83 protein-coding genes and 2 tRNA genes (2 of these 85 cut by a window edge) are annotated in these 115,343 nt (G+C 33.6%); 56 read left to right on the forward strand and 29 right to left on the reverse strand.

Annotated elements, in window-relative coordinates; genetic code table 11:
* The 9 genes from argC to ilvD form a co-directional block, all read right to left on the reverse strand.
* Positions 1 to 899, reverse strand: the 5' portion of a protein-coding gene (gene argC, locus DUZ96_RS12370; protein ID WP_114302240.1) for an N-acetyl-gamma-glutamyl-phosphate reductase. Its footprint begins 79 nt before the window's first position; 899 of the gene's 978 nt are visible here — the first part of the coding sequence; the start codon lies at positions 897 to 899; its stop codon lies beyond the left edge, outside the window.
* Positions 896 to 2,080 carry an argininosuccinate synthase gene (locus tag DUZ96_RS12375; RefSeq protein ID WP_114302241.1) on the reverse strand — a complete coding sequence of 395 codons (1,185 nt, stop codon included), beginning with the start codon at positions 2,078 to 2,080 and terminating at the stop codon, positions 896 to 898. The genes argC and DUZ96_RS12375 overlap by 4 nt, the downstream gene beginning before the upstream one ends.
* Positions 2,077 to 2,700, reverse strand: coding sequence for a GNAT family N-acetyltransferase (locus DUZ96_RS12380; protein WP_114302242.1), 624 nt, complete (start codon positions 2,698 to 2,700; stop codon positions 2,077 to 2,079). The genes DUZ96_RS12375 and DUZ96_RS12380 overlap by 4 nt, the downstream gene beginning before the upstream one ends.
* 426 nt (positions 2,701 to 3,126) lie before the next feature.
* The gene (locus DUZ96_RS12385; protein WP_114302243.1) at positions 3,127 to 4,719 is read right to left on the reverse strand and encodes an NADP-dependent glyceraldehyde-3-phosphate dehydrogenase; all 1,593 of its coding nucleotides are present in this window, start codon (positions 4,717 to 4,719) and stop codon (positions 3,127 to 3,129) included.
* Between the two features lie 67 nt (positions 4,720 to 4,786).
* A complete protein-coding gene (gene ilvA, locus DUZ96_RS12390; protein WP_114302244.1) occupies positions 4,787 to 6,055 on the reverse strand; it encodes a threonine ammonia-lyase in 1,269 nt (422 codons plus the stop codon).
* 29 nt (positions 6,056 to 6,084) lie between these two features.
* Complete coding sequence (gene ilvC, locus DUZ96_RS12395; RefSeq protein WP_114302245.1) at positions 6,085 to 7,584, reverse strand: ketol-acid reductoisomerase; 1,500 nt, start codon at positions 7,582 to 7,584, stop codon at positions 6,085 to 6,087.
* Between the two features lie 12 nt (positions 7,585 to 7,596).
* On the reverse strand, positions 7,597 to 8,127 hold the full coding sequence (gene ilvN, locus DUZ96_RS12400; RefSeq protein ID WP_114302246.1) for an acetolactate synthase small subunit: 531 nt from the start codon (positions 8,125 to 8,127) through the stop codon (positions 7,597 to 7,599).
* Between the two features lie 2 nt (positions 8,128 to 8,129).
* Positions 8,130 to 9,866 carry a biosynthetic-type acetolactate synthase large subunit gene (gene ilvB / locus DUZ96_RS12405; protein WP_114302247.1) on the reverse strand — a complete coding sequence of 579 codons (1,737 nt, stop codon included), beginning with the start codon at positions 9,864 to 9,866 and terminating at the stop codon, positions 8,130 to 8,132.
* A 45-nt stretch (positions 9,867 to 9,911) separates the two neighbouring features.
* A complete protein-coding gene (gene ilvD / locus DUZ96_RS12410) occupies positions 9,912 to 11,594 on the reverse strand; it encodes a dihydroxy-acid dehydratase (RefSeq protein ID WP_114302248.1) in 1,683 nt (560 codons plus the stop codon).
* A gap of 320 nt (positions 11,595 to 11,914) precedes the next feature.
* Here ilvD and DUZ96_RS12415 point away from each other — a divergent pair, with 320 nt between their 5' ends.
* The 3 genes from DUZ96_RS12415 to DUZ96_RS12425 are packed head-to-tail and all read left to right on the forward strand — an operon-like array spanning position 11,915 to position 15,733.
* Positions 11,915 to 13,240 carry a sugar porter family MFS transporter gene (locus tag DUZ96_RS12415; protein WP_114302249.1) on the forward strand — a complete coding sequence of 442 codons (1,326 nt, stop codon included), beginning with the start codon at positions 11,915 to 11,917 and terminating at the stop codon, positions 13,238 to 13,240.
* Complete coding sequence (locus tag DUZ96_RS12420; RefSeq protein ID WP_114302250.1) at positions 13,230 to 14,846, forward strand: glycoside hydrolase family 32 protein; 1,617 nt, start codon at positions 13,230 to 13,232, stop codon at positions 14,844 to 14,846. The genes DUZ96_RS12415 and DUZ96_RS12420 overlap by 11 nt, the downstream gene beginning before the upstream one ends.
* Before the next feature lie 5 nt (positions 14,847 to 14,851).
* A complete protein-coding gene (locus DUZ96_RS12425; protein ID WP_114302251.1) occupies positions 14,852 to 15,733 on the forward strand; it encodes a carbohydrate kinase in 882 nt (293 codons plus the stop codon).
* 4 nt (positions 15,734 to 15,737) lie between these two features.
* On the opposite strand, the gene DUZ96_RS12430 is transcribed toward DUZ96_RS12425, so the two are convergent.
* Positions 15,738 to 16,757, reverse strand: coding sequence for a LacI family DNA-binding transcriptional regulator (locus DUZ96_RS12430; RefSeq protein ID WP_114302252.1), 1,020 nt, complete (start codon positions 16,755 to 16,757; stop codon positions 15,738 to 15,740).
* 230 nt (positions 16,758 to 16,987) lie between these two features.
* Here DUZ96_RS12430 and DUZ96_RS12435 point away from each other — a divergent pair, with 230 nt between their 5' ends.
* The 15 genes from DUZ96_RS12435 to glpK all read left to right on the forward strand — a co-directional run bounded on the left by DUZ96_RS12435 (position 16,988) and on the right by glpK (position 43,175).
* On the forward strand, positions 16,988 to 19,975 hold the full coding sequence (locus tag DUZ96_RS12435) for a SusC/RagA family TonB-linked outer membrane protein (protein ID WP_114302253.1): 2,988 nt from the start codon (positions 16,988 to 16,990) through the stop codon (positions 19,973 to 19,975).
* 21 nt (positions 19,976 to 19,996) lie between these two features.
* The gene (locus DUZ96_RS12440) at positions 19,997 to 21,598 is read left to right on the forward strand and encodes a RagB/SusD family nutrient uptake outer membrane protein (protein ID WP_258774389.1); all 1,602 of its coding nucleotides are present in this window, start codon (positions 19,997 to 19,999) and stop codon (positions 21,596 to 21,598) included.
* A gap of 79 nt (positions 21,599 to 21,677) precedes the next feature.
* Positions 21,678 to 24,944, forward strand: coding sequence for a VCBS repeat-containing protein (locus DUZ96_RS12445; protein ID WP_114302255.1), 3,267 nt, complete (start codon positions 21,678 to 21,680; stop codon positions 24,942 to 24,944).
* 11 nt (positions 24,945 to 24,955) lie between these two features.
* Positions 24,956 to 25,525: a hypothetical protein gene (locus DUZ96_RS12450; RefSeq protein ID WP_114302256.1), complete on the forward strand. Its 570-nt coding sequence runs from the start codon at positions 24,956 to 24,958 to the stop codon at positions 25,523 to 25,525.
* A 2-nt stretch (positions 25,526 to 25,527) separates the two neighbouring features.
* Complete coding sequence (locus tag DUZ96_RS12455; protein WP_114302257.1) at positions 25,528 to 28,812, forward strand: VCBS repeat-containing protein; 3,285 nt, start codon at positions 25,528 to 25,530, stop codon at positions 28,810 to 28,812.
* Position 28,813: 1 nt separating this feature from the next.
* Complete coding sequence (locus DUZ96_RS12460) at positions 28,814 to 32,062, forward strand: VCBS repeat-containing protein (protein ID WP_114302258.1); 3,249 nt, start codon at positions 28,814 to 28,816, stop codon at positions 32,060 to 32,062.
* Positions 32,055 to 33,392, forward strand: coding sequence for a vanadium-dependent haloperoxidase (locus tag DUZ96_RS12465; protein ID WP_114302259.1), 1,338 nt, complete (start codon positions 32,055 to 32,057; stop codon positions 33,390 to 33,392). The genes DUZ96_RS12460 and DUZ96_RS12465 overlap by 8 nt, the downstream gene beginning before the upstream one ends.
* A 5-nt stretch (positions 33,393 to 33,397) precedes the next feature.
* Positions 33,398 to 34,030, forward strand: coding sequence for a hypothetical protein (locus tag DUZ96_RS12470; RefSeq protein ID WP_114302260.1), 633 nt, complete (start codon positions 33,398 to 33,400; stop codon positions 34,028 to 34,030).
* Positions 34,031 to 34,145: 115 nt separating this feature from the next.
* Positions 34,146 to 35,474: an MFS transporter gene (locus tag DUZ96_RS12475; protein ID WP_114302261.1), complete on the forward strand. Its 1,329-nt coding sequence runs from the start codon at positions 34,146 to 34,148 to the stop codon at positions 35,472 to 35,474.
* A 12-nt stretch (positions 35,475 to 35,486) separates the two neighbouring features.
* Positions 35,487 to 36,719 (forward strand): sugar MFS transporter, encoded by a 1,233-nt coding sequence (locus DUZ96_RS12480; protein ID WP_114302262.1) that lies wholly within the window; start codon positions 35,487 to 35,489, stop codon positions 36,717 to 36,719.
* Complete coding sequence (locus DUZ96_RS12485; protein ID WP_114302263.1) at positions 36,709 to 38,562, forward strand: alpha,alpha-trehalase; 1,854 nt, start codon at positions 36,709 to 36,711, stop codon at positions 38,560 to 38,562. The genes DUZ96_RS12480 and DUZ96_RS12485 overlap by 11 nt, the downstream gene beginning before the upstream one ends.
* A gap of 10 nt (positions 38,563 to 38,572) precedes the next feature.
* Positions 38,573 to 39,736, forward strand: coding sequence for an MFS transporter (locus DUZ96_RS12490; protein WP_114302264.1), 1,164 nt, complete (start codon positions 38,573 to 38,575; stop codon positions 39,734 to 39,736).
* A 19-nt stretch (positions 39,737 to 39,755) separates the two neighbouring features.
* Positions 39,756 to 40,100, forward strand: coding sequence for a hypothetical protein (locus DUZ96_RS12495; RefSeq protein ID WP_114302265.1), 345 nt, complete (start codon positions 39,756 to 39,758; stop codon positions 40,098 to 40,100).
* 3 nt (positions 40,101 to 40,103) lie between these two features.
* Positions 40,104 to 41,678: a glycerol-3-phosphate dehydrogenase/oxidase gene (locus tag DUZ96_RS12500; RefSeq protein WP_114302266.1), complete on the forward strand. Its 1,575-nt coding sequence runs from the start codon at positions 40,104 to 40,106 to the stop codon at positions 41,676 to 41,678.
* A gap of 6 nt (positions 41,679 to 41,684) precedes the next feature.
* Positions 41,685 to 43,175: a glycerol kinase GlpK gene (gene glpK / locus DUZ96_RS12505; protein WP_114302267.1), complete on the forward strand. Its 1,491-nt coding sequence runs from the start codon at positions 41,685 to 41,687 to the stop codon at positions 43,173 to 43,175.
* Between the two features lie 32 nt (positions 43,176 to 43,207).
* Here glpK and DUZ96_RS12510 read toward each other — a convergent pair whose 3' ends face one another.
* The 4 genes from DUZ96_RS12510 to DUZ96_RS12525 all read right to left on the reverse strand — a co-directional run bounded on the left by DUZ96_RS12510 (position 43,208) and on the right by DUZ96_RS12525 (position 47,344).
* Positions 43,208 to 43,975: a glycosyltransferase family 2 protein gene (locus DUZ96_RS12510; protein WP_114302268.1), complete on the reverse strand. Its 768-nt coding sequence runs from the start codon at positions 43,973 to 43,975 to the stop codon at positions 43,208 to 43,210.
* 207 nt (positions 43,976 to 44,182) lie between these two features.
* Positions 44,183 to 44,971, reverse strand: a complete 789-nt coding sequence (locus DUZ96_RS12515) for a DUF1080 domain-containing protein (protein WP_114302269.1) — start codon at positions 44,969 to 44,971, stop codon at positions 44,183 to 44,185.
* Between the two features lie 14 nt (positions 44,972 to 44,985).
* A complete protein-coding gene (locus tag DUZ96_RS12520; protein WP_114302270.1) occupies positions 44,986 to 45,621 on the reverse strand; it encodes a gluconate 2-dehydrogenase subunit 3 family protein in 636 nt (211 codons plus the stop codon).
* Between the two features lie 10 nt (positions 45,622 to 45,631).
* Complete coding sequence (locus DUZ96_RS12525; RefSeq protein ID WP_114302271.1) at positions 45,632 to 47,344, reverse strand: GMC oxidoreductase; 1,713 nt, start codon at positions 47,342 to 47,344, stop codon at positions 45,632 to 45,634.
* Positions 47,345 to 47,480: 136 nt separating this feature from the next.
* Here DUZ96_RS12525 and DUZ96_RS12530 point away from each other — a divergent pair, with 136 nt between their 5' ends.
* The 6 genes from DUZ96_RS12530 to DUZ96_RS12555 all read left to right on the forward strand — a co-directional run bounded on the left by DUZ96_RS12530 (position 47,481) and on the right by DUZ96_RS12555 (position 53,806).
* Positions 47,481 to 48,524, forward strand: coding sequence for a helix-turn-helix transcriptional regulator (locus tag DUZ96_RS12530; protein ID WP_114302272.1), 1,044 nt, complete (start codon positions 47,481 to 47,483; stop codon positions 48,522 to 48,524).
* A 94-nt stretch (positions 48,525 to 48,618) separates the two neighbouring features.
* A complete protein-coding gene (locus tag DUZ96_RS12535) occupies positions 48,619 to 49,581 on the forward strand; it encodes a sugar phosphate isomerase/epimerase (RefSeq protein WP_114302273.1) in 963 nt (320 codons plus the stop codon).
* A gap of 5 nt (positions 49,582 to 49,586) precedes the next feature.
* On the forward strand, positions 49,587 to 50,819 hold the full coding sequence (locus DUZ96_RS12540; protein WP_114302274.1) for an MFS transporter: 1,233 nt from the start codon (positions 49,587 to 49,589) through the stop codon (positions 50,817 to 50,819).
* A gap of 5 nt (positions 50,820 to 50,824) precedes the next feature.
* Positions 50,825 to 51,967 carry a Gfo/Idh/MocA family protein gene (locus tag DUZ96_RS12545; RefSeq protein WP_114302275.1) on the forward strand — a complete coding sequence of 381 codons (1,143 nt, stop codon included), beginning with the start codon at positions 50,825 to 50,827 and terminating at the stop codon, positions 51,965 to 51,967.
* Positions 51,968 to 51,992: 25 nt separating this feature from the next.
* Positions 51,993 to 53,051 (forward strand): sugar phosphate isomerase/epimerase, encoded by a 1,059-nt coding sequence (locus tag DUZ96_RS12550; RefSeq protein ID WP_114302276.1) that lies wholly within the window; start codon positions 51,993 to 51,995, stop codon positions 53,049 to 53,051.
* 5 nt (positions 53,052 to 53,056) lie between these two features.
* A complete protein-coding gene (locus DUZ96_RS12555; protein WP_258774390.1) occupies positions 53,057 to 53,806 on the forward strand; it encodes a DUF1080 domain-containing protein in 750 nt (249 codons plus the stop codon).
* On the opposite strand, the gene DUZ96_RS12560 is transcribed toward DUZ96_RS12555, so the two are convergent.
* Together DUZ96_RS12560 and DUZ96_RS12565 are read right to left on the reverse strand one after the other, a co-directional pair.
* Positions 53,798 to 55,465 (reverse strand): alpha-glucosidase, encoded by a 1,668-nt coding sequence (locus tag DUZ96_RS12560; protein ID WP_114302278.1) that lies wholly within the window; start codon positions 55,463 to 55,465, stop codon positions 53,798 to 53,800. The genes DUZ96_RS12555 and DUZ96_RS12560 overlap by 9 nt on opposite strands.
* Before the next feature lie 25 nt (positions 55,466 to 55,490).
* Positions 55,491 to 57,146 (reverse strand): solute:sodium symporter family transporter, encoded by a 1,656-nt coding sequence (locus tag DUZ96_RS12565; protein WP_114302279.1) that lies wholly within the window; start codon positions 57,144 to 57,146, stop codon positions 55,491 to 55,493.
* Between the two features lie 194 nt (positions 57,147 to 57,340).
* On the opposite strand from DUZ96_RS12565, the gene DUZ96_RS12570 reads away from it, so the two are divergent.
* Entirely contained in the window at positions 57,341 to 59,095 is a 1,755-nt protein-coding gene (locus DUZ96_RS12570; protein ID WP_114302280.1) for a glycosidase, read from the forward strand.
* 29 nt (positions 59,096 to 59,124) lie between these two features.
* Here the strand turns inward: DUZ96_RS12570 and DUZ96_RS12575 are convergent, their stop codons facing one another.
* Positions 59,125 to 64,503 carry a LamG-like jellyroll fold domain-containing protein gene (locus DUZ96_RS12575; RefSeq protein ID WP_114302281.1) on the reverse strand — a complete coding sequence of 1,793 codons (5,379 nt, stop codon included), beginning with the start codon at positions 64,501 to 64,503 and terminating at the stop codon, positions 59,125 to 59,127.
* 329 nt (positions 64,504 to 64,832) lie between these two features.
* On the opposite strand from DUZ96_RS12575, the gene DUZ96_RS12580 reads away from it, so the two are divergent.
* Both DUZ96_RS12580 and DUZ96_RS12585 read left to right on the forward strand, forming a co-directional pair.
* Positions 64,833 to 64,991, forward strand: a complete 159-nt coding sequence (locus tag DUZ96_RS12580) for a T9SS type A sorting domain-containing protein (protein WP_258774393.1) — start codon at positions 64,833 to 64,835, stop codon at positions 64,989 to 64,991.
* 159 nt (positions 64,992 to 65,150) lie between these two features.
* The gene (locus DUZ96_RS12585; protein WP_181855284.1) at positions 65,151 to 69,389 is read left to right on the forward strand and encodes a sulfatase-like hydrolase/transferase; all 4,239 of its coding nucleotides are present in this window, start codon (positions 65,151 to 65,153) and stop codon (positions 69,387 to 69,389) included.
* Positions 69,390 to 69,540: 151 nt separating this feature from the next.
* Here the strand turns inward: DUZ96_RS12585 and DUZ96_RS12590 are convergent.
* Positions 69,541 to 69,616: transfer RNA gene (locus DUZ96_RS12590), tRNA-Phe, on the reverse strand.
* Between the two features lie 102 nt (positions 69,617 to 69,718).
* Between DUZ96_RS12590 and DUZ96_RS12595 the strand changes: the two genes are divergently transcribed.
* From DUZ96_RS12595 to DUZ96_RS12625, 7 genes are all read left to right on the forward strand, one after another.
* Positions 69,719 to 70,447 carry a type III pantothenate kinase gene (locus DUZ96_RS12595; RefSeq protein ID WP_114302284.1) on the forward strand — a complete coding sequence of 243 codons (729 nt, stop codon included), beginning with the start codon at positions 69,719 to 69,721 and terminating at the stop codon, positions 70,445 to 70,447.
* Positions 70,447 to 71,769, forward strand: coding sequence for a hypothetical protein (locus DUZ96_RS12600; RefSeq protein ID WP_114302285.1), 1,323 nt, complete (start codon positions 70,447 to 70,449; stop codon positions 71,767 to 71,769). The genes DUZ96_RS12595 and DUZ96_RS12600 overlap by 1 nt, the downstream gene beginning before the upstream one ends.
* 15 nt (positions 71,770 to 71,784) lie before the next feature.
* Positions 71,785 to 73,146: a lipopolysaccharide assembly protein LapB gene (locus tag DUZ96_RS12605; protein ID WP_114302286.1), complete on the forward strand. Its 1,362-nt coding sequence runs from the start codon at positions 71,785 to 71,787 to the stop codon at positions 73,144 to 73,146.
* A 26-nt stretch (positions 73,147 to 73,172) separates the two neighbouring features.
* Complete coding sequence (gene lptC / locus DUZ96_RS12610) at positions 73,173 to 73,700, forward strand: LPS export ABC transporter periplasmic protein LptC (RefSeq protein WP_258774391.1); 528 nt, start codon at positions 73,173 to 73,175, stop codon at positions 73,698 to 73,700.
* A gap of 33 nt (positions 73,701 to 73,733) precedes the next feature.
* Positions 73,734 to 73,925 (forward strand): hypothetical protein, encoded by a 192-nt coding sequence (locus DUZ96_RS12615; protein WP_181855285.1) that lies wholly within the window; start codon positions 73,734 to 73,736, stop codon positions 73,923 to 73,925.
* Positions 73,926 to 73,928: 3 nt separating this feature from the next.
* Positions 73,929 to 75,218 (forward strand): hemolysin family protein, encoded by a 1,290-nt coding sequence (locus DUZ96_RS12620; protein WP_114302289.1) that lies wholly within the window; start codon positions 73,929 to 73,931, stop codon positions 75,216 to 75,218.
* 94 nt (positions 75,219 to 75,312) lie between these two features.
* The gene (locus DUZ96_RS12625) at positions 75,313 to 77,463 is read left to right on the forward strand and encodes a peptidylprolyl isomerase (protein ID WP_114302290.1); all 2,151 of its coding nucleotides are present in this window, start codon (positions 75,313 to 75,315) and stop codon (positions 77,461 to 77,463) included.
* A 50-nt stretch (positions 77,464 to 77,513) separates the two neighbouring features.
* On the opposite strand, the gene DUZ96_RS12630 is transcribed toward DUZ96_RS12625, so the two are convergent.
* Together DUZ96_RS12630 and DUZ96_RS12635 are read right to left on the reverse strand one after the other, a co-directional pair.
* A complete protein-coding gene (locus tag DUZ96_RS12630; RefSeq protein ID WP_114302291.1) occupies positions 77,514 to 78,428 on the reverse strand; it encodes a GYDIA family GHMP kinase in 915 nt (304 codons plus the stop codon).
* Between the two features lies 1 nt (position 78,429).
* Positions 78,430 to 79,746, reverse strand: coding sequence for a hydroxymethylglutaryl-CoA reductase, degradative (locus DUZ96_RS12635; protein ID WP_114302292.1), 1,317 nt, complete (start codon positions 79,744 to 79,746; stop codon positions 78,430 to 78,432).
* A 150-nt stretch (positions 79,747 to 79,896) separates the two neighbouring features.
* Here DUZ96_RS12635 and DUZ96_RS12640 point away from each other — a divergent pair, with 150 nt between their 5' ends.
* The 4 genes from DUZ96_RS12640 to DUZ96_RS12655 all read left to right on the forward strand — a co-directional run bounded on the left by DUZ96_RS12640 (position 79,897) and on the right by DUZ96_RS12655 (position 86,063).
* On the forward strand, positions 79,897 to 82,128 hold the full coding sequence (locus DUZ96_RS12640) for a S9 family peptidase (protein ID WP_114302293.1): 2,232 nt from the start codon (positions 79,897 to 79,899) through the stop codon (positions 82,126 to 82,128).
* Between the two features lie 30 nt (positions 82,129 to 82,158).
* Positions 82,159 to 83,556, forward strand: a complete 1,398-nt coding sequence (locus tag DUZ96_RS12645) for a peptide MFS transporter (RefSeq protein ID WP_114302294.1) — start codon at positions 82,159 to 82,161, stop codon at positions 83,554 to 83,556.
* A 73-nt stretch (positions 83,557 to 83,629) separates the two neighbouring features.
* Positions 83,630 to 85,405 carry a peptide MFS transporter gene (locus DUZ96_RS12650; protein WP_114302295.1) on the forward strand — a complete coding sequence of 592 codons (1,776 nt, stop codon included), beginning with the start codon at positions 83,630 to 83,632 and terminating at the stop codon, positions 85,403 to 85,405.
* Between the two features lie 85 nt (positions 85,406 to 85,490).
* Positions 85,491 to 86,063, forward strand: coding sequence for a thioredoxin fold domain-containing protein (locus DUZ96_RS12655; RefSeq protein ID WP_114302296.1), 573 nt, complete (start codon positions 85,491 to 85,493; stop codon positions 86,061 to 86,063).
* Between the two features lie 7 nt (positions 86,064 to 86,070).
* Here the strand turns inward: DUZ96_RS12655 and DUZ96_RS12660 are convergent, their stop codons facing one another.
* Genes DUZ96_RS12660 through surE form a run of 4 tightly spaced genes read right to left on the reverse strand, consistent with a single transcriptional unit; the run spans position 86,071 to position 90,546 of the window.
* Entirely contained in the window at positions 86,071 to 88,101 is a 2,031-nt protein-coding gene (locus DUZ96_RS12660; protein WP_114302297.1) for a ComEC/Rec2 family competence protein, read from the reverse strand.
* Between the two features lie 29 nt (positions 88,102 to 88,130).
* Positions 88,131 to 88,640: a C40 family peptidase gene (locus tag DUZ96_RS12665; RefSeq protein ID WP_114302298.1), complete on the reverse strand. Its 510-nt coding sequence runs from the start codon at positions 88,638 to 88,640 to the stop codon at positions 88,131 to 88,133.
* A gap of 1 nt (position 88,641) precedes the next feature.
* A complete protein-coding gene (gene lpxB / locus DUZ96_RS12670; protein ID WP_114302299.1) occupies positions 88,642 to 89,751 on the reverse strand; it encodes a lipid-A-disaccharide synthase in 1,110 nt (369 codons plus the stop codon).
* A 12-nt stretch (positions 89,752 to 89,763) separates the two neighbouring features.
* Positions 89,764 to 90,546, reverse strand: a complete 783-nt coding sequence (surE, locus tag DUZ96_RS12675; protein WP_114302300.1) for a 5'/3'-nucleotidase SurE — start codon at positions 90,544 to 90,546, stop codon at positions 89,764 to 89,766.
* Positions 90,547 to 90,716: 170 nt separating this feature from the next.
* On the opposite strand from surE, the gene DUZ96_RS12680 reads away from it, so the two are divergent.
* The gene (locus DUZ96_RS12680; protein WP_114302301.1) at positions 90,717 to 92,894 is read left to right on the forward strand and encodes a carboxy terminal-processing peptidase; all 2,178 of its coding nucleotides are present in this window, start codon (positions 90,717 to 90,719) and stop codon (positions 92,892 to 92,894) included.
* Positions 92,895 to 92,902: 8 nt separating this feature from the next.
* The gene (locus DUZ96_RS12685) at positions 92,903 to 93,997 is read left to right on the forward strand and encodes an ABC transporter permease (RefSeq protein ID WP_114302302.1); all 1,095 of its coding nucleotides are present in this window, start codon (positions 92,903 to 92,905) and stop codon (positions 93,995 to 93,997) included.
* Positions 93,998 to 94,000: 3 nt separating this feature from the next.
* Here DUZ96_RS12685 and yihA read toward each other — a convergent pair whose 3' ends face one another.
* Positions 94,001 to 94,615 (reverse strand): ribosome biogenesis GTP-binding protein YihA/YsxC, encoded by a 615-nt coding sequence (gene yihA / locus DUZ96_RS12690; RefSeq protein WP_114302303.1) that lies wholly within the window; start codon positions 94,613 to 94,615, stop codon positions 94,001 to 94,003.
* A 39-nt stretch (positions 94,616 to 94,654) separates the two neighbouring features.
* Positions 94,655 to 95,419: an alpha/beta fold hydrolase gene (locus DUZ96_RS12695; RefSeq protein WP_114302304.1), complete on the reverse strand. Its 765-nt coding sequence runs from the start codon at positions 95,417 to 95,419 to the stop codon at positions 94,655 to 94,657.
* 286 nt (positions 95,420 to 95,705) lie between these two features.
* Here DUZ96_RS12695 and mraZ point away from each other — a divergent pair, with 286 nt between their 5' ends.
* The 16 genes from mraZ (at position 95,706) to DUZ96_RS12775 (ending at position 113,120) form a co-directional block, all read left to right on the forward strand.
* Positions 95,706 to 96,176 (forward strand): division/cell wall cluster transcriptional repressor MraZ, encoded by a 471-nt coding sequence (gene mraZ / locus DUZ96_RS12700; RefSeq protein WP_114302305.1) that lies wholly within the window; start codon positions 95,706 to 95,708, stop codon positions 96,174 to 96,176.
* Positions 96,163 to 97,059 (forward strand): 16S rRNA (cytosine(1402)-N(4))-methyltransferase RsmH, encoded by an 897-nt coding sequence (rsmH, locus tag DUZ96_RS12705; protein WP_114302362.1) that lies wholly within the window; start codon positions 96,163 to 96,165, stop codon positions 97,057 to 97,059. The genes mraZ and rsmH overlap by 14 nt, the downstream gene beginning before the upstream one ends.
* Complete coding sequence (locus tag DUZ96_RS12710; RefSeq protein WP_114302306.1) at positions 97,056 to 97,376, forward strand: FtsL-like putative cell division protein; 321 nt, start codon at positions 97,056 to 97,058, stop codon at positions 97,374 to 97,376. The genes rsmH and DUZ96_RS12710 overlap by 4 nt, the downstream gene beginning before the upstream one ends.
* Before the next feature lie 7 nt (positions 97,377 to 97,383).
* Positions 97,384 to 99,393, forward strand: coding sequence for a penicillin-binding protein (locus DUZ96_RS12715; protein ID WP_114302307.1), 2,010 nt, complete (start codon positions 97,384 to 97,386; stop codon positions 99,391 to 99,393).
* Positions 99,390 to 100,853 (forward strand): UDP-N-acetylmuramoyl-L-alanyl-D-glutamate--2,6-diaminopimelate ligase, encoded by a 1,464-nt coding sequence (locus DUZ96_RS12720; protein ID WP_114302308.1) that lies wholly within the window; start codon positions 99,390 to 99,392, stop codon positions 100,851 to 100,853. Before DUZ96_RS12715 ends, DUZ96_RS12720 begins: the two co-directional genes overlap by 4 nt.
* Positions 100,854 to 102,095: a phospho-N-acetylmuramoyl-pentapeptide-transferase gene (mraY, locus tag DUZ96_RS12725; RefSeq protein WP_114302309.1), complete on the forward strand. Its 1,242-nt coding sequence runs from the start codon at positions 100,854 to 100,856 to the stop codon at positions 102,093 to 102,095. It begins immediately after the preceding gene.
* Entirely contained in the window at positions 102,095 to 103,426 is a 1,332-nt protein-coding gene (gene murD, locus DUZ96_RS12730) for a UDP-N-acetylmuramoyl-L-alanine--D-glutamate ligase (protein WP_114302310.1), read from the forward strand. The genes mraY and murD overlap by 1 nt, the downstream gene beginning before the upstream one ends.
* Positions 103,427 to 103,477: 51 nt before the next feature.
* On the forward strand, positions 103,478 to 104,674 hold the full coding sequence (locus tag DUZ96_RS12735) for an FtsW/RodA/SpoVE family cell cycle protein (protein WP_114302311.1): 1,197 nt from the start codon (positions 103,478 to 103,480) through the stop codon (positions 104,672 to 104,674).
* A complete protein-coding gene (murG, locus tag DUZ96_RS12740) occupies positions 104,674 to 105,771 on the forward strand; it encodes an undecaprenyldiphospho-muramoylpentapeptide beta-N-acetylglucosaminyltransferase (RefSeq protein ID WP_114302312.1) in 1,098 nt (365 codons plus the stop codon). The genes DUZ96_RS12735 and murG overlap by 1 nt, the downstream gene beginning before the upstream one ends.
* Complete coding sequence (murC, locus tag DUZ96_RS12745) at positions 105,768 to 107,120, forward strand: UDP-N-acetylmuramate--L-alanine ligase (RefSeq protein ID WP_114302313.1); 1,353 nt, start codon at positions 105,768 to 105,770, stop codon at positions 107,118 to 107,120. Before murG ends, murC begins: the two co-directional genes overlap by 4 nt.
* A complete protein-coding gene (locus DUZ96_RS12750; RefSeq protein ID WP_114302314.1) occupies positions 107,110 to 107,829 on the forward strand; it encodes a cell division protein FtsQ/DivIB in 720 nt (239 codons plus the stop codon). The genes murC and DUZ96_RS12750 overlap by 11 nt, the downstream gene beginning before the upstream one ends.
* Before the next feature lie 3 nt (positions 107,830 to 107,832).
* The gene (ftsA, locus tag DUZ96_RS12755; RefSeq protein ID WP_114302315.1) at positions 107,833 to 109,167 is read left to right on the forward strand and encodes a cell division protein FtsA; all 1,335 of its coding nucleotides are present in this window, start codon (positions 107,833 to 107,835) and stop codon (positions 109,165 to 109,167) included.
* A gap of 49 nt (positions 109,168 to 109,216) precedes the next feature.
* Positions 109,217 to 111,151, forward strand: a complete 1,935-nt coding sequence (gene ftsZ, locus DUZ96_RS12760; protein WP_114302316.1) for a cell division protein FtsZ — start codon at positions 109,217 to 109,219, stop codon at positions 111,149 to 111,151.
* A gap of 150 nt (positions 111,152 to 111,301) precedes the next feature.
* Entirely contained in the window at positions 111,302 to 111,754 is a 453-nt protein-coding gene (locus tag DUZ96_RS12765) for a GatB/YqeY domain-containing protein (RefSeq protein WP_114302317.1), read from the forward strand.
* Positions 111,755 to 111,764: 10 nt separating this feature from the next.
* Positions 111,765 to 111,838 (forward strand) — tRNA-Arg (locus tag DUZ96_RS12770).
* A 334-nt stretch (positions 111,839 to 112,172) separates the two neighbouring features.
* Positions 112,173 to 113,120 (forward strand): UDP-glucuronic acid decarboxylase family protein, encoded by a 948-nt coding sequence (locus DUZ96_RS12775; RefSeq protein WP_114302318.1) that lies wholly within the window; start codon positions 112,173 to 112,175, stop codon positions 113,118 to 113,120.
* 73 nt (positions 113,121 to 113,193) lie between these two features.
* Here the strand turns inward: DUZ96_RS12775 and DUZ96_RS12780 are convergent, their stop codons facing one another.
* The 3 genes in view from DUZ96_RS12780 to DUZ96_RS12790 are tightly spaced (at most 60 nt apart) and all read right to left on the reverse strand, a layout consistent with a single transcriptional unit that may run on beyond the window.
* On the reverse strand, positions 113,194 to 113,757 hold the full coding sequence (locus tag DUZ96_RS12780) for a hypothetical protein (RefSeq protein WP_114302319.1): 564 nt from the start codon (positions 113,755 to 113,757) through the stop codon (positions 113,194 to 113,196).
* Between the two features lie 60 nt (positions 113,758 to 113,817).
* Entirely contained in the window at positions 113,818 to 114,876 is a 1,059-nt protein-coding gene (locus tag DUZ96_RS12785) for a nucleotidyltransferase family protein (protein ID WP_114302320.1), read from the reverse strand.
* A gap of 29 nt (positions 114,877 to 114,905) precedes the next feature.
* Positions 114,906 to 115,343 carry the final stretch of a hypothetical protein gene (locus DUZ96_RS12790; protein ID WP_114302321.1) on the reverse strand. 696 nt of this gene lie beyond the right edge of the window, so the window shows 438 of its 1,134 coding nt (coding positions 697-1,134); the start codon falls outside the window, past its right edge — the gene reads right to left on this strand; the stop codon is at positions 114,906 to 114,908.

Below are 115,343 nucleotides of genomic sequence, written 5' to 3' on the forward strand. Positions count from 1 at the left end.
CCAGAAGCACCTTTAAGCAAATTGTCTATCACACTACTTATTAGGATCGTATTGTTGTGTTTATGCAAGTGAATGATGCATTTATTAGTGTTTACTACTTGTTTAAGATGTATTGGTGAGTTAGAAATAACCGTGAATGGTGCCCTTTCATAATATGACTCGTAAAGATTATATGCCTCCTCTATACTTCCGGTATAATCAGTATATAAAGTTGCATATATACCCCTTGAAAAATTACCTCTATTTGGCATAAATAAAACTTCAGATTTAAAGTTGTTTTGTAACTTTTTTATGTTTTGATTGATTTCACCTAGGTGCTGATGAGTAAAAGGTTTATAGTATGAGAAATTATTGTCTCTCCATGTAAAATGTGTTGTTGCTGATAACGATGTTCCAGCACCAGTAGCTCCAGTAACAGCATTAACATGCAGGTCTGATTGTAATAAACCTGAATTTGCTAATGGAAGAAGTCCCAATTGAATTGCCGTTGCAAAACAGCCTGGATTAGCAATATTAGTTGCGCTTTTTATGGTCTCTTTTTTTAATTCTGGTAATCCATATACAAATGTTTGTCCTTGAAAAACTTCGTCTTTTTCAAGTCTAAAATCATTACTCAGATCAATAATTTTTGTATGTTTTGAGAATTCAGTTTTTGATAAGAACTCTTTGGAGTTACCATGTCCCAAACACAAGAACAAAACATTAATTTCCAGATTAATTACAGATGAAAATTTTAGTTCTGTAGAACCAACAAGATCTTGATGGACTTGGTACACAGAATTACCAGTGTTGGAAGTGCTATAGATAAAATCGATTTTTACCTCCTTGTGGTTTATTAATAACCTTATCAATTCTCCAGCTGTGTAACCAGCTCCTCCTATAATACCTGCTTTAATCATAACTCCAAGTTTGTTAATTGATAAATTTTGTTGGCATTTGCGTTGATTTTTATAAAACCTTTTGCTTCGTCCGCTGTCCAACCGCTATTTTCTTCTCCATAACTTCCAAATTTAGTATTCATTAAGTCATGTTTTGATCTTATACCATTCAAACTAAAATGGTATGGCTTTAAGGTTGCGCTAACCTCTCCAGAGACCATTTTCTGACTACTCTGAAGCATTGCCTCCATATCTCTCATAACAGGATCTAAATATTGCCCTTCGTGTAGGTGCATTCCATAAAAATTAGATATATAATCTTTATGCTGTAACTGCCATTTTGTAAGAGTGTGCTTCTCGAGTAAATGATGTGCCTTTATGATTATCAAAGCCGCAGAGGCTTCAAAACCTACTCTTCCTTTTATGCCAACTATGGTGTCTCCTACATGGATATCTCTCCCAATAGCGTATGATGATGCAATATCATTTAGGATTTCAATATTTTTTTCAGAGTCATTTTGATTTCCATTTATTGCGATTAATTCACCTTTATCAAAAGTTAATATTACTTCTTCCTTACCTTCCTTTTTAAGTTGAGATGGATAGGCCGAATCTGGTAATTGGTGCTCTGAAGTTAAAGTTTCAGCACCTCCAACACTAGTACCCCAGAGACCCTTATTCACAGAGTATTTTGCCTTTTCCCACGATATATCAATACCATTTTCAATGAGATATTTAATTTCCTCTTGTCTTGATAGTTGTTGGTCTCTAATTGGCGTTATGATTTTGATATTTGGAGCAAGGGTTTGAAAGATCATATCAAATCTTACTTGGTCGTTACCAGCACCTGTACTACCGTGTGCAATGAATTCTGCACCTATATTTTTAGCATATTCAATTATTTCGATGGCTTGTATAATTCGTTCTGCACTAACTGATAATGGATACGTATTATTCTTTAGTACATTGCCAAAAATTAAATATTTAATGACCTTGTTGTAGTAAGTTTTAATGGCATCAATATTCGTATAAGTAGAAACGCCCATTTTATAGGCATTAGATTCAATCTCCTTGATTTCTTCATCTGTAAATCCACCAGTATTTACTGAAACTGCATGAACTTCATAACCAGCTTTACTTAAACTAAGTGCGCAATAAGATGTATCTAATCCACCACTAAATGCTATGACTAACTTTTTCATTTTTTATCTTTTTTTAAAAGGATGGTCTGTTTTATGTTTTTTAATCTTGTCCATACTTTTTTATCGTAATTATGTTTTTGTTCTTTTTCGTTTAATTCTTTTGCTGGATCATATAGCATTCCAGTACATAGACACATTTTTTGTTCGGTACGTTGTAAAACGTCGTAGTTTTTACATGTTTGACAACCATCCCAAAAACTTTGATCATCTGTAAGCTCTGAAAAAGTAACTGGTTTATATCCAAGTTCACTATTCATTTTCATAACCGCGAGACCTGTTGTTATGCTAAATACTTTTGAATCTGGGAATTTATTCCTTGAATGTTGAAATACTACCTTTTTTATTTTTTTTGCCAGCCCTATTTTTCTGTAATCTGGATGTACAATTAAGCCTGAGTTTGCAACAAATTTTCCATGCCCCCAGGATTCTATATAACAGAATCCTGCAAATTTTTCGTCATCTAATGCTATAACAGCATTGCTGTTAATAATTTTTTTGATAATGTATTCAGGTTTTCTCTTTGCAATACCAGTTCCTCTAACCTTTGCAGCTTCAGCAATTGTTTCACAGATGATTTCTGCGTAAATACTATGTGATTTGTTTGCAATAACAATTTGCATTGTAATTGAATTTGAATTAAAGAATTTATTGTAATTATTGTTTTGAAAACGAAACCGGACTCACCTTAGTTCCAAGAATGAATGCATACCCTTACGGGCGACGTGATAAAATACGGCGAATCAACAAATGGTTAACTTTCGAGATGATTGTGATTAATGATTGATATGTAAAACTTGAATTGTGCACAATAAAAAATAATTTATTAATAGAGGATTGAGTTGCTAAACAGAATATTAGCGACAGCGGAATGCAGTAGTAGTCCTAAAGGGGATGCGGTCTCTATTGAAATTGAACTGTACAATCATAGTACTAAACTACATATTATATTTTTAAAGACAATACTTAAAAGAAACATTTTAATTAAAATTATGAATTTGTAAATTATTCATAATAAATATTGTTAAAATCATATTATAACCTATAGATTAAAGAATATAATCTGTACTCACAAAGTTTGATGCTTTTGAGTCTAATAGCTCTTTAAGTATTTCATTGTTGTATTCATTGTCTTTAGATGCAACAAATGTTCTAATTGAAAATGATCTAAGTGCATCACGAACACTTAAGGTTGCGACAGCAGAATCTTTTCTACCGGTAAAAGGATACACATCTGGTCCTCTTTGGCAAGAACTGTTTAAATTGACACGACAAACGAGATTAACTAAGGTGTCTATTAATGGCGCGAGAGTTTTGGTCTCTTTTCCAAATAAGCTTACTTGTTGCCCATAGTTTGAGGATGCCATGTCGTCCAATGGCTCCTCAATATCATTAAAAGGAATTATTGGAATTATTGGTCCAAACTGTTCCTCTTGACAAACACGCATTCCGTTGTTAGATGGGTACATAATAGCAGGGAAGATGTAGTTTTCTGTTGTTTCTCCCCCCTTGTTATTAATTATTTGAGCACCATTGTCAATAGCATCATCAATTAATTCTTGAATGTATGCAGGTTTATTTGGCTCGGGAAGAGGTGTGAGTTGAGCTCCTTCATCCCAGGGATTGCCAAACTTTAAATTATCAATTTTTTCAGAAAAACGCTTATTGAATTCATCAACAATATCTTTATGAACATAAAGTACTTTCAATGCTGTACAACGCTGGCCATTAAATGATGTCGTTCCATTAATACACTCTTGAATAGCTAGTCCGAGATCTGCATCTGGTAAAATAATCGCGGGATTATTGGCCTCCAATCCCAATACCATTCTTAACCTATTGCTTTTGGGGTGCACATCTTGTAAAGCATTAGCTGAATTACTATGGCCAATTAAGGCTAAAACATCAACGCGACCATCCTTCATTATTGGTGTTGCTACAGTGCGACCTCTACCAAAAAGTATATTTACTACACCTTTAGGAAAACTATTTTGGAATGCCTCAATAAGAGGTGTTAACAATAGCACACCATATTTTGCAGGCTTAAAAATTGCTGTATTACCCATCATTAATGCTGGAATGAGTAAAGCAAAAGTTTCATTTAAAGGATAATTATAAGGGCCTAAACAAAGCACTACACCAAGAGGACCTCTTCTTATATGTGCATGAACGCCACCTTGCTTTTGAAACTTTGCACTATTGCGATCCATCTGTTTGTAATCTTCAATAGTATCATAAATATATTCAACTGTTCTATCAAATTCTTTTTCAGAATCAGGCAGATTTTTACCAATTTCCCACATAAGTAATTTCACCACTTCCTTACGTTTAGTCTTCATTTGCCGAACAAATTTTTCCATACATGAAATTCTGTCGGCAACCTTCATCGTGGGCCACAGTCCTTTACCTTTACCATAAGCATCTGAAGCTGCATCCAATGCCATTAGCGCTTCTTTTTCAGTTAATACAGGAATACTGCCTAAAAGTGTTGGTTGATAGTCTCCAGTTGAAGAAATGGTAGAGTAAATATTGGAGGTATCACCTCCCCATTCTACTAATTCTCCATTTAAAAGATAAGTAGTCTGATGAATTAATTTATTTATTCTAAACTTTTCTGGAATTTCGATGAAAGAAGATGTCATAACAGTTTATTTAAAAATGTTGAAGTTACGATAAAGCTCAAATACAATAGGTTAATCAAATGTTAAGTTACACCAAAAATTGAAATAAGTCAGGTTTGTCATTTAGATAGTCTCCATAAAAATTATATAGCTTCATTTTTGTAATCAATGGTTTTAAATCCTCTGGAGATTTTAATTGCAAACCAACTACAGCTGCGCCATTTTCACGATTGGTCTTTTTGGTATATTCAAAATGAGTAATATCATCTGTTGGTCCTAGAATTTCAGCAACAAATTCGCGTAAAGCTCCAGATCGCTGAGGGAATTTAATTATGAAATAGTGTTTAAGATTAGCATATAATAAGGCGCGTTCCTTTATTTCTGCTGTTCTTGTAATATCATTGTTACTACCACTAATTATACAAACCACATTTTTGCCTTTGATATACTCCTTGTATTGCTCTAAACCTGAAAGGCTTAATGCACCTGCTGGTTCAACAACAATTGCATCTTTGTTATAAAGATCTAATATGGTTTGACAAATTTTTCCTTCGTCTACCGTTATAACATCATGCAATGTTTCTTTGCAGATAGTAAAATTCAAATCACCGACTCGTTTAACAGCTGCTCCATCAACAAAGTTTTCAATTGATTTTAATTCTGTATTTCTATTATTTTTTATTGATGTTAGCATCGATGGAGCACCCTTTGGTTCAACACCAATAATTTTGGTCTGTGGCGACAACACTGCAAATACTGAAGATAAACCAGCTGATAATCCACCACCACCAATAGGTACCAACACATAATCGATTGGGTGTGATTTAAATTGATCTATTATCTCCAAACCAACCGTGGCTTGTCCTTCAATTACCTTTTCATCGTTGAAGGGATGAATAAAGGTCTTATTCAATTTTTCACATTCTTCAATTGCAGCGTTATAGGCATCATCAAATGTATCACCAATTAAAACCACATTTATATAGTCTTCACCAAACATTTTTACCTGCTGAATTTTCTGGTTAGGTGTTGGAGCAGGCATAAAAATTGTGCCTTTTATTTTTAATAGTTTACATGAAAGCGCTACGCCTTGAGCATGATTTCCAGCGCTGGCACAAACAATTTCATTTTCTATTTGAGTACTACTCAAGGATGAAATTTTATTATAAGCACCTCTGATTTTATATGAACGTACTTCTTGTAGATCTTCTCTCTTGAAATAGATATTAGCATCAAAATGCTTAGAATATCTTGCATTCTTCATTAGAGGAGTTACATTGGCAATACCATGTAGTTTTTCAGCAGCTGTTTCAACAGCCTCTAAAGAGGGTTTATATGTTGTGTCGGTTTGTTTCATCCAAAATGCAGTAATTACATCTTAGCAATTTATGCTAAAACGGAATCCTCAACAGATGTAGTTTTAATAACTTTCATTGCTGTCATGGCTGTACGTAATCTTTGACCAACTTCTTCAATAGGGTGATTTCTGATTGCATCATTTACAGCAATTAATTCTACATTATCTATAGCGTTTGTATTTGAATATGGTTTGCCTATTACTGATAAATCAACAGTTTTCATAAAGTCAGCTAATAATGGTTTACAAGCATGATCAAATAAATAACAGCCATACTCTGCAGTATCAGAAATTACACGATTCATTTCGAATAGTTTCTTACGTGCAATAGTATTTGCAATTAATGGTAATTCATGTAGTGACTCATAGTAAGCAGAATCTTCTATTATACCTGCACTTACCATAGTTTCAAATGCTAATTCTACACCAGACTTAACAAATGCCACTAATAAGGTGCCGTTATCAAAATATTCTTGCTCTGTAATGTGATCTGACGTTAAAGTAGTTTTTTCGAAAGCTGTTTCACCTGTTGCCTCGCGCCATTTTAATAAATTAACATCATCATTAGCCCAATCTTCCATCATGGTTTTTGAAAAATGACCAGAGATAATGTCATCCATATGTTTTTCAAATAATGGACGCATAATTCCCTTGAGTTCTTCGGATATTTCAAAGGCTTTAATCTTAGCTGGATTAGATAATCTATCCATCATGTTGGTGATGCCTCCATGTTTAAGTGCTTCAGTAATTGTTTCCCAACCAAATTGAATTAGTTTTGCGGCATATCCAGGTTCAATACCTTCTTCTACCATTTTATTAAAGGATAAAATAGCTCCTGTTTGTAACAATCCACATAAGATAGTTTGTTCACCCATTAGATCTGATTTTACTTCAGCAATAAATGAAGATTCTAATACACCAGCTCTATGACCACCTGTTGCCACAGCGTAAGCCTTCGCTTGAGTCCAGCCCTTTCCTTCTGGATCATTTTCTGGATGAACCGCTGTAAGTGTTGGCACACCAAATCCTCGCTTATATTCTTCTCTAACTTCTGTTCCTGGACATTTAGGAGCAACCATGATTACCGTAAGGTCTTCACGGATATTCATTCCTTCTTCAACAATATTAAATCCATGAGAATAACTTAATGTCGCCCCTTTTTTCATAAGTGGCATTACAGACTTTACAACGTTTGTATGTTGCTTATCTGGTGTTAAATTAAGTACCACATCTGCAGTTGGGATTAATTCTTCATATGTCCCTACGTTAAACTCATTTGAGGTTGCATTTTTATAAGAAGCCCTTTGTTCTTTAATTGCAGCTGGTCTTAATGCATAAGAAATATCCAATCCAGAATCTCTCATGTTTAATCCCTGATTGAGACCTTGTGCTCCACAACCAATAATTACGATTTTTTTACCTTTTAATGCATCAACGCCATCTTCAAATTCTGAAGCATCCATAAAACGGCATTTTCCTAATTGTTCTAATTGTTTCCTTAGTGGTAAGGTGTTAAAATAATTTGACATTTTCTTTTTGTTTTAATGTTGAAATGCTTCTAGCATTTTTGATATTTCCATTTGATTTTTTGTAACCGCTATACGTCCAGAGCGCATAAATTGCATGATACCAAATGCACTTAACTCCCTATATAGTAAATCTATTTCTTGTTTTCTGCCTGATTTTTCTAGAACAAAAAACTCTTTGTTTACCGTGACAATTCTAGCGTTACTTTCTTTAATGATATTTTGAATCTGACGTTCTTCAAACAACAAATCAGATTTAATTTTAAACATTGCAGATATTTGATAGATTGTTTCTTCGTCTGTATGATAGTATGCTTTTATTACTTCGACCTGTCGCTCTAATTGCCCAATGATTTTTTTCATTTGATCTTCAGTAATATCCACTACAAGAGTAAATCTCGACACGCCTTCAATTTCTGATATAGAAGTATTTAAACTCTCTACATTGATATGTCTTCTTTGGAATATTGCTGAAATCCTATTCAGCAATCCAATATTATTTTCAGTATAAATTGATACTGTAAAATGTTTTATTTCTTTATCCATAATTATGCTAATCTTATATCTGAAACTGTTGCACCTGATGGTATCATTGGAAACACATTATCCTCTTTTTCCACGCATACTTCTAGGAAATATGGTTCTTTACTGGCTACCATTTCTGCAACAGCACCTGCAAGTTCTTCACGTTTTGTAACCCGTTTTGCATTTAGATAATATCCTTTTGCAATAGCAACAAAGTCTGGATTGACCATTTCTGTAGATGCATACCGTTTATCGAAAAATAACTGTTGCCATTGTCTTACCATACCTAAGAAATCATTGTTTAGAACTACAACCTTAACAGCAACTTTTTGTTGAAAGATGGTGCCCAACTCTTGTATGGTCATTTGGTATCCGCCATCGCCACAGATTGAAATAACTTCTCTTTCTGGAGCAGCCATTTTAGCACCAATTGCAGCAGGTAGACCAAAGCCCATGGTGCCAAGTCCACCTGAGGTGATGTTACTTTTGGTTTGATTAAACTCCGCATAACGACAAGCGACCATTTGGTGCTGGCCAACATCGCTGACTATAGCAGCCTGTCCTTTGGTTTGCGTATTAATTTCTTTTAATACTTCACCCATGGTAAGACCTTCCTTGGTAGGGTATAAATCTTTCTTAATTACTTTTTCAAATTCAATCTTATAAAGATCTTTAAATTTCTGATACCACTCTATATGAGTGTTTTCCTTTAGAAGTGGAAGTAATTTTTCAAGACTGTCTTTTGCATCTCCTAAAACAGCTACATCGGTCTTTACATTTTTATCAACTTCAGCAGGGTCAATTTCAAAATGAATAATTTTAGCCTGTTTAGCATATGTCGCTAAATTACCAGTAACACGATCGTCAAATCGCATACCTATTGCGATAAGAACATCACATTCGTTAGTGAGTACATTTGGTGCATAGTTTCCATGCATACCAACCATTCCAACATTTAATGGATGAGATGTAGGTATAGCCGAAACGCCTAAAATGGTCCAAGCAGATGGTATTCCTGCCTTTTCAATAACAGCTTTAAATTCTTTTTCTGCTTTTCCTAGAATGACACCTTGACCCCAAACTATTAATGGTTTTTTTGCCTCATTAATCAATTTTGCAGCCTCAACAAGCGAGTTTTCATCAGTTTTAGGTACGGGTTTGTAACTTCTAATACCTTTACATTTTTCATAATTAAAATCAAACTCTTCAAACTGAGCGTCTTTTGTTATATCAATTAAAACAGGACCAGGTCTGCCACTCTTCGCAATGTAAAATGCCTTTGCTAAAACTTCTGGGATTTCAGATGCTTTTGTTATTTGATGATTCCATTTAGTTACTGGTGTAGATATACCAACAATATCTGTTTCTTGAAACGCATCACTTCCTAAAAGATGAGATGGTACTTGGCCTGTAATACAAACTAAAGGTGTAGAATCAATTTGAGCATCTGCAATACCAGTAATTAAATTTGTTGCTCCAGGACCGGAAGTTGCAATGGCAACACCAACATCTCCAGAAATTCTGGCATACCCTTGAGCTGCGTGTGTAGCACCTTGCTCATGTCTAGTTAATACATGATGGATCTTATCCTGGTATTTATAAAACTCGTCATATAAAGGCATGATGGCACCACCTGGATAACCATAAACAGTTTTCACATTTTCTTCTAACAAGCATTTAACAATGGCTTCGCTCCCTGTTATACGAACAGAAGCATCATCCTTTTGTGCTTTGTTTTTTAGAGTTTGCGTTTCTTTCATAGTATTCGTTTCGGTATTCTAGAGTTAAGCTAGATAACTATTGTTTTAAAATTCATCAGTTACACAACCTTTAGAGGCTGAGGCTACAATTTTTGAGTATTTGTGTAAAATTCCCTTTTTATGTTTTGGTTTTGGCGCCATCCATTTTTGTTTTCGTTTGGCTAACTCTTCTTCAGGGAGAATAACGTTTATAGAGTTGCTTTCAGCACTTATTCTTATTTTATCACCAGTTTCAATAAGTGCAATGTTTCCACCTAATTGCGCTTCAGGAGTTATATGACCAACTACAAAACCATGCGTTCCGCCAGAGAACCTTCCATCGGTAATTAAAGCTACAGATTTACCTAGGCCTGCTCCCATTATAAGTGAAGTAGGCTTTAACATTTCTGGCATTCCAGGACCTCCTTTTGGTCCAACATATCTTATAACGACTACATTACCTTTACTAACTTCACCATTCGAAATTCCAGTATTGGCTTCTTGTTCACTATCATAAACCACTGCTTTACCTTCAAAAAGCAAACCTTCTTTCCCTGAAATTTTTGCTACAGCACCTTCTGAAGCTAAATTGCCATAAAGAATTTGAATATTTCCAGATGATTTTAAGGCTTTGTCTGTCGGAAAAACAACATCTTGATCTTCAAATTCAATAGCCTCGACTTCAGCTAAGTTTTCTGCCAGTGTTTTTCCGGTAACAGTTAAACAGTCACCGTGCAAATAGCCTTTTTCTAGCAAGTATTTCATAATTGCAGGTGTTCCACCTACGGTATGAACATCTTCCATGAGGTATTTACCAGAAGGTTTCAAGTCTGCAATTAGTGGTGTTCTGTCACTGACACGTTGAAAATGATCTAAACTAAAATCAATATCGGCCGCATGTGCTATCGCTAAAAAGTGCAATACTGCATTTGTGGAGCCACCAAGTGCGTTCACCAACGCAATAGCATTTTCTATAGATTTTTTTGAGATTATATCTAAGGGTTTTATATCCTTTTCAAGTAAGTTTCTGATGGCTCTTGCATGCCTTTCAGCTTCAGAAAGTTTATTTGGGTTTTCTGCCGGAATCGATGAATTATATGGTAAGGCAAAACCCATACATTCAATCGCAGATGCCATTGTATTCGCAGTATACATTCCGCCACAAGCTCCAGCTCCAGGAATGGCTCTTTTTATAATTTCTCGATATTCAGTTTCATCAATTTCACCAGCAACTTTTTGTCCTAAGGCCTCAAACGCAGAGACAATATTTAGTTTTCTTCCTTTGTAATTTCCAGAAGCTATTGTGCCACCATACATCATAATTGATGGTCTGTTTAGACGTAGCATAGATATTACTGCACCTGGCATGTTTTTATCACATCCTACAATGGCAATAAGTGCATCGTAACTTTGAGCATTCATTACGGTTTCAATTGAATCTGCAATTATATCTCGTGAAACCAATGAATAATTCATCCCTGAAGTTCCCATTGAAATACCGTCTGACACTCCAATAGTATTAAATCCTAGACCTACCATATTGGCAATGCTACATTCAATTTTAACCTCGTCTTTTAAGCTATTTAAATGCATATTACAAGGATTGCCATCATAACCTGTACTTGCAATACCTACTTGGGCTTTTTGCATATCTTCATCGTTGAATCCAACGGCATAGAGCATTGCTTGTGAAGCTGGTTGCGAATCGTCTTGAGTAAGTCTACTACTATGTTTATTTAATTGACTCATAAGAATCTGGTATGCATAATGTGTTTACAGTACACTAAATTACTTTTTGCACTTTTCCCTTAGATTAAGCAATTCTAGTTTGTAGCTAAAGTCAGAGTACTTTAGAGTTATTTAAAATACTGTTAATCAGGTATATAAGTCAATAATTATATGATGTTCAAATGAGTTAATAATTAAATATTTTTTTATGAACTATTAAAAATCCTTGAGCAATTTCTTCCGAAATCGATTTCGGGTCTGAAAATTGGTGTTTTTACAAAATTTGATTTATACCTCAATAAAGATTTATAATTTAATGCTTTGAAATAGAGTATTTATTTATGAATAAGCGAATTTTATTGTGGTCAGTAACCGCTGCTCTTGCTGGTTTTTTATTTGGATTTGATACCGTTGTAATTTCTGGAGCAGATAAAAAATTACAAGCCCTATGGGGATCATCTGATGCATTTCATGGTTCTGTTGTAATGGCAATGGCCTTGTGGGGAAGTGTGTTTGGGGCAATTTTTGGTGGTATACCAACAAACAGATTAGGGCGTAAAACCACACTAATTTGGATTGGTATGTTTTATTTAATTTCTGCATTAGGATCAGCCTTAGTAAATGATCCTTATAGTTTTGCCTTTTTTAGATTTTTAGGAGGAATAGGAGTGGGTGCGTCTACAATCGCGGCACCTGCTTATGTATCTGAAATTTCACCAGCAAAAAATAGAGGTAAGCTTGTTGCCTTATATCAATTCAATATTGTTTTTGGAATTTTAATTGCGTTTTTATCCAATTACTTATTAAGAAATGTTGGTGACAATGCATGGCGTTGGATGATTGGAGTCGAGGCCTTCCCAGCGTTAGTTTATACTTTGTTGATATTTATTGTGCCAAGAAGTCCGCGTTGGTTAATATCAAAGGGGAGAGAAAATGAAGCAAAACAGGTTTTGGAGTTGATTGATCCACAAGGTGACGCCAATGCCCTTATAGAATCTGTTAGACATGAATCTAGCAATCAGAAGACTAATGAAAATATATTCATGAAGAAGTATCGCTTTCCTCTACTACTTGCATTTTTAATTGCCATATTTAATCAGTTTTCTGGGATAAATGCTTTTCTTTACTATGCACCAAGAATTTTTGAAGAAGCTGGTCTTGGAGAAAGTACCGCTTTATTGAGTAGTATTGGTATAGGTGTAACCAATCTAATTTTTACTTTATTTGGTGTATTCCTAATAGATAGGCTCGGACGAAAAGTTTTAATGTATATAGGTTCTATTGGATACATTATTTCATTGAGTCTTGTTTCAATAGCTTTTTATCAAAATTGGGAAGGGTTAGCAGTCCCCATTTTTCTATTTTTATTTATAGCATCTCATGCGATTGGTCAAGGGGCAATCATTTGGGTATATATCTCTGAAATTTTTCCAAATCATTTACGTGCTAGTGGACAATCATTCGGAACTTCAACACATTGGATCTTGGCAGCAATAATACCTTCTTTAGTACCTGTTTTATTTTCTACTATAGGACCTGGTACTGTATTTCTGGTATTTGCTATGATGATGGTATTTCAGTTGTTGTTTGTGATTTTTATGATGCCAGAAACCAAGGGAATATCACTGGAAGAATTGAGTAAAAAACTTATTAGGGATGATAAATAAATTCAATATTAAAATAATCACTAGACTAGTTCTGGTAGCTACTTTAATGATATATCTCAATTGCAAGAATGATAAACAATCATATTCAGAAGAGATCGAGGTAGCAGAAAATTTTACTGAAGATGAATTAAAGTACAGACCTCTTTTTCACTTTACACCAAAGAATAACTGGATGAACGATCCAAACGGAATGTTCTATCTCAATGGTAAATATCATCTGTACTTTCAACATTATCCAGATGGCAATGTTTGGGGTCCAATGCATTGGGGACATGCAATAAGTGAGGATCTCATAAATTTTGAAGAGCAACCGATAGCACTTTATCCAGATGAAATAGGACTAATTTTTTCTGGTAGTGCTGTTGTAGATTATAATAACACTTCAGGATTTTCAAAAGATGGGAAAGTACCTGTTGTGGCAATCTATACATATCATAATATGGAAGGCGAGAAAAGGGGTGATATAGATTTTCAAACTCAAGGTATTGCCTATTCTTTGGATGAAGGAATGACTTGGACTAAATACAGTGAAAACCCTGTTATAAAAAATCCTGGTATTAAGGATTTTAGAGATCCAAAAGTATTTTGGGACAATCATAATTCAAAATGGATAATGTCTTTAGCCGCTGGAAATAAAATCATGATTTATAGTTCTGCTAATTTAAAAGAATGGAAGTTTGAATCTGAATTTGGAGAAGATAACGGAGATCATGGCGGTGTATGGGAATGTCCAGATCTTTTTCCGGTAAAAGTTAAAGATAGCGAGGAATATAAATGGGCATTACTTGTAAGTATTAATCCTTCTGGACCGAATGGAGGAAGTGCAACACAATATTTTATTGGAGATTTTGATGGTCATGAGTTTACAATTGATGACAGATTCTCAAAGCAACTCGATGAGAATAAAGCTGTTTGGTTAGATTATGGTCGTGACAATTATGCTGGAGTAACATGGTCTAATATTTCTGATACTGATGGAAGAAAGTTATTTATTGGTTGGATGTCTAATTGGGACTATGCTAGAGATGTGCCAACTTACAAATGGCGTAGTACTATGACTGTCCCAAGAGAATTAAACCTTATAAAAAAAAATAACGAATATATTCTAAAAAGTATACCTGTAAAGGAATTAAATGATTTTAAATCTAAGACTATTGAAAAGGATAGCATTGAACCAGAAGAATTATCAAAGGTCATTGAAACAGCAGAAATAGATTTCAATAAATTAAACTTAGAATTTAATTTTAAAAACTTAAAGGAAAACAAATATCAAATAATATTCAACAATGGAAATGGTGATTCGCTTATCATTGGATTAAATAATAATTCAAAGACAATTTATTTAGATAGAACAAAATCAGGTAAAGTTGATTTTTCTGAGAAATTTGCTCCAAACATTTCAAAAGTTAAATTGTCTGATATGATCAATGATGCTAAGTTTCAAATTTTATTGGATAAAACGTCAGTAGAGCTATTTGTTAATGATGGAGAAATTGTAATGACCGAATTATTTTTTCCAAATAATCCTTTGGATCAAATTTCTATAATCAGTGAAGATTCTTATTTTATTATAAAGAATATTGTAATCAGTGAATTAAATTTTTAGTTGTAGTGTCTAAAATCGTTTGTTTTGGCGAAGTGTTGTGGGACGTTTTTCCTGATGGGAAAAAAATTGGTGGTGCACCATTAAATGTTGCATTAAGGTTGAGTTCTTTAAATAATAATTCAACCATAATTAGTAATGTTGGTAACGATGATCTTGGAAGAGAGTTGATCAGAAATTTGAAGGACACCAATGTTAATATAGAAGGAATTCAAACAACTAATAATTATAAAACAAGTGAGGTCGTTGTTACTCTAGACAAAAGTGGTTCAGCAACATATACTATTGAACAGCCATGCGCATGGGATTTTATTGAACACACTAATAAGCTAAAAAAAATTACTGAAGAAGCAGAAGTATTTATTTACGGAAGCTTAGCGTCTCGTATGCAGACCACTTATTCCACACTTTTGAAATTAATTTCAGTTGCCAGCTTTAAAGTGTTTGACGTTAATTTAAGGAAGCCACATTATAATATGGAATGCATAATAGAATTAATGAAATATGCAGATCTCATAAAATTTAATGAAGAGGAATTAATTGAGATTTCTAAATATTACAACTTTAGTTCAAATTCAATAAAAAAACTATGTGCCCATATCTCCAAGCAAACTGACACAAAACATATTTGTGTGACATTAGGAGAAAAAGGTGCTATATATTATAAGGACGACAAAAGTTTTAGAAATTTTGGTTATAAAATTAAGGTTAAGGACACAGTTGGTGCAGGTGATTCCTTTTTAGCATCCTTTGTAGATGGTATTATAAATAAATTAAATGAACAAGATATTTTAAACAGGTCTTGTGCCATAGGTGCATTGGTTGCTTCTAAGAATGGTGCTAATCCTAAATTAAATCAGAACGAAATTGAAAATTTGATGGTTTCCTGAATTATTAAGTTGAATTGCGAATCACAAGTTCAGTGTCAATTGTAATAGTTCGCTCTTTAGATGGCTCTCCTTTTTGTTTACTATCAATTTCTTTAAACAATAATTCAATAGCCTTTTCTCCAGTTTTATATGCATTTTGTTCAACTGTCGATAGAGTAGGTGTTATAACAGAAGACATGAACCAATTACTGAATCCGAAAACTGCAATTTCATCAGGTATTTTAATGTTTTTCTCATTTAAATAGGTAATTGCACCTATTGCAGTTAAATCTGTAAAAGTATAAATAGCATCAACGTCAATTTGATCTTCCTCAATCAATTTTTTTGCATTTGCATAACCTTCTTCAAAATTTGCTTTAGGACTTAAGTAAACTAGAGATGAGTCAAATTGTATTCCATTATCCTCTAAGGCTTTTTTATATCCCAAAAAACGGTCAATAGAATTCTGTGGATTTAAATCACCTCTGAAATAGGCAATGCGTTTACATCCATTTTTAATTAAATATGTGACGACATCATACGATGCTTTATTATCATTAATAATAACCTTAGAGCATTTTAGGAGTTTGGTAATTTTATCAAAAAGCACTAATGGAATTCCAAAATCTAAGACTCTTTGTAAGTATTCAAAATTTATTGAGCCATTAGCCATTGAAATTAATATGCCATCCACTCCTTTATTTAATAAAAGATTAATTTGTTTTTCTTCGAGTTTGTGGTCTTCATTAGATTGCATAATGATAACCATGTACCCCTTTTTATTAGATTCTTTCAAAATAGCATCTAAGATGCTAGAAAAATAATAATGAACCATATTTGGCACAACTACCCCAATAGTTTTAGATTCTTTACTCCTTAAGCTTTGGGCAAAAGAATTGGGGCTGAAATTTAATGATTCTGCCAAGTCAACAACTTTTTGTTTTGTACTTAGACTAACGTCTGGATAATCTTTTAAGGCTTTAGAAACTGTAGATATTGAAATTCCAAGAGTCTGAGCAATTTCTTTCAAGGTAATTTTTTTCATTTATCTTTAAATAGATTTCTCATTATAATTAGTTCATGCTGCAAAGATTAATATAAATTATTTAACCATTTACGAAAACCTTTTCGTAGTTTTTTTTAACTTTTTATTAAGTTTTTTTTGTAGTTCTCTTAAAAAAAGGTGATTTTAGTTGTTTTAATAATAATTAATTAACATTATTTTGTTAATTTCATAACAGCACGAATAAATATACTAACTAAACTAAACTAAGTATGACACAAAATCTATTAAGGAAAATTTTATGTAGTTTTTTCTTTGTTTTAGGGGGCTTATTATACTCCCAAACAGTAACGGGTACAGTCTCAGATGCCTCAGGTACATTACCTGGAGTTAATGTTATTGTTAAAGGCACCTCCAATGGTGTTCAATCGGATCTTGATGGTACGTATTCCTTAGACAATGTTGCAACAGACGCTGTTCTTGTTTTCAGTTACCTGGGTTATAAAACTCAAGAGGTGGCTGTTGACGGACGCTCAACAATTGACGTAACTCTTGAAGAAGATATAGCTCAATTAGACGCAGTGGTTGTTGTTGGATATGGAAATCAAGTGAGAAAGGAAATTACCACAGCTGTAACAAGCGTTGGTGAAGAAGAATTTAATCAAGGTGTTATTAATAATGCATCACAACTTTTGCAAGGTAAGGTCGCAGGACTTTCCATTTACAACAAAGGCGGTAATCCAAATGATAATGGTGTAATTAGACTGAGAGGTTTATCTACAGTTGGTGGTAATACAGAACCGCTTGTTGTTATTGATGGTGTATTAGGGCAATCATTGAATAATGTTGATCCTAGTGATATTAAAAATATTACTGTTTTAAAAGATGGTTCTGCAGCAGCTATATATGGTTCTAGAGCTTCAAGTGGTGTAATACTTGTAACGACTAAATCAGGCAGAAGTAATCAACCGTTCAGTGTTGAGTATAATGGACAATATGGTGTTTCAAATGCTGTAAACCAGGTGGAAATTATGAACAGAAGTCAATTCTTGGCAACAGGAGGAACAGATTTAGGTGCTGATACTGACTGGATTGATGAAGTAACACGTTCTGCATTCTCTCAAGTCCATAATATTGCCGCTACTGGCGGATCAGAAAACTCTAACTACAGGGTTGCAGTTAATTACAGAGATACTGAAGGTATTTTACTTAATTCTGGTTTCGAGCAATTGAATATTAGAGGAAACTTTACAGGTACTTTATTTGATGATAAACTTAGAATTAACTTTAATTCTGCATTTACACAAAGAGAAAGTGATTTTGGATTTAACGAAGCGTTACGTTATGCAATTGTGTATAATCCAACTGCTCCGGTATTAGGATCTGATGCTCCATTCCCTTTTAACTCTGAACAGTTTGGAGGGTACTTTGAAACACTTGGTTTATTCGATAGTTTTAATCCGGTTTCTATTGCTGAGCAAAACAGAAATGAAGGAACACAAACTACAATCAATTATAATGCTGACTTTAGGTATTCATTCAGCGATGATTTAACTGCTACTTTAAATTTGGGTAATCAAATTACTAAAACCAATAATAATCAATATTACCCAACAACCTCTTTCTTTAGAGGAGGTGCAGTAAGTCCATTTAGAAAGGGGCGAGCTGATTTCTATACGAGTGAAGCTCAAACAAGAACGCTCGAATTATTTGGAACCTACAATAAATCATTTGGTGATTTCTTTAGAATGAAATTAGATGGAGGTTATTCTTGGCAAGAGAGTGATTTCAATGAATATTATTTACAAGTAGGAGATTTCCCTCCGGGTGTAGATTTTGACTTTAGCAATGCAATTGAGGTTTCTCAGGATTTAAATGAAGCTGGTAGAGTAATTGCTAATAGTGGAAGAAATGATGACGACAGAATCATTGCATTTTTCTTAAGAGGTAATTTCACTTTTGATGATGCTATTTATTTGAGTGCTTCCTTAAGAAGAGAAGGATCAAGCCGTTTTGGTGCAGATAATCAGTGGGGTACTTTCCCATCAGTTGCAGTAGGTGCTGATTTAAATAATTACCTTAAATGGGACAACATTTCTTTATTGAAGGCACGTTTAGGATACGGTGTAACAGGAGCAATTCCTCCAGGTGTTGGATTGTCACAAACTACATACAATGTAATTAATGGTGCTGGTGGATTTGGATCTTCTTCTACTGGAATTGGAACAAGATTAGCTAATCCAGATTTAAAATGGGAAGAAAAGAGAGAGCTTAACTTCGGTATTGAATTAGTAATGGATAGGTTATCGGCAACACTAGATATTTATGATAGAGACATTGTTGACTTTATATCTAATGTTGCAATTGATGCTGCTGCAAACAGTGGTTTTACATCACAATTTCAAAATGCAGGTGAATTGAATACCAAAGGTGTTGAGCTGGCTGTAAACTACGACATTTTAAGAAATGATAAAGTCAATTATAACATGGGCTTAGTACTTTCAACTTATGAAACTGTATTAGAAAAGAATGCAGGTGGTGATAGAACAATTGCTAACCTTGGAGCTCCAGGTCAAAACGATACTAACGTAATTTTGGTAAGAGAAGGTGAAGAAGTCGGTCAAATATGGGGGCCTGTATTCACGGGTGATGTGGATGCTAATGGTTCTCCTATACTTGCTGATATAAATGGAGACGGTGTATTACTAACAGATCAAGGTTCAGCATTAGCTGAGGACGGTGATTTTAAAAAGCTTGGACAGGGATTCCCAGAATTTGAACTTGGATGGTCACATAGAGTTCAATTCGGAAATTGGGATGTGAATGCATTTTTTAGAGGTGCATTTGGTCACAGTTTAGTTAATACCTTTAGAGCATTTTATGAGCCTAGAATTGGTTCTCAATCATCTTATAATTATGTGAATACAGAGTTAGCAAGAGACGATATTAGAACTGCACAATTCAGTTCTTATTATGTTGAGAAAGCTGATTTCTTTAGATTAGACAATTTAACTGTTGGATACAATTTTGATATTAAAGATTCTTTTATCAAAAGCGCACGTGTATCTTTAACAGCTCAGAATTTATTTACCATAACCGATTATACTGGTGCTGATCCAGAACCATCTTTCCAAGATAGAGGTTCAGTAGCAAATGGAGATGGATTAGGTGGAGCAAACGTATTAGCTCCTGGTGTAGACAGACGTTATAATTATTTTAATTCTAGTACCTTTACACTAGGACTTAATGTTAAATTTTAATAAAAATTGAAAATGAAAAAAATGAAAAAAACCTTATTATTTCTAAGTGTAATATCTATGATGTTTTACACTTGTACAGATCTAGAAGAAACATTAGAGGATGAGTTAACAACTGAATTTTCTGATGATGGTGTGCCAGATGTTTCTGGTGAAACTGCTGGCGGGGTGTTTCCTTCAAGTGCACTTGCAGCAGCTTATGGGCGATTAAGAAATGGCTCTGCTGGTCATGGTAGTTATTATTCTGTTCAAACTGTTTCATCTGATGAAATGTGTATTGGTCAGAAAGGTGGTGACTGGTTTGATGGTGGTATATGGTTAGATATGCACAGACATACAGTCAATTCATCTAATGGACCTTTAAATGGAACCTGGGTTGATGCTTATGGTGGGATTGCAGAAGCTAACATTGCTTTAGAGTCTGCTTTATCTCCTGGTGAGGCAGCTCAAGCTAAAACAATAAGAGCATTCTTTTATTGGAGATTATTAGATTTATATGGAAGAGTTAAAATTATAACTTCTTCTACTGGGGATGCACCTCAAGCTTCAAGAACAGAAGTTTTTAATTTCGTTGAAGGAGAATTGTTAGATGCTTTGGGTATTACTGAAGTAACTGCGGGCATGGATTTATCAGGTAGCGACTTAGGTACTGGATCTGAGCCATACATCGTAAATCAATTTGCGGCATTAGGTTTACTAGCAAAGCTATACCTAAATGCAGAAGTTTATACTGGAACTGCAAAATACCAAGAGGCAGCTGATGCAGCTAGTTATATTATAGATAATGGTCCTTATCAGTTGTGTGATTCAGGATGTTTTGTTCCGAATTTAGCAAAACGACCAAATGTGGAGGATGATCCTGCTGAAGATGTTGGTTATGCAGCAGTTTTTGCACCAAATAATCAGTTCAACCCAGAAATGATTTGGTCTATCTATTATGATCAAGCAAATGCAGGTGGAATGAATTTTTCACAAATGAACTTACATTATAGTTCTCAGCAAACTTTTGCTCTAGATGCGCAGCCTTGGAATGGTTATCAAGTTTTAGAAGAATTTTACAATAGCTATGACAATGGTGACTTAAGAAAGGATGCTAACTTTTTAGCAGGTCCTCAGACTGATTTTGATGGGTCAGCATTACTTGATTATGCTGCAGATGATCCAAGTATTGTAGTAGACTATACACCAGCAATCAACGAGTTAGAACCAAACGCAGAAAGACAAAGTGGTGTAAGAGCTAAAAAGTTTCATTTCCAATTATTTGGTAGACCAGATATGAACAATGATTATCCAATCGTACGTTTAGGTGATGTGTACTTAATGAGGGGCGAAGCTATGGCTAGAGCAGCAGGAAATTGGAATATGGCATTAACTGATGTGAATACTATTAGAGCTAGAGCGGGACTTTCTGCATTAACAACTATTGATGCTGATGGATTCTTTGATGAAAGAGGTAAAGAGATGTTCCAAGAGTCTAGTAGAAGAACGGATAGAATAAGATTTGGAAAATGGGGTGAATCTTGGTGGCAAAAAACTAATAGTGATGCTTACAGAACAGTATTCCCTATTCCACAAGAACAAATTAATGCTAGTGGTGGTTCATTAACTCAAAACCCAGGTTATTAATTTAATTTTTAAGTATTTTATTTGAGTAAAAAGGGGTACTTTTAAGTACCCTTTTTTTATGCATTATTTTTACACTTAAATGAAAAACTTGTTTATTCTCTTATTTGTTGCAGTTATTTCGTATTCATGCAACTCCGATAAAGAGGAATCCCCTAATTTATTTCAATTAAAGGACAGTGCCACAACAGGGATAACATTTAATAATGCACTAGAATATACAGAATCATTAAACCCATATACTTATAGAAATTTTTTTAATGGTGGCGGTGTTGCGTTAGGTGATATCAATAACGATGGATTATTAGATATTTACTTCACAGGTAATCTAGTAGATAATCAATTATATTTAAATAAAGGCAACTGGCAATTTGAAGATATAACTTCTAAAGCAGGAGTTTCTAGTGAAGGTGTTTGGTCATCTGGTGTATCATTTATAGATATTAATAATGATGGTTTGCTTGATATTTATGTTTGTAAAGCTGGCCCACCAAGTGATAATTCAAATAGACACAATGAGTTATTTATTAATAATGGTGATTTAACCTTTACAGAAAAATCAAAAGATTATGGTCTTGATATAGTTGGTCTAAGTGTACAGGCAAATTTTTTTGATTATGATAAGGATGGTGATTTAGATGTTTATTTATTAAATAATTCGATAAAGGCCGTTGGTAATTTTGATTTTGTAAAAGATCAAAGAAATACACCAACCGAATCAGGTAACAAGTTATTGAGAAATGACAATAATAATTTTGTTGATGTTACTGAAGAATCTAATATATATTCTAGTGCTATTGGTTTCGGCTTGGGTATAACCATAAGCGATTATAATAATGATACTTGGCCAGATATATTTATTTCTAATGACTTTTTTGAACGTGACTATCTCTACATAAATAATCAAGATGGTACATTTAAAGAAGATTTGACTCAACAGTTTGGTTCTATTTCTATGGGTTCAATGGGAGCTGATGCGGCAGACTTAAATAATGACTCATATACCGATATTATGGTAACAGAAATGTTACCAAGAACTATTGAACGACAACGCACAAAAACTTTGTTTGAATCTTGGAATAAGTATGATATGGCTAAAAATAAAGGCTACCATCAACAATTTTCAAGAAATGCGCTTCATAGAAATATGGGAAACAATAGTTTTTTTGAGATTAGCAGGTTGTCAAATGTTGCAGCTTCAGAATGGAGTTGGGCCTCATTATTATTCGATGCTGATAATGATGGGTTAAAGGATATTTTTATCAGTAACGGTATCTATAAGGATCTTTTAGATAGAGACTATTTAATCTATATGGCTAATGAAGATAAGATTAGGGATATGATTAAGACTGATGGTGAGATTATGAATAAATTGGTGGATTTGATGCCATCTCAAGCAGTTCCAAATGCATCATTTAAAAATGAAGGTGAGTTTCAGTTTGTAGAGATGACGTCGCAATGGGGGTTTGACACTCCTAGTTTCAGTAATGGTAGTGCATATGGTGATATAGATAATGATGGAGATCTAGATTTGGTTGTCAATAATGTAAATATGCCGGCCTTTACATATGAAAATACAATAGATACTTCTTCTAACAAAAGTATTACTATAGGATTAAAAGGAGCGGATAAAAATACATTTGCCATTGGTGCAAAAGTGGAAATCTATTATGGGGGTAATAAATACGGTAGTTTAGAAAATTTTCCTTCACGAGGATTCCAGAGTTCAATCTCATACCAATTACAATTTGGAACAAGTACTTATGATACAATTGATAGCCTTATTATTACTTGGCCAAATGGATTTAGAAGTAAAAAATTAAATCTTAAAACAAATGATTCTTATTTATATGACCAGAATGAAGAGACTTCATTTGTAAAAACTAGTGGCATAGTTGATTATAAAAATTCAATTCGTTCAATTGAAAGTCTTTTCCAATTTAAACATAGGGAAAACAATGCAGTTGATTTTAATAAAGAACAATTATTACCAGAAATGTGTAATAATGAAGGGCCTAAAATCGCTAGTGCAGATATCAATAAGGATAATATCACAGACTTTTACATCGGTGGTGCAAAGGGGCAAGTTGGGACATTATATTTGTCACGTGATAATGGTAGTTATGATCAAATCATAAAACCTTTTCAGCTTAATATAAATTCTGAAGATACTGACGCCGTATTTTTTGATAGTGATAATGATGGCGATCTAGACTTATATGTTACAAGTGGTGGAAAATCGTTTTCTAAATTTGATTATGCACTTAACGATAGGTTATATATAAATGATGGGAATGGTCATTTGAAAATAAACTTAGAATCCTTAAAATTTCCTGGATCAATTAGTACCTCTACAGTTTCAGTTTCTGATTATGATGGTGACGGTGATAATGATTTGTTTATTGGCGAACGATTTAAGGTAAATATTTATGGAACTCCAACATCTGGATATATATTAGAAAATAAGGGTAATAATGATTTTGAAGTCCAACAACTAGAAGGTCTCAAGGATATTGGTTTGATTACAGATTCGCATTGGGCAGATATCAACAGTGATGGTGTCAAAGATTTAATCATTTCAGGAGAGTGGATGCCAATTTCAATTTTCATCAATAATAATGGCCAGTTGGTCAATGAGACTGAAGCCTATGGACTATCAGATACTTCAGGACTTTGGAAAACCATAGAGGTTAAGGATATAGATAATGACGGTAAAGTAGATATTATAGCAGGTAATAAAGGAGAAAATTCATTCTATAAACCAGGTATGAGAATGTATTTGTCAGATTTTGATAATAATGGTACAATTGAGCAAATAATTTGTCAAAAACGAGATGATGATTACTACCCCATAGTAGATAGAGACGAGTTAGTTGCACAGTTAGCAGGTCTTAAGCAAAAGCTATTGTATTACAAAGATTATTCAGATGCAACTATTAAATCTATTTTTTCAAAAGATCAGTTAAAAAAGGCAATAATTTTAGATGTTAAAATGCTAAATACAGCAATTTTTTTAAATAAAAATAAGACATTTGTAAGCCAAAAGTTACCTAATGAAATTCAATACTCTAATGTGTCAGCCATTGAGACAATAGATGTTGATAAAGATGGAGTTTTAGATATATTATTTGGTGGAAATCAATTCTTAATTAAACCTCAGTTTGGTATAGATGATGCTTCAAAAGGTTGGTTGCTCTATGGAAACTCAAGCAACAATTTTAATAAGGTGATTTCTCTAAAAATTGATGGTCAGATTAGAGACTTTCATGTTGAAAATTTAAAGGATGAAATCATGTTGATTGCATCGATAAATAATGATAGTTTACAATTTTATAAAGTAAAAAATTAAAATTTTAATAAATGAGGTTAAGAGTTTGTAAGTCAGCATTACTTTTTTCAATTATTTTTTTAGTAGCATGTCAATCAGAATATGCTTCACTCGTTGAAGATGAACTGGCAAGCGGTGTTCGAAATGATTCAATATTCTACAGTTTTGAGTTTGGTCAGACTAAGACAGAGTTTTATAATGTTTGTTGGGAATATAATAGAAAGAAAATATTCACTCATGGTCCAAGCAATAATTATGTGCAGGCTATATTGCACCCAAAGGATACTGCTGATGTAAAAGGGAAAATAAGAATGTTATTTTATGCGAAATTCAATAAAGAAGAGGAGATTATTGCCATGGATGTTAAGTTCTCACATGTTGCTTGGGCACCTTGGAATAAAGATTTACAAGCTGATCAATTGTTACCCAAAGTAAAAGATACCTTGTTAAAGTGGTATCCTGGAAATGATTTTATTAAGGTTAAAGATATTTTAGTTAAGGTAGATGGCAACAGACAAATTAGACTAAAACAAGAATCTGATCAAGATGTCTCAGTAGTTATTGAAGATATGGAGTATAGATATAATAAATTAAGAAAGTAATAATGAACAAGTATACTCATTTCATTTTTGTTTTACTGTTGGCTTTTTCTTGTAAGGATATGAATGAAGAAATTATAGCTAATGTGGATTCACCACAATTTAAATTACTAAGTACCGAAACCACAGGAATTAATTTCATTAACGATTTGGTATCTACAGATGATTTTAATGTCTATAAATACCGAAATTTTTATAATGGTGGAGGTGTTGCCCTAGGTGATATAAATAACGATGGGTTGCAAGACATTTATTTAACATCTAATCTAAAGGAAAATAAACTTTATTTAAATAAAGGGGGATTTAAATTTGAAGACATCTCTGAAAAAGCAAATGTTGCAGGGACAAAAGCATGGTCTACTGGTGTTTCAATGGTAGATATTAATGCCGACGGATATTTGGATATATATGTTTGTAATTCAGGTGATGTTAAGGGAGATAATAAACAAAACGAGTTTTTTATAAATAATGGTGATCTTACATTTACAGAAAGAGCAAGTGACCTAGGATTAGATGATAAGGGATTTTCAACACATGCTTCATTTTTTGATTATGACAATGATGGCGATTTGGATGTCTATCTATTAAATAATTCATATCAGGCAATTGGTAGTTTTAATCTTACTAAAAACGAACGCCCAAAACGAGATGTACTAGGTGGTGACAAATTATTTGAAAACAAAGATGGTCTTTTTATAGATGTAAGTGAAAAAGCTGGTATATATGGCAGTGTTATTGGATTTGGTTTAGGAGTTACAGTAGGTGATATGAATAATGATGGTTGGCAGGATATTTATGTGTCTAATGACTTTTTCGAAAGGGATTATTTATATATCAATAACCAAGACGGAACCTTTAAAGAATGTCTAACGTCATCCATTAATTCAATAAGTGGTGCTTCCATGGGAGCAGATGCCGCAGATATTAATAATGATGGTTACAATGATATTTTTATTACAGAAATGTTACCAAGTGAATATGATCGGTTAAAAACCGTAACTACTTTTGAAGATTGGAATAAATACCAATACAACGTAAAAAATGATTACTACCATCAGTTTACGCGTAATATGTTACAATTAAACAATAGTGATTTAACGTTTACAGAAGTTGGTAGATTCAGTGGAGTAGAGGCATCAGATTGGAGCTGGGGAGCGTTATTTTTTGACATGGATAATGATGGTTTAAAGGACTTATTTATAGCAAATGGAATTTATCAAGACTTAACTAATCAGGACTATTTAAAATATATTTCTAATCAAGAAGTAATAGAGTCAATCATAAAAGATAATCAGGTTAATTATAAAAAGTTAATTGATATTATCCCTTCAAACAAGGTTAAGAATCATTCTTATATCAACACTGGTGACTTAAAATTCAAGAGAACTGAAAATGGACTTGATACTGAAGGATTTTCAAATGGTTCTGCCTATGGTGATTTGGATAATGATGGAGATTTAGATGTAGTGGTTAATAATGTAAATATGCCACTCTTTGTCTATGATAATCAATTAAATGATTCAGATAGCCATTATTTAAAAGTGATCTTAAAAGGTGAAGGGCTAAATAGGGATGCTATTGGTGCTAAGTTGAAATTGAAAAGCACTACAAATACATATTATTTAGAGCAACAACCGGTTAGAGGGTTTCAGTCTTCCATGGATAAACGACCTAATTTTGGATTTAAGGAGACGGAGAATTTAACTCTTGCTGTTTCCTGGCCATCGGGCAAAATTACTGAGTTACCTATTACCGAAGTGGATACTACTATAATATTAGATGAAAAAGATGCTCTGGAAAACCGAGAAAATTCTGAAGAAGAGCCTGAAGGATTATTCATTAAGGATTTAGAAACCATAAATTATAAGCATAAAGAAAATAATTACGTAGACTTCAACATAGAGCGCTTGATGCCATTTATGAGGAGTACAGAAGGACCAAAAATGACATTTGGAGATGTTAATGGAGATGGCAATGAAGATCTGTTTATTGGTGGATCGAAAGGCAATTCTGGTAAATTATTTATTAATAAGAATAATCGCTTTTTAGAAGGCAATAATTCTGTTTTTAATACTAATAAAGCCTCTGAGGATGGAGAAAGTATATTCTTTGATGCTGATGCTGATGGTGACCTAGACCTTTATGTATGTAGTGGTAGTATAGAATTTTCAAAATTCAGCTCAAATTATTTAGACAAACTTTATATAAATGATGGAAAAGGAAACTTTACTGTTTCAGAACAAATATTACCTACTCAGAATGGGTATCACAGTAGCAGCACAGTTACAGTTGCAGATATAGATGGTGATAAGGATTTAGATTTATTTGTAGGAGAACGTTCAATCCCAAAAAATTACGGAGATCCGGCTTCAGGTTATTTATTGATAAATGATGGTACTGGTAACTTTGTAGAAAAATCTGCTGAATTAGCATCAGAATTCTTGACCTTAGGTATGATTACTGATGCTCAATTTATGGATATTGATAATGACAATCTACAAGACTTGGTTGTTGTTGGTGAATTTATGGGAGTGAGGGTTTTCAAAAATACTAATGGCACATATAAAGAAATTGAAAACAATAAATTATCAAATTTAAAAGGCTGGTACAATACCGTTGAAAAGGCCGATTTGGATGGCGATGGCGATGAAGATTTAATAGTCGGTAACCATGGTCTTAATAGCAGGTTTAGAGCTTCTTCCAGTAATCCTATTAAATTATATGCAAATGATTTTGATGGTAACAGCTATGTAGACCCTATTCTTACGTTTACTGCTGAGAATGGAAGGCAATATCCATATGCATTAAGACATAATTTAGTTGATCAATTAAAATATTTAAGTAAAAAATATCCAGATTACGAATCTTTTAAGGATGCAGATATCTATGATATTTTTACCGAATCACAGTTGAACACTAGTACTATTATTGAAGTAAATAATTTAAAAACAATACTATTGATTAATGAAGGTGATTTTAAATTTGAAATTAAAGACTTACCTAAGGAGATTCAGTTTACGCCAATTTACGCAATAGCAACCTCAGATTTTGACAAAGATGGTGATTTAGATATACTATTGGGCGGAAATCTTAATGGAGTAATGCCTGAGTTTGGAAGGTATGATGCCTCTTATGGAAACTACTTAGAGAACTTAGGTAATAATAATTTCAAGAACCATAAAACAGGCAAGGGCATAAAGATAAATGGCGAAATTAGGGATATTGAAATTCTTGGAGATAAAATCTTTGTCACTAAGAATAATGATACTCTAGAAGTATATAAGTATTAATATGAAAAAGAAAATAGGTTTAATATTTCTATTAATTTTTGCTTGTGCAGATGAAGGTGTAGATGGCAATGTTAAAGATACTAATGCTAAAGCTCCCTTTAACAACATCCCTTTCGAAGTTTCTGGTCTTATATTTTCTAATGATTTAAAAGATACAGGAGATTTAAATATAATTGAGTTTCTTTATTATTATAATGGTGGTGGTGTTGCTATAGGTGATATTAATAACGACGGTTTAGACGATATATATTTAACCGCAAATCAAAAACCAGATAAACTTTATCTCAATTTAGGTAGTCTTAAGTTCAAGGATATATCAGAAGAAGCTGGTATAAGCCAAAATAGCTCATGGTCTACAGGAGTAACTATGAGTGATGTAAATAATGATGGTCTTTTGGATATTTACGTGTGTAAAGTTGGAAAATACAAAACACTTAATTCATCAAATGAGTTATATATAAATAAGGGAAATAATAAATTTGAGGAACAAGGAGAAAAATATGGATTGAATTTTTCTGGATTTTCTACTCAAGCATCTTTTTTTGACTATGATAATGATGGTGATATGGATATGTATTTGATGAATCATTCCATTCACACTGTTTATTCTTATGCAAATTCTAATACAAGAACAACTAAGGATGAGCTTTCAGGGGATCGGTTTTTCGAAAACATCATTGTTAATGGCAAGTCAAAGTTTGTTGATGTTACTGAAGAAGCAAACATTTATAGTAGTGCTTTAGGATATGGATTGGCATTGGCGACATCAGATGTCAATAATGATGGTTTCATGGATATTTATGTAGGTAATGATTTTCATGAGAATGATTACCTCTATATTAATAATGGAGATAAAACCTTCAAGGAATCTAGCACAGAATATTTCAACCATACGACAAGGTTTACCATGGGTGTTGATATTGCCGATATTAATAATAACGGTAAGTTAGACATTTACAGCTTAGATATGATGCCTTATGATTCTGAGATATTTTTAAAATCTGGAGGAGAAGATTCAGATAAAATCAACCAGATAAAAAACTCATTTGGCTTTCAACAACAATATGCGAGAAACCACTTGCAATTAAATCAAGGAGATTATTTTGTAGATGCAGCATTAATAACAGAAACACATGCTACTGACTGGAGTTGGTCACCGTTGTTACTAGATTATAATAATGATGGGTTGAATGACATTTTTGTTACAAATGGTATTTATAAAAGACCCAATGATTTAGACTATATTAAATATTTGAGTACTGTAGATTTCGCAAATTATAACGAAACGAAGCAGGATAGTTTGGAGTTAAAACTCATTGATTTAATGCCAACTCAAAATTTACCTAATAAACTATTTACCAATAAGGGTAATCTTTCTTTTGAATCTGTACTTGTTGATTCAAAGAATAAAGGAACTTACTCAAATGGTGCAGCATATTCAGACTTGGATAATGATGGTGATTTAGACATAGTAGTCAATAATATCAATGAAAATGTTACACTTCTAGAAAATACTAGTGAGAATAACTATATTAAGGTTAAACTTCGTAAAGGTGAAAATGAAATTAATACCAACGGTTCCAAGGTATATGTCTATGCAGGAAATGAGGTTTATTTTAAAGAGCAGATTTCAGTAAAAGGATATCTGTCTAGCTCAACAAATGACGTTCATTTTGGTTTAGGACAAAAAGAACAAGTCGATTCTGTAAAAGTAGTTTGGTTAGATGGAACTAAAAGTTTAAATACCTCTATTGAAATTAATACCCGAGTAACTATTGAGAAAGAAAACACAAAGGATAATGATTATAATTCCCTGTCTAAAACTAACTATGAGGAATTTGCCTTTAGGCATTTTGAGAATGTATTCTTAGACTACGAACAGGACGCACTTGCGCCTGAAAATTTATCAAAGGAAGGGCCTTCTGCTGTACATGCAGACTTTAATGGAGACGAACTTGAAGATTTATTTATTGGTGGTGGGCGAAATCAAAAGCCAGCATTGTTTTTTATGAATAAAGATGGGAGTTTTGAAAAAAGCATTACCGATGTATTTAATTTAGATTCAAAATATGAAGATACGGATGCCATTTCATTAGATATTGATAGCGATGGTGATCTTGATATCTATGCTTTAAGTGGAGGAAATGACTACCCAAGTGGCCATCCTTTACTAGAAGACAGGGTTTATATAAATGATGGTAAGGGTAATTTCTCTAAGCTAGAATCTAGAATGATACGAACCAATGGGAGTTCAGTATCTAGCTATGATTTTGATAATGATGGATTGTTAGACTTATTTATAGGTAATAGGTCTGTACCAGGGGCTTATGGGTTAGCGCCGCAGAGTTATATATTAAAAAACAAAGGAAATAATATTTTTGAAATTTATGCTAAAGCACGCTTCGGAATGATAACTGATTCCAAATGGGCAGACTTAAATAATGATGGTTTAGTAGAGCTAGTTCTTGCAGGAGATTGGATGCCAATAACAATCATGTCATTTACAGATGATGGTAAATTTATTGATAAGACTAGAGATTTTGGAATGGGTGAGACAAATGGTATGTGGAATTCCATAGAAATTATGGATCTCAATAATGATGGAAATCTAGACATCATAGGTGGTAATGTTGGGCTTAATTTTAAGTGGAAGGCCTCAAAAGAAAGGCCAGTAATAATGTACTTAGATGACTTCGATGAAAATGAAAAATTAGATCAACTTATATTTTATGATTTCTTTGGTACATATGTACCCTTTGCCTCTAAAGATAAATTGGTAGAGCAAATGCCTTATCTAAGAAAAAAATACACAGACTATAATTCATTCGTAAACGTTTCGGGCATAGGCGATCTAACAGAAAAGGCTGAAGATGAAATTATAAACATCAAGTACATTTATGAATTAAGATCAATGTTATATTTAAATGATGGATTTACTTTTTCGCCCCTTCCTTTACCAAAACAAGCACAATTAAGTACTTTAGAAGATATGATAATTGATAATGGTAATCTTATATTTACAGGTAATCATAAAAGCTATGTAACAGAGTTAGGTGAATCCTCTTCAAATTCAGGAGGGATACTTAACTTTAGCGATATCGATAATATTACTTATGAAAGCCTCAAATTGCCTAAAGCTATAAGAGGTAGAAGAATTATTAAACTAAAAGAAAACCAATATTTAATTATTTCAAATAATGGTAGGTCGTATAAGACAAAACAACAAAAAGAAGGATTGAGAAATGAATAGATTTAAGCATTATATATACATTTTGAGTATTGTATTTGCGATAACAAGTTGCAGTAAACCAGTGGAACCGATCGAAATATCACCAGAGGTTTTTCATGCATCGGTAGACAAAGTGATGGAAATACAAATCCATGATATATTTTCACCACCAGTAGCCAGTAGAGTATTTGTTTATCCAAATATTGCGGCTTACGAAATTTTGGCTCAGAAAACTCAAGAAATGGAATCTTTAGAAGGCAAGATAAAGGAACTTTCAGCAATTCCGTTACCAGACAGTTCAATGAATATTAATCTAGAATTAGCGGCAATAATTGCGCATATGGAATTGAGTAAATCACTTATTTTTTCTGAAGAGAAAATGGAGGTATTACAGGACAGTCTTTATGCGGATTGGAAGGAAAAAAATGAACCTGAATTCAACTCAGCAAAAACCTACGCTTTTGAAGTAATAAATCATATTAAACAGTGGATGGATAATGATAATTATAATCAAACTAGAACGATGCCGAAGTTCACGGTTGATACAGACGATCCATCTAGATGGCAACCAACTCCACCTTCATATATGGATGGTATTGAGCCACACTGGAATAAAATCAGAACCTTTGTATTAGATTCTGCAGCTCAGTTTAAACCAAATAAACATCCTGAATTTTCTTTAGAAGAAGGTTCTAAATTTCATGAAGAACTCATGGATGTTTATGATGTCAGTATGGAGATAACAAAAAAAGGGGATGACTCAGAAGAAATTAAAATTGCACAGTTTTGGGATTGTAATCCTTTTGTGTCTGTTACACGCGGACATTTTATGTTCGCAACCAAGAAAATATCGCCAGGCGCGCATTGGATTGGTATAGTTAAGATAGCCTCGAGAAACACTAATTCAAATGCAGCACAAACTGTAAATGCTTATGCTAAGACTTCAATAGCTATCGCAGATGCATTTATAAGTTGTTGGGATGAAAAATACAGAAGCAATCTTATAAGACCAGAAACACTTATAAATCAGCATTTAGATCCGGATTGGTTGCCAATTTTACAAACACCACCATTCCCAGAATATACGAGTGGACACTCCGTTGTTTCTGGAGCAGCATCTACGGCACTTACAGCCATTTTTGGAGATAATTTTGCTTTTGATGATGATACAGAAGTGCCATACGGACTTCCAGTACGCTCTTTTAAATCTTTTAATCTAGCAGCTGAAGAGGCAGCGGTTAGTAGGTTATATGGCGGTATTCACTATAGAGCGGCAATAGATGAAGGATTAATTCAAGGAAGAAATATTGGCAATTTTGTAGTTAACAATCTTAAAATGAACTTTGAATAAATAGTATGATAGGTGATAAGCTTGCATATCATTCCGGTTTTAAACAAACTAATAATAAAATAATTGATACACTAAGATCACAGCTTTTATCGGGTCAACGCATTTGTATTGCCATTGGTGGGGAATCTGGCAGTGGTAAAACGTCTTTGGCATACGCTCTATTACTTGACATCGAAAACAGCTTGGGATTAAAAGGTTATCTTTTTCATGGTGATGACTATTTTTTTTTACCACCAAAAGATAATCATAATCAAAGGCTTAAGGATATCGCCAATGTTGGATCATCTGAAGTTGATTTAAAGCTTTTAGACAAACATTTAAGTTCATTTTTAAGCAATAAGGGTCATATTAATAAACCCTTAGTGCATTACGAAAATAATTCTATTGGATGTGAAACAATAGACTCTAGCCGTTTTGATTTTTGTATTGTTGAGGGCACCTATACTATGCTCCTTAAAAATACTACTTATAAAGTTTTTATTGAAAACTCATTCATAGACACAAAATCCAATAGAGTAAAACGTGCAAGAGATATTATGAATGATTTCAATGAAAAGGTTCTAGAAATAGAACATAATATTATCAATGAGCAAAGCAAATATGCTAATATGCTCGTTAAAAATGAAGTTTTCAAGTAGTTAATTTCTTTTGTATTATCTATTTGGAACAATTATTTGAAAGTTTTATTCAGCTATCAAATACACTTCTTTTGTAGATAATGTTTTAATTAAGAAACTAACTAATAAAAACAATATGAAACTAACCAAACCAAGATTGTCTTTTTGGCAAATCTTTAATATGAATGTTGGATTTCTCGGCATTCAGTATAGTTTTGGACTCCAACAAACAGCAATAAATCCAATTTTTTTATATCTCGGTGCACCTGAAGATATGTTGCCAATTTTAAATATAGCTGGTCCAGTAACAGGATTAATTGTGCAGCCAATAATAGGTGCAATGTCAGATAAAACGTGGTCGCCACGTTGGGGAAGACGTAAACCTTATTTTCTTATTGGAGCACTTATAGGCAGTCTTTGTTTATTTGCATTCCCAAATAGTCCAGTGCTATGGTTTGCTGTAGGATTATTATGGCTATTGGATGTAGGTAATAATATGGCAATGGAACCATATCGTGCTTTTGTTGGAGATAAATTACCAGAGAAGCAATTAAGTCTTGGGTATCAAATGCAAAGTTTATTTGTGGGTGCTGGTATTCTCTTAGCTAATGGATCAATTATATTATTCCAAAAGTGGTTTGGTGGAGATTTAGAAGTTGCAGGTAAAATACCGCAATGGTTGTATTATTCATTTTATATAGGTGGGATTCTGTCCATAACTACAATTCTATGGTCCGTACTAAAAACACCAGAAATTCCGCCAACAGAAAAAGAACTTGCGGACATAAATCATAGTAAAAGTCTTGGTTTTGCGCATAGAGTAAAAGAACCATTTACTGAAATTATTGATGCCATTAAGGACATGCCAAAATTCATGTGGAAGATAGCAGGTGTATATCTTTTTCAATGGTATGCGCTATTTATTTATTGGCAATTCATAACACCATTATTTAGACAAACTTTAAACTATTCTACATCTGAGGCTGCAGCGCAAGCGGCAAAAATGAATACAACATATAACGTAGTTACAATGTTGGTTGCATTAGCATTGGTTCCTTTAACAATGAAGTTTGGTGGTAAAAAAGTATATGCATTAAGTTTGGTGGGAACGGCAATAGCTTTATTCTCAATTCCTAATATCCAAGATCCAAATATGGTATTGATTCCAATGGTCTTATTTGGTATAGGTTGGGCAGCAATGATGGGAATACCTTATACTATGGTCTCAAAGGTTGTCTCTCAAGAGAGACGTGGGGTTTATATGGGAATTTTAAACATGATGATAGTAATTCCTATGGGAATACAAACCTTATCATTTGGGCCAATCTACAAGTATCTTTTAGGCGGTGTAGCAACAAATGCTATTATATTTGCCGGAGTTTTCTTTGTTATAGCAGCTGTACTGGCTTTGCGACTTAACGAACCTAATACCTCTGTTGATGAAGTAGATATTGAAGAAAATTAAAGGATTTGAGTTATGAAGAATTTTAGCATTAAACTATCAATATACCTCAATTACTTTGTATTTGCCATTTTACTTAATAGTGTTGGAATTGTAATTTCTAAATCTATAAATGTTTATGGAGTAGTTGAATCGGATGCATCACTATTAGAAGCATTTAAAGATTTACCAATTGCATTTGTCTCATTTTTAGTGGCATCATTTTTACCAAGATTTGGCTATAAACGTGCAATGCTTGTTGCATTGGTAATAGTTTTTTTTGGTTGTTTAGGTATGTATTACGGAAACACCTTCGATACTGCTAAAGTTTTGTTTCTAACCGTTGGTGTCAGTTTTGCACTAATAAAATTATCTGTGTATAGCCTTATTGGTGTTGTAACAGATACTCCAAAGGAACATTCTTCATTAATGAGTTCTGTAGAAGGATTCTTTATGGTTGGTATAGCTAGTGCTTACTTTTTATTCCCAGCTTTTTATAGTGATACTGATCCTGATGCATGGCTACAGGTTTATCCGGTATTATGCGTAATAATAGCACTTTCATTTGTGTTACTGCTTTTTTCTAAGATTAATATACCAATAGAAACTTCTGGTAAACGTGTGATAGATGATATAAAAAGTTCAGCGGGTTTGTTGGTGATGCCCTTAGTATTAGTTTTTATTTTTTCTGCCTTCTTTTTTGTGATGATAGAACAAGGAATAATGACATGGCTTCCGAGATTTAATGAAAAAATATTTTCTTTTTCTGAGGTATTAAGTGTACAGATGGCATCCATCCTTGCCATTTCTTTAGCACTAGGGAGATTCATTGCAGGCTGGGTTTCTAAATCAATTGCCTGGGAAAAAATAGTTATAGTATGTTCTATAATTTCGGTAGTAATATTATTAAGTGTTTTACCACAGCTCAAGATAGAGGGTAATGCGGTAGTTTTAAATGGGTTAGGTGATGTACCATTATTAGGATTGATTTTACCCTTAATTGGTCTTTTTATTGCGCCAATTTATCCTTTGTTAAATTCAACAGTATTAAGTCATTTACCAAAACGACTTCACTCTCCAATGTCAGGGCTTATTATAATTTTTTCTGCCTTAGGTGGCACTTTAGGGTCTAGAATAGTAGGTACATTGTTTGAACATATTGGAGGTGTAAATGCCTTTTATTTCTTAATTATACCAATCGCCTTATTGGTTGTTTCAGTTTTAATAATTAAACGTCTTATTAAAAAACAAGACAATCATGATAGTTGATATTGATGATATATTATCAAAACTTCTAGAACAAGAAGATACTGATGGTGATAAAAAAATCACCATTGAAGACAATGGACCAAAGCAATTTGAATTGTTGTCAAATGGCGGTGAAAAATTAATAATCAAGGGGACTTATCAGCTTTCTAATTTGTTACAAGAACTTGTAATTCAAAAACAACAAGGTAAATCTGAGGCTGTTATAAATCGAGAATTTATTGATGAATTACCCACCAAAAGAATTTCTCGTATGATACGAGATTTTTATTGGAAAGGCTTAACTAGACGAATGGATAAATCTGGGATTGAAGGGCTTATTTCAGATTCAAAAAATGAAAGCCTAACTGCTGAAATCCTTCCAGTATATGTACCAAATGGTGATAGTTTAGCTTTTGATTATTACAATACTCTAGAAAAGGAATTGCCAATAAAAGCAGTAAAGCTTCCAACTGAAATTACAGCAGAATATGTGAAATCTATAAATAATCAACCTGGAATTTTAAGCCTAAAACTTGAGGTTGAAAATAATGAGGTAAAAGGTGTTCCATTTGTTGTTCCTGGTGGCAGGTTTAATGAAATGTATGGATGGGATAGCTATTTTGAAACTGTTGGTCTGTTATGTGATGGTAAAGTAGATTTAGCAAAAGCTATGGCAGATAATTTTCAGTATCAAATTGAGAACTATGGCAAAATATTAAATGCAAATAGAAGTTATTACCTAACTAGAACACAACCTCCATTTTACAGTAGTTTAATTTCCGAAATCTTTGAAGTAACTAAAGATAAATGCTGGCTTGCGAGTCATTTAAAAACAGCAATTCAAGAATATGAGACCGTTTGGATGGTTCAGGGAAAAAGACTCACTCCAAATGGACTAAATCGATATAGAGCTGAAGGAATTGGTATGCCACCAGAATGTGAGGAAGGACATTTTGATATGGAATTGAAAAAGTATGCAGAAAAAGAGGGAATTTCTATAAGAGAATTCGCAAAAATGTACCAAAATGGAGAAATTATCAATGAAGAATTAGATCGTTATTTTGTTCACGATAGAAGTTTACGAGAATCTGGTCATGATACGTCTTGGAGATTAGATGATGTCTGTGCAGATTTGAATACAGTTGATTTAAATAGTCTATTGTACAAATACGAATCTGACTTTGCACATTTAGTAGAAAATTATTTTGATGGTGAGTTTGAAGGATATCACAGTACATATTGGATTCAAGTAATGCATAAAAGAGATGAACGAATGCAAGAATTAATGTGGAATAAAGAGCATGCTCAGTATTTTGACTATAATTTTAAAACAAAAAGTCAGACTCAATTTGAAAGTGCTTCAAATTATTTCCCGCTTTGGGCTGGTTTGGTAGATTCAAGAGAAGCCGATAAACTAGTAAAAACTTTAATAACGCAATTAAAGGAGAAAGGTGGGATTGTAGGTACATCTAGAAACATGGATACCAATCTACCTAAAGATGTTATTCAACGACAATGGGATTATCCAAACGGCTGGGCACCACATCAAATGCTAATTTGGGGAGGATTAAAAAACTATGGCTTTGAAAATGAATTAAAAGAACTAGTCTATCGTTGGTTGTTTATGATTACAAAGAATGCTGTGGATTATAATGGTACCATTCCAGAAAAATATGACGTTGTAGAAGCCACGCATAAAGTATTTGCAGAATATGGTAATGTTGGGACAGATTTTGAATATATAACCCAAGAGGGATTTGGTTGGATGAATGCTTCATATCAATACGGACTTAAATTATTGGATGAGACATTGGTTAACGAATTGAACCAACTCACAGAACCGGACAGCCTTTTTAAATTTTAAGATGTTTTAAATGTATTCATTACGATTAATTCTTTCAAATTGGCGATACTTCTCAGTAGTTTGGGTTTTTAGTTCTTTAAACATTATGATTGGTACTTGGGTTTTATATATCCCAAGAGTTAAAGAAAAATTACAACTCTCGGATTCAGAAATTGGTTTTGCTCTTTTTTGTTTAGCACTTGGACTGTTGTTTTTTATTCCAATTGTTCCAATTATAACCAAGAAATTTGGTCTAGGCAGATCAACTATTGTCGGTGTCTGTGTATTCAGTATTGCATTTATTGGACCGCTTATTATGCCATCTTATGAGGCGTTATGTGGCTCATTATTTTTAGTTGGAATTTTTTCAGGATTAACGGACATAGCTATGAATACCTTGGTTTCAGAAATGGAGAAAAGAGACAGGGTTAATATTATGTCTGCCGCACATGGTTTTTTTAGCCTTGGTGGTGCAATTGGTGCTTTGGTTGGAACTGGTTTAATGAGTGTGTTTAAAATTCCTTTTTATCATATTGCACTAATGGCATTCATAGTGATTACTACTAATCTTTTTTTGTCACATCAATATCTAAAAATTAAGGAAACAGAAGTTGAGGTTGAGAAAAAGAAAGGTAAATTTCAGTTAAAAAAATTCAAACCATTATTTATACTGGCTTTTTTGGCAATGGCTACCATGGGTAATGAAGGGGCTATAGAGCATTGGAGTTCAATATATTTAATAGATGTAGTTGAGATTTCTTCAGATAATTATGCTGGTTTTGGATTTACTATTTTTTCGATTATGATGACAGTTGGTCGTTTCTTCGGAGATGGCATAAGTGCTAAAATAGGGTCTTCAAAAATCGTTTTCTTAGGGTGTTTAATGGCAGTAATAGGTTATTTATTTATACTAACAAGTAGTTTTATTTTTAGCCTTTTAGGATTTGGCATAATTGGTTTGGGTCTTTCTGTTATTATTCCTGAATTAATTAGAATGGCGGGAACAACTAAAGGGATTGCAGCTTCAAAAAGTATATCTTTTGTGACTGGTGTTGGATTTTTAGGCTTTTTGTTGGGTCCAATAATTATTGGTTACATATCAGATAGTTTCACACTTAAAATGAGCTTTGTATTTTTATTAAGTATAACATTAATTGCCTTATTAATTTCTATATTTAAATTAAGGGTAAAGTAGAACAGATTATTTATGAAATATGAAAAGACGAGAATTTGCAAAGAATATCGCATTAGCTTCAGTTGCTCCAAGTACTAGTTCATTATTAATGAGTTGGGGAAATTATTGGTTGGGAGGCGATTGGGCACTAACAAGTTATATGGTTTTGAGAGGACTTACGGCATATGGAAAAGATGACTTATCCAAATCCATTACGAAAAAAGCCTGTAAGAATGTAGCGATCGTTTTTGAGGCAACATGGACATTCTGGGAAAAACTATGCGTCAGATTTGGTATCTTATGGTATGCTAGAAAAAAAAGATTTTTGTGGTGGACTGCACTTTTTCCAATTGCTATGTATAATGAATATTTAAAGGAGATGTAATTAATGTTCAACAGAAAAGAACAGATTAAGCAACTAAAGACGACTTCAAAATTTAATATTGTTGTAATTGGTGGTGGTGCTAGTGGATTGGGAATCGCGGTAGATGCAGCCTCAAGAGGATTTAAAGTAGCATTGTTTGAAGCTCATGATTTTGCGAAGGGTACTTCTAGTAGAAGTACAAAGTTAGTTCACGGTGGAGTGCGCTATCTCGCCCAAGGTAATATAAAATTAGTTATTGAAGCATTACGTGAAAGAGGACTGTTGGAGAAAAATGCCAATCACTTGTTTAAACGTCAGACCTTTCTTATACCAAGTTATAAATGGTGGTTTAAATATTATTATGGTTTTGGTTTAACTATTTATGATTGGTTGTCTGCTAGACTTTCATTAGGTGGTTCTAGAATTATTTCTGCTAAGAAAGCCAGTCAGAAAATTAAGAACCTCATACCTAAAGGGCTTAATGGTGGTGTGACCTATTTAGATGGTCAATTTGATGATGCACGACTTGCACTTAACCTAGCACAAACAGCTATTGAGCAAGGTGCAGTAGCCTTAAATCATTTTAGGGTTAATGATATTTTAAAAGACTATGATAAAAAGGTTTCAGGTGTTACTGTTTTAGACACAGAAACTGACGAGGAATTAAATATTAATGCTGATGTTGTGATTAATGCAACAGGTGTGTTTGCTAATAAGATTTTAAAACTAGCAGGACGAAAAAAGAAGAGTCTCAAGATTGTACCCAGCCAAGGTATTCACTTAGTATTGGATAGATCTTTTTTAGAGGGTGAAACGGCATTGATGGTTCCTAAAACCAGTGATGGTCGTGTGTTGTTTGTAATTCCATGGTATAATAAAGTAGTATTAGGTACTACAGATACACCAATTGACAAACCTAGCTATGAGCCTAAACCTCTAGCGGAAGAAATAGATTTTATACTCGAAACAGCAACTCAATATTTTACTAAAGCACCAACAAGAAATGATATAAAATCGGTTTTTGCAGGTTTAAGACCATTAGTGGCACCAGAAGGAGATAAAAGTAATACCAAAGAGATTTCTAGAGGTCATAAAATTATCCACTCAGAGAGTGGCTTAATTACAATAGTCGGTGGTAAGTGGACTACATACAGAGAAATGAGTGAAGATGTAGTTAACGATGCTATTGAATCCCATAATTTAAAAAAGAGCTCAACTAAGACGAAATCACTTTCTATTCATGGTAATATTTCTACTAATGAAAAATTAGGATTAAATGGAGTTTATAGGGTATATGGTAGTGATGCAAAACAATTAATGAAGTTTATAGAAACGGATGCAAGTTATAAGAATAAATTACATCATAATTATGAATACACTGTAGGTCAAGTTATTTGGGCTGCTAGATTTGAAATGGCCAGAACTGTTGAAGATGTCTTGGCAAGACGATTTAGGTTGTTATTCTTAGATGCACAGGGATCAATTGATATTGCAGAAAAAGTTGCTTCTATACTTCAGAAAGAATTGAATAAAACTGGAGACTGGAAACAAAATCAAGTTGAAAAATTTACAACTCTTGCTAAGGGTTACTTAATTTAAGCGAATATGTCGAAAAAAATCATTTTAGCATTAGATCAAGGGACAACATCAAGCAGAACTATTGCATATAATTCTAAAGGTAAGCCTATAGCAACTGCACAACAAGATTTTGAACAGCTATTCCCAAAAAATGGTTGGGTTGAACATGATCCCGAAGCTATATGGCAATCACAGATCAAGACTATTAATGAAGTATTTACAAAAGGTATATCAGCGAATGATGTTGTAGGAATAGGTATCACTAACCAAAGAGAAACTACGATTGTTTGGCATAAGGATACAGGTGAGCCCATTTATAATGCAATAGTATGGCAGGATAGAAGAACGGCATCCTATTGTGATGAGCTCAAATCTACTGGTCAAGAAGAATTGATTCAAGAAAAAACAGGATTGATAATTGATGCTTATTTCTCTGCGACAAAGTTAAGATGGATTTTGCACAATGTTGCGGGTGCAAATGATCTTGCAAAGAACGGGAAACTGTGCTTTGGCACTGTTGATACTTGGTTGATTTATAAATTGACTAAAGGCAAAGTATTTGTTACTGATGTTAGTAATGCTTCAAGGACAATGTTATTTAATATCCATATCCTGAAATGGGATACTGAACTTCTCAATTTGTTTGATATTCCAAAAGCTATTTTACCAGAGGTAAAGTCCTCTTCAGAGGTTTATGGACATACAGAATTATTTGACTATAAAATCCCGATATGCGGTATTGCTGGTGATCAACAAGCCGCATTATTTGGACAGCTCTGTACAAAGAAAGGTATGGTTAAAAACACCTATGGTACAGGTTGCTTTCTATTAATGAATACTGGTAAAAAACCTGTTAAATCACAAAACAATCTTTTATCTACGATTGCTTGGCAAATTAATGGCAAGACACAGTATGCTTTGGAAGGAAGTGTATTTGTTGGTGGAGCAGCTGTACAATGGTTGCGAGATGGGATTAACCTCATTAATGATGCAAGTGAAATTGAAACTTTGGCTAGTTCTGTGCCAGATAGTGATAATGTTGTGGTCGTTCCGGCTTTTACAGGTTTGGGAGCACCATATTGGGATCCTTATGCTAGAGGTAGTATCATGGGAATTTCTAGAGGAACCACTAAAGGTCATATTGCTAGAGCAACATTAGAAGGAATTGCACTTCAAGTTTACGATATTGTAAAAGCTATGGAAAGTGACTCTAACATGCACATTACAGAATTACGAGTTGATGGTGGTGCAACTGCAAATAATTTATTGTTACAAATACAATCCGATATTTTTGATTGTGATGTTGTAAGACCTACTAATTTAGAAACAACAGCTTTAGGTGCAGCATATTTAGCAGGATTGGCTGTTGGTGTGTTTAAGAGTAAAGATGCACTCAGTGAATATTGGGAAAAAGATAAGACCTTTAAACCTCAAACAAATAAGGAAGGCCAATTAAAGCTCATTAAACTTTGGCACAAAGCTGTAAACCGAAGTAAAAATTGGTTAGATGATAATTAATACCTCAAATCTGATATGTTAAATCAGGTTATTTAAATAGAGAATTCACTTTTTATAATTTTAATCGGCATTATTCTATATTTTTTAAGCCTTCTGATAATTGTTTTAATGTCTCTAATCTTAAAGAGATTAAATTCTGTTCTTTTTTTAAGTTCTTTTTTATCTAAACGAATGTTGTTTCCATTTAGCATACTATAAACAGCACCCGGAAATGGTAACGGTTTTAATTTCTCATTATTAACAATAGTTCTTTCATGATTAAAATATAACAAGTCATCAATCAATAATTCAATTAAATCTGGCTTAATAATTATACAAGATCCACAAACTTCATTAAAATTTTTTAAATTTAAAAATGAGTATTTTTTACCTTCAGTATATAGATATCCTTTATTAATATACCATCCTTTTACGGAATCGTCGGCATTTTTACAAACGAAATCACATATTTTATTACTAATACAATCATCAGAATCAACTGTCATTACATATGGAAAGCCCATTTTCAATGCATGTTCTGAAGCCACTTTTAACTTTTTTGATTTGTCGGCTCTTTTAACTATTAAATTTTCTTGATTTAGATGAGTTAAAATAGGTGGAGAAAATTTCATTTGTAAAAATTCAACTCTATAATCATTTTTGAAATTTGTTTCTGGTATTTCATGACATGCAACAATGACCTTGAAATTTGTATTATTTTGATTACAAATAGAATTAATACATCTATTTAAAAGGCAAGAGAACTCATGCCAATCAGGAGTCGTTGCTTTACTTTGAACAGGAATAATAAAGGCTAACACATTTTAATAAATTATGTTAAGACATTAAAATAAAAATAAAAATATGCAAATAAAAAAAACTACCCTTAAATAGGTTGTATGGCTTGCTTATTCAGTTTAAAAGTTTGGCAATTACAAAATATTAAGGTATCACCTGGTTTAAATAATTAATTCTTTTTAAGAAGATCTGCGAAAAAAATATGAATTAAATATCTATCTGTTAATTTATTAATTTAAAAGTTCAAGGATTTCTATATTTTTAAATTCTACAGGGTGGCTCTCACTCTGTAAAGAAATATACCCTGATTTTACAGGTTGCCCCTTTAGTGCCATTGTGAATTCTGAGGAATACTCACCTCCATATATAGGTTTGGTATATTCCATAACCTTCACGCCATTTATAAAGTGTTTAATAATAGAATCATTGTTAACTTCAATTTCTAAATGCACCCATTGTGTGTCATGGATAGTCTCTGAGCTTGAATTTATGCAATGATCGGTTACCAATTGATTATTCATTTCAACATGTGTTCCAGGTGTGCATAGATTTGCAGTAGGCCTTTCTTTTATTCCGTCACCACCAAGTAGTTGAACTTCAATTGATACAGGAAAACCTTGATCTAATCCTATGCTATTAGGATCTTCACAATGAATCATTACACCACTATTTTTATAGGCCCATGCTTCACCGTCAGCGACTTGATTGTCTAAAAATCTATAATCTAATCGCAATTTATAATTCGAAAAAGGCTTTTTGTAGTAGATATGACCAAAGGTGTTATTAAAAGAGTCATTGTACTTGGAGTAATCTACTTTTAAAATAGAGTCTTCAACTTTGAAAGTAGAATTGAAATTATAACCAATAGGATGTCCTTTAATTTTTACAACCCAATCATCTAAGTTATTTTTTGACAATAAATTAACCCAGTTTTCTTGCTCAGAAGAATTATTATCACATGACTGATATAGAAATATGAAGACAATTAAACCAATGCAATATTTTGATAGCTTATGCATGAATCAAATTAAACCTAATTAAGTGAATAAGCTTTTCCTCCAGTTTCACTCAAATCAATGCACCCTTCTTGTTTGCCAGGTACAGGTCTATATACCAATACTTCCTCTCCAATATACTCTGTACTTTTATAAGCGAATATACATAACCCTCTTATGTTACTCAGAGCAACGTAATTGGCAACTTCATCTGAAATTGAAGATTCGTTTTTAACTGATTCGTTGTAGGTTTCCCATAGCATTTTGTCTTCTTCCTTGGTTTTCTTTAAAGCTTCAGCTAATAAAGGTTCTATCCCTTCTATTTGAATATCATCAAGATCTTCCTTTTCGCTTGATTTCAGAAGTTTATTACAGAAATTTGAAAACCCTTGCTTAAGAATATCCTGTTGCTCAGCCTCCATAACCTCATTAGCAAATTTGTCTATAAATTGAGGGACATTTACTTCTGTTGCACTAGGCGTATCTGAAGTTTTTGGTAAAATTATATCTGTAATTTTATTAAGAAATTGCACTTGATTTTTACTAAAAAACACTGGTTCCCAGATTGGACCAGTTTCTTTTGTGCAACTATGTAAAAGGCTCATTGCGCTAGGAGCAAGGAGCATTGCTCCGAATGATAGTCCTAATCCCTTTATGACTTCTCGTCTTTTCATGTTTTAATTTTTAGAGATTTCCTTTTTTAAATTCGTTTGCAGCGTGTTCTGCTGCTCTAGCAGTTAGTGCCATATAAGTCAATGAAGGGTTTTGGCAACCTGCTGAGGTCATTGCAGCACCATCAGTTACAAAAACATTTTTTACTGAATGAACCTGATTATATTTGTTCAAGACCGATGTTTTAGGGTCTCTTCCCATTCTTGCGGTTCCCATTTCATGAATTCCTAATCCAGGTGCACCAATTGAGTCCATTGGTTCAATATCCTTAAAACCAGCTTTCTCTAACATTTGCATCGCTTGAGCTATCATGTCTTCACGCATTTTTAATTCATTCTCCTTAAACTCAGCATCAAAGGTTACAGTAGGTAGCCCCCATTTATCTTTTTTGTCATAATCCAAGTACATTCTGTTTTCGTGATATGGTAAAGTCTCGCCAAAACCTGTTAGACCCATAGTCCAACCTCCAGGTTTTAAAATAGCTTCTTTTAGTTCTTTGCCATAGCTCAATTCTCTAACTGTATCCGACCAGTCTTGACGGCTAGCACCACCTTGATACCCATACCCTCTTATAAATTCGTTGGAATCTGTTTCACCACCTAAATTTCTAAATCTTGGAATGTAAATACCATTTGGTCTTCTCCCGGAATAATATTTATCATGGAAACCATCAAATTTCCCGTATGCTCCAGCCTTAAAATGATGATCCATTAAATTATGGCCTAGTTCGCCAGAATCATTACCTAAGCCATTTGGGAACCTATCAGATTTAGAGTTCATCAAAATATAAGTAGAAGCAATTGCAGAAGCACATAAGAATATTACTTTCGCCTTAAATTCAATTGCTTCATTGGTTTCAGTGTCTATAACTTTTACACCAGTAGCTTTTTTAGTAGTATCATCATAAATGATTTCATGAACAATGGAATTTGGCCTAAGGGTCATATTACCGGTTGCTTCTGCCGCAGGTAACGTCGAGGAATTGCTACTAAAGTATGCTCCAAAAGGACAACCCCTCATACATCTATTTCTGTATTGACAATTCATTCTGCCTTGACCAGGTTTAGTTCCTTCGGTAATATGTGCAGTGCGTCCAATAGTGAGAACACGGTCTTCATAATTTTCAGAGATGTTGTCCTTTAAGTGTGTCTCGACGCAATTAAGTTCCATAGGTTTTAAGAATTTTCCGTCTGGAAGCTGTTCCAATCCTAAGTTTTCACCACTTACACCAATATATTCTTCAACATAATCATACCACTTTTCTAAGTCTTTGTATCGTATTGGCCAATCTACACCGTTGCCATCTTTCGCATTTGCAGAAAAGTCAATATCACTAAGTCTATAACTTTGTCTTCCCCACATCAATGATCGGCCACCTACATGATAACCTCTCATCCAATCAAAACGCTTGTCTTCGTTATAAGGATGGTCAACGTCGTCAACAAAGAAGTGTTTACGAGATGGTCGCGTTGTATAACCTGTTCTATGTTGCTTTTCTTGTCTTTTAATATCCTTTTGAGTAGGGATATCACCATTAGGTAAATCCCAGGGATCTAAATTGGCTGTTGGATAGTCTTCAATATGTTTTACCATTCTACCGCGTTCAAGAACCAACGTCTTAAGCCCTTTTTCACATAATTCTTTCGCAGCCCAGCCTCCAGAAATTCCTGTACCTACAACTATAGCATCGTACTGAGTTGTATTTTTTTTATTGTTGTTATTCATAGTGTTGGTTTAGTCCATAAATTGAATTCATAAAAATAGCTTAATAATTTTGTGGAATGCACAGTAAAAATCAAAAATATTTTTTGAAAAAAGAAAATTAGCCAATTTAGAAGTTATATTTGTTTAAAATATTTCAGTGAAAATAAACATACATAAGATTGAACCATTTAGAGCAGATGGCGTAGTCTATCATGCAGACACATGCCTCCCTTTAATTGATGCCTTTAAAAGGAATAAATTAAAATTTAAGGCATTGGCACGTCACACTTATCCTGGGAATCGATTAGATGACAATACTTTGGGTCTAAATAGTATAGGCTATTGGGATGCTAATGAACCACAAGATTGGGGTTTGGATTGGCACAGAAATGAAGGTATTGAGTTTCATTTTTTGGAATCTGGTACAATGCCATATTCGCAAGAAAATAAAGAGGTCCTTTTAACACCCAATCATTTGACGATTACAAGGCCATGGGAAGCTCATAAAGTTGGAAATCCAAATATTGGAATGGGAAAGTTTTACTGGGTAATTATTGATTTAGGGGTTAGGCGACCACATCAGGAATGGGTTTGGCCAGATTGGATAACCTTGACTAAGGAGGATTTAAAACAGTTGACTATATTTTTAAGACAAAATGAAGAATCTATTTTAAAAACGAATAATAAGATTAGAAATTGTTTTAAGGGAATCAATGATGTAGTAAACACGGATAGAAATGGAAGTAATGCCTCTAGAATAAGAAACTTAGTAAATTATCTACTTATTTTAATTTTAGACCTGCTAAAGACAGAAGATATTGTATTAAATGAATCTCTAACAGATAGCTCTAGAAGTGTTCAGTATTTTTTGAAAGAACTTGACAAGAGTTTGTCAGAAGATTGGACTATCGAGCGAATGTCAAAAAGTGCTGGTGTTGGTTTGACAAGATTTACGCACCATTGCAAGCAACTAACTAATCTCACACCTATGCGATATTTGACTATGAGAAGGCTTGAGATGTCAAAAAAGATTCTTTTAGATAAACGCAATTTAACAGTAAGTGAAGTTGCATATATCTGTGGATTTGCTACGAGTCAATATTTTTCAACGGTATTTAAGAAGCATGAGAAGTGTTCGCCAAATGAATATCGAAAGCAAAACCTAGTTGGCAAATTATTGTCAGCATATCCAGAAACCTAGTTCATTTGTATAAATTCTTTCACTGAATAAAAGTAAACAAGAGTAGCTATTTTATTAATTAAATTACATTTTAATTACTAACTATTTTAAATTCATGAAACGATTATTAAGCATTCCAATTATTGTTTTACTGCTTTATACTCAAAGCTGTAAAGACGATAAAAAAGAAGAATTAAAGCAAGATGAAGTATCGAACGAAATGAAAGATCAACCATTTTTTAAATTGTCCTTGGCCCAATGGTCTTTGAATAAAAATATTAGATTTCACGGTATGGATCCATTTGATTTTGCTAAAATATCAGACTCTCTCGGTTTTAATGGCTTAGAGTATGTCAGTCAATTATACAAGCCTTTTTATGACGAGCATGGGATAGACGCTTTAGTGGTTAAATTGGCAGAGGAAAGTAAAAAATACAACCAAAAAAATATTTTAATTATGGTTGATAATGAAGGTGATCTAGCCGATCCTGATGAAGCAAAGCGTGATGAGGCGGTTGAATTACATAAAAAATGGGTTGATGTTGCTGCAACTTTAGGTTGTCATTCAATCCGAGTCAATACATTTGGAACCAACGATCCAGAAATATGGCATGATGCTGTGGTTGATGGTTTGAAAAAGCTATCAGTATACGCAGCAACAAAAAATGTTAATGTGTTGTGCGAAAATCATGGATGGTTGTCATCTGATGCAGACAAATTAGTTGCAGCCTTAAAAGCTGTTGATATGGATAATTGTGGTACCCTTCCAGACTTTGGAAACTGGTGTATTAAAAGAAAAGATGGTGAAAAATGGGGAGAATGTGAAGAAGAGTATGCAGATAAATATAAAGGCATGGAATTGTTAATGCCGATGGCGAAGGCAGTAAGTGCTAAGTCTTATGCTTTTGATGAAGATGGAAATGAAACTACTCTCGATTATCCTAGGATATTGCAAATCGTAAAAGATGCCGGTTATACTGGTTATATTGGTGTTGAGTTTGAAGGAGGTCTGCCAGAGGAAGACGGTATATTAGCTACCAAAGATTTATTAGTTAGCGCATCAAAAACATTAAACTAACCATTATGAAATCAATCACATCTACTAAATTATCAATCATGATGTTCCTTGAATTCTTTATTTGGGGAGGCTGGTTTGTTACAATGGGGTCTTTCCTGGGAAACAATTTAAGTGCATCTGGTGCGGAGACAGCAATAGCATATTCTACTCAATCGTGGGGTGCGATTATTGCCCCTTTTATAATAGGCTTAATTGCTGACCGATTTTTTAATGCAGAAAAGATTTTAGGGATATTACATTTAATAGGAGCAGTGTTGATGTATTTAATGTCTCAATCTACTGATTTTAATGTATTCTATCCTTACGTCTTAGGTTATATGATTGCCTATATGCCAACATTAGCCTTAGTCAATTCAGTTTCTTTTAATCAAATGGACGATCCTGCAAAACAGTTCCCGATGGTAAGAGTATGGGGAACAGTTGGGTGGATCGTAGCTGGACTTGTTATTAGTTTTGTGTTTAAATGGGACTCAATTGAAAATATTGGTAAAGGAATGTTGTCAAATACCTTTTTAATGGTTGCTATTGCATCGGCAATATTAGGCTTATTCAGTTTTACCTTGCCTAAGACACCACCGAATAGAGGTAAAGAAGAGGAAGTGAAAATTTCGGATATTTTAGGATTAGATGCATTGAATCTTCTCAAGGATAGAAACTTCTTGATTTTCTTCTTGGCTTCTGTGTTAATATGTATTCCTTTGGCATTTTATTATCAAAATATTAGTCCTTACTTAACAGAATATAAGGTGGAAAATTCAACAGCTTGGGCATCATTAGGTCAAATGTCAGAAGTTTTATTTATGCTACTTCTACCATTCTTTTTTAAGAAATACGGCTTCAAGAAAACCATTTTATTGGGAATGTTAGCGTGGACAATTAGGTATTTACTTTTTGCTTTCGGTAATGCGGGAGAACTATTTTTCATGATAATTATAGGTATTGCATTGCATGGTATATGTTATGATTTTTTCTTTGTGTCTGGTCAGATTTATACGGACTCTAAAGCAGGTGAAAAAGTTAAAAGTGCGGCTCAGGGATTAATAACCTTAGCTACTTATGGTGTCGGAATGTTAGTTGGTTTTTGGGTGGCTGGCCAAATTGTTGATCAAAATCTAATTGGTGAGGGGTTGCATAGCTGGAAAGATATCTGGGTGTTCCCATCAATATTTGCGGCAGTAGTCCTACTATTATTTGCGCTATTATTTAAAAATGAAAACGTAGAATATAAAGATTCATAAATTTAATGAGTAATAAAATTAGACTTGGTATTTTAGGAGGAGGAGGAGATTCCTTAATTGGTGTTTTGCATCGTGTTGCCTCATCAATGTATGATAAGTTTCAGTTGGTTGGTGGTGTGTTTAATATTGAGCTTGAGGAAAGTTTTAATTTTGCTAGAGAAATTGGAATTCCAACTGACCAGGTATACAAAGATTTAGACACTTTAATTAAAGAGGAATTAAAACTGCCAAAGCATAAACGGATTGAAGTTGTCTCAATTCTCACACCTAATTTTCTCCATTTCCCAATGGCCAAGAAACTTCTTGAAAATGGATTCAATGTTATTTGTGAAAAACCAATGACAACTACTTATGAAGAAGCTAAGATTCTTCATGAAACTCTAAAAATGGCAAATACTGTATTTGCAGTTACCTATACTTATACAGGATATCCTATGGTAAGGCAAATGCGCCACATGATTGCAAACGGCGATATTGGAAGGATTCAAAAAATAGACGCACAATATTATCAAGGATGGATAAATCCTATAATTCATGATAAGGAAAAACGTAAGTCTACTTGGAGACTGGATCCTGAAAAATCAGGTATAAGTTGTTGTATTGGAGATATCGGCACTCATGCGTTCGACATGGTAGAATATATGTCTGGATTAAGAGTTAATTCAATTTTAGCGGATTTGAACTATTTATATGAGGATAACCAAATGGATATTGATGGTACTGTACTCATAAGATGTGAGAATAATGTAAAAGGAGTGATTAGGGCAAGTCAAATTGCAACAGGCGAAGAGAATAATTTCAAAGTTCAAATATATGGCGACAAAGCTGGCCTAAAATGGGAACAAGAAAATCCAAACTACCTCTATTTATTGGAAGATGGTCACCCTATGCGAGTCTTAAAGCCTGGCCATATCTATAATAGCGATCTTTCTTTAGATGGTACAAAATTACCACCTGGACACCCAGAAGGTATTTTTGATTCAATGGGTAATATATACAAAGGTGTTGCCAAAGCGATTAGAAATGAAGATTATGACCATGGTGAATACCCTACAATCATTGATGGTTTACGCGGGATGAATTTTATTGAGAAAGCAGTTGAATCTCATAAGCAAGGAAATGTTTGGGTAAATATTGATACTGCCTAAAAGATTGATAAAAGAATATTAGATAATGAAAACAATAAAAGGACCCGCAATTTTTTTAGCTCAATTCATGGACGAGAATCCACCCTTTAACACCTTAGATGGTTTATGTAAATGGGCAAGTGATTTGGGTTATAAAGGTATACAAATTCCCACATTAGATAAGCATATTATTGATTTAGATATTGCCGCAGACAGTGATACATATTGTGATGAATTTAAAGGCAGAATTAATAGTTATGGATTAGAAATAACAGAATTAAGTACGCATATTCAAGGTCAATTGGTTGCGGTTCATCCTGCACATGATATTATGTTTGATGTTTTTGCACCTAAAAATTTAAAGGGTAAGTACAAAGAGCGTACAGCATGGGCTACAGATCAAATGAAAAAGGCTGCAGTTGTTAGCAATAAATTAGGCTTAACATCGCATGCAACATTCTCTGGTTCATTACTTTGGCCAGTTATGCATCCATGGCCACAACAACCAGCAGGATTAATAGACTTAGGATTTAAAGAATTAGCCAATAGATGGTTGCCAATTTTAGATATTTTTAAAGAAAATGGAGTTGCCGCATGTTATGAAGTACACCCTGTTGAGGATATACATGACGGGGATACTTTTGAACGTTTTTTAGAAGCGACAGGTAATCATGAGAGTGTGAGTATCTTATACGATCCTTCCCATTTTGTTCTACAACAACTAGATTATATAAAATATATAGATCATTATCACGAATTTATTAAAGCCTTTCATGTTAAAGATTCAGAGTTTAAGCCAACAGGTAAAAAAGGAGCTTTTGGTGGTTACAACGATTGGAAAGATCGGGCTGGTAGATATCGCTCTCCAGGTGATGGTCAGATAGATTTTAAATCTGTATTTTCAAAATTGACAGAATATGGATGTGACGTCTGGGCCGTATTAGAATGGGAATGTGTTATAAAAAGTCCTGAGCAAGGAGCAAGAGAAGGCGTTAAATTTATTAAAGATCATATTATTGAGGCTACAACAAAATCATTTGATGATTTTGCTGGAGGTGATGATAAAGACGAAAATCAATTAAGAGAAATATTAGGATTAACTTAAAAAATATGAGAATTAAAACAATTATACACCTCTTATCCCTTGTATTAGTACTTATGAATTGTAAAAGCGAAAAGGAAATAGAGATTAAAGAAGAGAATAAAACTCAGCAAGAAACTTCTAAATTGAGTGAAGTGCAGTGGAAAGTACTTTTCGATGGAACCTCGACTGATGCATTTAGAGGTTACAGGCAGGATAGTATTTATCCGCAATGGTCCATTGAAGATGGTAATTTAGCTTTTACACCCGGAGGTGGGAGTAATAAGGATATTATCTCTAAAGATCAGTTTACCAACTTTATTCTATCCATAGAGTGGAAGGTTTCAGAAGGTGGAAATAGTGGTATTTTTTGGGGAGTTCATGAAGATGATAAATATCCTGAGGCCTATATGACCGGTCCTGAAATTCAAGTTTTAGATAATGAACGTCATCCCGATTCATTTGTTGCAAATGGTACACACAAAGCTGGTTCTTTATATGATATGATAGGATGTCCGCCAGAACTTATTAATCCTGCTGGTGAATGGAATCTCTGTGTAATCGAAGTTAGTCAAGATGCAAATATTGCCAAAATATCAATGAATGGTACTCAAGTCATGACTTTTCCATTACATGGTGAAAAATGGGACGAAATGATAGCCAATTCGAAGTTTACAGCATGGGAAGGGTTCGGTAAATACCGAACAGGTCATATTGCCTTACAAGATCATGGTGACAAAGTTTGGTATAGAAATATTAAAGTGAAAGAGCTAGATTAAATAGTGACGAAGTTGAGCCTCCCAGGGTCTTAGATTATTAAAAGAGTGATTGTTGTTATAATTTGAAATAACTAAATGTGATGCTTTAATATCTGCATCAACGTGTTCTGTCGTTTGAGTTTCATTGCTAAAATTTAAGAGAACGATATAGGAATCCGAATTACCCCAACGTTTGTATACAAACAGATTCTCATCTGCTTCATTTAGGCACAAATAATCACCATAAACTAATACATTGTTAGCCTTTCTAATTGCAATCATTTTTCTGTAAAAATTCAAAATGGAACTGGGATCCTCTTGCTGTCTTTCAACATTTATATTGTCATAATTTTGATTCACATTTAGCCAGGGTTTGCCTTCTGAAAAGCCAGAATTGATTTTATTGTTCCATTGCATTGGTGTTCTGGCATTATCTCGGCTTTGCTTATGAACTAGTTTTATAAATTCTGCCATGTTTTCACCTCTCTTAATGGCTTCGTTCCAACTGCCTAAAGTTTCAACATCATTATAGTAGTCTATAGTTGGGTAAGCGACATTTGTCATACCGATTTCATCACCTTGATAGATGTATGTCGTTCCACGCATGGTAAGTAATAGCATAGCAAGTAATTTTGCCGAATTCGAATGATGTTCTGCATTGTCGTTACCAAAACGAGATACCATTCTTGAGAAATCATGATTACCCAAAAAGATACTTCCCCATCCTTTGCCCTTTAGCTTTTCGTCCCAATCATTAAATACTTTTTTAAACTTAGGAAGTGGTACATCTATTGGGTCGTATTTACCTCCTGCACCATTATCTATAAACATATGGTCAAAATGAAAAATCATGTTGAGCTCATCTCTATCTTCATGCACGTAATCTAACCCATTACTCAAGTCGATTCCTGGGCCTTCGCCAACAGTCATAATATCATATTTAGACAATACTTTTTTGTTGAGCTCATTAAGGTATTCATGAATACGTGGGCCATTAGCATAATAGTTTTTTATGGCTCTACCGTAGTCTTTTGGATCTTCGGTATCTGGAAAATCAAGTTGTTTAGATATAAGCGATATCACATCCATCCTAAAACCATCTACTCCTTTTTTACACCAGAATTCTACAATATCATGTATTTCTTCTCTTACCTTAGGATTTTCCCAATTTAAATCGGGCTGTTTTTTGGTAAATAGATGTAAAAAGTATTCCTCTGTAATATCATCCTTTAGCCAAGCAGATCCACTAAAAAATGAAACCCAATTATTTGGTTCTTTATCATTTTTAGCCGGTTTCCAAAAGTAATAATCGCGATAGGGATTGTCTTTTGATTTTCTAGATTCTTTAAACCATTCATGTTCGTCTGAACTGTGATTAAGAACCAGGTCCATGACCAGTTTTAGTCCTCGGTCATGCATACCTTCTAATAATTTATCAAAGGCATCTGATCCACCAAAATCCTCTGATATAGCTCTGTAATTTGAAATATCATAACCATTATCGTCATTTGGTGATTCGTAAACAGGGCATAGCCAAATAATATCTACTCCAAGTGATTTTATGTAGTCCAATTTTTCGATGATACCGTAAATATCACCAATGCCATTTCCTGAAGTATCCTTATAAGATCGTGGGTAAATTTGATATACGATACCCTCCTTCCACCAAGATTTTTTCATAAATAAATACTTAAAATGGACATTTTTAAAATATGACGTAAGTGGCTAAAACTAGTATAACAATAAACAATCCTACTGGTAATGTATATTTCCAAGGTGTTGTGTCAATAACTTCTGTCACTTGAGGAATATAAATTTCTTCGTCTTTTTTAGGCTTTATAAGTCTAAAAATTAACATAATGAGCATATTAATAACAAATAATATTCCCATAATATGTAAGAAATGCGGATAAGCTTTAGCTTTTATAATTGCTATTTCGTTAGTGTTAGAAATATCATTAGCTGTTGCTTCTGAAACTGCGGCTTCAATGGTATTAGGTCCTAAATAAAGTAAACTAAATAAGTACATTAAAACACCAGCAATTAGTACGGTTTTTGCACCGGTTGCAGGTACTCTTTTAGAAATAATTCCGGTTAAAACTACTGCTAAAATAGGAACACTTAAACTTCCTAAAGCTTGCTGTATATAACTAAATAGACCATCTGGTGCATTAGCTATAAATGGTGCAATACTCATGCTTATTAGTGCGAGAATTAGACCGGCAATTTTTCCAGCTTTTACTGATTGTTTTTCTGTTGAATTCTTATTAAAATTTTGTTTGTATAAATCGGAACCAAAAAGTGTTGCACTGCTATTTAGTAAACTGTTGAATGAACTCAATACTGCGCCAAATAATACTGCAGCAAAGAAGCCAATAAATGCTGTCGGTAAAACTTTTTTAACTAATGCAGGATATGCTTGATCTGCATTTTCTAGATTTCCTTCAAAAACGTGCCATGCAATTATTCCTGGCAATACAACAATTACAGGAATTAAAAATTTTACAAATGCAGCAGCTATCATACCTTTTTGTCCTTCTGCTAAATTCTTAGCACCAAACACACGTTGTAATATAGATTGGTTAGTTCCCCAATAATAAACCTGTGCTATCATCATACCAGTGAAAATTGTTCCAAAAGGAATTGAGGAAGTTACATCACCTACGGCATTAAATTTTTCAGGATTACTATTCCATAGTGTATTAAGACCATTCATTACATTACCATCACCAATAACACTTAATCCAAAAAAGGGTATTAGAAGTCCACCTATCATTAATCCTATAGCATTTATCAAATCTGAGACTGCAACTGCTTTTAATCCACCAAAGATGGCATATATAATTCCTATGATACCAATGCTCCAAACGCATAGCCAAATAACCGCAGACTGCGACATACCAAATAACTCAGGCAAGTCAAACATGGTACTAAACGCTAATGATCCGGAATATAAAATTGTAGGTAATAAAACAATTCCAAATGCAATTAAAAATAAGACAGCCATTATAGCTCTTGTTTGTTGGTCAAAACGCCCTTCAATGAATTCTGGAATCGTAGTGATACCTGAACTCATGTATTTTGGTAATAGAAAAATTGCAGTAGCAATAATCGCAATTGCTGCTAGTGTTTCCCATGCCATGACTAAAATTCCTTCAGAGAAAGCTTGTCCATTAAGTCCAACAATTTGTTCAGCGGAGAGATTAGTAAGTAAAAGAGAACCTGCAATCGTTAATGCACCAAGACTTCTTCCGCCAAGGTAAAATCCGTCAGCTGAGGTTTCATCTGTTTTTCGTGTTGCATACCATGCAATTACAGCAACAAGTGCTGTGAATCCAATAAAGGAGATAATTGAGAGCATTTATATATAAGTTAGTTAGTATTATTGCTTAACAATATATAAAAAAACGATTTAAGGCATCGTCAATTGCATAAGGTAATTAATAATAAAAGAACGAAATGCTTTTCGCTAAAAATTAAAATAGTTTTATCTAAATTTTGTGCAATACCATTGTTATCAATTGTAAATTTATGATTTAATCTAACTTAAGTATTATGAATAACATAGAAAACCAAACGAATGAAGTGTCTCATTTTAATGGTGTAATGCTTAATGCATATCCAGACAGTATTGGTGAAACTCTTAATGATATTGTGAAAATGTTGAAGCTACCTGAGTTTAAAGATGTTTTTTCATTGTTTTATGTTTTGCCTACTTTTTTCAATAGTGATTTAGATACAGGGTTTTCAATTATAGATTATAATTTAAATAAAGACCTTGTGACCGAAGAGGATCTTGAGAGCCTAAAAGAACTCAACATTGATTTAAAGTTTGACATAGTATTAAATCACCTTTCTGTTGCTTCTCCACAGTTTAAAGATTTATTGAAAAATGGTACGCAGTCAAAATATAAGGACTTTTTTATTAATTGGAATGTGTTTTGGCAAGACCATGGTGCAATGAATGAAGATGGTGTTGTCATCCCAAATAAAGAGTATTTGGACAAGTTGTTTATGAGAAAGTCAGGTCTTCCGGTATTAAACGTGGTTTTTCCTGATGGTACTGAGCAACCATACTGGAATACATTCTATCAAAAAGTATCATATAATCCTTTAAAATATGATGATTTAATTCAAATTGATGGGTTAACTCAGGATGCCGTAAAATCTATATGTCATCTCGTTAATAAAAGTCTTAAGCATTCTGAAGATTTAGAAAATATCGATTTTGGTGAGTTTGAAAAATTCAAACTTCCAGTAGTTCAAATACTAATTAAAAACAGGAGTTACCTAGGTCAAATGGATGTTAATGCTAAGTCAGAACTTGTATGGCAGTTTTATGAAGAAACTTTGGCAAAATTAAAAATGTTTGGTTGTAAAATATTGAGATTAGACGCATTTGCATATTTGCATAAAGCTGTTGGTGAAACAAATTTCTTTAATAATCCAGGAACATGGCACTATTTAGATCGAATTAAGAAAATAGCCGATAGCAATAATTTGACCATATTACCAGAAATCCATGCTGAATATGGATCAAAACTACATAAAGAAGTAGCTGATAGAGGATTTCAGAGTTATGATTTTTTTCTACCTGGATTATTAATTCATACCATAGAATGTAAAACAAACAAACCATTATTGAAATGGATAGATGAGATTGTTAACAATGGATATAATGTGATAAACATGTTGGGTTGTCATGACGGAATTCCAGTCTTGGATTTAAAGGGGAAGAAAATTGATGAATGTTATTATGAAGGCCTATTACAAGATTCTGAGATTGAGTCCTTAATGGATTTGATTATTTGTAGAGGAGGAAAGGTTAAAAACCTGTATGGACCAGATGGTAAAAAGATTTCCTACTACCAAATTAATGCAACTTATTTTAGTGCTCTAGGGGAAGATTCTAGAAAAATGCTATTGGCTAGAGCAATTCAGTTGTTTATGCCGGGTATACCTCAGATATGGTATTTAGATATATTTGAAGGTAAGAATGATTATGAAGCGGTAGATAAGGCAGGTAATGGAGGACATAAGGAAATTAATAGAACCACACTTCCAAATGAAAATATTATTGATGCTTTGCAAAGGGAATCCGTCTTGAATCAATTAGAATTAATTAGACTCCGAAATACACACCCAGCTTTTTTGGGACAACTTAAAGTCAACAACTCTTTAGATTCAAAAGTTTCATTGGAATGGCATAATAAAGAAGCTTTTGCTAAATTAGATGCTGATTTAGACACACTTGCATTCGAAGTTAGTTGTTCCGATTTAAATGCTGAAACTTTCTTCTTTGCTAATTAATTGAGTTAAGTTCAACAACGTATTACAACTTATTTAATTATTAATTTTTTAGAAATGATGCCATTATTGGTCTTAACCGTAATAATATAAATGCCTCTTTGGATATTATTGGTTTTATATTCTATAAAATTATGTGTTGAGTTAATTTCGGAAAATAAAATTGACTGCCCAATTAAATTATATAATTTAAAGTTATTAATGAAGTTTGATTTTGGGTTGTTAATAATAATACTATCATCATTATCAGAGAATATCACATCTAAATCAATTAGATCATTGTCGTTTATTGACAAGACATTATTTATATCAAAAACTACTTCAAACCTGTCTAAATACTCACCAGCTACTAAAAAAACTTCATAGTCACTTTCTTTAAGGTCGTGATAAATGTTTAGTATTTTATCATGCAGATAAATATTCTTGGATAAATCAATATTTTCTAATTCATCAATTTTAATTTTAACTGTTCCATCACTATTAGTTTTTAATCCTAATGGTAAAATTTGATCTTCGTCAAAATCATTAACAGCTTGGACAACTAATTTACTATTGTTTAAAACCCAAAACATATCTTCAATATTATTTTCAGACATCAGGCCGTCATAGCCTATATCAAAACCATCTGATGCAGAGGTATCGACGCCTGCCAATAATTGACGATGGAATCCTTCGGGTGACGTAAATAATAATCTTATTTTTTCTCTTAAATCTGAGTCCTGAGATGTACTCTTACTGTTGTCATTACTCTTTCTCATGAAAATAGATTCCGTATTATCATGTTCAGTCTTGAAAATACGCTGACTGTTTTTAAATTGAATATTTCCTCCAACGACAGCATTATCAATATCAGGATCGTTAGGTTCTCCTACTAAATCTGAATCTAAAGTAGCGGATACAAAAAATCCTTGTCCAACCGGAATATAACGTGAGGGTTGTTTGGTGCCTAATGCACCTGTAGCATCTATTCTTGTGTCATTGTTCACTGCGACTACACCTCCCATTAGTGTGTATATTGCATAACCACCTTGATAATCTGCTAATGCGTGTGAACTAACAGCAAAATGATCCCAGAAATATAGTGCTCCGTTAATAACGTTGACCGAATTATTTGCTCCGGCAGTATCAGAACTACTTATATTGTCTTTAATAAATTCATCTGCGTCGATGGCAGAAGGATACGGATTACCTATTAAATATTGATTACCTGCGTTTATGGTAAGGGAAAAGTCACCATTGTTTGGTTTTCCATAAAACGTATAATTCTGTTCGGTAGTGATCAATCCTCCTGTATCTTCTACGCCTTTCATGGTAAAGCCTTCTCCTACATCTATACTGTTAGTGCTTCCAATTGGTTCCCACTCCGAATAATTATTACTGACATTATTAGCATATTTCCATATCCATCGTGATGCAATTGAAAGTTGCGATCCGGAGATGTTTCCATTAGGGGAACCATTAAAATCTATAAAAACTATATCATTTGGGTTTGAAGGGTCTGTACCGTTTTTTAATACGTTATCATTACCTAAAATGAAAGATTGGTTATTTACTGAGGTGTTTATTTTTCCTACTGGTGATGACCAATAATTATATGTATACCTATCTTTTGTACCTTGTTGGTCTCTTTCTAAGGTTCCAATACTCGAAGTGTCTAAGTCGCTATTTTCTGTTTGTATGAGTTGCGATTCTCCCTCTAAATCTATATTTCCATCTACCTTTAAGTAATGAGATATAGTAAGCCCGTTACCCTTATCTGCTTTATTTATGGCATCAGTGTCTCCGTTTACTTGTAAGTCTGCACCTGAATTTATAATAAGACCCAACACCTTTCTATTTTGTTCTTCGGTACTTGGTATGTAATCGGGATCACTATTATCCAGCGTAACGTTGTTATTGATTTTAACAATATTGTAATCCATAGTCAATTTATTAGGATCTCCATCTGCTAAATTTGAATATACGTAAGATACAATACCTGGTAAATATTGAACTTGGCCATTAAGCCAAGTATCACTATCGTCCCAAGGTCCGTCTTGAGTTGTTTCATACGGTAGTGGTGCCGTTTGGGTTTCTAATAAATCGTAATTAAACATGCTGGCATCATTACGATTGTTAGATTCATCTTTTACACTGCCAAACACTAATCTGCTCATTGGATAATACGCCTCTAAGCCTGTGTCCCAGTTTATATCATCAATATCATTTAAAGTTGTGGTTTCAGGAAGTACTTTCCCATTTGTAAGAACACCGTTTTTTTCAATTTCTTGATTCATCATGTAGCGTATCTGGTTAGCAGTCAGGCAAATATTCCATACCCTAACCTCATCAACACTTCCATTAAATCTTTGTTGTCTGTCTTGATGATTTGCAGCGCCAATCACAAAATGTGAATCATTGTCAAAATTTATGGGGTCGTTTGTGTCCTCTGAATCGACAAGTATTCCATCAATATAAAGTTTTGTAGTCCCTAATCCTGTTCCAGAATCACTGTCTTTATCGTATGTTGCACATACATGATGCCACTCATTTTCAGGGATATTATTTGTAGTCTCTAGTGTATTGTTTGAAGAATCGTCAGGATCTCTCCAAACCAATCTTAAATTACCGTTTTTGTTAATCCTAAATGCATATCCAATTGTATAAAATCCCTTTTTATTTTCGGTTATGGTACCATCTCCGTTAACTGTTATATCTTCATTAAAATAATTTCTTTTAGATATCACGTCAAATTTTCCGTCACCAGTATTTCTTTTTATCCATGCGCTTAACGAAAAGCTTTTATTATTTAAATCATTGACATCACCAGCAGAAATATAACTATCAGATCTATCAAAACTTGCGGCTCTAGAAAGTTCGGCAGAAATTTCAGAAGAACCAAAGGTTATATATTTTGTGCCTTCAAAGTAAAAATTGGCTTCGAGATCATCACCAACTAGTTTCATTGTGGCAGAGGTAACATTGGTTGTAAAACTATCATTATCAGCAACAATCATAATATATTCATCTACATCACCAGGATTTGTTGAAGAAACCATAGATTTTGGTATTGATAGTTTTACCGTAGGTATAGTGTCTGTAGCCTTTATTTTCCAAATTCTTTCAATGCGTTTTGCCGTGACATTTGTTACTGTACTTGTGCCTAGTCCAAAATCTTTTGTAATATTGTTGGCACCGTCAAAGGTTAAATTACCATTGTTATTTCCCCAGACTAAGAATGATTCATTTTTTAAAAAGTTATTTGAATTTGATTTATTATTTGTTGCGATTTCTTTAATGCCTATTGTAATATCGTCATCTGTATTTATGGTCTTCGATTGTTTTTGGTTTAACCCAGAATCATCATCGCGCCCTATACCCGAAATATCGTTGTTGTAACCATCATCAGGATCCATATCCCAAACTTCAATATCTCCAAATAAATATTCTTTTCCTTCTAAGGTGATTCCATATTTCAGGGCGAGGTACGATTGTACTCGCTTTCTATCTAATCCTGTAATTTTTTCATCATAAACAATAAGCTCAGCAATGCCTCCTTGCCATGTTCTTGACGTTTTGTTAGGATCTCTTCCTATGCCAACTGTTAATGATCGACCAGATAAAATATCGGCAGGAGTGGTATCTGTATCTGTAATATTTGCACCTTTACAAAAAATTTGATTGAAAAAAGGACCTCCGCCTGGTCCAGCTTCATGTTGATATTGAACAAGAAATGGTTCTTGCTCCACAATTTCACCACTCCCTAACTTGATGTCTTCAGGCCCTGAATTATTGTTTCTGTATCTAAATCTTAACTCATCAGTGTTTGTTTTCTTTTCTATACTCAGGTAGTTATTTGTGTTCCGAGCAAGATTAATCAAATGTTTTTGCCCACTACCGGGATATGTGCCTTGCGCCACTGCGAAGATGGTCATTGTTTCACTACCGTTAATATTAGTACTCATAGTAAAACCGCTATCTGCTGAGCCATCAAAATAAACTACTGGATTAAAATTAATTTCACTGTCCCTAAATACAGGTTCGGTTGGACTACCTATCCCTGTATATTCTGCATAATTATTTATAGAGATATTCCCCTTCCATTTAGAAACAGCATCATTATCCTCAGCTAAATCTCCTGGCCCTTCTTCAACACCTTCGTCTGCTTTTAACCATATTAAGGGATTGGAATCAATACCACCCGGATTAAATTTTATACCACTAAAATCTACAACTTGTAAATTGTGTGACATGGTATTTCCAGCCTTGTGAGACCAATGTGCTATCTCTGTATCTGAATTTAAGTAGTAGTTTCTCCAACCTTTACCATAATCCGCCGTTGTGCCCGAAGAGGTTGAAACTCCTAATACCATGGACTGGCTCAAGTCTGTACTTAAACCTGTAGAGGTAACATCGATTGTGCTTTCGCCAGCGGTATTACTGGTGCTTGTAAATCGCGTAACATTCATTTCTGAATGCTCAAGGACATGAATAAAATGTCTGCTAATAGCCTCTGAGTCATGGTCTCCGTTAAAGGTCCAATCTACATAAATATTAGAAAAGTCAGAAGCTGTTGTCGGTTCAAAGATTGGCCAATTGTCTGCAATTGAATCATAAGTTCCATTTGTAGTATTGTCGGACCTAGATTGGGAGAAAATCAAAGCGTTATTCCAGGTACTAACACCTGATATAGCCCCTGTTCCATCAGAATTAGCTCTTATAATGACTCGTCCTGTATCGGATTCTTTACCCGATAAGGATAGAGGTTCTGTTTCTCCAGAGTCCCCATGATGAACACGCCAATTAGCGCCTGTGAATTCCACCAGTGTAATGTATAAAGAGACATTATTCCCGTTACTTCCTTTTTGTACGCGCAGGGTTGTGTCATCTTCAAGATATGCTATTGCCGTTCCAGAATCACTACCCTCACTTGATGCATCGGTAATAATACCAGTTATGAACGGAATACAGTTATTAGCGTCTGTGATTCCGGCTAAAGCTTGGGTTGTACTGTTTGTCGTACCATTTAAGTCTATTGTATAACGGCCTCTAACAATAAATTCATTAGGTCCTCCTATTACACCAGTATATTCCCAAATGGCAGTATTAAATCTCATTTGTAGGCTACTCGAACTAGGTTCTCTGTAATAAGTCAGTGTGTTAACATCTGTTAATCTACGTGAACCAGACATGTCGTCACCATTTAAAGTACCCGTATTTGTACTTGATCCGGCATGAGTTTTTCTGTTATTTAGAGGTAGCGCAAACGCATTACTGGTAGAGGAGACTGAGGTAAATACTGTATTGGTACCTCCAGTTTCGTCAATGTCATCTTGAATATGCTGAATCTTTAAGTCTTGCGCTTGTATTGTCAAATTTAGGGCAACAACAAAAAGTAACAGATACCCGGTTAAAGCATCAATTTTAATCATAAGGTTTGTAATAAGGCTGTAAATATATATTTTATATCGATTAAATGCAAATAAAACAGATGAAATACTAAAAAATTATAAAAAAGATCAGTAGGGTTACGTATTTACTAGCCAATTAAAATTTTGTTTATCTACCGTAATATTCTATACCAACTAAATCATGAAACAGAAGTTTACAGTTTTATTGACTATATGCTTACTTTCCCTGGGCAATTTATTTTCAAAGGCAGAACCATATTGTTTTAATTATAGCTGATGATATAGGCTGGAATCAGGTAAGCAGTAGTCGAACAACCTAAGTAAATGGCAATAGTTGCCCTAATCCATTTATAGATAATTTTAATATTCTTGGACAAATGGTTTACGCTAAAACTTTTAATGAGAATGAGGCTATTACAGTCTATTTAGAAGATCTAGAAAGTGGGAATTATTTTATTAAAATGTTTGTTGATGGTCGTACTATTACAAAAAGAGTGATTAAGAGATAATTAAAAACTAATTAACTTTCAATAATTGTTTTTTCGCACAGGAAAATGATTTTTAGCGATGTAAATTACATTAAAAAATAAAATAATCGCTTAAAAGCATATTAATACGGTGAAATACGTTATATTCGCATGTTAAAATTTTGTAATTTCACTAACCTTATGAAAAAATTCCTACTTATTTTAATATTATTTATTTATAATTTTACTTGCTTTTCTCAAACTGATCCAAAACCTAATATTGTTTTAATAATTGCTGATGATATGGGGTGGAATCAAGTTAGCAACAGTGCTTTAACAAACAATAATCCTAGTGATTTTTTTGAAACTCCTAATATTGATTTATTAGCCTCTCAAGGCATAGCATTTCCCAATGGATATGTTAATGGGGCCAATTGCGCTCCAACAAGAGCAGCTATTTTGAGCGGTCAATATGCTGCAAGACCTCATAATAATGTATTTACTGTATATGATTTAAACCGCGGTAATACAGCTTCAAATTCAAATTTAATTGGTCCCTACATGGGATTAGCATCAAACGATAATATAGATGAAATACCTAAAAGTGCAATAACTCTAGCTGAAACATTAAAAATTACAGCTGGCTATAAAACAGCACATTTTGGAAAATACCATGTGGGAGAGTATGAAGACGTAAATACTTCGAATAATGCGCCTACAGATCAAGGTTTTGATTATAATTTTGGTGGGGGTACTGATGGCGGACCTGGTAGTCAAGGAGGAACAGGAGGATATTTTGCACGTTCATTGACTGAACCTTATTACTTTGGTGATCAAATTGGTCCTGAACTTGACCAATATGCGGATCCCTATTCGAATAATAATCTTTCAATTGGCTATGGTGTAGATTTAACGGGTACTGCCAAGCACGTTACTGATGCGATGGTGGAAGCAGCTTTTGAATTTATGGATAATCACAATGACGAACCATTTTTCATGCATTTCAGCAATTTTGCAATTCACGGACCATTTAATCCAACTGATGCAAGACCTGATTATAGGGCTAAATATGAGGACAAAGCAAATGGACCAGATGATATCTTGGGTAATGATGATGATTTCGAAGGGCTATTTAATCATGAAAGTCACCCAGGACAAGCAGCTCTAGCTGAACATATGGATCAAGCTATTGGCAGGCTTGTAGATTATTTAAAAACAACAGATGACCCGAGAAATCCCGGTAATAAATTGTCTGCAAATACTTTAGTTTATTTTGTTTCTGACAATGGAGATGCAATTAAAAGGTCTGCTGCAAAGCAAGGACAAACTCCTTTGAGGGGAATGAAGGGAGAATATTATGAAGGTGGTATTCGTTCAGTTACATTTGCCTGGTCTGAGGCACCATGGCTAATGAACAAGGGTACTGTAAATCTTACACCCGTAGTTGCCTTTGATTTGTATCCAACATTTGTAGAAGCTGCAGGCGGAACATTACCAAGTGATATTGGTACTTTTTCATCTTTTACAGGGGCCAATGAAGCTGCTGGAGGTACTCTGCCTAGTGAATATAATATAGACGGCGAAAGCCAGTGGCAAATGTTAACAAATGGTGCTTCAATGCCAAGGGAAGCTTTGTTTTGGCACCATCCAGGATATTTAATAGATACCAAACGTGATTCCAGACCTGTAACTGTCGTTAGAAAGGGAGATTATAAACTAATGCATTTTTATGAAAACAGTGAATATGAATTATATAATCTAGCTACTGACTTAAATGAAACAACCAACCTATTGCCAAGTGCTGACCAAATTATAATTGATATAGCTAATGATATGATTAGTGAAATGAGAGATCATTTAGTCAATACAAACGCACCATTACCAATGTATAGAAGCAGTACTTCAACATCGGTTATAGATGGAGATTTAGTGATTGACACGCCTGGAATTATAACTCCTTTACCAAGTCCAGTTGTAATTATGACATCTTGTGGTGCCATAGGTTCACCAGACGCTTTTTGGAACTTTGATCTCACTTTTGGAACAGATGATTCCATAAATTCAAATAATGCATTTGTTACTGTTGGTGAGATGGAATATAGTACCACAGATTTTAAAGAAGGAGATAGATCGTTTGTATTTGATGGTAATTCAAGTATAGAATATTCGGATAATGGCAATCCTGGAACTTTTCTTAGGGCCCCATTTAGTGAAAAAAGTTTTTCCGCTTGGATAAAACCCGCAAGCCATTCTGGAATACAAAATATCTTTGATGAAGGTGGTTCAACAAAGGGAATAGCACTTAGATTAAATGGTTCTGATCTACAATTAACAGTGAATGCTCAAGGGACTGATCCCGCATTAATAAGTTCTCCTTTATCTGATGATGGTGAGTGGCATCATGTAGCATTTATTTATGATGGTGGTAACAATAATTTATCCTTGTATATTGACGGAGTAATTGCCGCCTCTACAACAACGGTTCCGACATCTGTAGGAAATCATAATGGGAGTGGAATAGGCGCTAAAATTGGTGGTGCAGATAGTTTTGGTAATACTGATGATAATTTTTTTAAAGGAAAAATGGATGCTGTTGCTGTTTATGACTCTGCTATTTCTGGCACTCAGATAGAAGATGCCGTTAAGACATTTTATTTTGATGGGGATTCTGATAATTATGCCAATTCAAAAACCTTGAGCTGTTCTAATCCAGGTGCAGGATTCACCGCTACAGTTTTACCTATAGGAGATTGTGATGATGATATTAATGCTATTAATCCTGATGCAAGTGAAATTGCTGATGGTAGAGATAATAATTGTGATGGTATAGTTGATGAGGGAATCACTTACGTATTTGATGGTTCCTGGTCTCCGGCAAATCCAAATGGTTTTAAAACAGATGCTTCAATTATAATCCAATCAGGAAGTGCAATAATAGATAGTAATACATCTTGTAATGCGGTTACAATTGAACCTGGCGCAGGATTAATCATAAATTCTGGTGTAAATTTAACAACAAATGATGCTAATAACGGATTAATACTTGAGTCAACCTCTAGCTCTTTTTCTAGTTTGATTTTAAATGGTGGTCTTTCAGGTGTGGTTAAATATGAACGACACGTAAATTCATACACTAATGATGTTTTGGCAAATGATAATGATTTAATTTCCCCACCTTTAAATGGGCAAAATTTAGCTGATTTTACAAATGATAATTCAGGATTAATACTTTCTCAAGGTTCAAATCCTACGGTTTATGCTATTGCACCATTTAATAACGATTCTGGTAATTATGAAAACTACGATTCAGACACTGAGTTAAAATTGAACTCTGGCCAAGGATTTAGAATAGCTACAAATACACCTAATACTAATTTAACTTTTACCGGTCAGCCTTTAAATAGACCAAAATCAATTAATATACCAGTAGGAGCAGATGTTAACAGTGGGTCTTGGAATTTGATTGGTAACCCATACCCATCATATGTAGATTTTGACACATTTCATTCTCAATTAATTAGTGATGGAGTTTTAGAAACTGGCTATGTAGCTATTTATGGTTTTGATGGTGATGTCAGTGATGGATGGACAGTCTGGGATGGTAACAATGGTAATCAAATCGCACCAGGCCAAGCATTTTTTGTAAAAACTAAACTTGCTCTAAATGGTGCAGATCCTTCTCCTTCTGTGACTTTTGAGCCGTCAATGAGAAGAGTTGGGTCATCAGATGACTTTATAGTAGGGCGAAATGAGACCTCATTCAGTGCGATTCTTAAGCTAAACAGTAATGAGGGTGATTTTAAAACCAATTTATATTTTAGGTCAAATGCAACGTCAGGATTAGATTACGGTTATGATACAGCGGTTTTTGACTCAGATAATTACGATATTTTCACCAACGTTATTGAAGGTGATTCTAATTTAAAATTGTATAATCAGGCCCTTTCATTTAACGATGTGTATGATGTTGTTGTACCATTGGGGATTAAAGCTACTAACGGACAATCAATTGTGATTAGTTTAGACGAGACTAGTAGTCTGCCAAATAATATTTATGTTTATTTAGAGGATACAATAGAAAATACTTTTACCTCTTTAAGTACTGGAAATTATGCTTCTTACATAGATAATTCAATCACTGGTCTAGGTAGATATTTTTTACATTTTCAAACAAATACTTTATCAGATTCAGATGCAATTTTAAACAGAATTAATATCTACTGCATTCCAAAATCTAAATCATTGGTTATTAAAGGCGTATTGGACCATAAGACCGATTTAAGCATTTATGATTTGCAGGGAAGAATGGTCTTAAATAAAGAGTTGAATACCTCTATTATATATAATGAGATAGACGTTAACTTCTTAAAACAAGGCATTTATATTGTTAAAGTCAATGCTGGGGAATATTCCAAAATTAAAAAGGTTATAATTGATTAATTCTAATTAAAACCTGATTTAAGATTTGGTAAATACTGCCAAAAATTAGCTGATCACGTCGCTAAATAGTTTTTCAATATTAAAAGGTGAATAGAGATGTTTACAAATTTATAAAACCAAAAAAACCGATTCAATTGAATCGGTTTTTTGATGGTGGTGCCTCCAGGAATCGAACCAGGGACACAAGGATTTTCAGTCCTTTGCTCTACCAACTGAGCTAAGGCACCAGTAGCTTATTGAAGCGGATGCAAATATATATTCAATTTTATTATTCACAAAAAGAAAAATGTAAAAATTGATTTTATAAATTTGCCTGATACATTCCTTATATGAATCTAATAGTAGATGTTGGAAATACTTATGTGAAATTCGCTGTTTATAAGCGAAATAATTTAGAATGCAAAACTAGTTTTGAATTGCCTGAGTTTAAAAAGCAATACAAAAACCTTAAAAAAAAGTATCCAACTATTAAAAGAGCCATCGTTTCTTCTGTAGGTCGCCTTTCTAAGAAACAATTGGAAACTATTGAAGAAGATTTAGAAGTTTTAGAATTAAGTCATGAGCTCAAAGTACCATTTAAGAATTCATATAAGACCCCAAAAACCTTGGGAGTAGACAGAATTGCATTGGTTAGTGCTTCAGTGGACCAATTTCCAGATAGAAATGTTTTAATTATTGATGCTGGTACCTGTATTACTTATGATTTTAAAACTAATAAAAATGAATACTTGGGAGGTGCTATATCTCCTGGTGTTACATTAAGATATAAAGCATTAAATAATTTAACCGCAAATCTACCGTTATTAGTAACAAGCCAACCAAAATCAATTATTGGTGACTCTACAGAAGATTCAATTCATTCTGGTGTTATAATTGGTGTTTTAAAGGAAATTGATGGTCTAGTTGAGTATTACAAAGAAAATCATCAAGATTTAACAGTTATTTTAACAGGAGGTGATGCCAATTTTTTGTCAAACCAATTAAAAAATAGCATATTTGCGAATTCAAATTTTCTATTGGAAGGGTTGAATTTCCTCCTAGACTATAACACAAAATAATGATAAAACGACTTATTGTAATAGCAATTACAATTATTAGTTCTTGTTCTTTTGCTCAGCAAGGAACGGCTTCACCTTATTCTTTTTACGGTATTGGAAGTTTAAAATTTAAAGGAACTGTAGAAAACAGAAGTATGGGAGGAATCAGTGTGTACTTAGACAGTATCCATGTTAATTTGAAAAATCCTGCATCTTATGTTAGTAAAAACGTAGATGCTTATCCTTTCGATGGAGAAAGTAGGCCTGTAAAGTTCACAGTTGCTGGTACAGTATCTGAAGTAGGTTTAATAGGAGATAATTCTGATGTAAAAACTAACTCTGCTATTTTCGATTATCTTGCACTTTCGGTACCATTAGGAAGAAAGTTAGGATTTGGATTTGGTCTTTTGCCATACACATCTGTGGGGTATAAGATAGATGATATCAACGACGATGGAGACCTTATTTATAGATTTAATGGAGAGGGTGGTACAAATAGAGTTTTTGCCGGATTTGGATATCAATTGTCAAAATCATTAGGCATTGGTGTAGATTTAAATTATAATTTTGGAACTATTGAAAACTCTGCATTAGCTTTTGAGTATACATCAGAGGGCGAGATAGTTCAGTATCAAACAAGACAGAATACGCGTTCTGATGTTAGTGGATTGAATTTAAATTTTGGATTGTCATTTAAAACAATGTTGAATAGTAAACTAGAACTTTCTACAACAGCAACTTATTCTCCTGAAAGTGAATTAACATCAAATAACGAAAGGTCATTTTCTACCTTGTTGTTTGATTCATTTAGTGGTAGTGAGCTAATAAGAAATACTTTAGATGATGATTTGGAGTCGCAAGGATTAAAACAAACAAAAGTTACCATTCCTTCGAGGATATCAATTGGTGCTGGTATTGGAAAACCACAAAAGTGGTTTGTTGGTGGTGAATATACCTACAGAAACACTAGTAATTTTTCAAATCCAATATTTGGTAGTGATATTTCTAGCTATGAAAACTCATCGGGAGTAGCGTTTGGAGGATTCTATATTCCTAACTATGACGCGTTCTCTGGCTATTTTAAGCGTGTCGTTTATCGTGCAGGTATTAACTTTGCAAACACAGGTTTAGTAATAAAAGATCAGTCGATCAAAGAGTTTGGCATATCTTTTGGTTTAGGTTTACCAGTTGGCGACAGAAGTTTATTTTCAAATGCTAATTTAGGCATAGAATTGGGTCAGCGTGGTACTACAAATGAAAACTTAATTCAAGAGAATTTTATAAATTTCAATGTAAGTTTATCTTTGAACTCAAGATGGTTTCAACAAAGAAAGTATAACTAACAATAAATAATAAAGATGAAGACGAGAATTACATTATTGATGATTGCCCTTTTTATGGGCTTCAACTTATGTGTGGCTCAACAAGACGAAGAGTGTATGAACAATCTATCAATATTTGATAGTTATGTTAAGAGTAAGAAATATGATGATGCATATGGACCTTGGACTATTGTTCGCAACAAATGTCCAAAATTCAACAGGGCCATATATGCTCATGGAGAGAAGATTTTAAAACATAAGATTAGTAATTCTTCTGGTGCAGAGCAAGTAGCACATATTAATGATTTAATTTTACTTTGGGATCAGGCAAGAGAGAACTTTGCATCTAAATATCCAGTTGGTGAAGTTGAGTCTGACAAAGCTCAGTTAACTTATAAGTATAGAAAAGAGCTTAATGCTTCGGCAGATAAAATTTATAACATGTTTGATGTTGCGTACACTAAGGATGTTACAAACTTTAAAAGTGCACAGGGGTTATATACTTACTTCTCCTTAATAGTAGATTTATACGACGCTAAAAAGAAGTCGGCACAACAAATGTTCGATAAGTATGATGATGTAATTGAAGTTATTGAGAAACTTGAAAAAAGCTATACTGAGAAATTAAATAAGCTTGTTCAAAAAGAAGATGGTGGGGCTATATTAACAAAAAAGGAAGGTAGATACAAGAAGAATTATGAGGCTAACCTTGGAGCATTTGAAAAAGTAACTTCTAGTATGGATACCAAGTTAGGTCAAAGGGCAAACTGTGAAGTATTAATTCCGTTATATCAAAAAGACTTTGAAGAAAATAAAAACAATACGATTTGGTTACAACGTGCAATGAACAGAATGTTTACTAAAGGTTGTAAGGATGATCCATTATTTTTGAAGTTAGTTGAACAGAAAAATAGTATTGAGCCAAATGCAGATACTGCATTTTACCTTTACTTACTCACTAATGAGCAAAAGTATTTTGATCAAACTATTCAGTTAGAGACAGACAAACTTAGAAAAGCAAAGCTTTATAAGAAATTAGCTGATGATTTCAGAAAGAAAGGAAGTTATAGTAGAGCAAGACAATACTTTATGGAGTCGATAAAACTTAATCCTTCTGATGGTTCACCATATTTGAAAATCGCAAATATGTATGCTAAGAGTGCTAATAACTGTGGTACGGACAACTTTAGTAAAAGAGCAGTATTTTGGTTAGCAGCAAGTACGGCTGAAAAAGCTGGACGTGTAGATGGGCGTTTAAGAAAAGCGGCGTCACAAACTGCAACAAGTTATAGAGCTAGTGCACCGTCTACAGCAGATATCTTTACAAAAGGTAATGCAGGTCAAACTATACAAATAGGTTGTTGGATTGGGCGTTCTGTAAAGGTGCCAAACATTTAATGAAATCAAATAAAATATATATATTCATGAACTTAGTCATAGCAATTGCTGTGACTTTGTTTTTTTCATGTAAAAATAATTTTGATGAAGTACAAAAAGTAGGTGTGCTTCAAAATCAGCCTGTAGGTGAAGCTGAGAACATAGATTTAAAATACTCAGAGTATGATAGTGACTCTGTTAAGCTCTTGGCAAATCTTTTAAGTTCCAAAATGCTAGATTATTCCAACAGAAATTTCTCATTTTCTGAATTCCCAGAAGGTATAGAGCTCATTGTGTATGGCGAAGATAATAAGCAAACAAAAATTTTTGCTGACTATGCAATCATCTACAACGATACTGATATTATAGATCTTAGGGATAATGTGATTATAGCTACACATGAAAAAGATACCTTGTTGACTGACCAGCTTTATTACAATGAAAAGTTAGAGTGGGTTTTTACAAACCAGCCTTTTACATATGGACCTTTACATGGAAATGGTTTTGATTCTGACAAAGATTTTAAGAATTTTCAGATGTTAGAAATGGGTGGTGATTTTGAAATTGATAATTGACTATCTTTGTTCTATAATCGATTTTCTTAAATAATGAAATTATTAAAATTTTTCCAATACGCATATTTGGTAATTGCGTTTCTATTTCTTTACAAGGGTATTTCTGAATGGAGTAACGATAGAAATAGTGCTTATTTAAGCTTCCTTTTTACTGGATTAGCTGTTTTTATGTTCTTTTTTAGAAAGAAGTTCAGGAAAAAATTCGAGGATCGAAACAAACAATAATTGATGACTACTGATATAGTCATAATTGTAATTTCTTTACTACTGTCAGCATTCTTTTCAGGTATGGAAATTGCCTACGTGTCCTCTAACAAAATCCATATAGAGTTAGAGAAAAAACAAGGAGATTTCTTAGGCAGGGTTTTAACTAAACTTACAGCAAAACCATCAAAATATATCGCCACTATGCTAATCGGCAACAACATAGCATTGGTTATATATGGTTTAAAAATGGGTGATGTTTTGGTAAGGTGGTTTCAGTCAATGTTGCCAAATGATAGTTTGATACTGGAGTATTTACTTGTGGATCTGCAGTTATTCACCCAAACGGTTATCTCTACTTTAGTTATTTTAATAACCGCTGAGTTTCTTCCTAAGGTTTTCTTTCAGATTTATGCTAATACCCTATTGAAAGTTTTAGCATTTCCTATGTATGTTTTTTATGTGATTTTCTCCTTAATATCAGATTTTGTCATTTGGCTATCAGATATAATTTTAAAGCATGTTTTCAAAACAAAAGGTGAGGATGTGGTACTTCCTATGACTAAGATTGAGCTTGGTAATTATATTAGCGAACAAATGGAAGCTGTTGAAGACCATGAAGAGGTTGATAGCGAAATACAAATCTTTCAGAATGCACTCGAGTTTTCAGAAGTTAAGGCTCGTGAAGTAATGATACCAAGAACTGAGATTACAGCGGTAGATATTAATGAGTCCATTGAAAATCTTACTAATCTTTTTATTGAAACAGGAAGAACTAAGATTATCGTGTACAAGGATAATATTGATGATATATTGGGTTATGTCCATGCTTTTGAATTGTTTAAAAAACCAAAAGATATAGGTTCAATCATTATTCCCGTAAGCTTTGTACCTGAGACTATTTTAATAAAAGATGTACTAAATATTCTAATTAAAAAAAGTAGGAGTATGACCGTTGTAATTGATGAATATGGAGGTACTAGTGGTATTATGACTGTTGAGGATATCATTGAAGAATTATTTGGAGAAATTGAAGATGAACATGATACAATAGAATTGACTGAAGAGCAAATTGATTACTCACACTTTAGATTTTCTGCAAGGTTAGAGGTAGACTACGTAAACGAGACTTATAAGTTAAATCTACCTGAGAGTGAAAATTATGAAACCATAGGAGGTTTGATTGTGCACGTGGCACAAGAAATTCCACAAGAAAAAGATAATGTTCAAATCGATAATTTCCAATTTACGATTGAGGAAGTATCGAGTACAAAAATTGATGTGGTTTTACTTAAAATTATAGATGCAGAATAAATCCAGTCAACTGGTGTAAAAACTAGAATTCTCCTTTTATTATTTACTAGAAAATGCTATTTTCGCAGACTTATTTATAGCAAATTAAGAGACTATGGCAGTTTTAAATAAAATTAGACAACGTTCACTCGTTTTAATCCTTGTAATAGCAATGGCATTATTTGCCTTTGTAATTGGTGATTTATTCAAAAATTCGGATGCATTATCAGGAGGAAATCAAGATGTTATTGCAACCATTAATGGCAAGAATATTAATAGAACAGACTTTCAACAGAAAGTTAAAAATTATCAAGACAGGTCTGGAGGTAGACAAACATCTACTCAGGCAATGAACGCAATCTACAACCAAGAATTACGTAAAATTTTATTAGAAACAGAATTCGAAGAATTAGGATTAGTTGTTGAGATAGATGAAATGAGAGATTTGTTAAAAACTAGTTTCTCATCATATCCAGAATTCCAAGATGAAAATGGTCAGTTTGATGTAAATCGTTTGAATGCATTTATTGCAAACCTTAAAGATCTTAATGGTGAAACTGCTCCATTAGGTAATTTCATGGTTAATTATGAAAGCTGGGCTAATAATGAGCAAACTATAGCTTCAAATGCTGTACAGCAATCATATTACAATTTAATTAAGGCAGGTATCGGTACAACAATTACTGAAGCAGAGGATGATTATTTTGGTGATGCCAAAACAGTAGATGTTCGTTATGTGCAAATACCTTACATGAGTATTGCAGATAGTTTGGTTAAAGTTTCAAAATCAGACGTAAAAGAGTACATTAAGGATAATGAGGATGAGTTTAAAGTTGATGCTAGTAGAGAACTTGTTTATGTTGAGTTTAAGGAAGAAGCATCAACTGCAGACGAGGATAAAATCAAAGTAGATTTACTTGGTCTTAAATCTGACAGATTAGAATACAACGATAGCAGTAAAAACACTGACACAATACCAGGTTTTGATAATGCTAATGATATTGAGGAATTCGTTAATTATTATTCAGATATTAAATACAGTGATGCATTCTTAAGAGAAGCACAGTTGCCAGGTGTTGCTAAGGACAGTCTAATGAAATTAAAGGTAGGTGATTATTATGGTCCTTACAAAGATGGAGAATATTACAAGTTATCAAAATTAGTAGAAGTAAAGCAATTACCAGATTCTGTTAAAGTGCGCCATATATTAATTCCTTATGTTGGTGGACAGAGAGCAGATGCTTCAGTTACAAAAACACCAGAAGAGGCTAAGAAAACAGCTGATAGTATCCTAGCTGAGATTAAAACTGGACGTAAAAGGTTTATAGATTTGCTAGAGTTATCCTCTGATAAAGTAAGTAATGAGCAAGATGGAGAAATAGAGTTTGCATATAATGCAGGTATGGCTCCAGAATTTAAAGCATATGCTTTTGATAATAAGGTTGGTGATGTTGATGTTGTTGGTACGTCATTTGGTTATCACGTCATTGAAGTGTTAGAACAAAAATCTTTAAACAAGACATATAAATTAGCAACTATAGCTGATAAAATTGAACCATCAGAGCAAACGCTTCAAGACGTATTTAACAAGATGTCTAAATTTGAAATTGCCGCCAAGGAAGCTGATTTTAACGAGCTAGCTAAAGAGCGTGAATTAACGGTGAAGCCAATTACCTTTAAGGAATTAGATGAAAATATTCCTGGTTTGGGTAGCCAAAGGGAAATTGTAAGATGGGCATTTGAGGAGGATACAGATGTAAATGATTATAAAAATTTCCCAATTTCTGGATTTGGATTTGTAGTGGTAAAATTAGTTGAGAAGAACGAAGAAGGATTAATGAGTGTTGAAGATGCTTCAATTACAGCCTTACCCGAAATCAGAAAACAAAAGAAAGCACTATTGATTCGTGAGAAAATCACAGCAACCACGGTTAATGAAATAGCTTCAAACCAAGGGCAAAGCCCACGTACTGCTGCGGCCCTTACAATTAAAAATACTACTTTATCTGGCGCAGGTGTTGAACCAAAAGTGGTTGGCGCAGCATTTGGTATTGCAGAAGGAGGAACTTCTAAACCAATTAATGGTGATAGAGGTGTTTACGTTGTTGAGGTAACTAAAATTAATGATGCTACCACATTAGATAACTATAATGCTATCATTAATAGGTTAAATAACGAGATTAGAAATACGGTTCAGTCTAAGGTATATAAAGCATTAGAAAATGCAGCAGATATTGAAGACAATAGAGCTAAAACAGTATATTAAAAGTATTTAGTAAATTTAAATATTAAGCCTTACAGTAATGTGAGGCTTTTTTATTTTACCATTTTCGAATACGGTATTATCGTGCCAAAACCTTTTGAATTAAAGTATTTGGTAGGATCTGTCAGAGATGTGGCTAATATAAAATCCCCACCCCAAGCACCAAGGCTTTTAACATTACCATTGTAGTCACTGAATAAGCGTGTTTTTATTGGTTCTGCATCAATAAGCTTTGATATAATACCCTCATGCAGATTTAAAAGCTGATTGAATTCCTCAATTGTAACAGCATCAATAATTTTTTCAGTAATTAAGTTAATCTCATTTAAAACTGAATAATTCAATTCGCCCTTGCTTTTGTATTTGGCAATACCATCTCTGCTATCCTGTTTCTGTTCTAAGTAAACAAAATAAAGATTATCAGAAAAGGATGGTCTAAAATGTACAGATTCAACTTTAGGATCGAATTTAGAATTCAATTGATAGGTAATTGGACTGTTATTCTGAGCACATGCAACGTCATAACCGCTACCACCAAAGGTTAATTCCAATAATTTGTACGCATTTACATTAGCCCAATTAGCAATATTATTTATTAGTGTAGATGAGGTTCCTAGTCCCCATAATCTATTGAAATCTTGTTTTGTTGTTATATTATATCCAAGATTGTTTTTAACAAAAACTGGATTAAGCTTTTGAACTGCTTTTAATATTTGAAGTAATCGATCTGAAATTGGATTTTTAGCGTCTTCGTTATAATATTCAATCCCTTTATTTAAAACAAAACTGTCTTCATACCAGACCTCATTCAATTCATTAAAACTCTTCCAGATAATGTTGTTAGTATTGTTTTCAGTAATCTCTAGACTCTGGCCATATTTAGTTGGGACTGCCAAAGCTATGGCGCCATCAAGTACAGCATATTCTGCTGTAAGTAATAATTTGCCGTTGCTTCTAAAAGTTTTCAAATTAACGTCTAAGATTTTCTATAGCCTCTACAACAGCACTGTGAGTAACGGTATTTGTTTTAAAGTGTTCTATCAAATTAGTTTTCTCTTCTGAAGTTGCTTCAAATTGATTTAAAATATTCATTAAATGCATTTTCATGTGGCCTTGCTGAATTCCTGTTGTTGTCAAGGATTTAACAGCAGCAAAATTTTGAGCTAATCCAGCTACGGCTACTATTTGCATTAGTTCTTTTGCTGTTGGATTTTTAAGCATTTGTAAAGAGAATTTTACTAAAGGATGTAAACTGGTTAGCCCACCAACGGTTCCTAAGGCAAGTGGTATCTCAAGCCAAAATTTAAAAACGCCATCATCAATGGTACAATGTGTTAGGCTTGAGTACTTACCTTCTCTTGTTGCATATGCATGAACACCTGCTTCAACCGCTCTAAAGTCATTGCCAGTAGCTAAAACAACCGCATCTATACCATTCATTATTCCCTTGTTATGTGTTACTGCTCTGTATGGTTCTACTTCTGCGATATTAACGGCTTGTTTGAATTTGCTCACAAAAATTTCTGGATTTGGTATATCCTTACTTTTTAAATCGTCAATAGCACACGAAACCTCTGCTCTAACTAAACAATTTGGAACATAGTTAGATAAGATGCTCATAACAATATCAATAGATTTTTCTTCTTCACTAAAATCATCATAGATCAACGCCTCATCTTTCAACGTACTTGCAAATTGCTCTAAGCAAGAATTAATGAAATTAGCACCCATCGCATCAAGAGTTTCAAATGTAGCATGTAATTGATAGTAATTATCAATGTCTGTAGTTTTATTTCTCAACTCAATATCTAATATGCCACCACCACGTCGCTCCATGTTTTTTGTTATGTCTTTGGTAGATTCAATTAGTTTTGGCTTAACACTATCAAAAAAAGAACTAAGCTTATCAAAATCACCATTGTAAATAAAATGTACTTGCCCTATTTTGACAGTAGAAATAACTTTTGTTTTAAACCCGCCTCGCTCCAACCAAAATTTAGCAGATTTACTGGCTGCTGCAACAACTGAACTTTCTTCAATAGCCATAGGTATGGCATATAATGAATCATTGATAGAGAAATTCGGCGCAATTCCTAGAGGTAAGTAATAATTGGTTATTGTATTTTCAATAAACTCGTCATGAAGCTTTTGTAATTTCTTATTGGTATTCCAATATTGTTTTATAAGATCTCTCGATGCTTCAATATTGGTGAAATATGTATTTAGAAGCCATTCAATCTTTTCTGTTTTTGAAAGCTTTGAAAAGCCTGCTATCCTATTAGGCATAATCCATTAATTTTTGAAAAACACAAAGATACTGAGGATTACCATAAAACATGTGTTTTTACTTCCATTATTGCGTATTTACTCTTAATAAAGGCGGTTTTTTGCATAATTTTTAGTAAACTTGACATCGTTATTTTGTAAATTGTATATATGAATTTGAAATATGCTCTAGCTATTATTGGCTTTCTTACTACTTCTTTAATTTACTGTCAAAATAAACAAATAACACTTGAAGAAATATGGAGTGGCACATTTAGAACAGAGGGAATGCAAGCCCTTCATTCTATGAAAAACGGAAAGCAATATTCAATTTTGAATTTTGATAGACAGACAAGAAACTCAACCATAGATATTTACGATTATAAAACCTTGCAAAAAGAAATAACCTTAGTGTCTTCTGAAGAAATAGAAGATATTGAAGGTTTTTTTGATTATACCTTTAGCCTAGACGAGTCTAAAGTAATATTAACTACAAACGAAGTGCCTGTTTTTAGACGCTCAAGATTAGGTGAATATTATGTATATGATATAAACGATAAGTCTTTGATAAAAGTTTCAGAGGAATTTGTTCAAGAGCCAACATTATCACCTGATGCTTCAAAAATTGCATATGGATATAAAAATAACCTGTATGTGAAGGATCTTACAACTGGTAAGGTGGAGCAAATAACCTTTGATGGCGAAAAGAATAAAATTATCAATGGAATAACAGATTGGGTATATGAGGAAGAATTTAGTTTCGTTAGAGCTTTTGATTGGAACAAAGACAGCAATCAAATAGCATTTATAAGATTTGACGAAACAAGCGTACCTGAATTTTCAATGGATGTTTATGGTTCTGATTTATACCAGACACAACAAGTATTTAAGTATCCTAAGGCTGGTGAAACCAATTCTATTGTGTCCTTACTTCTTTATAACCTAAACACTAAAAAATTAAGCGAAATAAAGGTAGATAAATCTTATAATGATTTTTACATACCAAGGCTTCAATGGACTAATGACGCCAATGTTTTGAGTGCTCAATACATGAACCGACACCAAAACGAACTTGATCTTTGGATGATTAATACGAGTTCTAAAGTATCCAAATTAGTGCTGGCAGAAAAAGACAAAGCATATATTGATGTGACATTTGATCTCACCTTTTTAAAGGATAATAGTTTTATTTGGACTAGTGAGAATGATGGTTTTAATCATATTTACCATTATTCTAGAGAGGGAGAGTTAATAAATCAAGTAACGAATGGTAATTGGGAAGTAACCAATTATTATGGTTTTAATGAAAAGGCAAATACCATTTATTTTCAGTCCACTGAAAATGGATCTATAAATAGAGATGTTTATTCAATTAAACTTAATGGCAAGAGTAAAAAACGACTAACCAAAACTACTGGTTCTAACAGTGCCTCATTCAGTGCTGATTTCACTTATTTTATCAACACACATTCAAGTGCTACCACACCACCTGAATACACATTGAACATTGCAAAATCTGGTGAAGTGGTAAAAAGCATTAAGGATAATGATAAGCTTGCTCAAAAAATAGGTGACTATAAGACCTCTAAAAAGGAGTTCTCGACAATAAATGTGAATGGTAATGATCTCAATATGTGGATGATTAAACCCGCAGATTTTGATGATAGTAAAACATACCCACTTTTTATGTATCAGTATTCTGGTCCTGGATCTCAGTCTGTTGCAAATCGCTGGAACGGAACTAACGATTATTGGTATCAAATGCTTGCTCAAGATGGATATGTGGTTGTTTGCGTAGATGGAAGGGGAACAGGTTTTAAAGGCGCAGAGTTTAAAAAGGTAACTCAAAATGAACTGGGTAAATACGAAGTGGAAGATCAAATAGCTGTTGCAAAGAAACTAGGAGAATTACCTTATATTGATGAATCTAGAATCGGAATTTGGGGATGGAGTTATGGTGGTTTTATGAGTAGCAATGCACTTTTCAAAGGAAATGATGTCTTCAATATGGCAATAGCTGTTGCACCTGTCACAAGTTGGAGGTTTTATGATACAATTTATACAGAACGGTATATGACGACACCACAAGAAAATCCTAGTGGTTATGACGAAAATTCTCCAATTAACCATGTTGATAAATTGAAGGGTGATTTCTTGTTAATACATGGAACAGGTGATGATAATGTACATATGCAGAATACAATGAGAATGGTTGAGGCTCTAATACAAGCAGATAAACAATTTGAATGGATGATTTATCCAGATAAAAATCATGGTATTTACGGCGGAAATACAAGACTACATCTTTATAAAAAAATGACAAACTTCATCCATGAAACTTTGGGTGATAAGCGTGAAACTAGAGTGGAGAAGGAGCAAGAGTCTTTGAATATTAAAGGATAACTAATAACTAACTAAATTAAATAATATAATATGTCAACATTAATTAAACAACCATACCAAAAAGAGCTATTTGGGCATCCAGTGGGATTATTCGTTTTATTTTTTACCGAAATGTGGGAACGTTTCTCCTATTATGGAATGCGAGCAATACTCGTATTGTATTTAGTGGCGCAATCAACTGGTGATAATGCAGGATTAGGGTGGACAAACGGTGAAGCATTGGCGCTTTATGGATGGTATACCATGTTAGTTTATGTAGCATCTATTCCAGGTGGTTGGATAGCGGATAAATTTTTAGGTCAGAAGAAATCAGTACTATATGGTGGAATTTTATTAGTTGCAGGTCACAGTATTTTGGCTGTTGAGCAACTTTGGGCCTTTTATTCTGGTTTAGGTTTAATCATAGCTGGTGTTGGTATGTTAAAACCTAATATCTCAACTATGGTTGGTGGTCTTTATAAACAAGGTGATATCAGAAGAGATAAGGGGTTCACAATTTTCTATATAGGTATTAATGTAGGTGCGTTTTTATCAAGTTTAATTGTTGGATATGTTGGAGAAGTACACGGTTGGCATTATGGATTTGGACTTGCGGGAATCGGAATGGCAGCTGGATTAATTCAGTATTTAGCTGGTATGAAATATTTAACACAAGTAGGTAATTTCCTTGGTGCTTCTGAGAACAAAGTAGAAAAAGAGGCAATGGATAAACCTCTTACTAAAATAGAAAAGGATAGAGTAATTGTACTTTTTATATCGTTCTTACTTGTAATAGTATTTTGGGGTGCTTTTGAGCAAGCAGGTGGATTAATGAATATCTACGCATCAGAAAAAACCAATCGTATGCTAATGGGTTGGGAAGTACCAGCATCTTGGTTCCAATCACTTAATGCTATGTTTATTATCTTTTTAGGTACTTCAGTTGCTGGGTATTGGGCTAGTAGAAAATTAAAAGGAAAACTATCTACGGGATTATTTAAAATGATCGTAGGTCTGATTATAATGGGTACAGGATTCTTTTTTATGACAGCAGCTGCAGGTCAATATGAGAATTCAGGGGCATCTGCTATGTATTGGTTAGTACTTGCGTATTTATTCCATACTATTGGTGAACTATGTATATCTCCAGTCGCATTATCCTATATAACAAAATTGGCACCTATAAAGTATGCTTCGTTAATGATGGGTGTTTATTTTGCAATGACAGGATTCGGAAATAAATTAGCTGGACTACTAGGTGAGGCTTCTGAAAAATTAGGTGAATTCACAATTTTTACGGGAATTGCAGTATTCTGCGTTATATTCGGATTATTAGTAATGGTGTTCAGAAATAAATTAGAAAGCCTTACACATGGTGCTGAAGATGATGAGCACGAAATGCTTGAAGCTGAGAAATATGAGCTTGCAGATCCAGACATCAATAACTAAATATTAAAATAACAAACCCTTATTCAATAGTATTGCAAAAGGGTTTTTCTTAACTAACTAAACAATCTATTTTATGAGTACTTCATCCGAAAATTTTTTCGCGACAAAGGTAATGGGACATCCAGCAGGTCTGTTTGTTTTATTCTTTACTGAAATGTGGGAGCGTTTTTCGTATTACGGAATGCGTGCAATCCTTGTTATTTTTCTAACCGGAGTGGTTACTGGAGATAATCCTGGTTGGGGCTGGGATAAATCTGCGGCTTTGTCGCTTTTAGGTACTTATGCCATGTTTGTATACCTTACACCGATAGTTGGTGGGTGGTTAGCTGACAATAAGATTGGGTACAGACTTGCAGTTGTTATAGGTGCACTTCTAATGACTTTAGGACATGCATCCATGGCTGTAGAAACACCTACTTTTCTCTATATTGGTATAGCGCTTTTAATATTAGGAAATGGTTTTTTTAAGCCTAATATGACCTCAATAATTTCAAAAATGTATGAGGGGCACGACGATAAAAAAGATGGTGCGTACAACATTTTTTATATGGGTGTAAATGCAGGAGCATTCATTGGAATAATGCTTTGTGGCTGGGTTGGTGAAAAAGTTGGTTGGAGTTATGGATTTGGTTTAGCCGGTATTTTTATGTTTTTAGGTATGGTTCAATTTTATTATGCCCAACCGCTATTCGGTGATGTTGGAGCAAAGCCTAAAGACGAAGATAAAGGCATAATTGATACCCTAACCGATAATCTAGATGACACGAAAGAAAAAATCAGTGGTAAGCTTAATAAGTTTGTAACGATAGACTATGTTTTAATTACCATTTTTGTTCTTTCCGCATTGATATTTATTGTTAATGATCCATTAAGTAAAATAGGTAACATTAATGTGCTTAGTTTTGATATTGCTGGGATGACAGATTCTCTGTTTTTTGCCTTGCTAGCTGCACTTCTCTTTATTGTTATACTTATTGTGAGAATACCTAGATATGAAAAAGTTGTGAGAGACAGAATGATTGCTTTTACTATCTTCTGTATATTCACTATTTTCTTCTGGGCAGCGTTTGAGCAAGCAGCAGGTTCATTACCACTTTACACAAGAGATTTTACGGATAGATTATTGGTCGGTAGTGCCGCAACAACTTTTAAAGTTGTAGATTTAATAGTTACAGTTGTGCCATTAGCCATAATTACTTATGTTTTATTAAGTCTCTTTAGACAGACATTTAATAGAATTAGTTTTTCTAATATTGTTTTAGGAATCAGTTTCTTAATAGTTTGGGCTATTGTTATTTTTAAATTATATACCGAATATCAGGCAACTGAGACAGAAGTACCTGTAACATGGTTCGCCATTTTAAACTCATTATTTATAATAATTTTTGCACCATTATTCACGAAATGGTGGGATAGCAAATACAATCCACCAGCTTCCGTAAAATATGGTTTGGGATTAATAATAATGGCCATAGGATTTGGTTTTCTGGCATTTGCAACAAGAAATGTGCCTCTAGGTGCATCTACTGCTAAATTGAGTATGATGTGGTTAGTTTTAGCTTATTTATTCCACACACTTGGTGAATTATGTTTGTCACCAATGGGATTGTCTTACCTGAGTAAACTTGTGCCAGCGAGAATGGTAGCATTTATGTTTGGTGTGTACTATTTGGCAATTGCAATTGGAAACAAAATGGCGCATTATGTAGGGGGTGATATAGAGAAAATAACAAACGAAAGCGGTTTGTCATATTTCTTTTTAATCTTTACAATTGTACCTATTGTATTGGGTCTAGTATCTTTTGCGTTACATCCATTATTAAAACGATTAATGCACGGTGTACGTTAATGTATAACCGTTAAAAAAACTTAAAATGCTCCTGTATTGGAGCATTTTTTGTAAGTTCGAAACGAATATTGCAACAAATCGAAATATGAAAAGGCTACAATACATAATTGCTTTCTTAATGTTTGGGTCATTGGTGTCCGCACAAAATACTGCTACAGAGACCAAAGGTGAAATTAATTGGATTACCATTGAGGAGGCATTAGAATTACAGAAAAAAGAACCCAAAAAGATATTTATGGATGTTTACACCAATTGGTGTGGGCCATGTAAATTATTGGATAAAAATACATTTCATAATCCTGATGTGATTGATTATGTAAATGAAAACTACTATGCCGTTAAATTTGATGCTGAAGGCAATTCTACAGTTAATTTTAAGGAACAAACATTTAGTAATCCCAATTTTGATCCAGCAAAGATCAATAGACGTAACGGAGTGCACCAGTTTGCTAAATTTTTAAAGGTAAGTGGATATCCTTCAATGTTGTTTTTTGATGAAGAGGCTAATTATTTAACACCGGTTACTGGGTATTTAAAACCACAGCAATTAGAGTTATACCTAAAATTGTTTGGAGAAGATAAGCATAAGGAAATGACAACTCAAGAAGCATTTAACGATTATTACAGAGCCTTTAAACCATCGTTTAAGGCGCAATAAGTATATTTTATTTTAAAATTAAAGCTCCCTTTTCATTGGTATAATGGAAAGGGATTTTTTTGTCTTCACATGTACTTTTCCAGCGAAATACATAAGATTTAAAATTACTTGCGTCAGCAATAATAAGTTTGGGGTTGATGTTGTCAATTAGTCTGTTTAGGTTAATTTTTGGTGAGTTTCTCAATAGTATCATATCTGGTTTAAAACTCAAATTTTTGTATACTCCAAGACTGTCAATTACTAAGATTTTATTGTTTTGGAAATTATATAAATATTGAATGCTATCCTCAACAACTTCAGAAATAGATTCACCGATCTTATAATTTGATATAACATTATCATATTTCCTTTTTTCAGAGTTTAAATTGTGATGGACTATTAATTGACTATTTAGTTTTTGTCCAATCATTGTAAATCTACTTTTATTAAAAACGATAAATACATCACTTAATGAATGATGTTTGGTATTTAATTGTATGACCTGAAATCCAATAACTCCTATAAAACAAATAGCTAGCCATTTAAAAACACGCTTCTTATAGGTTTGTATAGCTCCTACAACAATTAAATAAGCCAACAATACCTGAAAAATAGTAAAAGGAATATCTTTTAATAGAAAAGATTCAAATTGTGCAATCCAACTAATAAAATCATTTAATAACTCAATTATGAAACTATAAACATCAACAATAGTCTTATTCAACCCATCTAGTAATGCCATAATGATAACAAATAAACCAAACCCAAGTATTAGACTTAAAAATGGAATAACTACAAGATTAGAAATGAAAAATAGACCAGGAAATTGATGAAAATAAAACAGACTAATTGGAACAACTCCAATTTGGGCTGCTAATGTTACCGTGAATATTTGCCATAGTTTGTCAGGAATTAAAAACTTTGGTTTCCATAGTTTATATAATATGGGTTGGAAACTGACAATTCCAAAAACTGCCAAATAGCTTAATTGAAAACCAACTTCGAACAAAAATATAGGTTTAAATAATAATATTAAAAATGCCGAGATGAAGAGCGTGTTGTAAATATTTGTTGGTCGTTTGTAATGCATAGCAATACTAATAATGCTAAACATAGTAACTGCTCTTGTAACTGAGGGTGATAAACCGGCAATAACTGCAAATGACCATAATAGAATAATGATAATCAAAGGCCTTAATATCCTGCCATTTCTAAGATATAAAAATGGTCTAAGAATGAAGTTAAGTATCCATAATAGGATACCAACATGTAAGCCGGAGACTGCTAAAATATGTATTGTCCCTGAGTTGACATAACTATTATAAATACTCTTGTCTATAGATTGTCTTTGACCTAATAAAAGCGCATTAATGATACCTAAAACATCATTCTTAAAACCAGCTTCAATCAGGTTTTTATTAATTGCCACTCTCAATTTATCAGCATATCCGTAGATAGTGGTTTTATTATTAGTTATAATCTTAAGAGCGTCTGAATTTAAATACAATTGATGGTAAACTTGTTTTAGCTCTAAATATTTCCTGTAATCAAATTGATACGGATTTAATGGTTTCTGAATATCATTAACAATTGTTGAGGCAAATACAATATCGTCAATACCTAGTGTGCTTTTTAGACTGTCATGTTTTATATTAATTAGTATTTTCCCAGATGACTCCTGATTATTGATCGACTTTATTTTTACGATATACTTATCGTTATAGGCGTCTGACTTAAGTCGCCCAACAACTTTGAAAATGAATATGTTGTTTTTATCTTCTAGTATTTTATGGCTATAGTGAGAGGTTTTAGTTTTTTGATCTTGTAAGTTATAGGCATTAATACCAATACCAATCATACATAGATAAGTGAGAGCGCCAAAAAAAGGTAGTCTGTCAATTTTATTTTTTAGTATTAACAGTATTATCCCAATTGCAACTAATAATACAGTTGTAGTAAGTAAAATCAGATTTTGATTTAGTTTCAAATAATGTGCTAGTACTATGCCAAGAATTAGACAAAACGTAAGTTTAATGATATTGAAATTGAGGAGATTCATTGAAATGAAGCTCTAAAATAAGAAAAGTATTATAATACGCGTCTCGCCTGTACAAAGGCAAAATACCAATAGCGTTCTGCTAGAGAAGAAACCATTACGCCCTTACTGCTAGAAGCATGTATAAACTCAACATTACCAGTACGCACTTCAGTAACAATACCAACATGATTTACTTTTCGAGAATTTTTCTTGGTGGCAAAAAACACAAGGTCACCAACATTAACCTCTTTAAGATCTATCCAATCACCTGCAGATTTTAAATCACTAGTAGTTCTAGGTAAATCAATTTCATGTTGCTTAAAGCTGGTATAGATTAAACCAGAGCAGTCCATACCTCGTTTTGTTGTACCTCCATATTTATAACGTGTGCCATTAAATGACTTAGCGTATTTTACAATGGCATTGGCTTCTTTAGTAGGCTTGTTGGTAGTAGTAACATTTATAATTTTAGTTGATGTTTTAGAGGCTGTATATTTCTTTTTTGACTTACAGCTACTCAGGCACAAAGCCATAAGGATAATAAGTAGTAGTTGTTTCATACTAAGAAATTGCTTCATAAATTAATTTGGCAGCCTTGTCACTAGCACCTTTTCCACCGAGTTTCTGCTCTAGCTCATAATAATCCAAATATAGTTGTTCACGCTTTTCAAAATTTAAAATTGCCTTAAGCTCCTTTGTCAATTGCTCTTTATTTAAATCCCCTTGTATTAGTTCCGTAACAACTTCTCTGTCCATTATTAAATTCACTAACGAAATATACTTTAATGTTATTATTTGTTTTGCAATATGATAGGATATTGGATTTGCTTTATAACATACTACTTGAGGCACCTTATACAATGCTGTTTCTAATGTGGCAGTGCCAGATGTTACAAGTGCAGCATTAGATATGCTTAACAAATCATATGTTTTATTAGATATAAAACTAACATTATCTTGTTTTATGAATTGCTTGTAAAATTCATAATCTTGACTTGGTGCACCGGCTATAACAAATTGATAATCTTCGAAGTCATTAACCAAACTTAACATCACTCCAAGCATTTTGGTAATTTCTTGTTTTCTGCTACCAGGTAACAATGCAATAATTGGTTTGCTACTTAGATTATTTGATTTTCTAAACTCGTTTTCGTTTACATGTGGTCTATCGGTTATTCCATCTATTAAGGGGTGCCCAACAAAATTAACTTTATAGCTGTACTTTTCGTAAAACTCCTTTTCAAATGGAAGGATGCAGTACATGGCATCTACATCTCTTTTAATTTTTTCAACTCGTTTGACTCTAGATGCCCAAACTTGAGGAGAAATATAATAATGCGTTTTAAATCCTTGTTGCTTTGCCCATTTTGCAATACGTAGATTAAAACCAGAATTATCAATGAATACTATTACATCAGGTTTAAATGAAGCTATATCCGTTTTGCAAAACTTTATAAGGCCTAGAATTTTTCTGAGATTAATAATCACTTCAGCAAAACCCATAAATTGACGTTCCTTATAATGCTTAACCAAAGTTCCACCAACTGATTGCATTAAATCGCCACCCCAAAATCTTATGTCTGCTTTTTCATCTTGCTTATAGAGTGCTTTCATGAGATTAGATCCGTGTAAATCTCCCGAGGCCTCACCTGCAACTATATAGTACTTCATGCTAAAAACTTATTAGTTGTCTTCTTTATTGAGTTGCCATGTATTTAAGCGTTGAATGGTATGATGTGCTGTAAGATCAAATTGAACTGGTACAACTGAAATATATCCATTTGCTAAAGCCCATTCATCTGTATCTTCACCATGATCCATGTTTACAAATTTTCCCGTTAGCCAATAGTATTCGCGACCCATAGGATTTGTGCGTTTATCAAATTCTTCCTTCCAATTTGCTCGTGCTTGCCTACATACTTTAATTCCTTTTATTTCCTTTTTTTGAAGTTTTGGAATATTCACATTTAAGACAACACCATCTGGTAGTCCGTGTTTTAAGACCTCTCTCGTAATAGTTTCAACAAATGATTCGCTTGGCTCAAAGTTGGCACTCCAATTGTAATCTAGAAGTGAAAAACCAATGGCAGGTATACTTTCTATTCCGGCTTCTAAGGCTGCACTCATGGTGCCAGAGTATATTACATTGATTGAAGAATTAGAGCCATGGTTAATACCAGATACACAAATATCTGGTTTTCGGTCTAAAATTTCATTTACAGCTAATTTCACACAGTCTGCAGGGGTGCCAGAGCAACTATACTCAGGTTGGTTTCCATCAATTGTAACCTTTTCAATATGTAATGTAGAATTAATAGTAATTGCATGTCCCATTGCACTTTGAGGGCTATCTGGTGCAACAACAACAACATCTCCGATTCCATTCATAATTTTAACTAAAGTACGCAATCCAGGTGCAGTGATACCATCATCATTTGTGACTAAAATTAAAGGGCGTTGAGACATTGTAATCCTTGTTTTTATTATTGATGTAAAAATACTAAAAAGGTTTACAATCCTTCACGGTGTGCATCTTTAACAAAAAATTAGTGCCTTGTTTTTTTATGGCACGATTTTTTCTCACTATTTTAGTGAACTTTTGATACAGTAATTAATAGCAAAAAAATAAAGAGATTATGAGAGGGAATTATAAGTTTTTTCTGTTAGCACTATTAATAGCATTTGCATCTTGTAGCTTCACTAGCAAGACATTTGATAACCCTGATAAAGACAAATTATTAATTCAGTTAATAACCTACGTTTTAGATCAAGGACATTTTGATCCTCAGGAGTTAAATGACGATTTTTCGGCCAATGTATTTGAAGACTATCTATCGCAATTAGATCCATTCAAACGTTATTTCTATGCCTCAGATATTGAAGAGTTTGAAGTTTATAAAGATCAAATAGATGATCAATTAAGAAACTATGATGTGTCGTTTTTCAATATAACTCATCAAAGATTACTTGAACGTATCGAAGAATCTGAAAAGTTATATGAAGAGATTTTAGAGGTTCCATTTGATTTCAGCAAAGACGAAACTTATACTTCTGAATATGAAACATTATCGTATGTTAAGAACAAAAAAGAAATGAAAGAACGTTGGAGACAACAACTTAAGTTCTCCACAATTGCAAATTATGATGAAACCGTTTCTCAACGTGATACTGAAATTACAGCTGTAGAATTGCCTGAAATCGTTTTTTCAGCTAAGAACGAAAAATTGCAAACGAAAGAAAAAAAGTCAATGGCAGAGCTTGAAAAAGAGGCCCGTGAGACTACTAAGCGCTCGCTAGATGAATTATATGACTTTATTGATGATAGACAACGAAAAGATTGGTTTGCTGTTTACATTAATGCAGTTGTTGAAGAATTTGATCCTCATACATTTTATTTTGCACCAGAAGATAAAGATCGTTTTGATGTTGCCATGTCAGGTAACTTTGAAGGCATAGGTGCAAGACTGCAAAAAAAGATGGATGCTATAGTAGTGAATGAAATAATTAGTGGTGGTCCAGCATGGAGAGCAAATGAATTAGAAGTTGGAGATCATATACTTAAAGTGAAGCAAGAAGATGAAGAGGAGGGGGTGAATGTAGTTGGCATGAGATTAGACGATGCTATCAAATTTATTAAAGGCCCAAAAGGTACAGTTGTTACGCTAACTCTTAAAAAGGTTGATGGTACAATAGAGGATATTTCTATAACGAGAGATATTGTGGAATTAGAGGAAACTTATGCAAAATCTTCAACCGTTGAGAAAGATGGCAAAACATTTGGTGTAATTAATTTACCTAAATTTTATGTTGATTTTCAAAGTTATGACAATCGCAACGCAGCTTCAGATATTAAACAAGAAATTATTCGCCTTAAGGAAGCTGGGATGGAAGGTTTGGTATTGGATCTAAGAAATAATGGAGGTGGATCATTACAAACCGTTGTTGATATTGTAGGTTTATTTATTGAAGATGGGCCAGTAGTTCAAGTTAAAACTACTGGAGAGCCAAAAGAGGTGCTTAGAGACAGAGACAGAGCAATTGTTTGGGATGGGCCATTAGTAGTTTTAGTAAATGAGCTTTCAGCATCGGCTTCTGAGATATTAGCCGCAGCTATGCAAGATTATAAGCGTGGTATTGTTATTGGAAGCAAGCAGACTTATGGAAAAGGAACCGTTCAGAATGTATTAGATTTAAATAGAATGGTGCGAAATAATTCTAATGGAGATATGGGTGCACTAAAATTTACTACACAGAAATTCTACAGAATAAATGGAGGTTCAACCCAATTAGAAGGTGTTAAAAGTGATGTTGTTGTTCCAGACCGTTATAGCTATATTAATATTGGTGAGAAGGATCAAGAGAACCCGTTACCATGGGATAAGATTGATGCAGTTGATTATCAAGTTTGGGGTAATTACTTTGACTATGATACAACAATAAGTAAAAGTAAAGCTAGAATGGCGGCGAATGAGCAGCTTAAGCTAATTGATGCTAATGCACAATGGGTTAAAAAGATTAGGGACCGCGAAATCTATTCTTTGAATTATGAAAAGTATAGAGAGGAGATGGAGCTCAATGAGCAAGAAGCTAAACGTTTTGAACAATTGTCTGAATATAAAACTGACCTTACTTTTAACTCGTTGCCATATGAGGTAAAATTAATGGATCAAGACACGATTTTGAAGGAAAAACGTAAACGTTGGCATACAAATTTATCTAGAGATGTTTATATTGAAGAGGCATTAAATGTTTTGAATGATTTAAAGATGACTTACGCTATTAAGAATAAAGTTGCCACTTCTGTGAAGAATTAAATCACTAAATGAAAATAGAAAAAAATTCACTAACAAGTTTAGCGCTTCAAAAGTTTAAAAGAAACTTTTGGGGCGTTTTTAGTATAGTGCTAATTGGATTAATAGGTCTAATATCTGTTTTCGCCTATGTATTTGCACCTGATACTTCTATAAATGCTAATCAGATGCATTTATCTATTCATTCCAAGACACCTGGTTTTCAAGTTCAAATGCTAACTATTCCCTCTGGACAAACATCCAATCAAAGTTTTTTTTCAAAACTGTTTTTTGGTGTTGATAATTTAGATACCGAAATCCCCGTATCATCATATAGTATAAAAGAAGGTATGTTATCCTACATGGAATATGCTGTTAACGGAGTGGAAGGAATTGAAAAGCAAATAGGTTTAAGTAATTTTCCAAATAATGATTATCAAAAATATATCGATACAAGAACATTTATTTTTGGTACAGACAAGTATGGTAGAGATTATTTGAGTAGGATTCTGATTGGTTCTAGGATCTCCTTTTTCATTGGATTTGTAGCAGTCTTAATTTCTTTAATTGTAGGATTAATTATGGGTAGTCTCGCGGGTTATTATGGGGGAAAAATTGATGCTGTGATAATGTGGATAATAAATGTAACATGGTCTATACCAACCCTTTTATTAGTTATAGCCATTACTTTGGCACTAGGTAAAGGATTCTGGCAAGTTTTTATTGCTGTAGGATTAACCATGTGGGTTGAGGTTGCAAGAGTGGTTAGAGGGCAAATTATAAGTGCTAAGGAAATGCAATACGTTACAGCGGCAAGGGCATTGGGATACAAGGATTATCGAATTATCACCAAACACATATTGCCCAATATTTTTGGCCCTTTAATTGTTATTTCAGCAGCTAATTTCGCGGCAGCTATTTTAATTGAAAGTGGGTTGAGTTTTTTAGGTATTGGTGCACAACCACCAATGGCTAGTTGGGGAGCTATGATTAAAGATCATTATAATTATATAATTCTAGGGCAACCTTATTTAGCTCTTATACCAGGAATATGCATTATGCTTTTGGTTATGGCATTTATGTTGGTTGGAAACGCTTTCAGAGATGCTTTAGATGTTAAGACCTAATCATTAATTGTTTCTTAAGGCTTCAATTTCATTATTTGTTTCTTCAATAAAACTCAGAACCTCTTCTTGGCCAATTTTTTTACTTGATGATGTTATAAAATAAGGAGGTAATTCTTCCCAGGTTTTCAAAAGTTCCTCACAATATTCTTGTACGTGCCTATCCATAGCCTTTGGTTTCAATTTGTCTACTTTGGTAAAAATAATTCCAAATGGGATACCACTTTCACCTAAATATTGCATAAATTCTAGGTCTATAGGCTGTGGTTTATGTCTTATATCAACCAATACAAATGCGGAGACAAGTTGTGTCCTTTGTTCAAAATAATTGGTAATAAACTTTTGAAATTTCTTCTTTGAAGTTTTTGAAACTCTTGCATAGCCATAGCCAGGAAGATCTACCAAAAACCAATTATTATTTATTATAAAATGATTAATAAGTTGAGTTTTTCCGGGACGCCCAGAAATCTTGGCTAAACTCTTACGGTTAGTCAACATATTAATTAATGAGGATTTCCCAACATTACTGCGTCCTATAAAAGCATATTCTGGTAATGGCTGTTTTGGACATTTAGCCACATCAGAATTACTCACTACAAAATCAGCTGATTTTATTTTCATCGTTAGTTCCTTGTAGATAGGAATATTTATAGTTAAATGTTAGAATTGGCGACTTTCTAACCAGTTGTTTAGGATTTTATTGAACTCTTCTGGATGCTCCATCATGGCGGCATGCCCGCACTTATTAATCCAATATAAATCAGAATCTGGCAGGAGGTTATGAAACTCTACCGCCACCTCAGGAGGTGTAACCGTGTCGTTTTTACCCCAAATTATACATGTTGGAGTGTGCATTTTTGGAAGATCACCAGCCATATTATGTCTTATGGCACTTTTAGCGATAGCCAAGGTTTTAACCAATTTATTTCTATTATTTACAGTTGCATAAACCTCATCAACAATTTCTTTGGTTGCAACTTCTGGGTCGTAAAATACGTCTTGTGCTTTCTTTTTGATGACTTCATAGTCACTACGCTTGGTATAACCACTCCCCATAGCACTTTCATAAAGCCCTGAACTACCGGTGATTACAAGTCCTTTAACTTTTTTAGGGTACATTTTCGTGTGGTATAATCCTATATGACCGCCAAGGGAATTTCCTAACAAAATGACTTCGTCAAATCCTTTGAAATCAATAAAATCTTTCAGGTAATTAGCAAAACTTTTTACATTGGTTTTAACTAAGGACATGGTATAAATAGGTAATTCTGGTATAATTACTTTGTAGCCATTTGAGCCAAAATAATTAGTTACTGCATCAAAATTACTAAGTCCTCCCATTAATCCATGGAGCACTATAATTGGTGTGCCTTCTCCTACTTCAATATAACTATAATCCTTCTCTTTTTTTAAAAGGTGTGCCATTTATAATGTTAGTGCTTTCGTGTTAAAAACAAATATAACTAAATCCTTTTGAAATTAATCTTTAGGCATAAAATATCAATTTTTTAGGAAACCTAATCTTATTCATAGAGTGTTGATAATTACCACATGAAAATTATTACTCAACCTGTTGATATAACTGTATTGCACGAAACTTTTTATCGATTAAAAATAAAACTTATCAACAAATGTGGGATTATGTGGTAAAATGTGGTGTTTTTTTCAATATATTTGAAATTCAATCGTTAAAATTCGGATTACTAATAAATTGAAATCATTCATAGGAACATACGAGTGTAAAGCAGATACCAAGGGAAGGTTGATGATACCGGCTGTATTAAAAAAGCAGCTTTCATCTGCATTGCAGGATGGTTTTGTTTTGAAGCGTGCAGTTTTTCAAACATGCTTAGAACTTTATCCAATGGCTGAATGGAATTTGCTAATGGATAAAGTGAACAAGCTAAATCGCTTCAAGAAAAAGAATAATGATTTTATAAGACGATTCACTGCAGGAGTAAAAATGGTAGAGGTGGATAATGCTGGACGTCTTCTCATCCCTAAAGATTTAATAAACTTTTCTGGTATAACCAAAAATGTGGTATTAGCATCTGCTGTTAACATTATTGAAATTTGGGATAAAGACAAATACGAAACAGCAATCGATGATGCTACATCAGATTTTGCAGATTTAGCTGAGGAGGTAATGGGTCAAGATGAGAATGACAATGGCCTATCATAATGCAGTATTACTCAAAGAAACGGTTGATGGTTTAAATATTAAACCAGATGGTATTTATGTAGATGTCACTTTCGGTGGAGGTGGTCATAGCAAAGAATTACTATCAAGATTAGGCAAAGATGGGAAGTTGTTTGCATTTGATCAGGATAAGGATGCCTTAGCAAATTCTATTGATGATAACAGGTTCGTTCTCATTAATGAGAACTTCAGATTTATAAAAAGGTTCTTAAGGTTTTACGGAGTTAAGGAAGTAGATGGTGTGCTAGCCGATTTCGGTGTTTCATCTCATCAGTTTGACGTAGCTGAACGTGGTTTTTCAACCCGATTTGAAGCTGATTTGGACATGAGAATGAATCAACAAAATGCTTTGTCTGCATTTGAAGTGATCAACACCTATGATGAAGAGAAACTAAAGCAAGTTTTTTATCAGTACGGTGAGTTGAGGCAAGCACCGGCAATAGCAAGAGAAATTGTTTCGGAAAGGAAGAAAGAGGAGATTAAAACTAGTAAGCAATTAAAAGTTATTCTAAAAAGGTTTTTAAATCACAAAAAAGAAAATAAGGTATTGGCGCAGATTTATCAGGCAATTAGAATAGAAGTCAATCAAGAAATAGAAGTATTAAAGGAACTACTTCTACAAATGCCTGAAATATTAAAAAAAGGAGGTAGGCTTGCTTTTATTTCTTATCACTCTTTAGAGGATAGATTGGTTAAAAGATTTATTAGAAATGGTTTGTTTGAGGGAGAACCAGAACGCGATGTATTCGGAAATTATGAGGTGCCTCTAAAAAAAGTTGGTGGTTTAATTATACCATCACAAGAAGAAATTAAAATTAATAGCAGAGCTAGAAGCGCAAAATTGAGGATAGCTGAAAAAATATGAAGAAAAATATCTATAGCATATTACGTGGCAAATTTCTCATAAGTGATGATTCGTTCAAAAATTGGCGCATTATCATTTTTGTTTCTGTACTAGCAGTTGTAATGATTGCAAGTTCTCATAGTGCCGATAAAAAAGTACATGATATTGCAAGATTGACAAATGAAGTGAAAGAATTAAGGTCTGCATTTGTTGATGGGCGTTCAAAATTAATGCGCTTGAAGATGGAATCAACCATTATCAATAAAGTGGCAGATAAGGGTATTGAAATTTCTGAAATACCACCAAAAAAAATAAAAGTTAAATCACAAAGTGAGTAATTAGATATTGGCAACTACAGAAACTAACATATTAAATAGATTATACTTTGTTTCGGGATCGTTATTTGTTTTTGCGCTTGCTGTTGTGTTTAAGTTATGCAGTATTCAGTTTATTCAAGGTGACGGATACAGGGAGTTAGCGGAGAAGAGAACAGTAAAAGATTTTGAGATACCTGCAAATAGAGGTAACGTGTATTCTGCTGATGGTAGTTTATTAGCAACTTCAATTCCGAAATACGATGTTGGGATTGATCCAGTGACTTCATCTAATAAAAATTTCGAGGCATATATCAGGCCTTTATGTGATTCTCTCCAGGCGTTCACGGGTGAATCGGCCTCTAGTTTTCAAAGCAAATTGAGAAAGGCAAGAGAAACCGACAACCAATATGTTTTGTTGGCAAGAGATTTATCCTATTCAGATTTTATAAGATTCAGGGAATTTCCTTTGTTGAATCTTGGAGCAATCAGAGGTGGATTTGTATTTAGTCAAAAGACCAAACGTGAACATCCAATGGGTAGAATCGCCGAGCGGTCTATTGGTTATGAAAAAATTGACGAAAATGGTTATGCAACTAGAGTTGGTATTGATGGTGCTTTTGGAATAAAGTATTTAAGAGGTGAAAACGGCAAGCGTTTAAAGCAGAAAATAGGTAATGGCCAGTGGAAACCAATTGCAGATTTTAATCAGATAGAACCAAAAGATGGATATGATGTATATACTACTATAGATGTAAACATTCAAGACATAGCACATCATGCCTTGCTTGGTCAATTAGAATATTATAAGGCAGACCATGGTTGTGTCGTTGTTATGGATGTTAAGACAGGTGAAATTAAGGCGATATCTAATTTAGGTAGAAATAAAAATGGTTTCTACTATGAAAGATTAAACTATGCCGTTGGTGAAAGCCATGAACCAGGTTCTACATTTAAGCTAATGGCATTGGCCTCAGGATTGGAGGACAAGTTGATTGATACCAGTGATGTTGTTGATACGGAAAAAGGTATTCTTTCCTTCTATGGAAATAAGGTAAGAGATTCAAGAAATGGTGGTTATGGAAAAATTACAGTAGCTGAGGCATTTGAAGTTTCTTCAAATACAGGAATTGTTAAGGCGATAGATAACGCCTATCGAAAAAATCCTTCAAAGTTTGTTGATAGGTTATATTCAATGAATTTGAATGATAGTTTGGCGTTACCAATTATCGGTGAGCCAAGCCCTATAATACCCGATCCTAGAATTAAAAATGGCCGGTGGAGTGGTATAGCCTTACAATGGATGGCCTATGGTTATGGTGTCTCCTTTACGCCATTGCAAACATTGACGTTTTACAACGCTATTGCAAATGATGGGGTAATGGTTAAACCAAGATTTTTAAAAGAAGTAAGAAAGTTTGACAAGGTAATTGTGCCTTTTGAAAAAGAGATAATCAATCCAAAAATATGCTCAGAGCCAACCGTTAAAAAGCTACAAGCACTTTTGAAAAATGTCGTTGAGAAAAAGCATGGAACAGGACATCGTCTTTACTCAGATAACTTCTCAATGGCCGGTAAAACAGGGACATGTCAAAAAGATTATGCAACCAAGGACAAATTAAATTATATATCCTCGTTTGCTGGATTTTTTCCTGCCGACAATCCTAAGTATTCGTGTATTGTTGTTATACATGAGCCAGATAAAAGTGTTGGGTATTATGGTGCGGACGTGTCTGGTCCTGTCTTTAAACGAATTGCACAAAAAATTTATACTGATACTCCAATAATTGAGGAGGTTCAATCTCTAGATTTCAAAAATGATGTTGTCAATGAAGATTTTGGTCACTATAACGACATGGCTAATAAGTACAAACAGTTAATGCCATATGTTGTGGGAATGCCAGCAATGGATGCTGTTGCTTTATTAGAGAATCTTCAGGTAAATGTAAAATTAAATGGCAGTGGAGTTGTTAGAAAGCAGTCAATCGATAAGCATCAAAAATTAAAGCCAAATCAAACTATTGTTCTCGAGGCATCATGAATGTTTTAAAAGACATATTATATAAGGTCACTTTAAATGCCGTATTAGGTAGTACTGGTATTGGCATTGAAAAGATTCAATTCGATTCACGTCAAATTTCTAACAATGATGTATTTGTAGCTATAAAAGGAGTTATTTCCGATGGACATGATTATATAACTAAAGCTATTGAGTATGGCGCAATTGCAATTGTTTGCGAAGAATTACCAGATCAATTAAATGAAGAAATAACTTATGTGGAGGTTGCTAATTCAAATCAGGCATTAGCCTTTATGGCAGCAAACTTTTACGAGCATCCTTCTCAAAACTTAAAACTTGTAGGAGTAACGGGTACAAATGGTAAAACAACAGTATCAAGTCTTTTATATCAATTATTTAAAAAAGCTGGTTATAAAGTTGGATTGTTGTCTACGGTTAAGATAATGGTAGATAACAAAGAATATAAAACTGCTCATACTACACCAGATTCCTTGAGTATAAATAAGTATTTAAAGTTAATGAATGACGAAGGTGTAGAATATTGCTTCATGGAGGCAAGCTCTCATGGCATTCATCAAAGTAGAATAGAAGGGTTAAGTTTTGCTGGTGGTATTTTCACTAATCTTTCCCATGATCACTTAGATTATCATAAGTCGTTTGCTGCGTATAGGAATGTTAAAAAGACATTTTTTGATTTATTGCCAAAGACTGCATTTGCACTTTCCAATATTGATGACAAGAATGGATTGGTAATGCTTCAGAATACCCAAGCTAAAAAATTCACTTATGCGTTGAAAAACTATGCTGATTACAGAGCTCAAATTCTTGAGAATGATTTTAGTGGTTTGCTACTAAAGCTAAACGATAATGAATTATGGACCAAGTTAATAGGGGATTTTAATGCATATAACATATTGGCAATATACGGTACAGCTGAACTTCTAGGGCTTGAAAATAATGAGATATTAAGACTTATAAGTGAGCTGGAAAATGTAAGCGGTCGTTTTCAGTACTTTATTTCTGAAGATAGAATTACAGCAATTGTGGATTATGCACATACTCCTGATGCGTTGAAAAACGTGCTTGGAACTATAAACAGTATAAGGACCAAAAATGAGGAGTTAATTACTGTTGTAGGTTGTGGTGGTGATAGGGATAAAACCAAAAGGCCAAAAATGGCTCATATTGCCTCAGCCTTGAGTACCAAGGTAATTTTTACTAGTGACAACCCTAGAAGTGAAGATCCTGATGCCATAATAGCAGATATGGAAAAAGGTGTTGAGCCTCAAAATTTCAAAAAGACTTTATCAATAACAGATAGAAAGCAAGCTATTAAGACAGCTTGCCAAATGGCAACATCAAAAGATATAATCCTGGTTGCTGGAAAGGGACATGAAACCTATCAAGAAATAAAGGGTCAACGATTTGATTTTGATGATTATAAAACAGTCCAAGAACTATTAAAACAATTGCAAAAGTAGATGCTGTATTACTTATTTGAATATTTAGAACAACAATTCCAATTTCCAGGTGCAACCTTGTTTGGTTTCTTGACTTTTAGAGCAGCAATGGCAATTATTTTATCACTACTTATTTCTACAATTTTTGGTAAGCGAATAATTAGGTTCTTACAAAGACAACAGGTTGGTGAAACCATTAGAGATTTGGGATTAGAAGGTCAGGCAGAAAAAGCCGGTACACCAACAATGGGTGGTATCATAATTATTCTGGCAACCCTTATTCCGGTTTTACTATTAGCGCGACTTGAGAATATTTACGTCATATTACTCATTGTTACAACAATTTGGATGGGAACCATTGGTTTTATTGATGATTACATTAAAAAATTTAAAAATGATAAGGAAGGTCTAAAGGGAAGATTTAAAGTCTTAGGCCAAGTAGGGTTAGGGATAATAGTAGGTGTAACACTTTATTTTCACGAAGATGTTACCATTAAGGAAAAGCTTCCAATTGAACAACAAAAGGTATTACTGGCAGAAAATCCAGATTTACCTGCAACCAAGCTTTTTGAAACTGAAGAAAAATCTACTAAAACAACAATCCCATTCGTTAAAGGAAATGAATTTGACTATTCTAGTTTAATAACATGGATAAGTCCAGAATTAGAAAAATATGCCTGGATCATATTCATTTTGGTTAGTATTTTTATAATTACTGCTGTATCCAATGGTGCAAATTTAACCGATGGAATAGATGGTTTAGCAGCAGGTTCTTCAGCTATAATTGTATTGACTCTTGGAATTTTTGCATGGGTTTCAGGTAACATTATCTTTTCAGAATACTTAAACATAATGTATATACCTCATGTAGAGGAGATCACTATTTACATCGCGGCCTTTGTTGGAGCTTTGGTAGGCTTTTTATGGTACAATGCTTATCCAGCTGAAGTTTTCATGGGAGATACGGGAAGTTTAACTATTGGCGGTATAATAGCTGTCATTGCCATTGCTGTTAGAAAGGAATGGTTAATACCTGTTTTATGTGGCATTTTCCTCGCTGAGAATTTATCTGTTGTAATGCAGGTAAGCTACTTTAAATATACACGGAAAAAATACGGAGAAGGTAGGCGAATATTTAAGATGTCACCTCTGCACCATCATTATCAAAAATCAGGATATCACGAGAGTAAAATTGTTACACGATTTTGGATTATAGGAATACTCTTGGCTATTATTTCTATAGTCACATTGAAGATAAGATAATGAAGAGGTTGGTAATTCTTGGTGGTGGAGAAAGTGGAGTTGGTACTGCGCTTCTGGGAAAAGAAAAAGGATTTGAAGTTTTTGTTTCTGATAAGGGAATAATTAAGAAAAAATATAAGGACGTTCTTTTAAATAATGAGATTGAATTTGAAGAAAAGAAGCATACAGAATTAAAAATTCTGAATGCGGATCTTGTAATGAAAAGCCCAGGAATACCTGATAAGGTAGAACTGATTAAAAAAATCAGAACTGCTAATATCCAAGTGGTTTCTGAGATTGAATTTGCTTCAAGATATACTGATGCAACATTGGTAGCTATTACTGGTAGTAATGGTAAAACCACAACTGCAACCTTAACACATCATATTTTAAGCCAAGACCTAGATGTTGGTTTAGCTGGTAATATTGGTGATAGTTTTGCGAAGCAATTGTTAAAGGAAAATCATCAAAACTATGTGCTTGAGGTAAGTAGTTTTCAACTTGATGATATTTCTCAATTTCAACCAAAAATTGCGGTTCTAACTAATATAACATCAGATCATCTAGATCGGTACGATTATAAATTCGAAAATTATATCGCATCAAAATTCAGAATAGTAGAAAATCAAACTTCTAAAGATTATTTCATCTATGATGCTGATGATCCAATCATTACTGAATGGTTGCAAGAACATTCAATTCAATCAAAATTATTGCCTTTTTCATTGAAAAATGAGATAAAAGAAGGTGCTTATTACAATAACAATGAGATAACGATAATAATAGATAACAACAAGCTAATTATGCCTACAAAAAACATTACACTAGAGGGAAAACACAACATTAAAAATGCAATGGCAGCATCTACTGTTGCACATTTATTAAAAATCAGAAAACAAACAATCAGGGAGAGCCTAGAAAATTTTCAAGGTGTTGAGCACAGGTTAGAGCATGTGCTAAAAATAAATAAGGTACAATACATAAATGACTCCAAGGCAACAAATGTAAATGCAACATATTTTGCATTGGAGAGTATGGATGCTCCTACGGTTTGGATTGTTGGAGGTGTAGATAAAGGCAATGATTATAAGGAGTTGTTTCCATTTGTCAATGAAAAAGTTAAAGCTATCATTTGTTTAGGTGTAGACAATTCAAAGCTGTTTGAGGCTTTTGGAAATATGGTAGATATAATTGTTGAAACTCAATTTATGAGTGAGGCGGTTAAAATTGCATATAAGGTTACAGAGGCAGGTGATAATGTTTTATTGTCTCCAGCATGTGCAAGTTTTGATTTATTTGAAAATTATGAGGATAGAGGACGTCAATTTAAGTACGCAGTACGTAATTTATAAATATTAATGACCATTTGAATTAGGGACTCATTTGGTTACTTAAGGTTAGGCATGCAGAAATTATTAACACAAATAAAAGGGGATAGAGCGATCTGGGCGATTGCAACGTTGTTGGCTATTTTTTCTTTTTTACCTGTATACAGTGCAGCCAGTAATTTGGCTTACACTCATGGTGCAGGTAATACCTTTTCTTTTTTTGTTAAGCATTTTATGCATTTATTTCTTGGATTTTCTATTATTTATGGAGTTCATAAGGTTCCATATAGGTACTTTAAAGGATTGTCAATGATAATATTGCCAATTGTATTTGTATTGCTTTTGGTCACCTTATTACAGGGAACAACAATAAATGGTGCAAATGCAAGTAGATGGATAAAAATACCCATTGTGAATATGTCCTTTCAGACATCCACACTAGCAGCTGTTGTGTTAATGGTTTATGTAGCACGTTACCTGTCTAAAATAAAGGATAAGGTTGTTTCATTTAATGAAACTATAATTCCTCTTTGGGCACCAGTATTTATAATACTTATATTAATACTTCCTGCAAATTTTTCGACAACAGCTATCATATTTACAATGATTATGATGTTAGCATTTATAGGCGGTTACCCAGTAAAATACTTATTGATAATAATTGGAACTGGAATTTTGGCGCTTACAATGTTTGTTCTGGTGGCAAAGGCTTTTCCTGGGGCTATGCCAAATCGAGTGGATACTTGGATGAGCAGGATTGAGAGCTTTGCTAATGGTGAGGATACTGAGGCAGATTATCAAATTGAAAAAGCTAAAATTGCAATTGCTTCAGGAGGTATTCAAGGAGTTGGTCCTGGAAAAAGTAGGCAAAAAAACTTTTTGCCACAATCATCTTCGGATTTCATTTTTGCAATAATCATTGAAGAATACGGCTTATTGGGTGGCCTATTCTTATTGGTACTTTATAGCTGGTTATTATTTAGAATTGTAATTGTATCTCAAAAAGCTGATACCATTTTTGGTAAACTTTTAGTTCTAGGAGTTGGATTGCCAATTGTATTTCAAGCATTAATTAATATGGCCGTTGCTGTGGAGTTATTTCCAGTTACAGGGCAAACACTTCCTTTAATAAGTAGTGGAGGTACTTCTATTTGGATGACATGTTTGGCAATCGGAATAATTCTCAGCGTTAGCGCTAAAAGACAAGAAATAAAGAGCAAGGAAGAAACGGAAAACGATAATCCTTTAGATATTTTAAGCGAGGTGATATAATGGGGAACTATAGATTCATATTATCAGGTGGAGGTACAGGAGGACATATTTATCCTGCCATTGCTATCGCTAATGAATTAAAGGAACGCTATCCAGATGCTGAATTTTTGTTTGTGGGTGCATCCGATAGAATGGAAATGGATAAAGTACCACAAGCTGGTTATAAAATTGAAGGACTTTGGATCTCTGGAATCCAAAGAAAACTTACTATGAAGAATTTAATCTTTCCTTTTAAGCTTATTGCTAGTTTGCTTCGTTCAATGAAAATTCTAAAAACTTTTAAACCCAGTGTTGTTATTGGTACTGGAGGATTTGCAAGTGGGCCATTATTGAAAGTTGCAACAGCTAAGAAGATACCTAGTCTCATTCAAGAGCAAAATTCTTTTCCTGGAATTACGAATCGACTTTTGGCTAAGAAGGTTGATAAAATTTGTGTCGCATATGAAGGGTTAGAGCGATTTTTCCCAAAAGACAAACTAAAACTAACCGGCAATCCAATTAGAAAAGACTTACTTGAGCTTCAGAATAATTCAATAGAGGCAAAAGACGCCTTTAAATTGAGGCATAATAAGCATACGCTGCTTGTTTTGGGTGGTAGTTTGGGCGCACGGAGAATTAATCAACTTATTGAGCATAATATAGAATTTTTTGAAGATCAAAATGTTCAAGTAATATGGCAATGTGGTAAGTTGTATTACAATCAATATAAGATTTACAACAAATTGGATCATATTCAAGTTCATGCGTTTTTAAACCAAATGCAAATGGCTTATGGTGCGGCAGATGTTATTATTTCTAGAGCTGGTGCTATTTCTGTATCCGAAATGTGCGTGGTGGGTAAACCGGTAATTTTTGTGCCCTCTCCCAATGTGGCAGAAGATCACCAGACAAAAAATGCAAAGGCAATTGAGGAAAAAAATGCAGCAATATTAATTATTGAAAGGGACTTGGATGCTAAATTTCAAAACGAATTTTCAGAATTAATTTCTAATGATAATAGGAGGTATGAGTTGAGTTCAAATATTAAGAAGTTGTCGCATTCAAATGCAACTAATGAAATTGTCGATGAAATTGAAAAGCTATTAGATACGGCATGAATTTGAGTAACATACATAATGTGTATTTTATAGGTATTGGAGGAATTGGTATGAGTGCCATTGCACGTTATTTTGTAGCAAATGGAAAGCAAGTCGCTGGTTATGATAGAACTGAAACGGCATTAACAAAAACACTCCAGCAACTAGGTATTGAGATACACTTCAATGAAGATGTAAGCGCAATAGATAGTAAGTATAAAAACCAGGAACAGACTGTGGTTGTTTACACGCCAGCAGTACCAAGAACACATTCTGAATTGATGTTTTTTAATGATAATGATTTTAAGGTATATAAGCGATCCGAAATCTTAGGAGCAATAACACAACAAACCTACTGTTTGGCGGTTGCAGGTACTCATGGTAAGACTACTACAACGAGTATGTTGGGTCATTTACTTAACTATTGTGGAGCTCCAGTTACAGCCTTTCTTGGTGGAATAAGTGAAAATTATAATTCAAATCTAATTCTAAACGGAACGGAAATAACCGTTGTTGAGGCAGATGAGTTTGATAGATCGTTTTTGACATTATCTCCAGATTTGGCTTGCATCACTTCAATGGATGCTGATCATTTGGATATTTATGGAGATGCATCAGAATTAAAAAAGTCATTTAAAGACTTCACTAATTGTATTAAACCAAATGGTAAACTACTTGTAAAAAATGGTTTACCACTAAATGGATTAACGTACGGAATTGAAGACTCTTCGGATTATGCTGCACAAAACGTAAAAATAAATACTGGGAGTTATGTTTTCGATTTTAAAACACCTCTCCAAACTTATAAAGATTTCAGGCTTAGCCTACCTGGTAGACATAATCTGTCGAATGCAATAATAGCCTTGGCGATGGCTGTCGAATACGGGTGCCCTCTCGACCAGCTCGCCAAGGGTTTAGCATCTTATAAGGGTGTTAAACGCAGATTTACCTACCAAATCAAAACTGATAGATTTGTATTTATTGATGATTATGCCCATCATCCTGAAGAGATAAATGCAGTTTATGATGCGGTTCGGGAAATGTATCCTAGTAAAGAAGTATTAGCGGTTTTTCAACCTCACTTGTTTAGCAGAACCAAAGACTTTGCAGATGAGTTTGCGCAGAGTCTTTCAAAATTTGATGAGATTATTTTATTAGATATATATCCTGCACGTGAGGTACCAGTAGAAGGCATAAGCTCGAACTGGCTTTTAAGCAAAATTAAGAACCCAAATAAAAGATTGATTCAGAAGTCTGAGTTGATCAGTGAAATAAAAAATTCAAATGCTCAAATTGTATTAACAATAGGTGCTGGTGATATAGGCGAAGAAGTAGAACGAATAAAAGAAGCTCTTTCAATTGCGAATTAAATATAACGATATAAAAATTATTGGTTTAATCTTATTGGTAGGTTTTCTTTTTGCGTTTTCTAATCAAAGAAATAGTGTCAGAAAAGTAGATTTAAAAGCACCTGTATTTATTGGTGAAAATAAATTATTCATCACTGACCAAACTGTTAGTAAATTGTTAATACAAAATCAACGGCCACTTACGGAACAACCTAAAGATATTATAGATTTGAATGAATTGGAAGTAGCCCTTAATTCTAATTCGATGATTAAAAAAGCAGAAGTGTTTATGTCAGTAGAGGGTGAGCTTTACACGGAAATTGAACAGAAACGACCTATTGCAAGAGTAAGCTCAAATGCATCGTATTACATCGATGATGATGGTTCTTATATGCCTTTATCAAGTAATTATACGGCGAGAGTTCCTTTAGTTACTGGAAACGTTAACAAAAATAGTCTTGAGACAGTTTATGAATTTGCAAGTGCTGTTGATCAAGATGAATTTTTAAAAAAACATGTCATTGAGATTCGTCAGAATGATGACAACACTATAGATTTTAGAATCCGCAAAAGTGATTTTACTGTTCATTTAGGAACATTGAAAAAGCTTGATAAGAAAATAAACAATTTTAAGGCCTTTTACCAGAAGGCATTTAAGGATAAAATATTAGAAACTTATACACGGGTTGATCTAAAATTTGATAAACAGGTGATTTGTACCAAAAAGTAAACTATGGAAAATCATAACATAGCGGTAGGATTAGATATTGGAACTACAAAAATTGTGGCCATGATTGGTCGCAAAAATGAATATGGTAAGCTTGAAATTCTCGGTGTAGGAAAATCCAAGAGCCTAGGTGTTCATCGTGGAGTAGTTAACAACATTACACAAACAATACAATCTATACAACAGGCAACGCAAGAGGCTGAGGTTGCGGCAGGTGAGAAGATTGCTGATGTAACGGTAGGAATCGCTGGTCAGCATATACGAAGTTTACAACATAGTGATTACATCACACGTGCAAATTCAGAGGTTGTAATTGATGAAGCTGATATTGATCGATTAATAAATCAAGTTCACAAATTGGTAATGTTGCCTGGAGAAGAAATAATTCATGTACTGCCACAAGAATTCAAAGTTGATGGTCAAGCGGAAATAAAAGAACCTATCGGAATGTATGGTGGGAGATTAGAAGCCAACTTTCATGTAGTTGTTGGTCAGGTTTCATCAATAAGAAACATTGGAAGATGTATTAAAAGTTCTGGGTTACAGCTAGAGGGGATTACTCTTGAGCCTTTAGCTTCTGCAAATGCAGTATTGAGTCAAGAAGAAAAAGAAGCTGGTGTTGCTTTAATTGATATTGGAGGTGGTACTACAGACCTTGCAGTCTTTAAAGATGGTATAATTAGACATACAGCGGTAATTCCTTTTGGAGGTAATGTGATTACTGAAGATATAAAAGAAGGCTGTTCAATAATTGAAAAACAAGCAGAACTTTTGAAAATGAAATTTGGTTCTGCATGGCCAGGAGAAAATAAGGATAATGAAATTGTTTCAATACCGGGACTAAGAGGAAGAGAACCGAAGGAAATAACACTTAAAAATTTGTCTAAAATCATACACGCACGAGTCGTAGAGATTATAGAGCAAGTTTATGTTGAAATCAAAAATTACGGTCACGAAGAACAGAAGAAAAAATTGATTGCAGGAATTGTTTTAACAGGTGGTGGAAGTCAGTTAAAACATTTAAAGCAATTAGTAGAATATATAACCGGTATGGATACCAGAATAGGTTATCCTAACGAGCATTTAGCAGGAGATAGCGACGATGATATAGCTAGTCCTTTGTTTGCTACTGCTGTTGGTTTAGTGATGGACGGCATTAAACGTCAGGAGCGTAAACAAGCAGAAGATAATGAAGAAATTGATGTCTTACTATCTGAGGAATCAGAACAAGCAACTGAAAATGAAACATTAGCATCTAAAGAAGGAGTTGTTAAAGAAAGACGTTCGTTTTTAGATAAGTTAACCGACCGTGTTAAAGAGTTTTTAGATAACGCAGAATAATAATAATAATTAATTAATCATCATATAAAATCCCATAATCACAAGTAATATGACTAATAGCAACGAATTTGGAAATATCTCATTTGATTTACCTAAACATCAATCCAACGTTATTAAAGTAATTGGTGTTGGTGGAGGTGGTAGCAATGCCATTAATCACATGTTTCAGCAAGGAATCAAAGGGGTAGATTTCGTTATCTGTAATACAGATGCACAAGCACTACAAAATAGTGGCGTTCCAAATAAAATTCAACTCGGAGTAAACTTAACCGAAGGATTAGGAGCAGGAGCAAATCCAGATGTAGGAGAACAGGCTGCAGTAGAAAGTCTTGAGGACATTCGTAGAATGTTAGATACAAATACCAAAATGGTATTTATAACAGCCGGAATGGGAGGTGGAACTGGAACTGGTGCCGCACCAATCATAGCAAAAATGGCTAAAGAATTAGATATCTTAACTGTAGGTATCGTTACAATGCCATTTCAGTTTGAAGGTAAAATGCGTAATGAGCAGGCTCAAAGAGGGATTGAAAATTTGAGACAGCATGTTGATTCCTTAGTTGTAATAAATAATAATAAGTTACGTGAGGTTTATGGGAATTTAGGTTTCAAAGCTGGTTTCTCTAAAGCGGATGAAGTATTGTCAACTGCTTCAAGAGGTATTGCAGAGGTAATAACGCATCATTATACACAAAATATAGATTTACGTGATGCTAAAACCGTTTTAAGTAATAGTGGTACAGCAATTATGGGATCAGCTGCTGCTTCAGGTCAAACAAGAGCACAAGAAGCCATAATGAAGGCGTTAGATTCTCCATTATTGAATGACAATAAAATTACAGGAGCGAAAAATGTATTATTACTTATTGTTTCTGGATCTCAAGAAATCACAATAGATGAAATAGGAGAGATCAATGACCATATTCAGAACGAAGCTGGACATGGTGCAAATATTATTATGGGCGTTGGTGAAGACGAATCATTACAAGAATCTATTTCTGTTACAATAATTGCGACAGGATTTAATATTGATCAACAAAATGAAATTTCGAATACAGAGGTAAAAAAAGTAATTCATGCTCTTGAGGAAACACCTATCGAAGAAATAAGTACATCTGAAAAGGAACCAGCCATCATAACACCTGATATAGTTTTGGAGGAAGATGCTACAACTCCAATTGTTCGTCACACGCTTATAGATGAGGATGAAGTAGAAAATAATGCTTTTGGTGCTGAGGATCTAAATATGGATATAATTCCAACAACAGATTTATTAAAAAAGATGAATGTTGTATATGAAAAAGTGTTGGATAAAAAACCGGTTGTAAATGAAGAAGAAGATTTTATCATTACTCCAATAGAAAATATTTCTGAGGAAATAATTGAAGAGCAAGAGGAGCAAATAACTTTAACTTTTGATTTACCGTTATCTTCTAATCAACCAGATAAAATAGATGAACCTGGATCTAAAGAGGAGACAATTTTATTTAGTTTAGATGATGAGGTAAAGGAAATTGATGTAAACGAACCTGTTGAATTAATATCTGTTACTGAAGTTAATGAAGATGGCGAGAAACGCTATGCATTAGATGATTTTGAAACATTTGAGTCTTCTATGAATACTGAGACTAAAACTGCTGAAGTTAAGGAAGAGGTTGTTTTTGAGAAGAAAGTTTTGCCTGTTGAAGAATCAGAAGAAGTTATTGAGGAGGAGATTGATCCAATGAATAGTCCAATTTCTGAACTTATAAAAGCACGCGCTGATGAGCGCAGACGTAAAATGAAAGATTTTAATTATAAATTCAACAATGCAAAAATAGATGAAATTGAAAAAGAGCCTGCTTATAAAAGACAGGGTGTGAATTTAGAAGATGTGCAACATTCTTCTGAAGATAATACTTCTAGAATGTCTATCGGGACAGACGATAACGATGAAATTCAGTTAAGAAGTAATAATTCATTCCTGCACGATAACGTCGATTAATAGCAAATCAGATTAATGTGTTAACGCACCTAAGTCTAGCCCAAAAAGTCCCTCAGCTTTTTGGGTTTTTTCATTATATTTTTAAATAATATAGTAGCAGAAAAGAAGCTAAATCTTTAGTATCTTCGTATTCCAAAACGTTTTAAAATTATGAGTTTACAAGACGATGTCATGACTGCTATGAAAAAGGCAATGAAAGAGAAAGATCAGACAGCTCTAGCGGCACTAAGAGCTATTAAATCTGCGATATTATTAGAACAAACATCATCGGGAGGTAGTCAGGAATTAACCGAAGCGCAAGAGTTGAAGCTATTACAAAAGCTCGTAAAACAGCGTAAGGATAGTGCGGCAATTTATCTTGAACAAGATAGAAAGGATTTGGCATTGCCAGAAATAGACCAAGCAGAAGTTATAAGCCAATTTTTACCAGAAGCTTTAAGTGAGGAAGAAATAGAGAGAATAGTAGTAATGACTATTGATAAAATTGGGGCACAAGGAATGAAGGATATGGGTAAAGTAATGGGAATTGTAAACAAAGAATTGGCTGGTCGTGCTGATGGTAAAACCATTTCGACTATAGTAAAAGCTAAGCTAACTCATTAATATAAATTTAGGCCACGTAGCTCAGCTGAATAGAGCACTGGATTTCGGCTCCAGCGGTCGTAGGTTTGAATCCTACCGTGGTCACAGATAAATACTTCAAAATAAAAAATGCCAAGCTCGCTTGAGCATTTTTTCTTTTGAAGTATTTTCAACATGGAGCGCAAGGGATGCGCAGCAATCCTCGCCCGTGTTGGGGAGGTTGTTCTGAGTTCTCGCTTGAGCATTTTTTCTTTTGAAGTATTTTGAGAACGGATCGCCTAGGATGCAAGAGTAATTTTATGTGAAACAGATTGCTATGAAACTATATTCCAATTATAAAGTTGTAATCTAATTACCTCTATTATATACAAAGTTTTCATCTGTTAAAACAGTTAAAAAATAAATAAACCTTATTTTTAAGCACTATTATAATATTAAAATGAAAAGAATTTTAGTAACAGGTGGTGCCGGATTTGTTGGATCTCATCTTTGTGAACGATTGCTGAATGACGGCAATGAAGTTATTTGTTTAGATAATTATTTTACTGGCTCAAAGCGTAATATAGAACATTTAATGGATCATCATTATTTTGAATTGGTAAGACATGATATTACTAATCCATATATGATTGAGATTGATGAAATCTATAATTTTGCGTGTCCCGCTTCACCAATTCATTATCAATACAATCCTATAAAAACTACAAAGACATCTGTAATGGGAGCTATTAATATGCTAGGTCTTGCTAAACGTGTTAAGGCAAAAATATTACAAGCATCTACGAGCGAGGTATATGGAGACCCAACTGTTCATCCTCAAAAAGAATCGTATTGGGGTAATGTGAATCCAATTGGATTGAGGTCGTGCTATGATGAGGGTAAACGCTGTGCTGAGACTTTATTTATGGATTACCATATTCAAAATCAAGTAAAAATTAAAATCATTAGGATTTTTAACACCTATGGACCAAGGATGCATCCTAATGATGGAAGGGTAGTTTCCAATTTTATTGTACAAGCATTAAAAGATGAAGATATCACAATATTTGGTGATGGATTGCAGACAAGAAGCTTTCAGTATGTAGATGATTTGGTTGAAGGTACTGTGAGGATGATGAATTCTAGAGATGGGTTTATAGGACCAGTTAATATTGGAAATCCAAATGAGTTTACAATGCTTCAATTGGCTCAAGAGGTTATTGATTTAACCGGCTCAAAATCAAAACTTACATTTAAACCCTTACCTCAAGATGATCCAATGCAACGTCAACCAGATATAAGTTTAGCTTACAAGGAATTAATTGGATGGGAGCCCACAGTACAACTAAAGGAAGGGCTAAAACATACAATTGAGTATTTTGATAATCTTTTAACAGAAGGATATTAAAAGATTGTTCAGAAATAAAATAACAAAAGTCTCCATATTAGGAGACTTTTCTATTTATAACATAGTAGTGCTTTTATAAAGCAATAAAGGCCTGTATATGGGTCTGGAAATGGTTGTTATCTAAACCACTCTGCGCATGATCTAACGCCATTTTACCAATAACCTGAGCCCTTATTCCTATGGTCTCTCTTCTATTTAACCAAAACAAAATACCCCCGCCAATATTGAATGAAACATTAGTGTTTTCAATACTAAAAAATCCTACACCAGCATTAGCATAGAAATCTACCCATGTAGAGTTTGGGAAAATTTTATTGCCAAAATAATATTTTACGTGTGAATCAAAGGACGTATACGTATAGTCTTCAGTGAGGAGTTGGCCATCAATTTCATCGCCTTCAGCAAACTTATTAAAGGTAATAGATTGTTCTACTGCCAATCCTGAATCCCACATTAGTTCGCCAGCTAATGAGAAAGGAAGACCATTGGCCCAGTCACCAATACCATTTAGTGGTGATTTGGTGCCCTGACTGTTTATAGCGTTTAATCCTGCACTCAGAAACCATTCCTTTTCGCCTCTTTGGCTAAAACCACTTAAGCTATAACAAATAAATAAGGCAAGAATAATATATCTCATTTTCAATTGGTATTAAATTACATGTAAAAATAAACTTTATTAACAAACTTCTAATATTAGTTATAAAAACTTTTTACGCAATAGACTAAAAATACGGTGTCTGTCGTTCCAAGCATTAAGTCTATATTCATACTTAGTAAAAAAAAGGTAAAGTTTGGAAAATAAAATTTTCACATAGTTGTATCTATTTAGAAATTTCAACCTGTATTTATACAATTTATTATTTTTAAGAAGAAAAAAGAAATATTTTTTCTGCCAATTTGATATATGCCCAGATCCAGGGAATTTTGTCTTAAAAAATAGGGTATGTAATTTTAGATAAGATTGGATATATCTGTTACGCTTTTCGTTTTTGAGATTCAGAGATTTTAATTTTAAAACCTCAATATCGTAACTACATCTAAAATTTAATGTTTTATAAATATCACCCATATCATTTTTTTGAAAATTCAAAATACAATGGTTAAAAAGGGTATTAGAAGAGGGGATACAAAAACCATTATGAGTAGTTTTTGTATTTAGAATATCAGAAGTGCTTAAACCTTCAAAAGTATAATTAATAAAAAGCTTTCTATGAAGTTCAACAGCAGCAATATAATGAGTTGTTTTTAACCGTGGTAAATGCTTATGCTCTACAAAGGTACTACCAAAGGTTTGTTCTGTAGCCTGGTATCCGTTATTTTGAAGCAGTTCAAATACCATATTGAGCTGTTTTTTATCTACGGCGATATCAATATCCCCTATCATACGCTCTGCAATATCTTCAAAATAATTCCCAACTAGAAGTGCAGTACCTTTAAGAAAACAATAATTGACATTATGAGCATCAAAAATTTTGACCAATTCGGAGGATTGCTTCAAGATGGCCTCATTTCTGTTTCGATTGAGACATGCTATTTCATTGAGATAGAATTGTAAGTCCTCCGGTAGCCGATTAAGTAATTTTTTATGTTTTAAACGGCAATAAATAGCGGGTAAAACTAGTTGTGCACTACCTACTTTAACAAGTGAGTCAAAATCTGTTGACTTATGCTCTAAAACATGTTTTAAAAGTTCATCTTCAGAACTATAGCTCAAAATATTAGAAATCAGTCTGTATGTGTGCAGTACATTAGCCATTTGGTTTGTAAATATACTAATGTTGTAGGCTAATAATTAGCTTGCGTATTAAACACCTCTGAAATTAGGTCTAACATAGTATTATTTTCACTGTATGTCAATTTGTAAAACTTCGTAGCACTTAACCAGTTTAAAAAAGATTGTGCATTTTTCTCATTATGCGAAAACCAAGATTCTGGTATTAAAGTTTGTAAAATTTCATCAATAGATATCTCCTTTAATTCTGATTCTGTATCTTTTTTGTAGTTCACAAGAATAACAGATTTACAAGGATAATAGTTTTTAGGTGGTTTCGGACAGCTGTGATATCTCAGTGGACCTTTAGATCTATTAAAATCTACAACAGGTATCGTATCAAAATCTTTAATAATTGGCCTTAATACGTTTGCTGCACCCTCTTTAATTGAAATACCGTTGGGATTATAATATATAGCTTTATTATCTGCAAGCATAGGTGAAACATCGTC

Source organism: Winogradskyella sp. KYW1333, assembly GCF_003335675.1.
GTDB lineage: Bacteria > Bacteroidota > Bacteroidia > Flavobacteriales > Flavobacteriaceae > Winogradskyella.

Coding starts and splice junctions, on each gene's coding strand:
- DUZ96_RS12455 (WP_114302257.1), top strand. CDS start 25,528: ATGAACAAGTATACTCATTTCATTTTTGTTTTACTGTTGGCTTTTTCT.
- DUZ96_RS12660 (WP_114302297.1), bottom strand. CDS start 88,101: ATGAATCTCCTCAATTTCAATATCATTAAACTTACGTTTTGTCTAATT.
- DUZ96_RS12525 (WP_114302271.1), bottom strand. CDS start 47,344: ATGAATAACAACAATAAAAAAAATACAACTCAGTACGATGCTATAGTT.
- DUZ96_RS12650 (WP_114302295.1), top strand. CDS start 83,630: ATGAGTACTTCATCCGAAAATTTTTTCGCGACAAAGGTAATGGGACAT.
- DUZ96_RS12490 (WP_114302264.1), top strand. CDS start 38,573: ATGTATTCATTACGATTAATTCTTTCAAATTGGCGATACTTCTCAGTA.
- ilvC (WP_114302245.1), bottom strand. CDS start 7,584: ATGTCAAATTATTTTAACACCTTACCACTAAGGAAACAATTAGAACAA.
- DUZ96_RS12710 (WP_114302306.1), top strand. CDS start 97,056: ATGAAGAAAAATATCTATAGCATATTACGTGGCAAATTTCTCATAAGT.
- DUZ96_RS12535 (WP_114302273.1), top strand. CDS start 48,619: ATGAAACGATTATTAAGCATTCCAATTATTGTTTTACTGCTTTATACT.
- DUZ96_RS12545 (WP_114302275.1), top strand. CDS start 50,825: ATGAGTAATAAAATTAGACTTGGTATTTTAGGAGGAGGAGGAGATTCC.
- yihA (WP_114302303.1), bottom strand. CDS start 94,615: ATGAAAATAAAATCAGCTGATTTTGTAGTGAGTAATTCTGATGTGGCT.
- lpxB (WP_114302299.1), bottom strand. CDS start 89,751: ATGAAGTACTATATAGTTGCAGGTGAGGCCTCGGGAGATTTACACGGA.
- DUZ96_RS12565 (WP_114302279.1), bottom strand. CDS start 57,146: ATGCTCTCAATTATCTCCTTTATTGGATTCACAGCACTTGTTGCTGTA.
- murC (WP_114302313.1), top strand. CDS start 105,768: ATGAATTTGAGTAACATACATAATGTGTATTTTATAGGTATTGGAGGA.
- DUZ96_RS12575 (WP_114302281.1), bottom strand. CDS start 64,503: ATGATTAAAATTGATGCTTTAACCGGGTATCTGTTACTTTTTGTTGTT.
- DUZ96_RS12445 (WP_114302255.1), top strand. CDS start 21,678: ATGAAAAACTTGTTTATTCTCTTATTTGTTGCAGTTATTTCGTATTCA.
- DUZ96_RS12500 (WP_114302266.1), top strand. CDS start 40,104: ATGTTCAACAGAAAAGAACAGATTAAGCAACTAAAGACGACTTCAAAA.
- DUZ96_RS12605 (WP_114302286.1), top strand. CDS start 71,785: ATGAAGACGAGAATTACATTATTGATGATTGCCCTTTTTATGGGCTTC.
- DUZ96_RS12495 (WP_114302265.1), top strand. CDS start 39,756: ATGAAAAGACGAGAATTTGCAAAGAATATCGCATTAGCTTCAGTTGCT.
- DUZ96_RS12520 (WP_114302270.1), bottom strand. CDS start 45,621: ATGAAAAGACGAGAAGTCATAAAGGGATTAGGACTATCATTCGGAGCA.
- DUZ96_RS12685 (WP_114302302.1), top strand. CDS start 92,903: ATGAAAATAGAAAAAAATTCACTAACAAGTTTAGCGCTTCAAAAGTTT.
- DUZ96_RS12485 (WP_114302263.1), top strand. CDS start 36,709: ATGATAGTTGATATTGATGATATATTATCAAAACTTCTAGAACAAGAA.
- DUZ96_RS12435 (WP_114302253.1), top strand. CDS start 16,988: ATGACACAAAATCTATTAAGGAAAATTTTATGTAGTTTTTTCTTTGTT.
- DUZ96_RS12470 (WP_114302260.1), top strand. CDS start 33,398: ATGATAGGTGATAAGCTTGCATATCATTCCGGTTTTAAACAAACTAAT.
- DUZ96_RS12640 (WP_114302293.1), top strand. CDS start 79,897: ATGAATTTGAAATATGCTCTAGCTATTATTGGCTTTCTTACTACTTCT.
- surE (WP_114302300.1), bottom strand. CDS start 90,546: ATGTCTCAACGCCCTTTAATTTTAGTCACAAATGATGATGGTATCACT.
- DUZ96_RS12380 (WP_114302242.1), bottom strand. CDS start 2,700: ATGCAAATTGTTATTGCAAACAAATCACATAGTATTTACGCAGAAATC.
- DUZ96_RS12735 (WP_114302311.1), top strand. CDS start 103,478: ATGCAGAAATTATTAACACAAATAAAAGGGGATAGAGCGATCTGGGCG.
- DUZ96_RS12515 (WP_114302269.1), bottom strand. CDS start 44,971: ATGCATAAGCTATCAAAATATTGCATTGGTTTAATTGTCTTCATATTT.
- DUZ96_RS12430 (WP_114302252.1), bottom strand. CDS start 16,757: ATGAAAAAAATTACCTTGAAAGAAATTGCTCAGACTCTTGGAATTTCA.
- DUZ96_RS12385 (WP_114302243.1), bottom strand. CDS start 4,719: ATGACATCTTCTTTCATCGAAATTCCAGAAAAGTTTAGAATAAATAAA.
- DUZ96_RS12695 (WP_114302304.1), bottom strand. CDS start 95,419: ATGGCACACCTTTTAAAAAAAGAGAAGGATTATAGTTATATTGAAGTA.
- murG (WP_114302312.1), top strand. CDS start 104,674: ATGGGGAACTATAGATTCATATTATCAGGTGGAGGTACAGGAGGACAT.
- DUZ96_RS12440 (WP_258774389.1), top strand. CDS start 19,997: ATGAAAAAAACCTTATTATTTCTAAGTGTAATATCTATGATGTTTTAC.
- DUZ96_RS12465 (WP_114302259.1), top strand. CDS start 32,055: ATGAATAGATTTAAGCATTATATATACATTTTGAGTATTGTATTTGCG.
- DUZ96_RS12765 (WP_114302317.1), top strand. CDS start 111,302: ATGAGTTTACAAGACGATGTCATGACTGCTATGAAAAAGGCAATGAAA.
- DUZ96_RS12620 (WP_114302289.1), top strand. CDS start 73,929: ATGACTACTGATATAGTCATAATTGTAATTTCTTTACTACTGTCAGCA.
- ftsA (WP_114302315.1), top strand. CDS start 107,833: ATGGAAAATCATAACATAGCGGTAGGATTAGATATTGGAACTACAAAA.
- DUZ96_RS12635 (WP_114302292.1), bottom strand. CDS start 79,746: ATGCCTAATAGGATAGCAGGCTTTTCAAAGCTTTCAAAAACAGAAAAG.
- ilvB (WP_114302247.1), bottom strand. CDS start 9,866: ATGAAAGAAACGCAAACTCTAAAAAACAAAGCACAAAAGGATGATGCT.
- DUZ96_RS12680 (WP_114302301.1), top strand. CDS start 90,717: ATGAGAGGGAATTATAAGTTTTTTCTGTTAGCACTATTAATAGCATTT.
- DUZ96_RS12480 (WP_114302262.1), top strand. CDS start 35,487: ATGAAGAATTTTAGCATTAAACTATCAATATACCTCAATTACTTTGTA.
- murD (WP_114302310.1), top strand. CDS start 102,095: ATGAAGAGGTTGGTAATTCTTGGTGGTGGAGAAAGTGGAGTTGGTACT.
- DUZ96_RS12595 (WP_114302284.1), top strand. CDS start 69,719: ATGAATCTAATAGTAGATGTTGGAAATACTTATGTGAAATTCGCTGTT.
- glpK (WP_114302267.1), top strand. CDS start 41,685: ATGTCGAAAAAAATCATTTTAGCATTAGATCAAGGGACAACATCAAGC.
- ilvA (WP_114302244.1), bottom strand. CDS start 6,055: ATGAAACAAACCGACACAACATATAAACCCTCTTTAGAGGCTGTTGAA.
- DUZ96_RS12600 (WP_114302285.1), top strand. CDS start 70,447: ATGATAAAACGACTTATTGTAATAGCAATTACAATTATTAGTTCTTGT.
- DUZ96_RS12555 (WP_258774390.1), top strand. CDS start 53,057: ATGAGAATTAAAACAATTATACACCTCTTATCCCTTGTATTAGTACTT.
- DUZ96_RS12615 (WP_181855285.1), top strand. CDS start 73,734: ATGAAATTATTAAAATTTTTCCAATACGCATATTTGGTAATTGCGTTT.
- ilvD (WP_114302248.1), bottom strand. CDS start 11,594: ATGAGTCAATTAAATAAACATAGTAGTAGACTTACTCAAGACGATTCG.
- DUZ96_RS12420 (WP_114302250.1), top strand. CDS start 13,230: ATGATAAATAAATTCAATATTAAAATAATCACTAGACTAGTTCTGGTA.
- DUZ96_RS12450 (WP_114302256.1), top strand. CDS start 24,956: ATGAGGTTAAGAGTTTGTAAGTCAGCATTACTTTTTTCAATTATTTTT.
- DUZ96_RS12625 (WP_114302290.1), top strand. CDS start 75,313: ATGGCAGTTTTAAATAAAATTAGACAACGTTCACTCGTTTTAATCCTT.
- DUZ96_RS12375 (WP_114302241.1), bottom strand. CDS start 2,080: ATGAAAAAGTTAGTCATAGCATTTAGTGGTGGATTAGATACATCTTAT.
- ftsZ (WP_114302316.1), top strand. CDS start 109,217: ATGACTAATAGCAACGAATTTGGAAATATCTCATTTGATTTACCTAAA.
- DUZ96_RS12475 (WP_114302261.1), top strand. CDS start 34,146: ATGAAACTAACCAAACCAAGATTGTCTTTTTGGCAAATCTTTAATATG.
- DUZ96_RS12570 (WP_114302280.1), top strand. CDS start 57,341: ATGAATAACATAGAAAACCAAACGAATGAAGTGTCTCATTTTAATGGT.
- DUZ96_RS12780 (WP_114302319.1), bottom strand. CDS start 113,757: ATGAGATATATTATTCTTGCCTTATTTATTTGTTATAGCTTAAGTGGT.
- DUZ96_RS12655 (WP_114302296.1), top strand. CDS start 85,491: ATGAAAAGGCTACAATACATAATTGCTTTCTTAATGTTTGGGTCATTG.
- DUZ96_RS12540 (WP_114302274.1), top strand. CDS start 49,587: ATGAAATCAATCACATCTACTAAATTATCAATCATGATGTTCCTTGAA.
- DUZ96_RS12415 (WP_114302249.1), top strand. CDS start 11,915: ATGAATAAGCGAATTTTATTGTGGTCAGTAACCGCTGCTCTTGCTGGT.
- DUZ96_RS12585 (WP_181855284.1), top strand. CDS start 65,151: ATGAAAAAATTCCTACTTATTTTAATATTATTTATTTATAATTTTACT.
- DUZ96_RS12720 (WP_114302308.1), top strand. CDS start 99,390: ATGAATGTTTTAAAAGACATATTATATAAGGTCACTTTAAATGCCGTA.
- mraY (WP_114302309.1), top strand. CDS start 100,854: ATGCTGTATTACTTATTTGAATATTTAGAACAACAATTCCAATTTCCA.
- DUZ96_RS12665 (WP_114302298.1), bottom strand. CDS start 88,640: ATGAAACAACTACTACTTATTATCCTTATGGCTTTGTGCCTGAGTAGC.
- DUZ96_RS12775 (WP_114302318.1), top strand. CDS start 112,173: ATGAAAAGAATTTTAGTAACAGGTGGTGCCGGATTTGTTGGATCTCAT.
- DUZ96_RS12645 (WP_114302294.1), top strand. CDS start 82,159: ATGTCAACATTAATTAAACAACCATACCAAAAAGAGCTATTTGGGCAT.
- ilvN (WP_114302246.1), bottom strand. CDS start 8,127: ATGGATAAAGAAATAAAACATTTTACAGTATCAATTTATACTGAAAAT.
- rsmH (WP_114302362.1), top strand. CDS start 96,163: ATGGCCTATCATAATGCAGTATTACTCAAAGAAACGGTTGATGGTTTA.
- DUZ96_RS12460 (WP_114302258.1), top strand. CDS start 28,814: ATGAAAAAGAAAATAGGTTTAATATTTCTATTAATTTTTGCTTGTGCA.
- lptC (WP_258774391.1), top strand. CDS start 73,173: ATGAACTTAGTCATAGCAATTGCTGTGACTTTGTTTTTTTCATGTAAA.
- DUZ96_RS12550 (WP_114302276.1), top strand. CDS start 51,993: ATGAAAACAATAAAAGGACCCGCAATTTTTTTAGCTCAATTCATGGAC.
- DUZ96_RS12785 (WP_114302320.1), bottom strand. CDS start 114,876: ATGGCTAATGTACTGCACACATACAGACTGATTTCTAATATTTTGAGC.
- DUZ96_RS12560 (WP_114302278.1), bottom strand. CDS start 55,465: ATGAAAAAATCTTGGTGGAAGGAGGGTATCGTATATCAAATTTACCCA.